General features: G+C 35.0%; 90 protein-coding genes, 1 tRNA gene and 2 pseudogenes (2 of these 93 cut by a window edge). 55 read left to right on the top strand and 38 right to left on the bottom strand.

The genetic code is table 11. The annotated features are described in order from the left end of the window. The 3 genes from PK35_RS03925 to moaA form a co-directional block, all read left to right on the top strand. A protein-coding gene (locus PK35_RS03925; protein WP_044625388.1) for a molybdenum cofactor biosynthesis protein MoaE crosses the window boundary here: on the top strand, window positions 1-214 show its end. It extends 230 nt beyond the left edge of the window; 214 of the gene's 444 nt are visible here — the last part of the coding sequence; its start codon lies off the left edge, out of view; the stop codon is at window positions 212-214. Window positions 215-358: 144 nt separating this feature from the next. Then, complete coding sequence (gene moaCB, locus PK35_RS03920; RefSeq protein ID WP_044625387.1) at window positions 359-1,270, top strand: bifunctional molybdenum cofactor biosynthesis protein MoaC/MoaB; 912 nt, start codon at window positions 359-361, stop codon at window positions 1,268-1,270. Window positions 1,271-1,313: 43 nt separating this feature from the next. Next, complete coding sequence (gene moaA / locus PK35_RS03915; protein WP_044625386.1) at window positions 1,314-2,312, top strand: GTP 3',8-cyclase MoaA; 999 nt, start codon at window positions 1,314-1,316, stop codon at window positions 2,310-2,312. Window positions 2,313-2,432: 120 nt separating this feature from the next. On the opposite strand, the gene PK35_RS03910 is transcribed toward moaA, so the two are convergent. From PK35_RS03910 to nirB, 7 genes are all read right to left on the bottom strand, one after another. After that, window positions 2,433-3,869: a rubredoxin gene (locus tag PK35_RS03910; protein WP_044625385.1), complete on the bottom strand. Its 1,437-nt coding sequence runs from the start codon at window positions 3,867-3,869 to the stop codon at window positions 2,433-2,435. Next, window positions 3,866-7,387 carry a nitrate reductase gene (locus tag PK35_RS03905; protein ID WP_044625384.1) on the bottom strand — a complete coding sequence of 1,174 codons (3,522 nt, stop codon included), beginning with the start codon at window positions 7,385-7,387 and terminating at the stop codon, window positions 3,866-3,868. Before PK35_RS03905 ends, PK35_RS03910 begins: the two co-directional genes overlap by 4 nt. Window positions 7,388-7,703: 316 nt before the next feature. Further along, window positions 7,704-8,372 (bottom strand): response regulator transcription factor, encoded by a 669-nt coding sequence (locus PK35_RS03900; protein ID WP_202903810.1) that lies wholly within the window; start codon window positions 8,370-8,372, stop codon window positions 7,704-7,706. A gap of 13 nt (window positions 8,373-8,385) precedes the next feature. Further along, the gene (locus tag PK35_RS03895) at window positions 8,386-10,242 is read right to left on the bottom strand and encodes a sensor histidine kinase (RefSeq protein WP_044625382.1); all 1,857 of its coding nucleotides are present in this window, start codon (window positions 10,240-10,242) and stop codon (window positions 8,386-8,388) included. 12 nt (window positions 10,243-10,254) lie between these two features. After that, the gene (locus tag PK35_RS03890) at window positions 10,255-10,839 is read right to left on the bottom strand and encodes a DUF4202 domain-containing protein (RefSeq protein WP_044625381.1); all 585 of its coding nucleotides are present in this window, start codon (window positions 10,837-10,839) and stop codon (window positions 10,255-10,257) included. Between the two features lie 12 nt (window positions 10,840-10,851). Then, the gene (gene nirD / locus PK35_RS03885; RefSeq protein ID WP_044625380.1) at window positions 10,852-11,229 is read right to left on the bottom strand and encodes a nitrite reductase small subunit NirD; all 378 of its coding nucleotides are present in this window, start codon (window positions 11,227-11,229) and stop codon (window positions 10,852-10,854) included. 23 nt (window positions 11,230-11,252) lie between these two features. After that, entirely contained in the window at window positions 11,253-13,769 is a 2,517-nt protein-coding gene (gene nirB, locus PK35_RS03880; RefSeq protein WP_044625379.1) for a nitrite reductase large subunit NirB, read from the bottom strand. Window positions 13,770-14,928: 1,159 nt separating this feature from the next. On the opposite strand from nirB, the gene PK35_RS03875 reads away from it, so the two are divergent. From PK35_RS03875 to PK35_RS17590, 4 genes and pseudogenes are all read left to right on the top strand, one after another. Further along, window positions 14,929-17,925 (top strand): SusC/RagA family TonB-linked outer membrane protein, encoded by a 2,997-nt coding sequence (locus PK35_RS03875; protein ID WP_044625378.1) that lies wholly within the window; start codon window positions 14,929-14,931, stop codon window positions 17,923-17,925. Between the two features lie 11 nt (window positions 17,926-17,936). Continuing rightward, entirely contained in the window at window positions 17,937-19,535 is a 1,599-nt protein-coding gene (locus PK35_RS03870) for a RagB/SusD family nutrient uptake outer membrane protein (RefSeq protein ID WP_044625377.1), read from the top strand. A gap of 408 nt (window positions 19,536-19,943) precedes the next feature. Next, window positions 19,944-22,337 carry a glycoside hydrolase family 127 protein gene (locus tag PK35_RS03865; protein ID WP_044625376.1) on the top strand — a complete coding sequence of 798 codons (2,394 nt, stop codon included), beginning with the start codon at window positions 19,944-19,946 and terminating at the stop codon, window positions 22,335-22,337. A 288-nt stretch (window positions 22,338-22,625) separates the two neighbouring features. Further along, window positions 22,626-22,894: pseudogene (locus tag PK35_RS17590) on the top strand (M61 family metallopeptidase). Window positions 22,895-23,246: 352 nt separating this feature from the next. On the opposite strand, the gene PK35_RS03860 reads toward PK35_RS17590, so the two are convergent. Next, a complete protein-coding gene (locus tag PK35_RS03860) occupies window positions 23,247-24,176 on the bottom strand; it encodes a dihydrodipicolinate synthase family protein (protein WP_238320879.1) in 930 nt (309 codons plus the stop codon). Between the two features lie 357 nt (window positions 24,177-24,533). Then, window positions 24,534-25,379: an AraC family transcriptional regulator gene (locus tag PK35_RS03855; RefSeq protein WP_044625375.1), complete on the bottom strand. Its 846-nt coding sequence runs from the start codon at window positions 25,377-25,379 to the stop codon at window positions 24,534-24,536. A gap of 289 nt (window positions 25,380-25,668) precedes the next feature. Between PK35_RS03855 and PK35_RS03850 the strand changes: the two genes are divergently transcribed. The 10 genes from PK35_RS03850 (at window position 25,669) to lhpI (ending at window position 43,000) form a co-directional block, all read left to right on the top strand. Next, window positions 25,669-27,195 (top strand): aldehyde dehydrogenase (NADP(+)), encoded by a 1,527-nt coding sequence (locus tag PK35_RS03850; protein WP_044625374.1) that lies wholly within the window; start codon window positions 25,669-25,671, stop codon window positions 27,193-27,195. Between the two features lie 109 nt (window positions 27,196-27,304). Continuing rightward, window positions 27,305-28,312, top strand: a complete 1,008-nt coding sequence (locus PK35_RS03845) for a 4-hydroxyproline epimerase (RefSeq protein ID WP_044625373.1) — start codon at window positions 27,305-27,307, stop codon at window positions 28,310-28,312. Window positions 28,313-28,492: 180 nt separating this feature from the next. After that, window positions 28,493-29,737 carry an NAD(P)/FAD-dependent oxidoreductase gene (locus PK35_RS03840; protein WP_044625372.1) on the top strand — a complete coding sequence of 415 codons (1,245 nt, stop codon included), beginning with the start codon at window positions 28,493-28,495 and terminating at the stop codon, window positions 29,735-29,737. A gap of 66 nt (window positions 29,738-29,803) precedes the next feature. After that, window positions 29,804-30,652, top strand: a complete 849-nt coding sequence (locus tag PK35_RS03835; RefSeq protein WP_044625371.1) for a hypothetical protein — start codon at window positions 29,804-29,806, stop codon at window positions 30,650-30,652. Window positions 30,653-30,719: 67 nt separating this feature from the next. Beyond that, on the top strand, window positions 30,720-31,934 hold the full coding sequence (locus PK35_RS03830; protein WP_044625370.1) for a M24 family metallopeptidase: 1,215 nt from the start codon (window positions 30,720-30,722) through the stop codon (window positions 31,932-31,934). Between the two features lie 135 nt (window positions 31,935-32,069). After that, window positions 32,070-34,322, top strand: a complete 2,253-nt coding sequence (locus tag PK35_RS03825; protein ID WP_044625369.1) for a S9 family peptidase — start codon at window positions 32,070-32,072, stop codon at window positions 34,320-34,322. 37 nt (window positions 34,323-34,359) lie between these two features. Further along, window positions 34,360-37,401 carry a beta-L-arabinofuranosidase domain-containing protein gene (locus tag PK35_RS03820; RefSeq protein ID WP_044625368.1) on the top strand — a complete coding sequence of 1,014 codons (3,042 nt, stop codon included), beginning with the start codon at window positions 34,360-34,362 and terminating at the stop codon, window positions 37,399-37,401. A gap of 25 nt (window positions 37,402-37,426) precedes the next feature. Beyond that, window positions 37,427-39,121, top strand: a complete 1,695-nt coding sequence (locus PK35_RS03815) for a DUF885 family protein (RefSeq protein ID WP_044625367.1) — start codon at window positions 37,427-37,429, stop codon at window positions 39,119-39,121. Window positions 39,122-39,143: 22 nt separating this feature from the next. Next, entirely contained in the window at window positions 39,144-41,834 is a 2,691-nt protein-coding gene (locus tag PK35_RS03810) for a DUF5695 domain-containing protein (protein WP_044625366.1), read from the top strand. Window positions 41,835-42,028: 194 nt separating this feature from the next. Further along, on the top strand, window positions 42,029-43,000 hold the full coding sequence (lhpI, locus tag PK35_RS03805; protein ID WP_082048517.1) for a bifunctional Delta(1)-pyrroline-2-carboxylate/Delta(1)-piperideine-2-carboxylate reductase: 972 nt from the start codon (window positions 42,029-42,031) through the stop codon (window positions 42,998-43,000). An 83-nt stretch (window positions 43,001-43,083) separates the two neighbouring features. Here lhpI and PK35_RS03800 read toward each other — a convergent pair. The 4 genes and pseudogenes from PK35_RS03800 to PK35_RS03790 all read right to left on the bottom strand — a co-directional run. Continuing rightward, a pseudogene (locus PK35_RS03800) lies at window positions 43,084-43,884 on the bottom strand (glycoside hydrolase family 3 C-terminal domain-containing protein); the annotation flags it as partial. Next, a complete protein-coding gene (locus tag PK35_RS18020; RefSeq protein ID WP_414629295.1) occupies window positions 43,860-44,069 on the bottom strand; it encodes a cellulase family glycosylhydrolase in 210 nt (69 codons plus the stop codon). The pseudogene PK35_RS03800 and the gene PK35_RS18020, both read right to left, overlap by 25 nt. Then, on the bottom strand, window positions 43,997-44,287 hold the full coding sequence (locus tag PK35_RS03795; protein WP_202903808.1) for a hypothetical protein: 291 nt from the start codon (window positions 44,285-44,287) through the stop codon (window positions 43,997-43,999). Before PK35_RS03795 ends, PK35_RS18020 begins: the two co-directional genes overlap by 73 nt. A gap of 281 nt (window positions 44,288-44,568) precedes the next feature. Then, window positions 44,569-44,650, bottom strand: a tRNA-Leu gene (locus PK35_RS03790). Window positions 44,651-44,823: 173 nt separating this feature from the next. On the opposite strand from PK35_RS03790, the gene PK35_RS03785 reads away from it, so the two are divergent. The 3 genes from PK35_RS03785 to pth all read left to right on the top strand — a co-directional run bounded on the left by PK35_RS03785 (window position 44,824) and on the right by pth (window position 47,117). After that, complete coding sequence (locus PK35_RS03785; protein WP_044625364.1) at window positions 44,824-45,765, top strand: ribose-phosphate pyrophosphokinase; 942 nt, start codon at window positions 44,824-44,826, stop codon at window positions 45,763-45,765. Between the two features lie 24 nt (window positions 45,766-45,789). After that, entirely contained in the window at window positions 45,790-46,404 is a 615-nt protein-coding gene (locus PK35_RS03780) for a 50S ribosomal protein L25/general stress protein Ctc (protein WP_044625363.1), read from the top strand. An 86-nt stretch (window positions 46,405-46,490) separates the two neighbouring features. After that, a complete protein-coding gene (gene pth / locus PK35_RS03775; RefSeq protein WP_044625659.1) occupies window positions 46,491-47,117 on the top strand; it encodes an aminoacyl-tRNA hydrolase in 627 nt (208 codons plus the stop codon). Between the two features lie 230 nt (window positions 47,118-47,347). On the opposite strand, the gene PK35_RS03770 is transcribed toward pth, so the two are convergent. The 5 genes from PK35_RS03770 to PK35_RS03750 all read right to left on the bottom strand — a co-directional run bounded on the left by PK35_RS03770 (window position 47,348) and on the right by PK35_RS03750 (window position 53,230). Beyond that, entirely contained in the window at window positions 47,348-48,172 is an 825-nt protein-coding gene (locus PK35_RS03770) for a carcinine hydrolase/isopenicillin-N N-acyltransferase family protein (protein WP_044625362.1), read from the bottom strand. Between the two features lie 435 nt (window positions 48,173-48,607). Beyond that, window positions 48,608-48,997, bottom strand: coding sequence for a hypothetical protein (locus PK35_RS17095; RefSeq protein WP_052825869.1), 390 nt, complete (start codon window positions 48,995-48,997; stop codon window positions 48,608-48,610). Continuing rightward, window positions 48,990-49,475 (bottom strand): helix-turn-helix domain-containing protein, encoded by a 486-nt coding sequence (locus PK35_RS03760; RefSeq protein ID WP_044625361.1) that lies wholly within the window; start codon window positions 49,473-49,475, stop codon window positions 48,990-48,992. The genes PK35_RS17095 and PK35_RS03760 overlap by 8 nt, the downstream gene beginning before the upstream one ends. A 206-nt stretch (window positions 49,476-49,681) precedes the next feature. After that, complete coding sequence (locus PK35_RS03755) at window positions 49,682-50,536, bottom strand: carboxypeptidase-like regulatory domain-containing protein (RefSeq protein WP_044625360.1); 855 nt, start codon at window positions 50,534-50,536, stop codon at window positions 49,682-49,684. Window positions 50,537-50,566: 30 nt separating this feature from the next. After that, the gene (locus PK35_RS03750) at window positions 50,567-53,230 is read right to left on the bottom strand and encodes a zinc-dependent metalloprotease (protein WP_052825867.1); all 2,664 of its coding nucleotides are present in this window, start codon (window positions 53,228-53,230) and stop codon (window positions 50,567-50,569) included. Window positions 53,231-53,294: 64 nt separating this feature from the next. Here PK35_RS03750 and PK35_RS03745 point away from each other — a divergent pair, with 64 nt between their 5' ends. The 18 genes from PK35_RS03745 to PK35_RS03665 all read left to right on the top strand — a co-directional run bounded on the left by PK35_RS03745 (window position 53,295) and on the right by PK35_RS03665 (window position 68,019). Beyond that, window positions 53,295-54,230: a bifunctional riboflavin kinase/FAD synthetase gene (locus PK35_RS03745; protein WP_044625359.1), complete on the top strand. Its 936-nt coding sequence runs from the start codon at window positions 53,295-53,297 to the stop codon at window positions 54,228-54,230. Further along, a complete protein-coding gene (locus PK35_RS03740; RefSeq protein ID WP_044625358.1) occupies window positions 54,223-55,539 on the top strand; it encodes an HTTM domain-containing protein in 1,317 nt (438 codons plus the stop codon). Before PK35_RS03745 ends, PK35_RS03740 begins: the two co-directional genes overlap by 8 nt. Before the next feature lie 77 nt (window positions 55,540-55,616). After that, window positions 55,617-56,888 (top strand): serine--tRNA ligase, encoded by a 1,272-nt coding sequence (serS, locus tag PK35_RS03735; RefSeq protein ID WP_044625357.1) that lies wholly within the window; start codon window positions 55,617-55,619, stop codon window positions 56,886-56,888. A gap of 146 nt (window positions 56,889-57,034) precedes the next feature. Next, window positions 57,035-57,157 (top strand): hypothetical protein, encoded by a 123-nt coding sequence (locus PK35_RS17930; RefSeq protein WP_262509279.1) that lies wholly within the window; start codon window positions 57,035-57,037, stop codon window positions 57,155-57,157. 341 nt (window positions 57,158-57,498) lie between these two features. After that, a complete protein-coding gene (locus PK35_RS03730) occupies window positions 57,499-59,304 on the top strand; it encodes a tetratricopeptide repeat protein (protein WP_044625356.1) in 1,806 nt (601 codons plus the stop codon). A gap of 48 nt (window positions 59,305-59,352) precedes the next feature. Then, entirely contained in the window at window positions 59,353-59,697 is a 345-nt protein-coding gene (locus PK35_RS03725; RefSeq protein WP_044625355.1) for a DUF4286 family protein, read from the top strand. 2 nt (window positions 59,698-59,699) lie between these two features. Then, window positions 59,700-60,152 carry a GNAT family N-acetyltransferase gene (locus PK35_RS03720; RefSeq protein WP_044625354.1) on the top strand — a complete coding sequence of 151 codons (453 nt, stop codon included), beginning with the start codon at window positions 59,700-59,702 and terminating at the stop codon, window positions 60,150-60,152. 68 nt (window positions 60,153-60,220) lie between these two features. Continuing rightward, entirely contained in the window at window positions 60,221-61,030 is an 810-nt protein-coding gene (gene rsmA / locus PK35_RS03715) for a 16S rRNA (adenine(1518)-N(6)/adenine(1519)-N(6))-dimethyltransferase RsmA (RefSeq protein WP_044625353.1), read from the top strand. A 77-nt stretch (window positions 61,031-61,107) separates the two neighbouring features. Continuing rightward, a complete protein-coding gene (mgtE, locus tag PK35_RS03710; RefSeq protein WP_044625352.1) occupies window positions 61,108-62,484 on the top strand; it encodes a magnesium transporter in 1,377 nt (458 codons plus the stop codon). Between the two features lie 230 nt (window positions 62,485-62,714). Beyond that, window positions 62,715-63,671 (top strand): 2-hydroxyacid dehydrogenase, encoded by a 957-nt coding sequence (locus tag PK35_RS03705; protein ID WP_044625351.1) that lies wholly within the window; start codon window positions 62,715-62,717, stop codon window positions 63,669-63,671. 24 nt (window positions 63,672-63,695) lie between these two features. Next, entirely contained in the window at window positions 63,696-64,151 is a 456-nt protein-coding gene (locus tag PK35_RS03700) for a DUF1801 domain-containing protein (RefSeq protein WP_044625350.1), read from the top strand. A 43-nt stretch (window positions 64,152-64,194) separates the two neighbouring features. Continuing rightward, window positions 64,195-64,566 (top strand): VOC family protein, encoded by a 372-nt coding sequence (locus PK35_RS03695; RefSeq protein WP_044625349.1) that lies wholly within the window; start codon window positions 64,195-64,197, stop codon window positions 64,564-64,566. A gap of 57 nt (window positions 64,567-64,623) precedes the next feature. Next, window positions 64,624-65,010 (top strand): VOC family protein, encoded by a 387-nt coding sequence (locus PK35_RS03690; protein WP_044625348.1) that lies wholly within the window; start codon window positions 64,624-64,626, stop codon window positions 65,008-65,010. A 63-nt stretch (window positions 65,011-65,073) separates the two neighbouring features. Further along, window positions 65,074-65,838, top strand: a complete 765-nt coding sequence (locus PK35_RS03685) for a sulfite exporter TauE/SafE family protein (RefSeq protein ID WP_082048516.1) — start codon at window positions 65,074-65,076, stop codon at window positions 65,836-65,838. 98 nt (window positions 65,839-65,936) lie between these two features. Continuing rightward, complete coding sequence (locus PK35_RS03680) at window positions 65,937-66,365, top strand: TM2 domain-containing protein (RefSeq protein WP_044625347.1); 429 nt, start codon at window positions 65,937-65,939, stop codon at window positions 66,363-66,365. Window positions 66,366-66,460: 95 nt separating this feature from the next. Then, window positions 66,461-66,784, top strand: a complete 324-nt coding sequence (locus PK35_RS03675; RefSeq protein ID WP_044625346.1) for an ArsR/SmtB family transcription factor — start codon at window positions 66,461-66,463, stop codon at window positions 66,782-66,784. A gap of 72 nt (window positions 66,785-66,856) precedes the next feature. After that, window positions 66,857-67,357, top strand: a complete 501-nt coding sequence (locus PK35_RS03670; RefSeq protein WP_044625345.1) for a DUF6428 family protein — start codon at window positions 66,857-66,859, stop codon at window positions 67,355-67,357. Between the two features lie 38 nt (window positions 67,358-67,395). Then, on the top strand, window positions 67,396-68,019 hold the full coding sequence (locus PK35_RS03665) for an arsenate-mycothiol transferase ArsC (RefSeq protein WP_044625344.1): 624 nt from the start codon (window positions 67,396-67,398) through the stop codon (window positions 68,017-68,019). 15 nt (window positions 68,020-68,034) lie between these two features. On the opposite strand, the gene PK35_RS03660 is transcribed toward PK35_RS03665, so the two are convergent. From PK35_RS03660 to PK35_RS03645, 4 genes are read right to left on the bottom strand one after another with little or no spacing between them, the layout of a single operon-like run. After that, window positions 68,035-69,048, bottom strand: a complete 1,014-nt coding sequence (locus PK35_RS03660; protein WP_044625343.1) for a carboxypeptidase-like regulatory domain-containing protein — start codon at window positions 69,046-69,048, stop codon at window positions 68,035-68,037. After that, window positions 69,048-70,871 (bottom strand): GNAT family N-acyltransferase, encoded by a 1,824-nt coding sequence (locus tag PK35_RS03655; protein WP_044625342.1) that lies wholly within the window; start codon window positions 70,869-70,871, stop codon window positions 69,048-69,050. Before PK35_RS03655 ends, PK35_RS03660 begins: the two co-directional genes overlap by 1 nt. 22 nt (window positions 70,872-70,893) lie before the next feature. Beyond that, window positions 70,894-72,159, bottom strand: coding sequence for an aspartate kinase (locus tag PK35_RS03650; protein WP_044625341.1), 1,266 nt, complete (start codon window positions 72,157-72,159; stop codon window positions 70,894-70,896). Window position 72,160: 1 nt separating this feature from the next. Beyond that, window positions 72,161-72,640: a GNAT family N-acetyltransferase gene (locus PK35_RS03645; RefSeq protein ID WP_044625340.1), complete on the bottom strand. Its 480-nt coding sequence runs from the start codon at window positions 72,638-72,640 to the stop codon at window positions 72,161-72,163. Window positions 72,641-72,757: 117 nt separating this feature from the next. On the opposite strand from PK35_RS03645, the gene fbp reads away from it, so the two are divergent. After that, entirely contained in the window at window positions 72,758-73,762 is a 1,005-nt protein-coding gene (gene fbp, locus PK35_RS03640; RefSeq protein WP_044625339.1) for a class 1 fructose-bisphosphatase, read from the top strand. A 117-nt stretch (window positions 73,763-73,879) separates the two neighbouring features. Here the strand turns inward: fbp and PK35_RS03635 are convergent, their stop codons facing one another. The 3 genes from PK35_RS03635 to PK35_RS03625 form a co-directional block, all read right to left on the bottom strand. After that, the gene (locus PK35_RS03635) at window positions 73,880-75,571 is read right to left on the bottom strand and encodes a hypothetical protein (protein WP_044625338.1); all 1,692 of its coding nucleotides are present in this window, start codon (window positions 75,569-75,571) and stop codon (window positions 73,880-73,882) included. A 54-nt stretch (window positions 75,572-75,625) separates the two neighbouring features. Next, the gene (locus PK35_RS03630) at window positions 75,626-76,135 is read right to left on the bottom strand and encodes a hypothetical protein (protein WP_044625337.1); all 510 of its coding nucleotides are present in this window, start codon (window positions 76,133-76,135) and stop codon (window positions 75,626-75,628) included. Window positions 76,136-76,204: 69 nt separating this feature from the next. Further along, a complete protein-coding gene (locus PK35_RS03625; RefSeq protein ID WP_044625336.1) occupies window positions 76,205-77,173 on the bottom strand; it encodes a vWA domain-containing protein in 969 nt (322 codons plus the stop codon). A 228-nt stretch (window positions 77,174-77,401) separates the two neighbouring features. Here PK35_RS03625 and PK35_RS03620 point away from each other — a divergent pair, with 228 nt between their 5' ends. Both PK35_RS03620 and PK35_RS03615 read left to right on the top strand, forming a co-directional pair. Next, on the top strand, window positions 77,402-79,414 hold the full coding sequence (locus PK35_RS03620) for a tetratricopeptide repeat-containing sensor histidine kinase (protein ID WP_044625335.1): 2,013 nt from the start codon (window positions 77,402-77,404) through the stop codon (window positions 79,412-79,414). 1 nt (window position 79,415) lies between these two features. Next, complete coding sequence (locus PK35_RS03615) at window positions 79,416-80,069, top strand: response regulator transcription factor (RefSeq protein ID WP_044625334.1); 654 nt, start codon at window positions 79,416-79,418, stop codon at window positions 80,067-80,069. Between the two features lie 38 nt (window positions 80,070-80,107). Here PK35_RS03615 and PK35_RS03610 read toward each other — a convergent pair whose 3' ends face one another. Further along, window positions 80,108-81,574, bottom strand: a complete 1,467-nt coding sequence (locus tag PK35_RS03610) for a glutamate synthase subunit beta (protein ID WP_044625333.1) — start codon at window positions 81,572-81,574, stop codon at window positions 80,108-80,110. 1 nt (window position 81,575) lies between these two features. After that, window positions 81,576-86,093, bottom strand: a complete 4,518-nt coding sequence (gltB, locus tag PK35_RS03605; protein WP_238320877.1) for a glutamate synthase large subunit — start codon at window positions 86,091-86,093, stop codon at window positions 81,576-81,578. A gap of 466 nt (window positions 86,094-86,559) precedes the next feature. On the opposite strand from gltB, the gene PK35_RS03600 reads away from it, so the two are divergent. The 4 genes from PK35_RS03600 (at window position 86,560) to PK35_RS03585 (ending at window position 90,714) form a co-directional block, all read left to right on the top strand. Continuing rightward, window positions 86,560-87,576, top strand: coding sequence for an outer membrane beta-barrel protein (locus PK35_RS03600; protein WP_044625655.1), 1,017 nt, complete (start codon window positions 86,560-86,562; stop codon window positions 87,574-87,576). A 90-nt stretch (window positions 87,577-87,666) separates the two neighbouring features. After that, window positions 87,667-88,932, top strand: a complete 1,266-nt coding sequence (locus tag PK35_RS03595; RefSeq protein ID WP_044625332.1) for an ammonium transporter — start codon at window positions 87,667-87,669, stop codon at window positions 88,930-88,932. A 169-nt stretch (window positions 88,933-89,101) separates the two neighbouring features. Further along, window positions 89,102-89,440 (top strand): P-II family nitrogen regulator, encoded by a 339-nt coding sequence (locus PK35_RS03590; protein ID WP_044625331.1) that lies wholly within the window; start codon window positions 89,102-89,104, stop codon window positions 89,438-89,440. A 26-nt stretch (window positions 89,441-89,466) separates the two neighbouring features. Continuing rightward, a complete protein-coding gene (locus PK35_RS03585) occupies window positions 89,467-90,714 on the top strand; it encodes an ammonium transporter (RefSeq protein WP_044625330.1) in 1,248 nt (415 codons plus the stop codon). A gap of 93 nt (window positions 90,715-90,807) precedes the next feature. Here the strand turns inward: PK35_RS03585 and PK35_RS03580 are convergent, their stop codons facing one another. The 3 genes from PK35_RS03580 to tyrS form a co-directional block, all read right to left on the bottom strand. Beyond that, window positions 90,808-93,396 (bottom strand): phosphoenolpyruvate carboxylase, encoded by a 2,589-nt coding sequence (locus PK35_RS03580; RefSeq protein ID WP_044625654.1) that lies wholly within the window; start codon window positions 93,394-93,396, stop codon window positions 90,808-90,810. A gap of 180 nt (window positions 93,397-93,576) precedes the next feature. Then, window positions 93,577-95,937 carry a hybrid sensor histidine kinase/response regulator gene (locus tag PK35_RS03575; RefSeq protein WP_044625329.1) on the bottom strand — a complete coding sequence of 787 codons (2,361 nt, stop codon included), beginning with the start codon at window positions 95,935-95,937 and terminating at the stop codon, window positions 93,577-93,579. Window positions 95,938-96,097: 160 nt separating this feature from the next. After that, window positions 96,098-97,393 carry a tyrosine--tRNA ligase gene (gene tyrS / locus PK35_RS03570; RefSeq protein WP_044625653.1) on the bottom strand — a complete coding sequence of 432 codons (1,296 nt, stop codon included), beginning with the start codon at window positions 97,391-97,393 and terminating at the stop codon, window positions 96,098-96,100. Between the two features lie 86 nt (window positions 97,394-97,479). Here tyrS and PK35_RS03565 point away from each other — a divergent pair, with 86 nt between their 5' ends. Next, on the top strand, window positions 97,480-98,487 hold the full coding sequence (locus PK35_RS03565) for an NAD-dependent epimerase/dehydratase family protein (RefSeq protein ID WP_044625328.1): 1,008 nt from the start codon (window positions 97,480-97,482) through the stop codon (window positions 98,485-98,487). On the opposite strand, the gene PK35_RS03560 is transcribed toward PK35_RS03565, so the two are convergent. From PK35_RS03560 to PK35_RS03550, 3 genes are read right to left on the bottom strand one after another with little or no spacing between them, the layout of a single operon-like run. Further along, window positions 98,465-99,046: a DUF4296 domain-containing protein gene (locus tag PK35_RS03560; RefSeq protein WP_044625327.1), complete on the bottom strand. Its 582-nt coding sequence runs from the start codon at window positions 99,044-99,046 to the stop codon at window positions 98,465-98,467. The genes PK35_RS03565 and PK35_RS03560 overlap by 23 nt on opposite strands. Continuing rightward, window positions 99,043-100,389: a dihydroorotase gene (locus PK35_RS03555; RefSeq protein WP_044625326.1), complete on the bottom strand. Its 1,347-nt coding sequence runs from the start codon at window positions 100,387-100,389 to the stop codon at window positions 99,043-99,045. The genes PK35_RS03560 and PK35_RS03555 overlap by 4 nt, the downstream gene beginning before the upstream one ends. Window positions 100,390-100,395: 6 nt before the next feature. Beyond that, window positions 100,396-101,118 carry a polyprenol monophosphomannose synthase gene (locus PK35_RS03550; RefSeq protein WP_044625325.1) on the bottom strand — a complete coding sequence of 241 codons (723 nt, stop codon included), beginning with the start codon at window positions 101,116-101,118 and terminating at the stop codon, window positions 100,396-100,398. Window positions 101,119-101,231: 113 nt separating this feature from the next. Between PK35_RS03550 and PK35_RS03545 the strand changes: the two genes are divergently transcribed. Next, a complete protein-coding gene (locus PK35_RS03545; RefSeq protein WP_044625324.1) occupies window positions 101,232-101,879 on the top strand; it encodes a DUF4271 domain-containing protein in 648 nt (215 codons plus the stop codon). Between the two features lie 21 nt (window positions 101,880-101,900). Continuing rightward, complete coding sequence (locus PK35_RS03540) at window positions 101,901-102,650, top strand: uroporphyrinogen-III synthase (protein WP_044625323.1); 750 nt, start codon at window positions 101,901-101,903, stop codon at window positions 102,648-102,650. 75 nt (window positions 102,651-102,725) lie between these two features. Here PK35_RS03540 and PK35_RS03535 read toward each other — a convergent pair whose 3' ends face one another. Further along, window positions 102,726-104,552, bottom strand: coding sequence for a TonB-dependent receptor plug domain-containing protein (locus PK35_RS03535; RefSeq protein WP_044625322.1), 1,827 nt, complete (start codon window positions 104,550-104,552; stop codon window positions 102,726-102,728). Between the two features lie 71 nt (window positions 104,553-104,623). Between PK35_RS03535 and PK35_RS03530 the strand changes: the two genes are divergently transcribed. After that, the gene (locus PK35_RS03530) at window positions 104,624-106,120 is read left to right on the top strand and encodes an aminotransferase-like domain-containing protein (RefSeq protein ID WP_044625321.1); all 1,497 of its coding nucleotides are present in this window, start codon (window positions 104,624-104,626) and stop codon (window positions 106,118-106,120) included. Here the strand turns inward: PK35_RS03530 and PK35_RS03525 are convergent. Further along, window positions 106,096-106,524 (bottom strand): putative signal transducing protein, encoded by a 429-nt coding sequence (locus PK35_RS03525; protein ID WP_044625320.1) that lies wholly within the window; start codon window positions 106,522-106,524, stop codon window positions 106,096-106,098. The genes PK35_RS03530 and PK35_RS03525 overlap by 25 nt on opposite strands. A gap of 132 nt (window positions 106,525-106,656) precedes the next feature. Between PK35_RS03525 and PK35_RS03520 the strand changes: the two genes are divergently transcribed. Beyond that, window positions 106,657-107,100 carry a DUF3157 family protein gene (locus tag PK35_RS03520; RefSeq protein ID WP_044625319.1) on the top strand — a complete coding sequence of 148 codons (444 nt, stop codon included), beginning with the start codon at window positions 106,657-106,659 and terminating at the stop codon, window positions 107,098-107,100. Between the two features lie 75 nt (window positions 107,101-107,175). Here PK35_RS03520 and PK35_RS03515 read toward each other — a convergent pair whose 3' ends face one another. Beyond that, a complete protein-coding gene (locus PK35_RS03515) occupies window positions 107,176-109,128 on the bottom strand; it encodes a beta-N-acetylhexosaminidase (RefSeq protein ID WP_117624645.1) in 1,953 nt (650 codons plus the stop codon). Between the two features lie 1,038 nt (window positions 109,129-110,166). Here PK35_RS03515 and PK35_RS18015 point away from each other — a divergent pair. From PK35_RS18015 to PK35_RS03495, 5 genes are read left to right on the top strand one after another with little or no spacing between them, the layout of a single operon-like run. Further along, entirely contained in the window at window positions 110,167-110,337 is a 171-nt protein-coding gene (locus tag PK35_RS18015) for a histidine kinase (protein WP_082048527.1), read from the top strand. A gap of 4 nt (window positions 110,338-110,341) precedes the next feature. Next, window positions 110,342-110,527 carry a hypothetical protein gene (locus PK35_RS03510; protein ID WP_044625317.1) on the top strand — a complete coding sequence of 62 codons (186 nt, stop codon included), beginning with the start codon at window positions 110,342-110,344 and terminating at the stop codon, window positions 110,525-110,527. Between the two features lie 46 nt (window positions 110,528-110,573). Further along, window positions 110,574-111,296, top strand: coding sequence for a LytR/AlgR family response regulator transcription factor (locus PK35_RS03505; RefSeq protein WP_044625316.1), 723 nt, complete (start codon window positions 110,574-110,576; stop codon window positions 111,294-111,296). A gap of 11 nt (window positions 111,297-111,307) precedes the next feature. Next, window positions 111,308-113,122: a sodium:solute symporter family protein gene (locus PK35_RS03500; protein ID WP_044625315.1), complete on the top strand. Its 1,815-nt coding sequence runs from the start codon at window positions 111,308-111,310 to the stop codon at window positions 113,120-113,122. Window positions 113,123-113,124: 2 nt separating this feature from the next. Then, a complete protein-coding gene (locus PK35_RS03495) occupies window positions 113,125-114,219 on the top strand; it encodes an acyltransferase family protein (RefSeq protein ID WP_044625314.1) in 1,095 nt (364 codons plus the stop codon). Window positions 114,220-114,239: 20 nt separating this feature from the next. Here the strand turns inward: PK35_RS03495 and PK35_RS03490 are convergent, their stop codons facing one another. Both PK35_RS03490 and dinB read right to left on the bottom strand, forming a co-directional pair. After that, on the bottom strand, window positions 114,240-114,782 hold the full coding sequence (locus tag PK35_RS03490) for a hypothetical protein (protein WP_044625313.1): 543 nt from the start codon (window positions 114,780-114,782) through the stop codon (window positions 114,240-114,242). A gap of 16 nt (window positions 114,783-114,798) precedes the next feature. Beyond that, window positions 114,799-115,343 carry the final stretch of a DNA polymerase IV gene (gene dinB / locus PK35_RS03485; RefSeq protein ID WP_044625312.1) on the bottom strand. Its footprint extends 673 nt past the window's final position, so the window shows 545 of its 1,218 coding nt (coding positions 674-1,218); its start codon lies off the right edge, out of view — the gene reads right to left on this strand; its stop codon occupies window positions 114,799-114,801.

Raw genomic sequence — 115,343 nt, 5'->3', positions numbered from 1 at the left:
CGAAAAATTCGACCTGACTTGCATGCATATTTACCACAGTTTAGGCACTGTTAAAGCAGGTGAAATTTGTCTGTTTGTATTCGTTTCGGCGCCACATCGAAAAGTCGTTTTTGAAGCCTTAGAATATGTAGTTGAAGAAATTAAAGCTAATGTTCCTGTATTTGGCAAAGAAATTTTTGAAGACGAATCGCATCAATGGAAAGTAAATAATTGATTAATCTAAAAGAACACGCTATAAACCAAATCAAAATTTTTGTTCAAAATCACATAAAAAGACAATCAATTTCAGAAAATAAAGGTAATATTTAAAAGGAATCTTGAAAAAATAATTAATAAAAATACAATAGAAAATACTATAATGGTAGACATCACACATAAAAAAACAACATTACGAACGGCGGTTGCACAAGCGACTGTAAAAGTAAGCAAGCCTGAAACCATCGACGCTATAAAAAACGATACCGTTCCGAAAGGTAATGTGTTTGCCATGAGTAAAGCGGCGGGACTTTTAGGTGTAAAACGAACACCTGATATTTTACCCGATTGCCACCCGTTACCCATTGAATTTACTGGCGTTGAATACAAAATAGACGGTTTAGATATCCGTGTGATTTTTACGGTAAAAACCATTTACAAAACTGGCGTAGAAGTTGAAGCGATGCATGGCGCAAGCGTTGTGGCTTTAAACATGTACGATATGCTAAAACCAATTGACAAAGGCATTGAAATTCACGCGATAAAACTGCTAAGCAAAAAAGGCGGCAAATCGGATTACAAAAACAAATTTAAAACCGATTTAACCGCTGCAGTAGTGGTTTGTAGCGATACTATTTCGGCAGGACATAAAGAAGATAAAGCCGGAAAAGCCATTATTGAAAAGTTAAAAGCTTGTGAGGTTAGTATTTCGGAATACGTGATTATTCCTGATGAGCTTGAAAGCATTCAAAATAAAGCCAAAAGCTATGAAAGTATGGGGATTGATTTGGTAATTTTCACTGGTGGTACCGGGCTTTCAAAACGCGATGTAACACCCGAAGCATTAATGCCAATTTTAGACCGACGCATACCCGGTATTGAAGAGGCTATTAGAAATTACGGACAACAACGTATGCCGTATTCTATGCTATCGCGCAGTGTTGCAGGAACTATTGGAAGCACCTTGGTTTTAGCACTTCCCGGTTCTACAAATGGCGCCAAAGAATCTATGGATGCCATTTTTCCGTCGGTGCAACATGTATTTGGCGTTTTAAGAGGTGCGCGACATGATTAAGCCTGTTAGGTTTTGGTCTGGAAAACAAAATACTTAATATAAAATGACAAACATATTAACAGACAAATTTAACCGACAACACAGCTACTTGCGCATTTCGTTAACCGAACGCTGCAATTTACGCTGTACGTATTGCATGCCCGAAGCTGGTGTGCCTTTGTCTCCTAAAAGTCATTTAATGACCTACGAAGAAGTGTACAACATCGCAAAAACCTTTGTAAACCATGGTGTAACAAAAATTAGGTTAACCGGTGGAGAACCTCTTGTTCGTAAAGATTTTAGCACCATTTTAGAAAAACTAGCGTCGCTACCTGTAGAATTGTCTATCACATCAAACGCAGTAATTATCGATCGTTTTATTGATGATTTAAAGAAATACGGCGTTAAAAATATTAATGTGAGTCTCGATTCGCTTAGCAAAGACAAATTCACGCATATCACGCGACGTAATAATTTCGACAAAGTCTATAACAACATTTTACAACTTATAAACGAAGGTTTTAACGTTAAACTAAACGCCGTATTAATGAAAGGGTTTAACGAAGATGAAATTGTAGATTTTATAAAATTCACAAAAGACTTACCCATTTCGGTTCGCTTTATTGAGTTCATGCCTTTTGATGGCAATAAATGGGATATGAGTAAAATGATATCGTATGCAGAAGTGATGCAATTTGCAGAAGAAGCCTTTGATAAAAAAGATATTATTCGATTAACTGATGCTCCAAACGACACCTCTAAAAACTATAAAATTGAAGGTTACAAAGGAAGTTTTGCTATAATAAGTTCGGTTACCAATCCGTTTTGCGATTCCTGTAACAGACTACGATTAACCGCTAATGGGCAATTGAAAAATTGTTTATTTTCTTCGGAAGAATCAGATTTATTAACCACGTTACGAGAAGGTAAATCCATAGAACCAGTAATTAAAAAAGCGGTAGCAGCTAAATTTAAAATTCGTGGTGGCATGGATACGCTCAAAAAATTAAAAACGCCTGATTTACATGGTAAAAACCGAAGCATGATAACTATTGGTGGATAGCACATGCCAGCTTAAGCTAACTGAAAACATTTTTATCGAGAAATCCTCAATCCTTCTTAAGGTTTTAACTAACCAATTAACCGCTTAAACTGACAATATGCATCCTTTCAAACCAAAAAATTAAATTTTATTTACTAATACTTTTTTTTCAAAACTACTTTTAGGTGCTTCGCATAACGAACATTGATACGTTTCTGGTAAATTATCGAATGGTGTTTTTGGCGGAATATCTTGAGTAATATCGCCGTATTCGTCATTGTAAACCGTTAAACATTCGTTACATTGATAAACTTTTTCTTCGGTAGCTTCAGTAATAATATGTTCTGCTTCAGTGTCGTATTTTTCATTTCCTAATTCTTCAAAATACAACTTACTTAATTCCATTAGTAATCCTGGTAATTCCACCATATCAACATCTTGAACATGAACAATGTATTCACGTGTGTTGGGATCGAAATTCTTTGCATACAGCAAATTATAAGTATCTCGAATTATAAAGTCGCCAACAGATTCTGGCGCTTTATTTTTTTCAATTACAATAGATGTAAAATTATAAGTTGAACTATCGAAACTGGTAATTCCAAAAGTTAACCCGTATGTACTTATATCGTTTTGATCGAAATTGGTAACTAAGTATTTTTTAAGATTTAGCGCATCCTTATCATTTACAGGAATATGCCAATTCATCTCCAACATAGAATGGCGCACGTTTATACCAAAACGTCCTAATAATTTTTCCCAATCTAATTTCGATTCGGCAGGAATTCCTTTTACAATAAAGCTTTTCCAAGGTGTAATAGATATTTTACCAACTTTATTTTCGGCACAAATTTCGCAAAGTGCTTTTAAAAATTTAATATCGTAACGGTTGTTTCGCCAGTATAAACCTAACCAATACTTATCGCCAATGCGGTTCATGCCTTCGTAATACGGAAACGGGTAAAATGGTACTTCAAGCGGTTTATCTACGGTTCTATTATTAGTGTCAACAGCATCGCTAACTAATTGAAAAATGGTTTCAACATTTTCAGGATCTTCCTGAAGCACGTTTTCAATTGCCATTTCAATTTTATCCATATCCCAACTATAAATTAAAGCGGGATACATTTGTGTTTTTTTCCAGCCTGGTAATCGAACAAACAAATACCAATAATCTTCATGTTCTGAGGCTACAAAATTTACATTTCCTGTAAATAATGGCACCAAACGCTGCTTAGGATCGGTAACGTTTACACGCAATTTTAAATGGTGCTTAAACTGCTCAATAATGTATAAATATCTATCGCTGGTAAGCCATGAGGTGCTTGGTAAAATATCGGCCGATACGTATGATGATGATAAGTTTTCTACACCATCGCGCTTTGGTTTTACAAAGGTGATTTTATTGAATTCGCTAAACTTACTCTCATCGATTTCTTCGGGGAAAATAATATCTTGTCGCGAGCCAAACGAAATGGCATCTAACCCTAAATATTCGGCAGCTTCACAAATATATTTTAATTCCCCTGGCGATAAAACACCGCCGTTAATTCGCAGTCTATATGGCTCTGTCATCATGCTAATACTTTTGAGTTATTTAGAATTTCTCGTACTTCGGTTTTACAACTACCACAGCCTAAACCAGCTCCTGTAGAATTGCATAACTCGGTAAAATCGGCACATCCGCCACGAATAGCTTCTTCTATATTACCTACGCCAACTTGACTGCAAGAGCACACCAATTCGCCTTTTACAGGTTCGGTATTTGAGGCGCTTCGCAATAAGCTATCACGCTTTTCGGCCATTTCTATTTTACTTTCAATCATCGATTTAAATTCGGCAAATTCATTTTTGTCGCCCATTAAAACCGCACCAATAAGCAAATCATTTTTTACAATACATTTTTTATAATAACGCTTTTTTATATCGGTGAAAATAATTTCTTCATAGCTTTCATCGTTTTCGGGTACTTTAATATCTCCAATACTACACAAGTTTAGATCGTTGAATTTTAAAATATTCATAAGAACCGAACCATGGTAAGACGAGCCTAAATCGCCCGCAATATAATTGGCTAAAATATTGGCTTGCTCTTCGGCAGCCGAGGTAATTCCGAATAATTGGTTGTTATATTCAGCAATTTCACCAATGGCAAAAATATCGGGGTTTGACGATTGTAAATGCTCATTTACTTTAACGCCTCTTCCGCATAAAATACCATTTTCTCTAGCCATTTCAACATTTGGAATCGTCCCGATTGCATAAACAATGGCATTTGCTGTTAAAAACTTACCACTTTTTAAGGTGATGTTTAATTCGCCCGTATCTTCATCATCGAAAACCGTGCTTACTTCATTGTCAAAATAAATTTGAATACCACGTTCCTGCACATCGAGCGACAATAATTTACTGGAAATACTATCTAATTGACGCTCCATTAATCGGGAAGCACGTTGAATAATGGTTATTTTCGCATTTTTATGCTTCATTGCTGCAGCGAGCTCCAAACCAAGTAAACCGCCACCAACAATTACAACATGTTGCTCTTCTGGAGGTAATCCTGTGGCATCTAAATAAGCCTTAAAATCGTCAGCATCTTTTTTATTACGCATGGTAAATCGCCCAGGCAAATCTATTTGAACATCGCGAGGCACAAAGGCACGACTTCCTGTAGCTAAAATAAGTTTATCGAAACTATGTTTCTCGTGTTTGTTATCGATTACATATTTTTCTTTCTGATTTATTTCGACAATAAACGTTTCTGGATGCACGTTAATGTCGAGTTTTGAAAGTTCGAATTTCTTAATTTTAAGTAATTGTTCCCAACTTAACTCATCGGTAACATACTCGGGAAGTAATACTCGATTATAGAATAAATTTGGCTCTTTTGAGAACACATGTAATTCGTCTGCTTCATTTAATTCGCGATAATTTTGAACAAACCTAAAAGCTGCTGCTCCAGCACCAACAATTATAATTTTATCTTTTTGTTTTTTGTATTTGGCAACTTTAACACGGGTGTATTTAAAATCGGGCTCTTTCGATGTTGGATCTAAAACCGTATGTGTTAAATTATTTGCTCTGTTTAAGGTATTTTGCAACTGTTTGCCCCAATGCATAGGTAAAAATACAACGCCTTTGGCAATATTTTTAGTGACTTTAGCACGTACGCGAACTTCACCATTTTCGCTAGTAATTTGCGTTATATCGCCATCTTTTATATTGTTGAGATAAGCATCAACCGGATTAATTTCTAAAACAGGTTTTGGGTAATGCGTTTTTAATCGAGCTACCTTACCAGTTTTGGTCATGGTATGCCATTGGTCTCGCACACGCCCTGTGGTTAAAACTAAAGGAAAATCGTCGTTTGGTTTTACGGCGGTATTTTCAATAGAAGAAGGCACGTTAAAAATGGCCTTTTTTGATGGAGTATAAAATACTTTATCTTCAAACAAACGCGGTGTTCCAGCATGCCTGTATTCTGGCACAGGCCATTGAAATGTACCTTCGGTTTTTAAACGGTCGTAATTAAGAAACGACACATCAATATTAGTGCCTTTGGTCATGCTACAATACTCGTCGTAAATTTCTTCGGTACTGTTATAATTAAATCCTCTAAAGCCCATGCGCTGCGCAAAGTCGCAGAAAATTTCAACATCTGGTCGAGCCTCACCTGGCGCCTGAATTTCTTTTGGTAAATACGAAATACGACGCTCAGAGTTTGTCATGGTTCCTTCTTTTTCCAACCAACCTGCGGCGGGAAGTAATAAATCGGCATACTCGGTAGTATCGGATTTATGCGATATATCTTGTACCACCACAAACTTAGCGTTTGTCATGGCTTTTTCAATTTTATGTGAATTAGGTAGGCTTACCGACGGGTTTGTACAGGCAATCCAAATGGCTTTTAATTTACCCGATTCTAAAGCATCAAACATTTGGGTAGCGGTTAATCCAGGTTTAGGCGAAATCTCTTCAACACCCCAAAATTGCGCTACTTCGCGTCTGTGTTCGGCATTTGCTAAATCTTTATGAACCGCTAGTAAATTTGCCATACCGCCAACTTCGCGTCCGCCCATAGCGTTAGGTTGTCCTGTTAACGAAAAAGGACCTGCACCGGGTTTACCAACATTTCCTGTAATAAGCGAGAGGTTTAAAAGGGATACATTTTTATCGGTACCAATAACGCTTTGGTTTAAGCCCATGGCCCACATGCTAATAAAACCTTTTGAAAGCCCAATAATATCGGCAGCTTTACGAATTAATTTTTCTGGTACACCACACTGTTTTGCGGCTTGCTTTACCGATGTTTTAAAAATAAGCTCTTTATAGGCAGTAAAACCATCGGTATAGTTATTTATAAAATGCTCATCTATTAATCCGCGTTCGTAAATACAACGTGCAATGGCATTATACAGAATAATATCTGTTCCAGGGATAAGTTGTAAATGAAAATCGGCAAAGTTTGCAGAATCGGTTTTTCTAGGGTCTACAACTATAATTTTTACATTAGGATTTTCCTCTTTATGCTTTTCAATGCGTCTGAATAATATAGGATGACACCATGCAGGATTTGCACCTGTAATTAAAAAACAGTCTGCCAATTCTATGTCTTCGTACGAAATAGGTACGCTGTCTTCACCAAATGTTTTTTTATAACCAACCACTGCCGAACTCATGCATAAACGCGAGTTAGTATCGATGTTATTGGTTCCTAAAAAGCCTTTGGTTAATTTATTAGCGATGTAATATTCTTCGGTTAAACTTTGTCCAGATACATAAAATGCTACACTATCTGGACCGTATTTTTTAATCATGGTTTTAAATACGCTTGCAGCTCTATCGAGGGCATCATCCCAAGTAACACGCTCTCTTGGGTGCGATCTGCTCCAGCGCATTTCTGGATATAAAATTCTATCGGAAGTATCGTTGGCTACATAATGCAGATTCATACCTTTACTACATAGCATCCCTTTGTTTACAGGGTGATCTTTATCTCCTTCAACAAAAACCTTGTCGTTATTATCTTTTTTAATAACAATTCCGCAGCCTACACCGCAATACGAACATGTTGTTTTAATTTCTTTTTTTAACATAACGAAGGTTTTGAACTAATTTAAACTTTTATAACTTAAATTTAACCAAATACATATTAAGCTTGAGTTTAAACAAAAATAAGTATAAATACTTAATTTTAATAATAAAATCTACGTATTATATGATTTATACGATTTTGATAATTAGGAAATTTACTTTTTAAGAATATGCTAAAAAAAGAAGCGATTTATGCTTTAAAAAAACATAAATCGCTAAATATTAAGTCTGTAATATTTTAAAATAAGTCTAAAATTAATAAAAAGATTGCATCAATTTTTTTAAATTAAGATAGATATCCAGAGTAACCTAAGTTAGTTAAATAAGTTGGTATTCTTTAGCCTTATTGGTGAGTTCCATAAGGTTTTTAACTTCAAGTTTTTTCATAAGGTTAAACCGATGTACCTCGGCAGTACGCTTGCTTATTTCTAACTCTTTGGCAATATCCTTATTGTTTTTTAACTGTAAAACAAGCTCTAAAATTTGCCTTTCGCGTTTAGTAAGTTTAAACGGATCGTCTTCTTTTGAAATTTCTCGCTTTGGTACTTCTGGAGTCACATTACCATTAACAAAATTATTAAGCAATATTTCCGATACTTCACCTGTAAAATATTTACCTCCTGAAGCCACGGTGTTAAGCGCTTTTAAAAATTCGTCTTTACTCGCTCCTTTAAGCATATAACCATCGGCACCAGCTTGAATTGATTTAACTACGTATTCTTCGGAGTCGTGCATAGACAACACCAAGGCTTTAACATTAGGATGTGTTTGTTTAAGCTCGCCAACCACCTCGATGCCATTTTTATTTGGCATACGTATATCTACAATTAAAACATGAGGTTGCTCGTTATTAATAATTTCAATGGCTTCAGCACCATCGGAAGCTTCATTTACTACATTTATGCCTACTTGATCTTCTAAGAGCGCCTTTATGCCATCGCGTACTAATACGTGATCGTCGGCTAAAACAACATTAATAACATCCATAATTCTACTTAGTTTAAATGGTTGGTAAATTTACTAATTTTTCCGAATCTACTTGTTTTGGTAAAGGTATGTTTAAGGTTACACGTGTGCCTTTTCCTGCTTCGGACGACAAAAACAGACGTCCGTCAATATATTTTATGCGTTCTTTCATAAACGTCATTCCCATACCGCCATCGCCATTTTTTACTTTATCTACTTTGTTAGGGTTAAAACCTTTACCATTATCATCAATAACAATACTAAGTATATTTTCGCTATGCGACAGCGACACAATAATATACGATGAATCGGCATACTTAATAGCATTGTTAATAGCTTCTTGTACAATACGATAAATATTAATTTCGACTAAAGAATCTAATCGCTGATTAAAATTACTTTTATTAAAAAGCTGAATATTTTTATTGGTTAACTTAGTAAGTTCTTGTGTTAATTTTGTAATTGCGGGCACAATACCATGATCGGACAATTCTGGAGGTGTTAAATTAAAAGTTGCCGTACGTACACCTTTTATAATATTTAAAGCTAATTCTTTTAAGTATTCAATTTTTTGCGAAGCTTTTTCTGTGTCACTTAAATTTATACTTTCTAAATTATATTTTAACCCTGTAAGCATTTGCCCAATACCATCGTGAACGTCTTTAGCTATACGACTTTGCTCTTTTTCTTGATTTTCTATAATTTGACTTGAAATAATTTTTTGATGATTCATTTTTTCATCAAAACCTTGTTTTGTTAATCGTTCAATTTCAAGTTGTGCCTCTTTTCTATACGTAATATCGGAAGCGATTATAAGTAATTCTGATTTGTCTTCGGAAGGGTTAAAAGGAATAAAAGCCATTTCTAACCAAATATCTTTTTCATCTTTAGTTGTTGCTTTTACCTCGCCTTGCCAACCTATTTTTTTATGCTTAGTAATTATATTTTCAATTATTACTTGTTCGTTTTCATGGATGGAAAGAATTTCGGCAAAAGAACTTGACACGCTAAAACGAGATACTCTAAATAATTTTGAGAATTTTTTTCCCATATGCACAAGCGAGCCATTGGGAGTAATTCGAGCAAAAAGCAAGGTTTCGTCCATTGCATAATTTAGCGCACGCAGTTCTTTAATCGATTTTTCTTTGGCAAGACTAAGTTCATCCGCCTCAATAGCCATTTTTTTAGCTTTGCGTTCGGCACGAAGTAAATCGGATAATGTACCTCGAATATTTTTAGCTGTTGGCCAGAAAATAAATAAAAATTCTAGCAATAGCACTAACAGGGTAAAAATGGTAATAAAACTTTCTAATTGGCGCAACCAATTTACTTTTTTACTCGCCTCGACATCGTATTGGTTTACAATATCATCCATTAAAACCAAAAAATTACTTTCGGCGTTGGTAACCGTTTCAATAGCTGCTTCGTATTGGGTTAATGGTAAAGGCGGCGTGTTTTCTATTTTAGAAATAATACTTTTTGAAGCGTTGCTTATACTTAAAAAAACAGGATTTAATTTTTTGAATTTTTGCTGAATAGCTTTACTATTATCTCCGGGTAAACCCATACTATCGCTACCATTTTGCAAAGCATAATGCGAGGTTTCCCAAAGTAGCAAGGTTTGTTTTATTTGATTTTTAAGCTGAAGCTGTGCTTCTAAATTTTTAGCGGAAGATAACTTAACCACATCTTTAGTGAGTTTTTGGCTAAGCATTCGTTGGCGACCCGCAACGTTAATAATTGTAGAATCGCTTTCTTGTGTATTAAGATGCTTTCGTACTAAATACTGACTAACAATAATAGACAAAGCAATAACTGTAAGTGCAATAACATACAACCGACTTAACTTACCAAAGGTACGTTGGTCCAAGGTGTTGCTGTTATTATTCATACTTATTTGTTTTTATGATAATGCTTGTTTTATAAGCGCTAAACTTTTATCGGAATATTTTATTTTCAAAGCTTCTTCATGACCTTCATCAGACATTTTAACCCAAGTTTTTTGAAGAATATCAATAATTTTTTCGTCGGAATGCTTTTCGGCAAACTCATCGAAATAATAATCTAGAAAAACCAAACAAATAACATCTTCGAGTATTTGTGTTTCTTCGTTTTTCTTTATGAGTTTCTTCTTAATTAAATCGGTTACACGTTTTATAAACTCGTCGTTGAAACCTACGTCTTTTAAAATAGATTCGGTTAAATCGGCATGTAATTTTTTTAAAGACTCGCGCCATTTTAAATAACCTACACGATCCATTGGGTACTCGTCTCTATCAATTTTCCAACGGCAAATATGTTGTGCCCGCGCTGCTATTTGTAATGCTCTTGAAGCGTTTGGTTTAAATTGTAATAATTTTTGCGACATACGCTGCGAATACAATAACTCTTTTGGAAACTTAATGCCATGGGTTTCGTAAACGTTTATATCTTCGGCGTTTTTATTATCAATTAAAGCAATTGCGGTTTCAAATCTTGTAGGCTTCATGTGTTTTAAATATTAGTCTGCAAAGCCAATATACACATTTTCTTCTTCAATTTTTACAGGATAAGTTGCAATAGCTTCTAAATCGCCATTTAAATTTTCACCATTTTCCAACGAGAATGTTTTTTTATGTAACGGGCAAGCTACTTTTGGTGTGCCTTTATCGTCTCCAATCATACCGCGCGACAATACCATTTCCATTTTATGCGGACAAACATTTTGGCAGGCATACCATTTATTTAATCGAGCAAAATTAAAAACCGCAATTTGCTTATTTTTATACTTTACACAAGCGCCACCGTCGGCAGGAAAATCGCTAATTGATGCTGCTTTAAACCAAACCTTAACATCTTCTATTTTGGTTGCCGTGTATTTTTCTAAAACTTCTTCCATATTGTTTTTTTAAGGTTGTTAGCTTATTTCCAGGGTTCAGGCATTTTTTGTTCGCGCATTGGTACAAAAACTATATTATCGTCGTCGTCATTACTGTTTACAAAATGGCTAAATCGCTTCATCATTTCTGGGTCGTTAACAGCTTGTGTCCATTCACATTCAAACTTATTAACTAGGGTTTGCATTTCGGCTTCTAAATCTTTAGCAATTCCTAATTTATCATCAATAATAACTTCTTTTAAATAATCTAATCCGCCTTCTAATCGTTCTTGCCATGCGGCAGTACGCTGTAAAGGTTTGGCAGTTCGCATGTAAAACATTAAGTAACGATCGAGGTATTTAATTACGGTTTCGTTATCTATTTGTTCTGCAAATAATTCGGCATGACGTGGGTTTGCGCCACCATTACCACCAACATAAAGATTCCAACCGCCTTCAACAGCAATTAAACCAAAATCTTTACCACGAGCTTCGGCGCATTCGCGAATACAGCCCGAAACACCTCCTTTAATTTTATGAGGCGCACGAATACCACGGTAACGGTTTTCTAACTCAATACCAAAACTCACACTTTCGTCCATGCCGTAACGGCACCACGTAGAACCTACACAAGTTTTTACCGTACGCAACGATTTACCATAGGCATGACCACTCTCGAAACCATGAGCAATTAATTCTTTCCAAATTAATGGTAACTGATTTAATGTAGCACCAAATAAATCGATACGAACACCTCCCGTTATTTTTGTATATAAATTGTATTTTTTAGCAATTTCACCAAGAGCAATTAACTTGTCTGGTGTAATTTCGCCTCCTGGAACTCGCGGTACCACAGAATAGGTTCCGTTACGCTGAATGTTTGCTAAAAACCTATCGTTTGAATCTTGAATAGCGTATTCTTTATTAGCTGTATCGGCATGTATACTTGCCATTAACGATGCCACTACGGGTTTACATAGCTCACAACCATGACCACCATTTCCGTGACTGTCTAACACTTGGTTAAAAGTTGTATAGCCTTTTACCTGAATAATTTTATATAAATCTTGACGGTTGTAATCGAAATGTTCGCAAATAGAATCTTTAACCTCGATACCGAGCGATTTTAAAGTTGCTTCGGCAATATCTTTAACCATTGGTTTACAGCCACCACAACCAGTTCCTGCTTTTGTACACGACACAACATCAGCTAAATCTTTAGCTTCACCACTCTCAATAACACCACAAATTTGACCTTTTGTTACACTTTCGCACGAACATATTTGAGCTTCGTCTGGTAAATCCATAACATCGCCAAATGCTGCAGCACCATCGCTACTTGGTAAAATTAATTGCGCTGGCTCTTCTGGAATAGCCATACCATTCATATAAATTTGGTGTAGCATATTATAATCGGCCGCATCGCCAACTAAAATGCCACCAAGTAATTTTTTACGATCGTGACTTACATTAATACGTTTGTATAAAAACTTGGTTTTATCTTCATATATAATAGAATGGCCTTTTGATGCTGGCATAAATGGTTCGCCAAAACTAGCTACATCAACACCAATTAGTTTCAATTTGGTTGACATATCGATATCTTTTGGCATTTCAGCATCGGCTTCACCTAAAATTTGCTTCACCGCAATTTCTGCCATATCGTAACCAGGAGCTACCAAACCATAAATCATTTGATTTAACAAAGCCACTTCGCCAATAGCAAAAATATCTGGATCGGTAGTTTGCATTTTGTTGTTAACCAAAATACCACCACGTACGCCAACTTCTAAATCGCAAGTTTTGGCGAGTTCGTCTCGCGGGCGAATACCTGCTGAAACAATTAGCATGTCTACATCTAGCACATCGTCTTCGCCAAACTCCATCCCTATAATAGCTTCGTCGCCTAAAATTTGATTCGTAGCTTTACTTAAATGAATATTTAAACCAATAGATTCTAACTTTAATTGCAATACATTACTACTTCTAGAATCTAACTGTCGTGGCATTAACTTTGGTGCAAACTCTACGATATGTGGTTCTAAACCCATATCTAAAACTGCTTTACCAGCTTCTAAACCTAACAAACCACCACCTAAAACCGCAGCTTTAGCATCTGGCTTTATGGCTTTTAAGTTAGCTGCGTAAGCGAGCATGCCTTCTAAATCTTCAATAGTTCTGTACACAAATACACCTTCTTTTTCTACACCTTTAATTGGTGGTACAAAAGGAGACGATCCTGTGGCAAGTACTAAATAGTCGTAGGTAAAAGTTCTATCTTTTGATGTAGTAATAGTTTTAGACGAACGGTGTATATCTACCACACGTTCATTTGTAACTAAATCGATGTTATTTTCAGAATACCATTCGGCTGGAGCCATTTCTAGAGCTTTTGCATCTTGGTTTTCAAAATATTCACTTAAGTGAACGCGGTCGTATGCCGGACGTGGTTCTTCACCAAAAACGGTTAACTTAAATGAGGTATCAGTAGCTTTTTCTGCAAATTTTTCGCAGAATTTATAGCCTACCATACCGTTACCTACTACTATGATTTTTTTCATAACTACGTATTTTATAAAACAAATATAAGTAAAAACTACGTAATTATACTTAATTACGAATAAAGAAAATTCTAAATAGGCCTATTATTACGGATTTATCAAATTGAAATATAAAAAATTACGTATTGCATAAAATACATCCAATTTAAATACATAAACCTACAATAAGCTTAAGTAAAGCTAATTATTAAGAAGATAGATTTATAAACAGCACATTATAATATAGTAGTAATTACACCTTAATAGATTCTGGCTACTATATTAATAAGGTAATGGTATTTTACTCTCACTATATTAAAACACAATCATTAACCATTACGGCTATAATTAACCTAAATGTTTTAAACTTATATGTGTGCTGTTGTAACTATATAATATAACGTTTATTTAATACACAGTGTAAAAGTTAACCATTGAAAACATTTTAATAACGCAAAACTAAAACAACACCATTTTATAACTATTTTAAGTAAAATAGTTTTTCCGGATTTTTTTTGAATACTTAATCAATTAAAAAACAAATAAAAAAGGACTTAATTAATACGCTTATGCGTTATTGAAAATACTAAATAAAACAAAAAGTATTAACGTAATTTCACCAATACTGTACGTATTTTACACTTCTTTCTCTTAAAATCTTAAAAAACCGTTAATATAGTATTAGTTTCTGCTAATTATGATGATTACTCGAAACGATTATCATTATAATTTTACAAAAAAACAACCTTATTCTGGTACCGAGGTTAAAATTAACATAAAGAAACTAACTAATTTTCAACTATTTTCAACATGGCAACACACACAAAAAACCAAGTAAAATGTATTTACAAAGCTTAGAACAATTTAAGCCTAAAACATATTAAATAATTGTTACTGTAATTTTTCAATATTTTACTTTTAATTAGAGTTAAACCCAAAAAAAGCTATAACCGTTTTGTATATTTTTTTTAAATAATCGGGTTAAAAACTTCATATCAACTAAAAAGTGAAATAGTACAACTTTCTGTACTAAATTGACCTATTTACATCAAAAATAAGTTAGTTTAAAACAAAAAAAACAACTCATCAATCTTTTTATATGTTAAAAAAAACAAGTTTAATCAACATTGTTTCTTAGAATTATAAATCAATTTTAAGAACAATTCAACAAAAATGAATTATGAATAATACTAATTTATTCCAAATTTTTAAAACATCAATTTGTTTAAAACTAAAAACAAAGCTTTCCTTTGTCTTATTTTTAGTAGTAAGCATTGGGTTTGCACAACAAAAAATATCAGGTAATATAACCGACGCTAACGGCTTGCCTCTTCTGGGAGTTTCTATTTTAGAAAAGAACACAACAAACGGAACAACATCTGATTTCGATGGAAACTTTACAATTAACACAATAAACTCTGGTTCTGTTTTAGAATTCTCATACGTAGGCTTTAAAACTATAGAAATACAATTAAAAGATTCTGATACTAATTTAAAAATCACTTTAGAGGAGGATTTACAAAAACTATCTGAAGTTGTAGTAATTGGTTATGGAACACAAAAACGAGCAGATGTAACAAGTGCAGTTGCTACTGTAAAGTCTGAAAGCTTTGTTCAAGGTAACGTAAAAGACGCCGCTCAATTAATACAGGGTAAAGTTGCTGGTTTATCTGTTTCGGCACCTTCAGGTGATCCAACCACAGGCACTCAAATAAGCCTAAGAGGAACCTCTTCTATTTTAGGAGGAACTAACCCTTTAATTTTAGTAGATGGTGTACCTGGTAGCTTAAGCACAGTAGCTCCAGAAGATATTGAATCTATCGACGTGCTTAAAGATGGCTCTGCTACAGCAATTTACGGTACTCGAGGTACAAATGGTGTAATAATTATTACTACCAAATCTGGTAAAAACGACATGAAGTCTACAATAGAATACAACGGTTATGCATCGCTTACCACCATAGCTAATACCTTAGATTTTTTAGACGCAAACGAATTACGTCAAAAATATGATGAAGGTTATACTTTTAATGGTGCAAACGTTGAAGATTTTGGGGCTAGTACAGATTGGGTTGACGAAATAACAAGAGAAGCGTACAGTCAAGTACATAGTTTAATTTTTAGAGGCGGAAACTCTACATCTAACTTAACAGCATCTCTTAACTATAGAGACATCGAAGGTATATTCTTGAAATCTAACAACGAAAAATACACTTCAAGAATCAATGTTAACCATGCCATGTTCGATAATAAGCTTAAAGCGAATGTTGGTATTATTTTAAGCGAACAAACTTTTAACGCACTTGGAGATGGCAGCAGTTTCAACCCTTATATTTACAGACAAGCATTAATAAGAAACCCAACAGAACCAGTAAAAAATGATGATGGAAGCTGGTACGAAAGAGACGTTTATTTTTACGACAACCCAGTAGCTTATATTCAAGAAACGATTGGACAAAATAGATATAGAAACACGCGTTTCGATATGTCTTTGAGCTATGACATCTTGGATAATTTAACAGTAAAAGGACTTTACACAAGAAAAGGGAACTCTAATATTAGAGGATTTTACCAAACCAAAAATCATGTATCTACAGTAAAAAGTGGTCAAGATGGTTTTGCTTCGAGAGGAACAGACGATTATGTTGGTAATTATGGGCAATTCACAATAGATTATAAAGAATCGTTTGGAGCACATAAAGTAACAGGATTAGCTGGTTATAATTATGAAGATAATACAAATGAAGGTTTTTGGGTAAACAACCGTCGTTTCCCAACAGATGCTTTTACCTACAATAATATAGGCAGTGGCCAAGGCTTACAGCTAGGTGAAGCAGGTATGGGAAGTTATAAAAACTCAAATAAGCTTATAGCTTTCTTTGCTAGAGTAACTTACAACTATGACAATCGTTACCTATTTATGGCTAGTATGCGTAGAGAAGGATCTTCTAGATTTGGAGCAGACAACAAATGGGGAAATTTTCCAGGGGTTTCTCTAGGATGGCGTGTCGATCAAGAAGACTTTGCCGAAAATTGGGATTGGTTATCTAACTTAAAGCTAAGAACTGGTTTTGGTGTTACAGGTATTAACGCAGGAAACAATTATCAATCTTTAAGTGGTTTAACTTATGGGCAATACTTCCTTAATAACGGACAGTGGGTAAGACAATTAGTGCCTTCTAGAAACGCAAACCCAGACTTGAGATGGGAGAAAAAAGAAGAATTTAATGTTGGTTTAGATTTTGGTTTCTTTGATGGTAAAATTAATGGAGCAATAGATTACTATAACCGTACAACAAAAGATGCATTATTCAACTATAGCGTACCAACTCCTCCATATTTTTACGGAAGTATTGCTGCAAATGTAGCAGAAATCAAAAATTCAGGATTAGAATTTTTACTTAATATAACTCCTGTGCAAAATGAAAATTTCGAGTGGACTACTAATTTAACCTACTCTACAAATACCAATAAAATTGTATCACTTTCAAATGATGAATTCCAACTAACCAACGACTTCTTCGACCAAGGCTACACTGGGGAACCTATTCAAATTAGTACACATAGAGTTCAGGAAGGACAACCAATTGGTAACTTTTACGGCTTAAAAAGTGTAGATATTGATGATAACGGAATTTGGATTATCGAGCGACCAGACGGCACTTTAGTTTCTGCCACCGAAGCAACAACCGACGACAGACGAGTACTTGGAAATGGATTACCAAAAGCCTATTACAGCTGGAATAACACATTTAAATACAAAAATTTCGATTTAATGGTAAACCTACGTGGTGCTCTAGATTATCAAATACTAAATTTTTCTAGAATGTTTTACGAAAACCCTACCATTAGCTATAACACTTTAGACTCTGCCTACGACCAAGTTTACGGAAAGGCAGTATTAAACGATGTACAAAGATACGTAAGCTATTATGTTGAGGATGGTGATTTTTTAAAGATAGATAACGTAACATTAGGATACACATTACCTAAAAATATTTTAAAGTTTACTCAATCTTTTAGAATTTATGCTACTGGCTTAAACTTAGCAACTATAACTAGCTATAAAGGTATTGATCCCGAAGTTAATAGAGAAGGACTAGCACCAGGAAATGATGAGCGTGACAAATATCCATCTACAAGAACATTTTCACTAGGAGTTAACTTTACATTTTAAAAAATAGAATTATGAAAAGCAAAATAAAAACATTAAAATCTTTAAGGTTAATAGCTTCCGCTCTAACCTTAAGTATAGCCGTCGTAATTTCTGGATGCACCAATCTTGATGAAGAAGTATTTTCTGAAGTTACCGAATCTTCGTTTACACCTTCTGAAGCCGATATTATTTCTGTAATGGCTTCAGCCTACACACCTATGCGTTTTGTTATGGGATGGCAAGGATATTTCGATTTACAAGAAGAACCAGGCGACATGTTTATCACCCCAACACGCCCAAATGGGTGGGATGATGGTGGAACTTACAAAAGAATGCATTTTCACGAATGGACCGAAACCCAATGGCAACCTCGAAATACCTGGATAAATTGTTTTAATGGTATCAACAGTGCAAACCGAGTAATTTTACAAATTGAATTAGGCCAACTACCTGTTAGTGAAGAACAAGCAGCTGCTATAATTGCCGAAATGCGTGGTGTAAGAGCATTATATTATTCTATGCTTATAGATACTCATGGTAATGTACCTATAATAGCAAGTTATAGTGATGAATTACCTGTACAAAGTTCTCGTGCAGATGTTTATAATTTTATTGTTTCAGAATTAACTGAAGTGATACCAGATTTATCTGAAGTTGTTGATGTTTCGACATATGGTAGAATTACAAAATGGGCAGCATACCACATTTTAGCTAGAGTGTATTTAAATGCCGAAGTATACACTGGTACACCACAGTGGGCAAATGTAATTGACGCTTGTGATGAAATTATCAATAGTGATGCCTTTATTCTCTCTGAAAATTATTCTGACATCTTTTCTACAAACAACGAAACCAACCCTGAAATGGTTTTTGCCATTCCTTACGATCAAATTTTCGCAGGGCAATGGAATGCACATATGAAAATGCTATTACCGGACCACAGACTTGTTTTTGGAATGCAAGCACAACCTTGGGGTGGCTCAAGCTGCAACCCTCAATTTATTAATAGCTACAATCCAAACGACAAAAGATTATCTGACACCTGGTTAATGGGAGATCAATTAAGTGCAACCGACGGTAGTGTCGTAATGACCTTAATTAATGAAATGCCTAGCATTTACGATTGCGAATTCACTGAAGGATTTAGATGTGGTAAATATGAAATTGCACCAGAAGCCAACGGTTCACTAAGTGTAGATTTTCCATTTTTAAGATATACAGATGTACTTATGATGAAAGCAGAAGCACTTCTTAGAACCGACAAAAGTGAAGAAGCTGCTACTATTGTAACCCAAATAAGAATGAGATCTTTTGATGACGCTACAACTGCAACTGTAACTGGAGCAGAACTTATTGGTAACACCACAGTACAATACGGCACATTAGACGAAGAAGGTAATATAGATGATTTTGGTGATCAAACAACTGTTACTTACGGTCGCTTTTTAGACGAATTAGGATGGGAATTTGCTGCAGAAGCAAGAAGACGTTCTGACATGATTCGTTTTGGGGTATATCAAACAAAAAACTGGTATAATCACACACCAAAGGGAGATTATACTACATTATTCCCTATTGGCCTAGAGGAATTAAACACAAATTCTAATTTAGATCAAAATCCAGGCTATTAACTTTTCATTTGAAACTTTTATTTCCCTAATTATAAAGCCAGAAAGTATTAATACTTTCTGGATTTATAGTTTAATAAATCAACTAGCAACATAAATTCTACATACAATTAGGTATCATACCACATGCCTATCACCAATTTTTTAACAACAAAAACTCAAAATAAGTTAACATAATACAGGTTTATGTTAATAATACTTCAAATTTCAATAAATAAGACACTACATTTACAATACAAATAATCATTTACAGCTAGTTAAAAGCACATTAAACTTTACTAGTAGTTTATAATGTTAATTGTGAGTTAGTTTAATTTTTCATCAAGCCAAAGAAGTTTTTAATTTCTTTGGCTTTATTTCCTAGAAGGATAAACCAACAAATAATAAATTATCTTGAAAACCCACCTAAAAATGAAACAATTAATCATTGCTGTTTTTTCGCTTTGTACCTTAATTTCCGTAGGGCAAACCAAAACAGGTTATCCTATTACACCTGTACCTTTTACATCTGTTAAGGTAAACGATGCCTTCTGGGGGCAACGCATTGAAGCGAGTAGAGAAACCACCATTCCCTTAGCTTTTGGCAAATGTGAAGAAACAGGCCGTTACGAAAACTTCGTTATGGCGGCACACCCGCACGAACACAACAAAGTAGAAGGCTTTACTTTTGATGATACCGATGTTTACAAAACCATTGAAGGTGCTAGTTATTCTATGCAAACCCACCCCAATGAAAAGCTAGAGACTTACATTGACAGCTTAATTACTATTGTAGCTAAAGCGCAAGAAGAAGATGGTTATTTGTACACATTCCGTACTATGAATCCAGAAAACACACATGATTGGGCAGGTACAAAGCGTTGGGAAAAAGAAGAAGATTTAAGCCACGAGCTATACAACCTTGGGCATTTAATTGAAGGTGCCGTAGCACATTATCAATCTACCGGAAAGCGTAACTTTTTAGATATAGCTGTAAAATTTGCCGATTGTGCTGTAAACGAAGTTGGTGATAAACCAGGACAAATTATGGTTGTTCCTGGGCATCAAATTACCGAAATGGCTATGGCTAAATTATCGGTGGTTACGGGAGAGAAAAAGTATTTAGATTTTGCAAAATTACTACTTGATAAACGTGGTTATACCAAAATTAAAAGTGAATATAGCCAATCGCACAAACCTGTTTTAGAGCAAGACGAAGCTGTTGGACATGCTGTAAGAGCCGCATATATGTACTCTGGAATGGCCGATGTAGCTGCGTTAACAGGCGATGAAGATTACATTCATGCCATCGATAAAATTTGGGACAACATCGTTTCTAAAAAACTATATATTACTGGTGGCATTGGCGCTACAGGTCATGGTGAATCTTTTGGTAAAAATTACGAATTACCAAACATGTCGGCGTACTGCGAAACTTGTGCTGCCATTGGTAACGTGTATTTAAATTATCGTTTGTTTTTGCTTCATGGCGATGCTAAATATTACGATGTTTTAGAGCGCACGTTGTACAACGGACTTATCTCTGGGGTGTCGCTTGATGGCGGAAGTTTTTTCTACCCAAATCCTCTAGAGTCTATTGGTCAGCACCAACGTCAAGCTTGGTTTGGTTGTGCTTGTTGCCCTTCAAACGTAAGTCGCTTTATTCCATCGGTTCCGGGTTATATTTATGCGGTTGATGAAGAGGATGTTTATGTAAACTTATTCATGGCAAACGAATCGAACCTTAAAGTAAAAGGCAAAAACTTAAAATTAACTCAAAGCACCTCTTATCCATGGAACGGAAAAGTAAATATTGATCTTGCACCTAAAGGGCGTCAAAATTTTAACTTAAAAATACGTGTTCCAGGTTGGTTGCAAAACACGGTTGTACCATCAAATTTGTATAGTTACACCGATAAAAAAGCGCTAAACTTCAGCATTAAAGTAAATGGAAAACCTGTTGAAAGCACTATTGAAAAAGGATATTTCAGTATTGCAAGAACTTGGAAAAAAGGGGATAACGTAGAGGTTGTTTTCGATATGGAACCACGCACAGTTAAAGCGCATCCTGCTGTTTTAGAAGATCGCGGTAAAGTATCTATTGAGCGCGGACCAATTGTATATTGTGCAGAATGGCCAGATAACGATTTTAATATTTTTAGTGTTATCCTAAATAAAAAACCTCAGTTTGAAGTAAACACCAAAAAAGATTTATTGTACGGTATTAACATGATTAAAACCGATGCACAAACTTTAAGATACAACGACAACGGACAAATTGTAGCTACCGATGTAAGCTTAAATATGATACCGTATTACGCATGGGCGCATCGTGGTAGTGGCGATATGGCAGTTTGGTTACCTATTGAATTAAACGCCACAAAGCCTGAAATGGCTCCAACCTTGGCTTCGGAAAGTAAAATTGAAGCGTCGCATAATGTTAAGCCTATCGTGGCTATTAACGACGGATTAGTACCTAAAGATGCCGAAGACAGAACGCTACCTTACTACCATTGGTGGCCAAAAGAAGGTACAACAGAATGGATTTCGTATAATTTTGATACCGAAAAAACCGTAAGCAGCTCTACCGTGTATTGGTTTGACGATAAACCTTGGGGTGGTTGTAAAGTGCCTGAATATTGGAAAATTTATTACCAAGACAGCAATAACAATTGGATTCCTGTTGAAAACAAAACAGCTTATGGCACAGAAAAAGGTTTAGCTAACGAAGTTACTTTTAAACCTGTAAAAACAAAAGCTATAAAACTAGAAGTAAAACTCGCCGAAAAAAATGCCGCAGGTATTTTTGAGTGGGAATTAGAGTAATAGTCTTTGAGGCTGTAGAAAAAGTAAATGAATCTGTCATCCTGAACTTGTTTCAGGATCTCATTAAGCAGATTTACAATGTGTTTTAAAAAAATCTGAAATAAATTAGATTGACAAAAACGAACTTTTTCTACAGCCTTTCTTTTTTAAAAATATTAATATGAAGTATCAATCTGTTTTTAAACATGTCTGCGTATTTTCGCTTGTTTTGCTTAGTTATTCTTATTTTGCCTAACTAAGTTTCAACTATTCTGCAAGCTTTTCAGAGCCCAAAAACACTAGTTACACATAAAAAATGTAAACACCACAGAAACGCATTTTATACTTCCTGTTTGGTCTCCTGGCTATTACGAAATAATCGACTTCCCAAAAATATACTCGATTTTAAAGTGACATCTACAACCAATCACCCCATTTTATGGCACAAAAACAGCAAAAACGAATGGGTTGTAGCGAACGATCAAAACAACAGTTTTAAAATTACTTACCGTTATTTTGTCGATAAAAAATCGGTTGCAGAATCCATCAATACTGAACGTGCTTTTTTTAATGCCTAATAATATTTTTATGCATTTAAAAAATCACATTAATACACCTGTTTCGCTTAACTCAACTACTTATAAAAATTGGAAAAGCATTATCACAGGTTTAACAGAAAGCACACCTAACACCATTATCAGAGGTTTAAAATAGCGATAACTTGATAAAAAGAGCCTTCACTATAACCGAAAAGGAAAAGATATAAGAGATTCTATATTTACTAAATAATCAAGTAAAATATTAAATAAAAAGAGACTGTCTAAAAAGTCACATTTTTGTCAATCTGAACTTGTTTCAGATTCTGAAATAAATTCAGAATGACAGGTTTCACGTTTTTTAGACAGTCATTTTTATTTTAAGGATCTTCGACTATAACAAGTCCAACGCTCCAAGTCTTTCTTTTGCTAGAATATATCTTGCTTGAACATCATCAATTTGCGGTTGCGTTAATTTTAAACCGTAGGTACGAAGTCCACCAGCAACATCATTATGATGAATACCCATGGCGAGCTTAAGATATTCCATAAGTAATGGCTGAGCATCTAAATAAGATAGAGAGTTTAAAGCCTGAGAAATTTTGTTTGCCTCTGCCCACTCTCCTTTTAAAACATGCTCTTGCATACTAACGCTTGCTTTCGGAAAAATTGCTCCTACACCTGTAATACCACCACATGCCCCAGCAAGTCCTGCAAATACCGTAACGGAGTCTACACCTGCCAAAACTTTTAAATCTTTGTTCTCTAATATCAAGGTTTCAATAATTGAAACATCTATGGTAGATATCTTAAGAGCAGTAACATTTGGTAAAACAGAAATTTTTCTAAGAAGATCGGTTGATATGGCATGATATCCAGCAGCATCCGGATTATTGTAAGGCATAATGGTTACACCTGCGTTTCTTGCTGTTTCTTCTGCAAGTTCGTAGTAATCATACATTTCAACATCAGATGGAAGGGTCTTAGTTTTTGGAGGCATAATCATTACGGTGTCTACGCCAACAGTAGCCAAACCTTCAACAATTTTAGCTACTTCTTCCTTAGTTTCTGCTGCAGCTCCACTAATTAGCGGTACATTATATTCTTTAGCAACCTCAGAAAAGGCTTTAAGTAAAGTAAGGCGTTGTTCTACGCTTATGTAACTATTCTCCCCCAGAGTACCAGAACCTACAAGTCCACCCATTCTGCTTCCGCCTTTTCCTTGAACTTTTAATATATCTGCGGCGTATTTTTGTGTGGCATCTATGTCAATTTCAAGAGCACCTGATTTAGACTCTTTAAACCACGTAAACACAGCCGGCATAACGCTATGTCTCCAATCTGAGTTATTTGTTTCTATCATATTTTAATATTGTCAATAATTAACCTCAATTAACTTTTTTCAATTGATGTTATAGGCAAAAGTAAAAAGTAAAACTTCATCCAATGAAGTATTGTTAACACAAAGACATATTATATTATCCTATTTTAAGTGTTTTATTAAAGAATAAGGTAGTTTTAATTTGTAAGGAGTACAATATAGGTTTTAAAGTCAGAAAAACAGCTCAAAAACATAAGCATAAAAAATAAAAACCGTACTTTATATATTAGACTGAACTAAGTACAAATACTTTTAAGCTAATATTGATGGTAACAAAGAATAATTAATATTTAGAATCTATTAAAACCGTTGCAACCTGTAATGCGATGGTGTTAAACCTTTAATTTCTTTAAATTTTCTGTTGAAGTTAGCGGTATTTTGAAAACCACATAATTCAGAAATGGACGAAATGGAGTAGTCAGGGTTGTTGTAAATCATTTTACATGCATTTTCAATTCTAATTTCAATTAAAAACTGAAAAAACGTTTTATTGGTTCGCTTTTTAAAATAACGACAAAACGCATTTTTACTCATATTTGCTATTTGAGATATTTCCTCTAGCGTAATAATTTCCATGTAGTTTTCCATAGCGTAGTTAAATACATCTTTCATGCGTTTACCTTCATCATCGGTATACTTCTTTTTATAAACAAATGAAGATAAGGCGGTACGTTCGGCTTTCGTAATAAGGTCTATAATCTTTAAAAGTGTACTAATGCGCTCAACCTTATTTTGGACTTTAAGTTTTAAAAACTGTTTAACGAGTTTTTTCTTGTGTGTAAGTATTTTCATCCCGTTTTCCGATTCGTTAAAAAACGTATTGCAACCTTCTAAATCTGGTAAATCAAAAAAGTCTTTACCAAATGAATTCCTATCAAAAAACAAGGTGTAAACAACGGTTAGTTCAGAAAAGCTGGTATCTGTTCTAAATACATGAGGTACATCGCCTCCTAAAACCAAAATATCACCAGGGTAAAAATCGTTAATAGTGTCACCTACAATTAAAGTACCAGCGCCCTTTTCTACATAGCTAATTTGTATCTCACTATGTTGATGTAATTGGTTGTATAATACATTTTCTCTTTCTTCTTGGTAAACTAACGCTTCGTTCTCTGGTTTCGGAATTTTAAAAGGAAGTACTTTCATATAATTGTTAATTTTGCTAATATTACTAAAAAATAAAACACAAACCTATTTATAGGGTAATATAGTACTATAATAAGTTAATAATCACTGCTACCTATAGGTGCACAAAGGCTATTTTTGTGCATATTATATCATATATTATGATTAAATGGTAACGGTGTAGAATAAGAAAAAATAGTATTATTACCATTATAAAACGTAGAAAAGAACGTATAATTAAGGTAATTAAACTGCTAAGTCAGCAAGACGACAATTACCGACTATAAAAATATTTACGCATAAAAATTTCATGATTACAGGCAAAAATTACATTGGAAACAAACTCAGTGCAACGGGCAATTATAGTTTTAAAACTATAAACCCTAAGCTAAACACAGAAAACCCAACAGCTTTTGTTGAAGCGACTCCAGAAGAAATTGAAGAAGCGACACAACTAGCAGCTACGGCTTTTAAAACGTTTAGAAATGTTTCTGGGGAAGACAAGGCTAAATTTTTAAACGCTATTGCAGACGAAATTTTAGCTCTAGATCAAGAATTAATTGATGTCTATACTACCGAATCTGGTTTGCCAGAAGGTCGCGCTATTGGCGAACGTGGTAGAACCGTAATGCAATTAAAATCGTTTGCGAATTTAGTAGCTAACGAAGATTGGAAAGGCAACACCTTTGATGCTGCTATGCCAGACAGACAACCGTTACCAAAAGACGATTTACGTAAAACAGTAATTCCAATTGGGCCTGTTGTTGTTTTTGGAGCAAGTAATTTTCCTTTTGCTTTCTCTACAGCAGGAGGCGATACGGCTAGTGCGCTAGCTGCAGGTTGTCCTGTTATTGTAAAAGCTCACGAAATGCATGCTGCAACATCAGAGCTTGTGGCTTCGGCTATCATTAAAGCTGCCGAAAAAACAGGTATGCCAAACGGGGTGTTTTCACATCTTTCTGGTCGTGGTACTGTGGTTGGTTCGGCTTTAGTAAATCACCCAAAAATTAAAGGTGTTGGTTTTACAGGAAGCATAGGTGCAGGTCGTGCTATTTTTAATTTAGCATCGCAACGCGAAGAGCCTATTCCGGTTTATGCCGAAATGGGTAGTATAAATCCAGTAGTTATTACGCCAAATGCTATAGCTAATCGCGGTGAAGCCATTGCTACAAATTACGCAGGTTCTATTACTTTGGGTACGGGACAGTTTTGTACAAATCCAGGGTTGATTTTAACTATTGAAGATGAAAATACGCCAGATTTTATAACAGCTTTAGCTGAAAAAACTGTAGCTATAGATGCGCAATGCATGTTACACCCAAATATAAAAGCTGGTTTTGTGAAAAATAGTGATAGTGTAACAGCACAAGGCGGTGTAAGTACCGTTGCTAAAATTACAAGTGATGTAGCCGATAACTTTGCGGCGTCACAAATTGCTACCGTTTCGGGTGCAGACTTTTTAGCAAACCCAAAAATACATCAAGAAGTATTTGGTCCGTTTTCGTTAGTAGTTACAAGCAAAGACGAAGCCGAACTTATAGAAATCATTGAAGCACTCGAAGGTCAATTAACAGGAACTATCATTGCTGAAGATAATGACATTGCTAACCTTAGTGAGGTTGTCGAAGCATTAACCAATCGTGTTGGCCGTATTATTTTTAATGGCGTTCCAACAGGTGTTGAGGTTTGCCCGTCAATGCATCACGGTGGGCCTTATCCAGCTTCAACCAACGCAAAATATACTTCGGTAGGCACCGATGCGATTCAACGTTGGGTACGACCAATAAGTTATCAATCATTCCCTTCGGAATTACTTCCGAAAGGATTACAAAAATAAAAGGTAAATTTAATAGACCTGTCTTGTTTTTGAAACCTGACAGGTCTTATTACATTTTATCAAAAACCAAAACAATAATTTAAAAGCCCTAAAAGCATACAGTAATTTAATGGCTAGAAAAACCTTTTTTTGTGTAGATGCGCATACCTGCGGAAATCCGGTTCGTGTGGTAGCTGGTGGCGGTCCCAATTTAGTGGGCGCAACTATGAGCGAAAAACGTCAACATTTCCTTAAAGAATTCGATTGGATTCGTAAGGGATTGATGTTTGAACCTCGCGGACACGACATGATGAGCGGTAGCATACTTTATCCGCCTTCTAATCCAGACAACGATTTTGGTATTTTATTTATCGAAACATCCGGTTGTTTACCCATGTGCGGTCACGGTACTATTGGTACGATTACTATTGCTATTGAAGAAGGTTTAATTACTCCAAAAATTCCAGGAAAAATTAAAATGGAAGCGCCTGCTGGTTTAGTTGAAATTGAATATCAACAAACAGGTAAAAAGGTAGATTGGGTTAAATTAGTTAATGTAAAATCGTATTTAGCGGCCGAAAATTTAACTATCGATTGCCCTGAATTGGGCGAATTAACCTTCGATGTGTCTTACGGTGGTAATTTTTACGCCATTGTAGATCCGCAAAAAAACTTTAGTGGCGTACATGACTTTACAGCGAGTAAAATTGTTCAATATTCGCAAGTCATTCGTAATAGCATCAACGAAAAGTATCCAGATATGTTTATACATCCTGAAAACGATACCATTCGCGATGTTAGCCACATGCTTTGGACGGGTAACCCAATTGACCCAACATCATCGGGTAGAAACGCGGTGTTTTATGGTGATAAAGCCATCGATAGATCGCCTTGTGGCACAGGAACATCGGCGCGCATTGCACAATTGCATGCTAAAGGCAAATTAAAATTAGGTGAACCTTTTATTCACGAAAGTTTTATTGGCAGTAAGTTTATTGGTAAAGTTGAGCAAGAAACAACGCTTAACGGAAAGCCAGCCATAATACCAAGTATTCAAGGTTGGGCGCAAGTAACGGGTTACAACAATATTATTATTGACGACGACGACCCTTACGCTCACGGATTTCAAGTGATATAAATTAAAAAAATAAAAATGCGCCGAGTAAATCTATAATTTGCTGGCGCATTTTTCAACTTAAAACATTAGAGCTAATGTTAACATGTTCATCGTCAGTTTGAGTGAATTTCGTGATTCCGATTTGAATTCGAATTGACTAATAGCATATTAAACATTACACTCGTAAATAAAATATAACAGATGAAAAAAGTTGTTATCATTGGTGGCGGTATCTCAGGCATTTGTAGCGCCTATTATTTATTAAAAGAAGACTACCAAGTTACCGTTCTAGATAAAAGTGACCTTACCACAGGTGCTTCGTTTATTAATGCTGGGTATTTAACGCCTAGTCATTTTATTCCGCTTGCAGCACCAGGTATAATTACCCAAGGTTTAAAGTGGATGTTTAATAGTTCTAGTCCGTTTTACATTAAGCCACGTGTAGATTTCGATTTCATGAAATGGGCATTGCATTTTAAAAAATCGGCTACCAACAAAAATGTCGAAAAGTCTATTCCTGTTTTAAAAGAATTGAATTTGAAAAGTCAGACGCTTTTTGAAAACATGATAAACGAACTGGATTTTAGTTTCCATTACGAGAAAAAAGGCGTTTTAATGACGTATGCTACCCAACATTGTGAAGAAGAAGAACATGAAGTTGCCGAAAGAGCCATAAAAGAAGGTCTTGATGTAAGTGTACTTAACAAAACAGAGTTGCATGAGTTAGAACCTGTTCTATCTGATAAAGTTATTGGTGCTGTACATTACAAATGCGATTCGCACATGACGCCAAATCACTTTATGCCAAAAATGAAGGCATGGTTAGAACAACATGGCGTGGTATTTAAAATCAACGAAACGGTAACCGATTTCAGCATAAAAAATAATGCGATAACTTCGGTTACTACTCAAAATAGCACTTACGAAGCAGATAATTTTGTGTTAGCTAGTGGTAGTTGGACGACCGAATTAGCTTCAAAATTAAAGCTAAACATTCCCGTTCAAGGCGGAAAAGGGTATAGCATGGATGTACAGCGACCAACTGGCATAACCATACCTACCATTTTGCTAGAAGCCAAAGTTGCCATAACGCCTATGGATACCTTCACGCGTTTTGCAGGAACTATGGAATTTTCGGGGAACAATACCTTTGTTCGTAAAGAGCGTGTTGAAGCTTTAGCAAATGCCGTAAAAAACTATTACACCGATGTAGAAATAAATCCCGAAGAACGCGCCAATGCTACTTCAGGATTACGACCAGTATCCCCCGATGGCGTGCCATTTATTGGAAAAACAAGCAAATACAACAACTTAACTGTGGCGGCAGGACATGCTATGATGGGTTGGAGTTTAGGGCCAATAACGGGGCAATTGGTTGCAGAACTTGTAGCAAATAAAAAGACTTCGGTTAATGTTGACCCGTTGTCGCCAGAGCGTTTTAAGTAAAAAAATAGCCTATAAATTGCCACGAATTCACTAATATTACTTGTTGTAAACACATCAATGATACTTATGAAAAAAACGAAATTATTTTTTACCCTAATTTTATTAAGCGTTTTAAATTTTTCTTGTTCAAAAGACACGAGTCCCGAAAACCCAGAACTAGAAACAACAAGTAAATTAGTCAAATCCGAAAAAATTTCTGAAACAAGGAATGTAAACTACCTCTATAATGAGAATGACTTGATTTCGAGTTTGAATGGAATCTACAATAATTTTGAATACACATCTAATTTCATTTATGATTCAGAAAATAGATTAACTAAATGGAACTACCAAGAATCGGGTTCTTCATCATATAGCGACTCATATATTTTTACATACGATTCGAATGGTCTTTTGTCAAATTATTCAGGGAACACTCAAAACGTGACCATTAATTACAATGATAACATTATAACATTAACCGGAACTATTGAGGGAAATGCTAATTCTCAAGCAGAAATAGAAGTAAACAATAATGGATTGATAATTAAATTGACCGAAAGTAATCAATATACTAAATTTGGTTATGATACAGATGGGAATATGATTTCTGCACATTTATATGACAACACAGATAATCTACTTTCAGAATTCGCAATACAATATGATAATAATATAAATCCATTTTATGGTCAATTTGAATCAATTTACATTGAGCGATTTATTGAGTTTTTTTGGGATTTTGAAGGAATTTTTATAGGCGGTTTTGAAGGTTACGATTTCCCATTTTTTAAAAACAATATTATATCAATAGAAAAAATAAGTGGAGGTAAAACATTGTTCTCTTACGCCTATGATAGTGAAAACTATCCAATTAATGTAAATATAGATTATTCAGGTGAAGCCGTAAACTTTGATATTGAATATTTTGAATAAAAATTTTCATAAAACAACCACAATACCTTTGCATCACTTTACCCTTTAATTACAAAATAATAACACCATGAGTAAATTTGGAATAGGAGGCTCAACCATTCAAGATGAGTTAAACGCTATACAACCAACAGTACAACATATTCAACCTATTCAAAACACCGAGTACGAAGCCCGCATTAAAAAAGCTTGCGATTTAATGCAAGCACAAAATGTTAAGGCTTTATACTTAAACGCGGGTACAAACTTATTCTATTTTACAGGTATGCAATGGCACCCAAGCGAGCGTATGGTGGGCGCTATTTTATTAAGTAACGGCGATGTGCATTACATTGCGCCACATTTTGAAAAAGGCACCATTAAAGATTTTATGGTTATTGAAGGCGCTATCCATTGCTGGGAAGAACACGAAAGCCCGTTTAAACTTTTCGCTTCCATTATTGAAACTGAAGCTACTGGAGCAGGTTCCATTTTAATTGATGAATCTACGCCATTTTTTATATATGAAGGTATTTCAGATGCCATCTCACCTGAAACTTTAGGTAATGGAAAGTCAATTATTTCAGCATGCAGAATGGTAAAGTCTGAAGCGGAGATTAGTATCATAAAGTCCTTAATGGAAATCACGCTTGAAGTGCAAAAAGCCGCTGCCAGAATATTAAAAGTTGGTATTACAGCTAAAGAAGTAACCGATTTTATTCATGAAGCGCACAAGCGTTTCGGCGTTGCATCGGGTTCTTATTTTTGCATTGTGCTTTTTGGTAAAGACACCTCGTTTCCGCATGGTGTGAAAAACCCAAAACCGTTAGAAGAAAACGACATTGTTTTAGTCGATACAGGTTGTTCTATGCATAATTACATCTCAGATATTACGAGAACTTACAGTTTTGGTACACCAACCGATTATCAACGTAGAATTTGGGACGTTGAAAAAGAAGCGCAATTTGCAGCCTTTGATGCCTCTCAGATAGAAAACACCTGCCATGATGTAGATACTGCGGCAAGACAAAACATTGAATCGCATGGTTTAGGTCCCGATTATAATTTACCAGGATTACCACACCGTACAGGTCATGGTATTGGACTGAATATTCACGAATATCCGTATATCGTAAAAGAAAACAACACGCCATTGCAATCTGGATTTTGCTACAGTATAGAACCCATGCTTGTTGTGCCTGACGATTTTGGAATTCGTTTAGAAGATCATGTTTATATCACCAAAGATGGTCCAAAATGGTTTACCCAACCTGCACATAGTATTGAAAACCCGTTTGGGTATTAATAAGATCTTATAATATTAAAATATCTGTTTATTCGCTGTTAACTTTTAGTTAAGGTTAATATAATATTAGTATTAGCTAACATTACGAGGTTAGTCTTTCGTTTTAATATCTACTTTTATTGATATTTCAAAACTATGAAGCTAACATCAATCAAATTAATTACATTAACAGCTTTTCTTTGCTATTTTTCTTCATTTAGCCAAGGAACTTTAAAAGAATACAAAAAGGCGCTTGCGGTCGATTCACTTTTTCGAGACAAAGTGTTTAATACACCATCTCGTTTTCATTGGATGCCAAACAACACCCTTTGGTATGTTAACAATGCAAAAACTGGTGATGTTTACTATCGTGTTGATGCCAATACAAACACCCAAAATATCTTTTTCGATCATAGCAAAATGGCCGAAGCTATTAGCAGTGTTACCGAAAACAATGCTGATGCTAATAAATTAAATTTAAGTGATTTAGATTTAAATAAAGATAGCAACACCTTGAAGTTTAAGTTTAAAAACCTTCAACTAAGTTGTAATTTAAACGATTATAAAATCACGGTGCTCGATACCGTATCAAACAATAATCGCGGTCGTGGTCGTGGTTACTGGGGAAATCGATTTGACGAAACCCAAGGCGATCCCGTAGAATCACCCGATAAAAGCATTGTGGCATACATTAAAAACCACAATCTTTACATAAAAAATCAAAAAACGAACGAAGAAACCCAATTAAGTTACGATGGTAGCAAAGGCAACTATTACTCTTCGTATATTAAATGGTCGCCAGATGGAAAAAAAATCATGGCTTACAAAGTAAAACCAGGCGACGAACGCGAAATTTACTTTGTAGAATCAAGCCCAAAAGATCAGCTTCAACCTATTTTACAAAAGCGCGATTACTTAAAACCAGGTGACGAATTGCCGTTTAAAAGTCCGCAACTCTTCCATGTTGAAAGCAAAAAACACATCAGTATTCCAACTTCAGAATTTAGTAGTCAGTATAGCTTAAACCGTATCGATTGGCGCAAAAACAGTAGCGCTTTTACTTTCGAGTATAACCAGCGCGGACATCAAGCTTATAAAATTATTGAAGTCGATGCCAACACCGGAAAGGTTAACGTTTTAATTAACGAAATAAGCAAAACTTTTATTGATTACAGCAGCAAAAAATACCGTTACGATGTTTATGATGGCGAATCCATTGTATGGACATCAGAGCGCGATGGCTGGAATCATATTTACCTGTACAACAACGATGGCACTGTAAAAAAACAGTTAACCAAAGGGGATTGGGTGGTTAGAAAAGTTGTTCATGTAGATGAAAAAAATCAAGAAATTTATTTTACCGCAAGCGGATTAGATAAAAACCAAGATCCGTACTTTATTCACTATTGTAAAGTTGGTTTCGACGGTAAAAAAATGCAGCGTTTAACTAGCGAAAACGGTAATCACTCATTGACATTTTCTGATGATTACAGCTATTACATCGATCAATATTCACGTGTAGACATGCCTGCTGTTACCGTTTTAAAATCGACTAAAAATGCTAAAACTTTAATCGATTTACAAAAAGGCGACCATAGTGCCTTAGTAAATACAGGTTGGATTGCTCCAGAAGTATTTACAGCAAAAGGACGCGATGGTAAAACCGATATTTGGGGCATGATTGTGCGCCCAACAACATTCGATGAAAACCGCAGCTACCCAATAATAGAATACATTTACGCAGGTCCGCACGATTCTTTTGTGCCTAAAGATTTTCACGCTTATTACTGGTCCATGTCTGCATTAGCAGAATTAGGTTTTATTGTGGTGCAAATTGATGGTATGGGAACTTCAAATCGCTCAAAAGCCTTTCACGATATCTGTTGGCAAAACCTAAAAGATGGTGGTTTTCCTGATAGAAAATTATGGATGAAAGCCGCAGCCAAAAAATACCCGTACATGAATGTTGATAAAGTGGGTATTCACGGTACGTCTGCTGGCGGACAAAACGCCGGAGCCGCTCTTGTTTTTAATTCCGATTTTTACGATGTAGCCGTAGCGTCTTGTGGCTGCCACGACAACCGTATGGATAAAATGTGGTGGAACGAGCAATTTATGGGTTACCCAATTGGGCCGCATTACGCCGAATGTTCAAACATTGAAAACGCCGCACAAATGGAAGGCAACTTGATGCTTATTCTTGGTGAGGTTGACGATAACGTAGATCCCGCAACAACCATGCAATTTGCAGATGCTTTAATTAAAGCTAAAAAAGATTTTGAGCTCGTTACCATTCCAGGTATGGGGCATTCTGCGGGTGGCGATTTTGGAGAGCGCAAACGTAAAGACTTTTTTGTAAAGCACTTGCTAGACGTTACACCGCCATCATGGAAAGACATTTATAACTAAAAAACACAACACTAATAATTACTAAAGAAAATCACGTATGAAACTGAATAAGTTATTTGTTTTTGCCCTTTTAACACTCTATAGTTTTGCGACTGCCGTAGCGCAAGAAGGCGATCAAATTTTAGATGGTATTGGCGAAACAGGATTAATTGCACGTTATGTGTTTGACGAAAACACCAAAGATTGGTCTAGAAATAATCTACATGCCGAAATAAAAAATGCAACTACCGAGTTTGTAAAAGACAAACTATTTAAAAGCGCTTTAGTGCTTCCTGCAAAAAGCAAAGCCTATATTTCTATACCAAGTCAGACTCTAAACAGCGTAGAATCGTTAAGTATTACAGGTTGGATTTGGTTAAAATCGAATGCCGATAATCAGGTTATTTTCGACTTCGGAAAAAGCAGCAAGTCGCATGTGTACATCAGTACAACTAATTCAGGAAAAGGCATTCAATCTGATATCGTTTCAGAAACCGAAGGTACTTTTAAAACAACTTCCGAAGGTTTAGTGGCCGACCGTTGGAATCATTTCGCAGTAACCATCGATATTGCCGATGAAACCTTCACCACTTACATCAACGGAAAACGCCTTTCAGAGACAAAAATTGATGAGTTAGAATTAGAAAAGTTATTCAACACCTCAAACGGGAACAACGAACTTTACATTGGTAAATCTATCGCCGATAATGGTGGTTCATTAGATGCCAATTTACACGATTTTCGCGTGTACCGTATTGCGTTAAGCAATCGTCAAGTACGTCGTATTTTCTTTAATGCTTTAGGCATGGAGAATCAAGTTAACGAGCGCCATAACGAGAATGATAATTTGCACGCTTTCGCGGAAGATACGCCACAACTTTACAATCAGTTTTTAACTGCGGTTGAAGATGTGCAAGTTGAAACTGCATTAGGACATTTACCGCGTTTACCAAGAACCTTGCCTGCTACTTACAGCAATGGCGTTCCAGGTCCTGAAGTGCGTATTATTTGGCCAGCACCAACCGATAATAGTGCAACTTTAAAAGCAGGCGAATACACCGTAACGGGAAAAATTTCAGGTTCAAACATAACACCAAAAGCCATTGTTACGGTAAAAGCTTCAACCGAAACGAGTACACCTAATCGTGCTCTTGAAGCCTTCAATTTAGAAGATGTTTCTTTAGACAGTGACACACACGGGCATCAATCAAAATTTATAGAAAACCGCGATAAATTTGTAAATACACTTGCCGAAACCAATCCTGATGCCTTCTTATACATGTTTAGAAATGCCTTTGGACAACCACAACCGGATGGCGCAAAACCGCTAGGTGTTTGGGATTCGCAAGAAACTAAATTACGTGGTCATGCTACAGGGCATTATTTAACAGCTATCGCTCAAGCGTATGCAAGCACGGGTTACGACAAAGCACTTAAGCAAAACTTTGCCGATAAAATGGATTATATGGTGAATACATTGTACACCTTATCGGAGTTATCTGGAAATCCTAAAACTTCGGGAGGTGCGCATGTTTCCGATCCTACAAAAGTGCCTTTCGGACCAAATAAAACGGCTTTCGATTCCGATTTAAGTGATGAAGGTATCCGTACCGATTACTGGAATTGGGGTAAAGGATTCATCAGTGCTTATCCACCAGATCAATTCATCATGCTAGAAGCTGGTGCGACTTACGGCGGACAAAAAACACAGGTTTGGGCGCCTTACTACACGCTTCATAAAATTTTAGCAGGCTTAATGGATATTTACGAAGTAAGTGGTAACCAAAAAGCTTTAGATGTGGCTAAAGGCATGGGTACTTGGGTACACGCACGTTTAAGTCAACTACCAACCGAAACACTTATTAGCATGTGGAACCGCTACATTGCAGGCGAGTTTGGTGGCATGAACGAAGCTATGGCACGTTTATACCGTATTACAAACGATTCGAGCTACTTAGAAGTGGCGCAACTTTTCGACAATATTAAAGTATTTTTTGGCGACGCCAACCATTCACATGGTTTAGCTAAAAATGTAGATACCTTCCGTGGTTTACATGCGAATCAACATATCCCACAAATCATGGGTGCTTTAGAAATGTACCGCGATACCAATTCACCAGAATATTTTCATGTAGCCGATAATTTTTGGTACATGACCACAAACGATTATATGTACAGTATTGGTGGTGTTGCTGGTGCCAGAAACCCTGCAAATGCCGAGTGTTTTACAAAAGAACCTTCAACATTATACGAAAACGGATTATCTGCAGGCGGACAAAACGAAACCTGCGCAACGTATAACATGCTTAAGTTGAGTCGTAATTTATTCTTATTCGAGCAACGCACCGAGTTAATGGATTACTATGAGCAAGGACTTTACAACCATATTTTAGCTTCGGTTGCCGAAGATAGTCCTGCAAACACTTATCACGTACCGTTAAGACCGAGCTCTATTAAGCAATTTGGTAATCCAAACATGACTGGGTTCACTTGTTGTAACGGTACCGCAATAGAGAGTAGTACCAAGTTTCAAAACTCTATTTATTTTAAAAGCGACGACAACAATACACTTTATGTAAACTTGTATGTGCCTTCAACCTTAAACTGGCGCGAACGTAAAGTACAAGTGGTACAAACTACCGCATTTCCTAAGGAAGACGAAACACGCCTAACCATTAACGGCAAAGGTAAATTTAGCGTAAAAGTACGTGTACCACATTGGGCAACTAATGGTTTTACTGTTAAAATAAACGGAAAAACGCAAAAAGTAAATGCCGTTCCTGGTACCTATTTAACCTTAAAATGCAAATGGAAAAAGGGCGATGTTATCGATTTAAAAATACCATTCCAGTTTCATTTACAACCTATCATGGATCAGCAAAATATAGCGAGTTTATTTTACGGTCCAATACTTTTAGCAGCTCAAGAAGACGAGCCAAGAAAAGAATGGCGCAAAGTAACGCTTGATGCTAAAAACTTAAATGAAAGCATAACTGGTAACCCAGAAAATTTAGAGTTCACCATTGATGGTGTCACGTACAAACCGTTCTACGATTCTTATGGGCGTCATTCGGTTTATTTAGATGTTACCCTAAAATAGTTCAATTAATCAGCAACACAACACCATGAAAAAAAATATAACCACCTTAATTTTAATTGTATCCTGCATGTTTATAAGTAATGCGAGCGAATTAATTGATGTTATTAACACTTACAGCGCCGATAAACGCGCTTTGGAAGGTACTTATAGCGTAAGAGAATCGGAGGAATATTACAGCAGATTCTTCACCTTTTACGAGCGCTATCAAAAGGAACTTAAAGCTATCGATTTTAAAGCATTAAGCACCGAAGGAAAAGCCGATTACGTGTTGCTTAACAACGAAATTAAGCGTGAAATTTATCAGTTAAAAAATAACTATAAGGCTTATAAAGATGTGGCTCATGTAGCCGATTTTGCTACGCCATTGTACACGTTTATAAAAGAGCGACGTCGTGGTAAACAACCCGATTCTAAAACGCTTGCTGGATATTTCAACAGTATAAAAAATACCATTGCGGCAAAAACCGAAGCCCTAAAAAAAACACCTTTTGAAAATTGGATTGTTGCCGATAAAGCGTCTCGCGTCATTTCATCGTTACAACGTAGCTTAAAAGAAGCTTTCGAGTTTTATTATAAATACGATCCAGAATTTACATGGTGGGTTAAAGACGCTTACGCGGAATTAGACGATGCCTTAAAATTGTATCGTAGTTTTTTAACTGAAAATTATTCTGAAAACAGCATAAAAGACGACGGTTCGGGCATTATTGGTAAGCCTGTTGGTCGTGATGCTTTGGTGAAAGATTTGGAGTTTGAATTTATTCCATATTCACCTGAAGAATTAATTGCTACTGCCGAAAAACAGTTCGATTGGTGTAAAGAAGAAATGATTAAAGCCTCGAAAGAAATGGGCTTTGGTACCGATTGGAAAGCTGCTTTAGAACACGTAAAAGATACCTATGTAGAACCAGGTAAACAACCGCAAGCTATTAAAGATCTTTACGATCATAGCGTAAAATTTATTGAAGACAGAGACCTCATTACTATTCCAGATTTAGCAAAAGAAACTTGGGGCATGATTATGATGACGCCTGAGCGCCAAAAGGTGAATCCGTTTTTTACTGGTGGTTGGGAAATTAGTATTTCGTATCCAACTGTAGATATGAGTTACGAAGACAAGATGATGAGTATGCGAGGTAATAACCCTAACTTTTCATTTCCTACCGTACAACACGAATTACATCCAGGTCACAACTTGCAATATTTTATGAATAACAGACATAAAAGTTACCGAAGAGTATTTAGCACACCTTTCTGGATGGAAGGTTGGGCGCTTTACTGGGAAATTGTGCTATGGAACAAAGATTTTGCGCAAACACCTGAGCAAAAAATGGGTATGTTATTTTGGAGAATTCACCGTTGTGCGCGTATTATTTTCTCATTAAAATATCAATTAGGTGAATGGACACCGCAACAATGTATCGATATGTTGGTAAACGAAGTTGGCCACGAATATGCAAATGCCGAAGCCGAAGTACGCCGCTCGTTCGCAACAAGCTACACGCCTCCATTATACCAATTAGCTTATATGACGGGTGGTTTACAATTTTATGCCTTACGAAATGAAATGTTGGCCAAAGGTTGGACAGAAAAGCAATTTCACGACCGCGTGATGCAAGAAAACATGATGCCTATTGAAATATTACGTTCTGTAATTCAAGATTTACCTATAAAAAAAGACGCTAAAACAAACTGGAAATTCTCAACCGATTTTAAATAATCCGTTCCGAAAAAAACTAAAAATGAAACGACTAAAAAACAACTTACCCTTTATAATTACCCTTTTTATCGGGTTGCAAATACAAGCTCAAGGCTATTGGAGTCGCATTGAAGAAAAAGAATCTACTTTGGGTATTGCTAACGTGTACCAAAAGTTTAACACACCGCACTTTCAATTAAAGTTAGTGCGTGCTTCACAAACCGTGGCTGGTTTAAAACCTATTGATGATTTAAAATTCGATTTTACTCCTAGCGATCGTTTAGAAATTCGTGATAAAGATGGTTTATACCATTTGGGTGATATCAATTTGCGATTAAAAACTGGCGATGGCGACTGGACCAGCTATTCAACAGCGACCAAGCGTAGCGAAGTAACACCTTTAGAAGTTTCAGGTAATGTTATTGCAGCGGCAAATTTAGCAAACACGCTACCTTCAGATATTCCTGTAACTATAAAACGTTACTACGAAATTGTAAATGAGCAATTGGTATTGCGTTTTGAAATCAGCAACACTTTAGCTACAGCTGTAGAAATTGGAGCTTTAGGAATTCCTATGATTTTCAATAATATTTTAGAAGGAAAATCATTAACCGAAACACATGCTCAAAACGTATTTTTCGATCCGTATATAGGTTTAGATGCGGGTTATTTAGAAGTAAAACGCCTTAATGGTCGTGGGCCTGCACTTTTGGTGTTACCTGAAGAAAATATGGCTTTTGAAGCTTACAGACCATTAAACGACGACCCAACTCCAAGAAGTATTGTGTTTGAAGGTTTTCACGAATGGATGGTTTATAGTAAGGCTTATGCCGATAACGAATGGCAAGGCGTAACACCATGGAACAAACCAACCTCGTTAACGCTTCAACCTAACGAAACCAAAAACTTTTCGTTAAAACTAGTACCTTCAAAAGGTATTGAAGACATTCAAAATACACTCAAAGAAGAAAACAAGCCTGTAACCACAGGAATTCCTGGTTATGTGGTGCCGTTAGATACCGAAGCACAATTATTCATTGACTATAACAGCGATGTGGCTTCCATCGAGATTGAACCAAAAGGTGCTTTAAAAATAAAAGAAAATGGCTCGACCGAAAAAGGTGCTAAAAAATATACCGTTGAAGGTAAAAAATGGGGACGTTCTCGCGTAACCATCACCTATAAAAATGGCTTAAAGCAAACTATTAATTATAAGATTATAAAATCGGAAACAGAAGTTGTAAAAGACTTTGGGCATTTCTTAACTACAGAACAATGGTTCGACCAACCAGATCCTATTTTTAAAAGAAATCCTTCGGTAATTAGTTACGACTACGAAACCAAAAAACAACTTACACAAGACAGTCGCGCTTGGGTTGCTGGTTTAAGTGATGAAGGTGGCGCTGGCGGTTGGTTAGCGGCTATTATGAAACAGCTAATTCAACCCGACAAAGCCGAAATTAACAAACTGCAAACTTTTATCGATAGTACGCTTTGGGGTAATATTCAATACAGCGAAGGTAAACACAAATACGGCGTTAAAAAAAGTGTGTTTTACTACGAGCCAGACTCGTTACCTAAAGGCACTTATAGCGACGATATTAACTATAAAACTTGGGCAGCTTGGGATCATAAACATGCCAACGACCCAGGAAGATCTTATAACTACCCACACGTGGCAGCGGCTTATTGGGTGATGTATCGTTTGGCGCGTTACAACGAAGGTTTAGTAGATAACAAACCTTGGGACTGGTATTTAGAGCAAGCTTATCATACAAGTGTTGCTATGGTTGAGCAAGCGCCTTATTATGCGCAATTCGGACAAATGGAAGGCTCGGTTTTCTTATATATTTTGAAAGATTTACAAACCGAAAAATTCAACGATATGGCTACCGATTTAGAAGCCAGAATGAAAAAACGTGCCGACCATTGGGATGCACTAGAATATCCTTTTGGTAGTGAAATGCCTTGGGATTCTACCGGACAAGAAGAAGTGTATATGTGGTCTAACTATTTTGGTTACCGCAGAAAAGCCTGGGTAACACTTCGAGCTATTTTAGCTTACATGCCAACAATGCCGCATTGGGCATATAACGGTAATGCGCGTCGTTATTGGGATTTCCTTTACGGCGGAAAATTATCGCGTGTAGAGCGTCAAATTCACCATTATGGATCGTCTTTAAACGCTATTCCAGTATTGAAACAATTTAGAGAAACTCCCGATAATTTCTACTTATTAAAAGTTGGTTATGGCGGACTTCTAGGTGGTATTTCTAACATCACTGAAGATGGCTTTGGTCCTGCAGCGTTTCACTCGTATCCTTCAACTTTGCGCATCGATTATTTATCGGGCGATTACGGTTCTGGATTTTACGGTTACGCTGTGAATACCGCAACATACATTACCAAAACCGATGATTTTGGTTGGTTAGCCTTTGGCGGAAATTTAAGTACAAAAGATGATGTTGTAACGGTTGAATTAACAACTGCTGCCAAATCGAAAGTGTATATTGCTCCTAAGAAATTGTGGTTAACACTTGATGCTGGTACGTTTAGCGAAGTGAGTTACAATACCAAAACCGAAGCAATTACAGTTACCCTTAACGGAAAAACGGAATTTACACCAAATGCTTATTTACGTGTAAACAATGATGATATTACATTGCCATATACAAAAGAAAGAGGCACTTATAAAATTCCTTTAGAAAAGAAATCGATGACTATAAAACTGTAAGTAAAAAAAGAAGAGGCTTGTCATCTTGAGCGCAGTCGAAAGAAAAGCGATATTTCAATTGGAATTATATCGCGCTGAATTTGACGCAAAAAATAGATTGAACACAAATTTAACAGAACTTTTTCTATAGCAATCAATCCCTAATTATCCCCAAGACATGTTATATTCTTGGGGATACTTTTTAAAACAAAACCATGAACACCACACTACCATACATTACCGATGCTTTTATTGAAGCGCATTGCAACTTTAGTGAACTTATCAGCGCCTTAAAAGTGGGTTTTGCGAACCCCGATCTTTTAGTGCCAATGCGCCATCATCACGATTACCCAAACCCAGTTCAAGATATCGATTCTACATTATTACTCATGCCAGCATTCAATCCTGGAAAGGAGTTGGGGATAAAAATAGTAACGGTGAGCCCTAATAACGGTGTTTACAATATGCCTGCTATTCAAGGGATGTATTTGTTTTTAGATGGGAATAAAGGTAACATTAAAGCTATTTTAGAAGCCAAATCTTTAACGGCAAAACGCACTGCAGCAGCTTCAGCTTTAGCAAGTAGTTTTTTGTCGAGAACCGATTCACGTTCACTATTAATGATTGGTACAGGTGCTTTATCTATCAATTTAATAAAAGCGCATGCTGCGGTTCGCCCAATAGAAACGGTGTATGTTTGGGGACGTGATTTTGAAAAAGCCCAAAGTATTTGCAATGCACTGAAAGATGAATCATTTTCATGTACTCCAATAAAATCTATTGAAGAAAAGGTTAAGGACGTTGATATCATTTCAACAGCTACATTATCACCTACACCATTAATTAAAGGCGAATGGTTGCAGGACGGTCAGCATTTAGATTTGGTTGGCGCTTACAAAAAAGACACCAGAGAAGCCGATAATGAGGCAGTTAAAAAATCAGAAATTTATATCGACACTTACCAAGGCGGATTGAAAGAAAGCGGCGATATTGTTATTCCGTTAAACACAGGTGTTTTGGAAAAAGAGACCATAAAAGCCGATTTATTTGAGCTTTGTACCAACAAAAAACAAGGCAGAACAAACAACGATAGTATTACCTTTTTTAAATCGGTTGGTCATGCTTTAGAAGATTTGGTTGCCGCATCTTACTTTTTTAATTTAACTAAAGGTAATTCTGATTTATAAGTTCTCGATACAATCCTTCGTGCCTCAGAATCACTTGAGGAGACGTAACTATTAATTGTGAAAAGTTAATTGCAAACTACTTATCAATGCAATTCAAAATCTGCTTCTAGACTTGTTTCAGAACTTCCGCCTACAAAGACTTTAAAATCACCTGGTTCAACAATGAAATTTCCATTATTGTCGTAAAAACCAAGTTGTTCTTAGTTTAATGTGAATGAAATCGTTTTTGTTTCGCCTGGATTTAGGCCGACCAATTCAAAACCTTTTAGCTCTTTAACGGGACACGTTACACTTCCGTAGAAATCTCTAATATAAAGTTGAATAACTTCCTTACCTAACAATTTACCTGTGTTTTTTAAGTTGACGGAAACTTTTATGTCGTCGCCTATAGCGAAGGTATTTCTGTTAAGTTTAAGGTTGGAATATTCAAAAGTGGCGTAACTTAAACCGTGTCCGAACGGATACAGCGGTGTTTTTTCCACATCGGAATAATGCGACCAAAATACATTGTTGTCTTTGTTAGTTGGTCTTCCTGTGTTTTTGTAATTATAGTAAATAGGAACTTGACCAACGTTGCGGGGAAACGTCATTGGTAATTTGGCGCTTGGGTTGTAGTCGCCGTAAAGCACTTGCGCTATGGCGTTACCAGCTTCAGTACCTAAATGCCATGCTTCAACAATGGCGGGAATGTGTTGGTCTGCCCAAGTGATGGCGAGCGGTCGTCCGTTGTTTAATACTAAAACGATATTAGGATTTACTTTGTAAACAGCCTCAAGAAGTTCTTGTTGTAAACTGGGTAATTGTAAATTTGTTCTGCTTCGAGCTTCACCCGATTGCAATCCGTTTTCACCTAAAACTATCACAACAGCATCGGCGTTTTTAGCTGTTCCAAAGTGGTATCGTACATTTCGGTTTGTAAGTTGCCAATGCTGTGCCAATCGATAATAACGTATAAATGAAGTTCGGTAGCCCATTTTATACCATCATCTAATAATTTTAAATAGTTTTCTTTACCACGTTTTGTCCATGCGGTTGGGTGTAAAGGGAATCTAACAATGTTAGCGCCCATGCCTTTATTTCTTCAAAATAAGCTTTGTTCCATTGGCTTTGCGATTCTAATTTATCAGGAACACTGGTGTTTAAACCACGAAAAACAATAGTTTCTCCATTTGGAGTTACAAAATTATTGCCCTTAACGGATATTCGTTCTAATTCGGTTTGGGAAAAACTAATATTTATTAGTAAAATACAAATACCTGTCATTAATTTCCCTTTAAAATTAGTCATATGTTATTATTTAGTGTTGTTTTTTGGGTATAATGTAATTTGAAGCAATTTATTTTATTATTGACTAATTTGAAAATAAAAATGACGGATTGATTAATTTGTAAATGTGAATGACAATATAGTATAAGTTTGAAGGATTGCGAGTCGTGATTGGTTTTATAAAACACATAAGACGTACACGTGCAAACTATAAAATGGTGGAGTGTGGGCTAAATGTTGGCACGTTTTTAAAATAAAAATCCGTAATCATTTTAAAATAAATGAATTACGGATTTTATCTGTACTCAAGGTGGGAATCGAACCCACACTTCCGAAGAAACTGGATTTTGAATCCAGCGCGTCTACCAATTCCGCCACTTGAGCATAGTCATGTTTTTAAAACATTCTATTGGTATTTGGTCAGCAAAAATAAGTATATTTTTCATATTTCGGTTAAAAATCCCATCTAAATACTTTTTAGGTTAAAATAAATGTATAAATTTGCACCTCGTTAAAAATAACGCAGTGTTTGCTCACTCTAAAACAACAAGTTAACTATGCCTATTGTTATAACCGAAGCCAAAATTTTTGCTTGTAAGCAAAGTAAAGTCTTAGGCGAAAAAATAGCTAAGGCATTTGGTGCCGAATTAGGAAATGTAATAACATCAACCTATAGCGATGGCGAGTTTCAACCATCGTACGAAGAATCTATTCGTGGTACACGTATTTTTATTATAGGTTCTACCAATCCTGGGCCTGAAAACCTAATGGAAATGTTGTTAATGATTGATGCAGCCAAACGCTCGTCTGCAAGACATATTACTGCAGTGCTTCCTTACTTTGGTTGGGCAAGACAAGACAGAAAAGATAAACCAAGAGTGCCCATTGCGGCAAAATTGGTGGCTAAAATGCTTGAAGCAGCAGGAGCAACGCGTATTATAACGATGGATTTACATGCTGACCAAATTCAAGGGTTTTTTGAAAAACCAGTTGATCATTTATTTGCTTCAACTATTTTTCTACCTTATTTAGAAAGCTTAAATCTTGAAAATTTAACAATGGCATCGCCAGATATGGGAGGTTCTAAAAGGGCATATTCGTATGCAAAAGCCTTAAAAAGCGATGTTGTTATTTGTTATAAGCAACGTGCAAAAGCCAACGTAATTTCACACATGGAATTAATTGGTGATGTTACAGGAAAAAATGTGGTGCTGGTTGATGATATGGTAGATACCGCAGGAACCTTAACAAAAGCTGCAGATTTAATGATGGAACGCGGTGCATTAAGCGTTAGAGCTATTTGTACACACCCATTATTGTCGGGCGATGCTTATGAAAGATTAAATAATTCGAAATTAGAAGAGTTAATAGTAACAGATTCTATTCCAGTAAAACCTTTAAGCGATAAGGTTAGAGTGTTAAGCTGTGCCGAATTATTTGCCGATGTTATGGATAAGGTTCACAACAACCAGTCTATATCATCAAAATTTTTAATGTAATTTAATAATTAATATAAATAGAAAATGAAATCAATTACAATCAATGGATCTCAAAGAGAAAGCGTGGGCAAAAAAGCAACAAAAGCCTTACGTAATGCTGGTCAGGTTCCTTGCGTATTATACGGAGGAGACAAGCCAGTGCATTTCTCTGCACCAGAATTGGCTTTCTCTAAACTTGTATACACACCAAATGCGCATACAGTTGTGATTGAGCTAGAAAACGGTACAACTTTAAACGCTGTACTACAAGACATTCAATTTCACCCAGTAACCGACAGAATTTTACACGTAGATTTCTATCAGTTATTTGATGACAAAGAAATTGCTTTAGATATTCCTGTACAATTAGTAGGTAACTCTCGTGGTGTTAAAAATGGTGGTGTATTAAGAAGAAACTTAAGAAAACTTCGTGTAAAAGCTTTACCAGCTAACTTACCAGATTTTATCGAGATAGATATTACACCATTAAAAATTGGTGATAAAATTTATGTTGGTGCTATTAGAACCGAAGATTACACTCTTTTACATTCTGATAACACAGTTGTTACTCAAGTTAAAACTTCTAGAAACGCTGTTGCTACAGATGATGAAGAAGATGAAGCTGAAGGAGCAGAGGCTGAAGCTACTGCTGCAGAATAAGCGCAATATTTATTTAAAATTTAAAGCATTCCGAATCGAAATTTTACAGATTCGGAATGCTTTTTTATTTTTACAAAAACGTTTTTATGCTTCAGTTTTTGTATAAATTATTCCGAAGAAAAAATTACATAGAAGAAACAAATCCTATGAAAAAGTTTTTAATTGTTGGTTTAGGAAATATTGGCGATAAATACGAGAATACACGTCATAATATCGGTTTTAAAGTTTTAGACTATTTTGCAAAACAAGAAGATTTAACCTTCGAAACTAAAAAGTTAGGCGATGTTACCACCTATAAATTAAAAGGTAGAACCTTTATTTTTTTAAAGCCAAATACTTTTATGAATTTAAGCGGAAAAGCTGTGTTGTACTGGCAAACACAAGAAAAAATTCCGTTAGAAAACGTACTGGTTATTACCGACGATTTAAACTTGCCTTTTGGTAGCATCCGTTTAAAAACCAAAGGAAGCGATGGCGGACATAATGGTTTAAAGGATATTCAAGCTAAGTTAAATACAACCAAATACAACCGTTTTAGATTTGGAATTAGCGATGCTTTTAACAAAGGCCGACAAGTAGATTACGTTTTAGGAGACTGGACCAACGAAGAAACAAACCAACTACCTGAACGCCTTGAAAAATCTGTAGAGCTTATAAAATCTTTTGGTTTAGCTGGTGTAAATAACACTATGAATGCTTTTAATGGTAAGTAGTGGAGAAGGTGTAATTACTTATTGCTTTGGTTGGCTAATACTTTTTTATACGACCTGTTTCTCATTAATTACCAAGATTATTCAAATGTTAGCCAACGTGTTTAGTTATGGATTTGTTGTGAGGTTTAGCACTTAACTTTGCAAATACACACCAAACTGAAAATCCGCGAGGATTTTCAGAAATAGGCGAGAACAAGCAATTACTAATAGCCATTGTTGGCAGTTCGTTGTTATTCCTTAAGTTCAATTTTCTGTCGTTTTGATTTGGCAAACTCCTTGTTCAAATCAAGTTTAATTACATTTTTATTACTCAATTTATATGAAAGAAAAAATTTGTTGTCCGTAATATCAATAAATGAGGTATAAACTGTTCCTCCACTTCTTCCGTTCTCAAGTTCTCTTGCAGGTTGTCCAGCTTGTCCGAAAGTATTTCCAATCTTTAAAAGGTTGATTTCCTTTCCACTATCTTCAAGTTCCGAAATCCTGTTTTCAATGCTCTCATACCGATAGCAAGGATAATTGCCTGCTTCTGGTTCAGACAAGAGAAAATTGGTTATAATCAATTTGTTATCCTTAATCCAATGAAGTTTTCTTTTGCCATCTACCCATTCTACTACAACTGCTTTTCCTGTTTTATCTCCGAACATCATATGGCTTTTGTTCAACGCTATTTTCTCTCTTTCTAAAAATTTCAATGCTTCGTCAACTGTTGAGCAATTTGCTAAAATTTTGTCTCCCAAGTTATTTTTTGGGTTTCCGTACCCTTTGATTTTCTGTTGTTCAGGTGTAATGGCAGCATCAAAAAATAGACCTTCTTCATTAATGCCTCCTTGGGCGAATTTGTCCCATCCGTACCATAATCTTGCAAATTTGTTCTTTGACTTTGGTTCAATTTGAATGTATGCATCCACGTCCAAAAAGTAGTCTTCACTATTAACAGCATATATTTTCCCTGTTGCTGAATCAATGTAATAAAGTACCGAACAGGCTGTTGATATTTCGGGTATCATTAAAATTCCCAAGAACATTATCAGTATTAATCTAAATCTTTTCATTCCTCATTCGTTTTGTTTCTTGTATTATACTGATATAGGCTGACTCTTTTTTTGGTAACAATTTTGAAGTTTTTAGATTGTTAGTTGATGTAAATTTACATTATTTTTTCTGTATGATTTGTAATTCAAGTTTTGATTTAGGTGAACTTCAGCAGGTTTTCTTAAATCGAGACTAAAATGAGTTCTTAGGTTGTTGTAAATATATAGCTTGTTGTGTTAATTTTTGGGCTAATTCAGTGTTTTTAATGGTTTGTTTTAATCCTTATTCATGTTTTAAGGTTCTGTTAATACGTTCAGCAATAGCATTTTCGTAAGGGTCATACTGTTTTGTCATAATCATACCATTATTTTTAGCAAATTGTGTGTATTTAGGGTTACAGTACTGGAATCCTCTATCCGAGTGATATTGGGGTATTTTCTATTTTAATAGCCATATTAAGCGCCTCTCAACAAAGAGAGGTTCTCATAATGATTGTCGAGTTTATATCCCATGATTTGTTTCGAGTATGCGTCTGTTACGAGAGCTAAATAGTTGCGTCCATTTTGAGTTTTTATGTATGTGATGTCGCTTACCCAAAGTTGTTCTAGTCGAGTAGGGACGTGGTCTTTAACCAAGTTCTTATATTTTTTGTACATATGGTTAGAGTTTGTGGTTGTGATGTAATTTTTAGCTTTAGGTACTAAAAGTTTATGAAGTCTCAACAAGTCATAGAACTTGTCTCTACCTATCTTAATATCAGCGTTTACAAAGTCTTGTTTAAGTTCTGCGTGTAATTTAATTCCACCAGTTTTAGAGCCTACTTTTTTACGATAGTTCTTAACCATTTTTATTAGCTTTTGATGATCTATTTCTTTTTTTGTTGGGTTTTGAGTCTTTTGTAGAAGGCCTGTTTAGAGATCCCAAAACATCCATAGAGCCATTTTCTTTTATACGCTGTTTTTTCTTTAGCTTTATCTCTTTTGCTAATGTTTTGGGCAATGACTTTTTTGACATATCGACGCCTGTAATGAGTTCCATATCAGCGATAATGTCTTGTTGAAAGTCTTTTACAAACTCCAGTTCTTCAATCTTTTCCTTTAGTTTTTTGATCTCGTCGTTTTTACTCATACCATTGTTTTGTTGTACTAAGGTACTGTATTTTCTTAACCAATAAGATATTGTTGTTCTAGGGACATCATATTTTTTAGAAGCTTGGTTGTTTGAAATCTGACCATTTAAAATTTGGTCAACGACTAAAAGTTTGGTTTCTAAGGTTACTTTTTGGTAGGATTTTTTTCGCCAGTGATCATTTGGTGTTTTCATAAGTGACTATAATTAATGGTTTAATTTTTAGTCAACCTATTTCAGGAAAGTTCTGGGGCAAAATTGCGTACAACGGTTTTGGCTATGAACAGTTGCGTGGGTTAGCACAGACTTTTGCAAGTACACGACAAGCTTAAAATTCCGCAGGAATTTTCAGGATAAGCCTGTAATAGCAATTGTTTATAGCCATTGTTACCACACGGTATTTAGTTGGTGAGTTTAATGTTTAAGGCTATATTCCCATTAGTCCCAAGAAATTCTTTCATTTCCAAAGGGGGTATCCATCTGCCTCCAAATCCGAACCAGGTATTTTTTTCTTGGTCAGTCCTTTCCATTCCAATTGCAGGTTGTAAAATGTCCATTTTAGCTGTTTTATTAAAACTATTGTTTTCTGAGATATTGAGTCTGTCAATAACGACGAAGAAACCATTTTTTGGAATTGGGATTTTTTCTTTGTTTAAGTCCAATATTATTTCGTTAACTCCTGTTTGAGATTCAAGAACGATATTGTCGGTCAATCCATTTTTCGAGGGTTCTCCGTTCGGACCGACCTCCAATAACCGAATACGAAAAATGACATTTTCCTTTTTTGCATTAAGTGTAATTAGGCTTATTTGATTAAGAAATGGTGTTCTTTCGTATTCTTGTTTGTACCCATAAAATCTTGCTAGCGAATAGTGTCCATTGTTATACCAATTTCTATTCTTTTTGGGTTTTTTGAAAGATGTGATGGAAAATTCCAATGAATTCTTCATTGGAATAACCACTACCTTGTCTAATTCATTAATTTCTGGTTTCAAGGCTATATTATTTTCCTTGTTGGCAGAAAATTCAATGGTCGTATACCCAAGGCTTGAAATGTGTATTAAATCTCCGATTTTGGCTCCATCAATATAGAAGTTTCCGTTCTCTCCTGTTGTTGCACCTATTCTTGTATTCTTAACCCAAACATTGACGTAGGGAATTGGTTGTCCGTTGGATTCGTCCGTTACGATTCCTGAAATTTGTCCAACTGCCCAATTGGAAATAAGAACGGCTACAAATACTATGTTGTTCTTCATACTGTGTGGTAACTCCCTAATATCATCACTTTATTTAATAACAATTTTTTTGGTTGAGCGTTTATAGCCATCATCTACATTTAAGAAGTAAACACCTGTTTGCGCCGATGTTAAATTTAATTTTTCTGAAAAATTACCAGGATTATTGTAAGTGTTTTTATAAATAATTCGGCCACTAATATCAACAATGTTTAAGTTTAATTGTTTAGCACCAGAGTTGTTTAGCTGTATGGTAAATTCTCCGGTATTTGGGTTAGGAAATACTTTTAAGGTGCTAATTTCAAAGGTTTCTATGCCTAAATTGGTTTCGGTAGTTTCGCAAGATTCAACGTACCAAGAATTTAAAGTGCCAACATCGCCATTTCCAAAATCGCCTAACGAAAGCGTCCAATTACCGCTTAAATTTTCACCATTAAAACTAGAGAGTAAGCTTCTAATAGATTTATACGAATTATTACTTGCTAAATCTGTACAGTCAATATCAATATTGTCATCATTAAAAATGGTTAAAATATTATCTTCACTTGAGCAGTCGCCTGGAGATTTTAAAAGTATGGTTGTGCCATCGGGACTTGTTAGTGCAATGGCTAAATCGCCTATGTAAGGATGCGTAATGTCTATACCCACATTAATATCGGACACCGAACCAGAATCACCTATAAAAATTGAGTTGCTTTGGCTAAAATTATTCGAGTTATCGGTTATAACTAAGCCCATATTTGAGGCTGAATTATAGGTTTCGCACGTGGTGTTTATAGTATAATCGATAGCAAAATCTTTACTGTTTATTGCGAAAAAATTATTGTTTGTTGGCTCTATCATAAGTCTGCAATAAGGTGCAGGTGTACTTGGGACTGTAATAGTATAGCTGCCGTTGTTTGGTATGTTAGTAACTAAATGGTTATAGGTTTCGCCGCCGTTTGTAGATAATAAAATATTAACATTGGTAGCTCCAGACAAACTTGTGGTATTGTTTACATTCCATGTTATGGTTTCAGTAGTGCCGCTTGTCCAAATTATACCATTGGTATTTTGAGAAGTAATTTCAAAAGGGCCATAATTGGAATCGAATGTAACAAACATATCGTCGTGTGTATTATTTGCACCACCCGCTTTATTATCTCTAACCGTTAGTCTAAAATCGGCTGTTCTATTAACATTTGGCACGCGTTCCCATCGTACGGCATTTATTCCAAATTTTAAATCGCTTAGGTTAGGAAAGTATCTTGTGTTACTTGTTGTTGGTGCGAACGACCTAAATAAAACCGAATTAGAGTTTGTAGAGTTTGGGTTAGGAATACTGGTTGCTGCATTGTTTTCATTAAACTGTTCCCAACAATAGGTTATAGCATCGCCATCTGCATCGCTGCCCGAACCAATTAGTTTAAAAGCGGTGCCAATGGGTAAAATTAAATTACTACCAGCATTGGCAGTTGGTGTTGTGTTACCAGTATTTGTAATAGTTGGGCAACTTGTACCTTTAATAGTGTTTGTAATTTGCTCAATAGAAATAGCGTGAAAATAAGGATCGCTATTGGCTTGAACATTTTCGGAGTCGCCAATACCAGCATATCCCATAATGGTTGAACCACTACCAGGTTCCATTTGGCTATTATGACCTTCGTTTCCATCGTAGGTCCAGGTATGTGTAGCTCCAAATTGATGCCCAAGTTCGTGAGCAAAAAAGTCTATATCGAATGTAATACCTTCAGGAATAGCACCTGCTGTAAAAGCACTGCCTTTGTGGTTTACGCCTACGGTTCCACCATTATTACAAACACAACCTATACATGCCGAATTACCATCGTAACCATCCGATACCGCTAATAAATGGCCAACATCGTAATCTGCTTCCGTGAGTTCTGTATTAAACACATTAGCCACTTGGCTGTTGTAATTGTTAATGCCTGTATACGGATCGGAACTAGCATCTAAATATATAACATCATTGTTATTCGCAATTAATTGAAGCGATACATTAAATTCGTTTTCATACACCGCATTTACGTTGGTTAAACTAGCGGCTAAAGCGGCATTTACACCAGCTAAAGTGCTACCATGATAAGCAGCATATTCACCTGTTACAGAAATAGCAATACGGTAGGTGCGTTTTTGGCTGTCGTCCGCATCTTTTAAGCCGTTACTTTTTGATGTATTTTGGTTTTTAATGGCACTTAAAGTTTTACACTCAAAACTATCATCATTAAATATGTCGGATTTCTTTTGTGCCGAAATTAAATGCGGTTGTTTTTTGTTGGGCGTAAATGTTAAGGTGTTTTTTTCACTTAAAACAATACCTGAGAAGCCGTTATTTGGCGATAAACTAAATCGTATAATAGCACTCGGATTGTTGGTTTGATACCCAACGTACGATCTAATTTCAGGATAAATAGCCTGTAAATCGGGATGCATGACAGAGGCTTCGGTAACAGTATATTCAACCAAATTACCATCAACATCTGGGATGTTTAATGTAGCTGATTGTTCCTGATTTATACTAGCATGGGTTTTTACTAAATAATTTGATAAATCGGTGTGATTAAATTGATAAATAGCTTCATTTTTAACCGACTTTAAGTTTGATAAGCTTTTATTTTGCTGAGAGGCTTTTTTGAAAAAAAATGTTTGTCCTGAAGCCGAAAATATCACCAAAAGCATTGCTATTGATAAAACATAATGTAGTTTTGTTTTCATGATTTGAAGCTATTAAGATATTCCAAATATAATAAATCTTAAATTTAAGAATCTTAATAAATACGTGAGCGAAACTAAAAATATAGAAAAATATTCGATTAACGAACCTTCGGTAGTTACCATAGGTACTTTTGATGGCGTGCATATTGGGCATCAAAAAATAATAAAACGCTTGGTAAATACTTCTAAATTAGAAGGTTTAAAATCTGTGGTGTTAACCTTTTTTCCGCATCCAAGAATGGTTTTGCAAAAGGAATCGAATATAAAACTTATAAATACAATAAACGAGCGTTACGCTATTTTAAATAGTTTAGGTTTAGATTTTTTACTAATTAAAACCTTTACCAAGGAATTTTCGCGTTTATCGGCCGAAGATTTTGTAAAACAAATTTTAGTAGATAAACTTAATGCCAAAAAAGTAATTATTGGTTACGATCACCGTTTTGGGCGCAATCGAAATGCCGACATCAATAATTTAAAAGTATTTGGAGAAAAATATGGTTTTGCTGTTGAAGAAATTTCGGCGCAAGATATAGATGATGTTTCGGTAAGTTCTACAAAAATAAGAAAGGCCTTGTTAGAAGGCGATATTACGACGGCAAACAGCTATTTAGGTTATACTTTTATGCTAAATGGCACCGTAACTACAGGAAGAGGTTTGGGTAAAACCATTCATTTTCCAACGGCTAATATTGCTATTGAAGAAGACTATAAAATTATACCAAAACAAGGGGTTTATATTGTAAAATCGGTTATTGATGATGCCGTTTTTTATGGTATGATGAATATAGGGGTTAATCCAACCGTAAACGGAAAAAAGCAAACTATTGAAGTGCACTTCTTCAATTTTAATGCAGATATTTATAACAAATCACTACAAATAGAGTTGTTACAGCGCATTCGCGATGAGCAAAAATTTGAATCGGTTGAAGCCTTGACGCGTCAATTAACTAAAGATAAAGAAACCTCGTTACAATTTATAGCAGCTCAAAATGCTTAAATCGTTTTTATTTAAACATATTGATAATTCGGCGTTAGTAGTTTTCCGAATTTTCTTTGGTTTACTTTGTTTTTTAGAATCGGTTGGTGCCATTTTTACTGGTTGGGTAAAAACCAATATGGTGTTGCCTAAATTTACTTTTTCGTTTATCGGTTTCGAGTGGTTACAGCCACTTCCTGGAAACGGCATGTATGTTTACTACACGCTTATGGGTGTTTTTGGTTTACTTATTATGTTGGGGTATAAGTATCGTTTTGCTATAATTAGTTTTACACTTATGTGGACGGCAAGTTATTTAATGCAAAAAACCTCGTATAACAACCATTACTATTTGTTGGTGCTTATTAGTAGTATTATGGTGTTTATGCCAGCACATAAATATGTCTCCATCGATGCGCGATTACATCCTGAAATTAAAAGTATATCCATGCCGCAATGGTGTAAATGGGTAATTATTTTGCAATTATTTATTGTGTACACCTATGCATCGGTTGCTAAGTTTTACCCCGATTGGTTAAATACTACGTTTATTGAAAATTTAATGCGAGGTAAAGATGATTATCCAATTGTAGGTAGCCTGCTTCAGCAAAAATGGTTTCATTATATTTTAACTTATGGCGGCATTTTATTTGATGGTTTAGTAGTACCCTTGTTGTTTTTTAAGCCTACGAGAAAATTTATTTTTATTGTTTCAATTGTGTTTCATTTGTTTAACTCGTTTGTGCTTCAAATTGGTATATTTCCATATTTAGCTTTAGCATTTACGTTGTTTTTCTTTGAAGCAGAAACGATTCAGAAGTTATTCTTAAAGAAGAAAACTTTATACACTTCAAACGACATTAGCATTCCTACTTACAGTCATTTTTTCATTGGTGTATTTTTAGTTTACTTTATCATTCAAATAGGTTTGCCCTTGCGCCATCATTTTTTTAAAGACGATGTACTTTGGACCGAAGAAGGTCACCGATTGTCGTGGCGCATGATGCTTCGTTCTAAAAGTGGTATTGCGACCTATTATGTGAAAAACAAAGCTACAGGCGAGCGTACTAAAGTTAATTTAGACGATTATTTAACCAAAAAACAAAGGCGGAAAGTAGCCACTGCTCCCGATGTTATTTGGCAATTTGCACAGCATTTAAAACAAGATTATAAAGCCAAAAATCAAGATGTTGAAGTTTATGTGACTTGCCGCGTAAGTGTAAACCGTAAACCTTACAAATTGTTTATAAATCCAAAAGTAGATTTGGCAAATGTAACGTGGAAAGCGTTAAAACATAGCGATTGGATTTTGCCATCGAAACCCGAGTAATTTTACTTTATAAACAAAAGCATAAATATTTCTTTACTTACGGTATTTCATTAAATTTGTCACTTAAAATTTAACCCATGTTACAAGTTCCTTTTATTAGAGAGAATAAAGATTTAATTATTGAGCGTTTAAAAAAACGAAACATCGATGCAGTGCAAATGATTTCTGATGTTTTAACGTTTGATGAAGAACGCCGAAGCATTCAAACGCAATTAGATAATACTTTAGCCGAATCGAACACCTTATCGAAAGAAATAGGAAACTTGTACAAATCTGGTAAGGCTCAAGAAGCAAATGCTTTAAAAGAAAAAACATCGGAGCTTAAAGAAACATCGAAAACTTTAAATGAAGCTTTAAATGCTAAAGCCGAAGCTTTAAACGAATTGTTGTATAAAATACCCAATGTACCAAACGATATTGTACCTCGCGGAAATTCCGATGAAGATAATGAAGTTGTTTTTGAAGCTGGCGATGTACCTAAATTATACGACAAAGCCGAACCGCATTGGGAATTGGCCAAAAAGTATGATATTATAGATTTTGAGCTTGGTAACAAAATTACAGGCGCTGGTTTTCCTGTTTACAAAGGAAAAGGTGCGCGTTTACAACGTGCTTTAATTGCCTATTTTTTAGATAAAAATACGGCTGCAGGTTACACCGAATACCAATTACCGCATTTAATAAACGAAGCTTCTGGCTTTGGTACAGGGCAATTGCCAGATAAAGAAGGGCAAATGTATCATGTTACTGGTGATAATTTGTATTTAATCCCAACGGCCGAAGTACCAGGAACTAATATGTTTCGCGATGTTGTTTTAAACGAAACCGATTTGCCAATTGGCATTACAGGTTACACACCATGTTTTCGTCGTGAGGCAGGAAGCTACGGCGCACATGTGCGTGGTTTAAATCGATTACATCAGTTTGATAAAGTTGAAATTATCCGTGTGGAGCATCCAGATAATTCATATGATGCTTTAACGGGTATGGTAGAGCATATAAAAGATATTTTAAACGAATTAAGATTACCTTACCGTATTTTACGTTTATGCGGTGGCGATTTAGGATTTACTTCGGCTTTAACTTACGATTTTGAAGTATTCTCGACAGCTCAAAACCGTTGGTTAGAAATTTCGTCGGTTTCAAATTTTGAAACGTTTCAGGCTAATCGATTAAAATTACGTTTTAAAAATAGCGAAGGTAAAAACGAGTTGGCGCATACTTTAAATGGTAGTTCGTTGGCATTACCTCGTGTGCTTGCTGGTATTTTAGAAAATTATCAAACCGAAAATGGTATAGAAATTCCAGAAGTTTTACAACCATATACAGGTTTTAAAATAATAGATTAGAGTTTTTTTAATCTATATAAAAATTCCATTTCATCGGCAAAATACATAAAATCATCGTTGTTTAACGATTTTTTTATGTATTTCTTTGTGTTTCTTACAATTTTTCTCAAGTTAGCATAACCAAAACCTGTTAACCTACTTAATTCATGAAAAATTTAAAACGCATTATACTTTTAGTTGCTCTAGCCCTGGTAGCAAGTAAAGTATTGTTTTCAGATTTCGAGATAGTAAAATCTGAAAACAATAAAACCGCCATAGTGAGTAAGTAAATTTACTTCATTTTACAGAATTTGTTTTAACGTTTCAATTCAAAATAGTAATTGCAGTTGTTTTTCTGCTTCATTTTGTGTTGAAAATAAATAATCAATCATTTTTATTGATTTTAAAAAGTTTAAGCAAAGGCTTAATTTAATATCACAGAACACATTTTTTTTCAGAATAGTCATTTCTTAATCCATAGGAATTAAAGACTGTCCCCAATCGATTATCAATTAATGTTGAGTTAATAGAAAATTATTTTTGGTTGGTAAGTGCCCGATGTATTGTCGGGCACTTTTTTTTAAACTAAAATTAATCTATATCTAAAACTCACATTTACTATCTTTACCTAATGAGATTTTTAGTTGTCATATTTTTTTTGGTACTAACAACAAGTTTTGCTCAAAACGATGTTATTGCTAAAACTTACTTTGAAAATGGCGAATACGAAAAGGCTTTAATCGAGTATAAAAAAATATATAAAGAGTCGCCATCAAACATTACTATTGTTAACCAAATTGTAACAACGTATCAGCAATTAGAGCAATATAAAGAAGCCGAAACGTTTTTAGTACAATTAATGGAACGCATTAAATATGCCGCATTTATTGTAGAATTGGGTTATAATTTTCAATTACAAAACGATACTGTTGCTGCACAAAACTATTATCAAGAAGCTTTAAAAAGTATTGAGGCTAGAGCAAGTAATGTGTATGCTGTGGCTAGAAGTTTTCAAAGTCATAGTTTGTTAAAGGAAGCTGTTTTGGCTTACGAAAAAGCTATGGTTGTTAATCCTGAATATAACTTTAGCTTACAATTGGCTCAAATTTATGGCGAACAAGGGCATATTGAAAAAATGTTTGATAGCTACTTAAATTTTATTGAAAAACGCCCAACCATGGCGCGCGATGTAAAACGAGCGGTAAACGATTTTATTAACGAAGATGCACTTAATGAAAATAACATATTACTTAGAAAAATGCTTCTGAAAAAAATGCAGCAGCAACCAGATTTAATCTGGAACGATATGTTAAGTTGGTTATTTATTAAGCAAAAAGATTATAATAAGGCTTTTACACAAGAAAAAGCGATTTTTAAGCGTAATCCTGAAAGTTTATCTCGAATTGAGGAATTAGCAACCATTACAACCAACGAAAATGATACCGAAATTGCTAAAGACATTTATAATTATTTAATTGAAACATCACAGCTTCCAAGTGAAAAACTTGAAGCGCATCATAAATTACTTCAATTAGAAATTAGAGTAGCTTCACCTAAAGATTATCCAGAAATTAAAAACAGATATCTAGCTTTAGTTTCAAACCATAACAGTGAAAATCAAGTTGAATCAGATTTAACTCCAACTAAAGAAACTTTAAATTTAAAAATTGCTTATGCGCATTTTTTGGCTTTTTATATGCAAGAAACCAAAGAAGCCACTCGGTTTTTAGAAACGATGCTGCAAGAGCGTTTATCTAAATTTGAAATGGCAGCAGTTAAGCTAGAACTAGCCGACATTTTGGTGTTGCAAGAAAAATTTAACCAAGCATTAATTTATTACACACAAATTCAGCGAAATTTAAAAAACAGTACACTCTCGCAAGAAGCCAGGTTTAAAGTAGCCAAAACAAGTTATTACAAAGGCGATTTTAAATGGGCCGAGTCTCAGCTTAAAGTTTTAAAATCTTCTACATCGCAACTTATAGCAAATGATGCGCTCGATTTAAAATTATTAATAACCGATAACAAGTACGAAGATTCACTTCAAACTGCTTTAAAGGTCTATGCTAAAGCCGATTTGTTAGCCTTTCAAAACAGAAATGATGAAGCAATAACCTTGTTAGATAAGATTTTAGACGAGCATAAAACCGAACCTATTATTGCACAAACCTTATACAAACAAGCACAACTTTTTGAGCTGAAAAAGGAATTTGAAAAAGCGCGAGCAAACTACGAAGTACTTATTGAAAATTACCGCGACGGTATTTTTATAGACGATGCCCTTTATCATTTGGCGCAATTATACCAATATCAATTCAGCGAACCCGAAAAAGCCAAAAACTTTTACGAGCAAATTATATTTAATCACGCCGATAGTATTTACTTTGTCGAAGCCAGAAAACGCTTTAGGACTTTACGCGGCGATGCGATAAATTAAATAATGAAAATTCAAAGGTAATTCCGCACCTTATCAACACGAAAAATAATGTACATATACAACGTAACCTCAAACATAGATGAAAGCATACACGACGAGTGGCTCACTTGGATGAAACAAGAACACATTCCGCAGGTTTTGGCTACTGGTAAATTTACCAAGGCAACTCTTACACGTGTTTTAGTAGAAGAAGATATGGGTGGCGTAACCTACTCGGTACAATACAGAGCCAATTCAAAAGCAGATCTCGAAGCTTATTACAACACACATGCCGAAGCATTACGTAACGAAGGTTTAAAAAAGTTTGCCGATAAAATGTTGGCCTTCCGCACAGAACTCGAAATAATTGACGAATATTCGGTGAGTTTTACCAATAAGTTTTCTAAAAATTAATTATGATTTTTAGAAAAGCAATTCTGAAAGATTTACCAGAAATTATAGCCATGTATGCCGATGACGAGCTTGGTGAAACACGAGAACGTTTCGAGAATCCTTTACCAAAAGCCTATCTTGATGCCTTCTATAAAATAAATGAAGATAGCAACCAAGAACTTATTGTAGTGGTTAACAAATCTAATGAGATAATTGGGACACTTCAACTTACATTTATTCAATATTTAAATCGTTTAGGAAGCTTGCGTTCGCAAATAGAATCTGTTAGAATTAAACGAAATTACCGCGGTAAAGGTTTAGGTAAAACCATGTTTAAGTGGGCTATAAATCGATCGAAAGAAAAAGGTGCTATTTTGGTTCAATTAACTTCCGATAAAAAACGCACCGAAGCGATCAAATTTTATGAAAGTTTAGGTTTCTCGGCTTCTCACGAAGGTTTTAAGCTTCAATTTTAAAAGATTTACCACCGCTAAAGATTGTAAAATTGGTGTAAAATTGGTGTTTTGTATCTTTGTCTCTTAAAATGCATTATTCTGTGGCAAATAACTCCAATAATCATCAAGTAAAAGCAAAAAAACACTTAGGGCAACATTTTTTAAACGACGAATCTGTTGCGCAAAATATAGCTAATACACTTACGCTTCAGGGCTATAAAAACGTGTTAGAAATTGGCCCTGGAATGGGTGTGCTTACCAAGTATTTGCTAAAAAAAGAGATCACCACTTACGTTATTGAAATCGATACCGAGTCGGTTGAATATTTACAAAGTCATTACCTAAATTTAGCACCACGAATTATTGAGAAAGACTTCTTAAAGTACGATTTAAATGAGGTTTTTAACCAAGAGCCTTTTGCTATAATAGGAAACTTTCCATACAATATTTCAAGTCAAATTGTATTTAAAACGCTCGAAATGCGCGACCAAATTCCGGAATTTTCGGGAATGTTTCAAAAAGAAGTAGCACAACGTATTTGCGCACCAGAAGGCAGTAAAACTTACGGCATTTTATCGGTGTTAACGCAAGCCTTTTACGATGCGGAGTATTTATTTACCGTACCACCAAATGTGTTTAATCCGCCACCAAAGGTCGATTCTGGCGTGCTCATCTTAAAGCGCAAAGAAAACTACAACTTACCATGCGACGAAAAATTGTTTTTTCGAGTGGTAAAAACCGCTTTTCAACAACGCCGAAAAACTCTTCGTAATAGTTTAAAAACATTCAATTTGTCCGATAATTTAAAAGCAAATACTATCTTTGGGCAGCGACCAGAACAATTAAGCGTGCAAGCCTTTCTAGAGCTAACGCAACTTATTGAAAACGATAGCAATTAACGAAGTTCCATATCATTTCAAGTGCTGCGTAAATATCAAATTACGCATCAGGAAATCTCAAAAAACGGTGAAATCTCATGTCAGAAGAAAAAGAAAATAGCCAATTTCAATTAACCGACGCCCTTTTAGAGCAAGTTGAGTTACTTATAGAAACCCAAAATGATAAAGAACTTAAACAGGTTTTTGATGAGTTTCACTATGCCGATATTGCCGAAATACTAGACGAGCTCAATCTGGAGCAAGCCATGTATGTCATTAAGCTTCTGGATTCTGAGACTACTGCCGATATTTTAATGGAACTCGATGAAGACAATCGCGAAAAAGTTTTAAAAAATCTCTCGGCAAAAGAAATTGCTGAAGAAGTTGAAGAGCTCGATACCGATGACGCTGCCGATATTATTGCCGAATTACCCGAAGAACGCCAACAAGCCGTAATCGATCAAATAGAAGATGAGGCACACAAAGCCGAAATTACCGAGCTGTTAACCTACGAAGACGATACAGCGGGTTCGCTTATGGCTAAAGAGCTCGTGAAAGTTTATGAAACATGGACGGTAGCTGGATGCCTTCGTCGCATTCGCGCGCAGGCTAAAGATGTAAAACGCGTGCATTCCATTTATGTGGTCGACAAGCAAGAAAAGCTCATTGGTCGCCTATCGTTAAAAGATTTAATCGTAGCCAAAAGCGAACAAAAAATAGCCGATATCTACATTTCGAATGTCGATTATGTAAACGTAAACGAAGATGTTGAGGAAATTGCCAAAATTATGGCAAAATACGATTTAGAGGCCATTCCAGTCATTGAGAGTGACGACAACAAAGTACTTTTAGGCCGCATTACTATTGATGATATTGTAGATGTTTTAAAAGAAGAAGCCGATCGCGATTATCAAATGGCAGCAGGTATTACCAGCGATGTCGAAGCCGATGATAGCATTTTACAACTTACTAAAGCGCGTTTGCCATGGTTGTTTTTAGGATTGGTAGGTGGTGTTGGGGCATTTTTAATTATGGAAGGCTTTCACGAAGCCTTTAGCAAATACGCAGTTTTATTCTTTTTTACCCCATTAATTGCAGCAATGGCAGGAAATGTAGGTGTACAGTCTAGTGCCATAATTGTACAAGGTCTTGCTAACGACGATGTAAAGGGCAGTATAAACAGCCGTTTGTTTAAAGAAATGCTCCTCGCAGCCCTTAATGGTGTTATTTTAGCATTATTTCTATTTTTATTTGTTTGGGCAGTGCAAGGTAAAGCCAATACTGCATTAGCCGTATCTATTTCACTTGTGGTAGTAATCATTGTAGCTGGTTTAATTGGTACATTCGTGCCTCTGTTTTTAGACAAGCGCGGTATTGATCCAGCCATAGCCACAGGGCCATTCATAACTACAAGCAACGATATTTTTGGTATATTAATTTACTTTTCAATAGCCAAACTTATACTCGGCATTTAAATGTCATGCTGAACTTGTTTCAGCATCTCAAGAAAATATTTTGGGCGTTACCACAAGGGTCGGGCTTTTCGCTATATCTTTTTCTCGTACCTCAAAAAAGGATGCCGCTACAATCCCTAACGCAACTAAAAACTTTACTTCATATAACTTGCACCAACTCAACAAACAAATTATTTTTGAATGATAATTAAAAATCTTCCTTTTTAGGCAGATTTAGATGTGCATTTTACATGAAAATACTACACTTAGATTCCAATCACAAATTACTTATAAATCAACTAAACGATTTAGGATTTACAAACGACATCGATTTTTCGTCATCTAAAGAAGCTGTTGAGGCAAAAATTGCGAATTACGATGGAATTGTTATCCGTAGCCGATTTACTATCGATAAGCAATTTCTAGATGCTGCCACCAATCTTAAGTTTATAGGTCGTGTTGGTGCTGGTCTCGAAAATATAGATTGCGATTACGCTGAAACTAAAGGCATTCATTTAATTTCAGCACCCGAAGGCAACCGAAATGCCGTTGGCGAACACGCATTAGGCATGCTATTATCGCTTTTTAATAAACTTAACAAAGCCGATTTAGAAGTACGCTCAGGCAAATGGCTTCGCGAAGCCAACCGAGGTATCGAACTCGATGGCAGAACGGTTGGTCTTATTGGTTATGGTAATATGGGTAATGCCTTTTCCAAAAAGTTACGTGGTTTCGATGTTGAGGTATTATGCTACGATATCAAGGCAGGTGTTGGTAATGACAACGCGAAACAAGTATCGCTTGAAGCGTTTCAAGAAAAGGTAGATGTAGTAAGTTTGCACACGCCACAAACGCCGCTTACTTTAAATATGATTGATGCTAATTTTATAAACGGCTTTAAAAAACCGTTTTGGTTAATAAACACCGCACGTGGTAAAAGTGTCGTGACAAAAGATTTGGTCGATGCATTAAAATCTGGGAAAATATTAGGCGCAGGTTTAGATGTTTTAGAGTACGAAAAAGCATCGTTTGAGAACCTTTTTAAACAAGATAGCTCATCGAGCGCAGTCGAGATGCCAGAAGCGTTTCAGTATTTAATCGAGGCTCAAAATGTTTTACTTACGCCTCATGTAGCAGGTTGGACGGTAGAAAGCAAAGAAAAACTAGCCCAAACCATAGTCGATAAAATAAAAGCGAAATTTTGTTAACTTTAGAAATCTAAAGTTACAAATATGCAATACAAAGCCAACACGCCCGAAGATTATATAAGTCAGACACCCGAAGCACGTCACGACGCCTTAAATAAACTTCGAGAAACTATAAATAAAAATCTTCCCAAGGGTTTTGAAGAAGGTATGCAATACGGCATGATTGGGTATTACGTGCCGCATTCGGTTTATCCAAATGGATACCATTGCAACCCAAAAGAACCTTTGCCATTTATGAGTTTTGCTTCGCAGAAAAACTCGGTAAACTTGTATCATATGGGTATTTATTCGGTGTCAGGAATTCACGATTGGTTTGTTGCCGAATACCCAAAACATTCTAAACTTAAACTCGATATGGGTAAAAGCTGTATCAGGTTTAAAAAGATTGAGCAAATTCCGTTTGATTTGATCGCAGAACTTTGTCAAAAAATAACCGTTGAAGAATGGATTTCTGTGTACGAAACAGCTATTAAAAAATAGTGTTTTGCCACGTATTTACGATTAACTTTTAACTGAACATATTATGAAACTAGGTGCATTTTCAACAAGCTTGAGTGTAAAGGACATTAAAGCTTCAAAACAATTTTACGAAACTTTAGGATTTGCCGTATTTGCGGGCGATTTAGATAAAAATTACTTAATCATGAAAAACGGCAATGCGCTCATTGGCTTGTTTCAAGGTATGTTCGAGCAAAATATTTTAACCTTTAATCCGGGTTGGGACGAAAATGCGCAAACCTTACCCGAGTTTGACGATGTTCGCACCATTCAAAAGCATTTAAAAGATCATGGTATTGCCTTAATTAATGAAACCGACGAAACTTCAAAAGGACCAGCAAGCATTGTGCTCACAGATCCCGATGGCAATACGATTCTTATAGATCAGCATGTTTAATAATTCCTATGGATATTTCCGCGAAAGCGAAAATCTAAAAAATCTTAATTTTAATTCATGAAAAAACGCGTTACAGGCATTGGCGGCTTATTTTTTAAAACTAAAGACCCAAATGCCACAAAAGATTGGTACAAAAAACATTTAGGGTTTAATACAGACGATTACGGATGCACCTTTTGGTGGAAAGACGAAGTAGGTAATAAATGTTCTACGCAATGGAGCCCGTTTCCTGAGGATACTAAGTACTATGAGCCGTCGAAAAAAGACTTTATGTTTAATTACAGAGTGGAGAATTTGCATGAATTATTAAAGGTTTTAAAAGAAGAAGGCGTAACTGTTATTGGCGATGTTGAGGAATACGAATATGGTAAATTTGGTTATATTCTTGATAACGACGGTAATAAAATTGAACTTTGGGAACCTGTAGATAGCGCCTTTTTATAAATAAAGAAGTAATTTAGTAACCCGAAAGTCAATCGAAAAATTAAGTACTAGCAACAAAATATTTTGTCTTACACAGAAATTTTACAATCCTACAATTTATCAACTTTACAATGGTGCGCTATAGCTTTCGCTGTGTTTTTATTAGGTGTTTCAAAAGCAGGTTTAAAAGGTATTAGCATATTTATTGTGGTTATTTTGGCTTTGGTATTTGGTGAAAAAGCATCAACAGGCGTTTTGCTACCTATGCTTATTGCGGCCGATATTTTAGCTGTTACATATTATAATCGTCATGCCAATTGGAGTATTATAAAAAAACTTATTCCGTGGATGATTGTTGGTGTTTTAGTAGGTGTTTGGATTGGTAACGATATCTCAGAAATCGTGTTTAAACGCCTCATGGCCATAATTGTTTTAATATCGGTAGCCATTATGGTTTTTACTGAAAAATTAAAAGCGAATAACGTACCAAACAACAAGTTTTTCTCAAGTATAATGGGGTTTTTAACGGGTTTTACCACTATGGTTGGTAATTTAGCGGGCCCAATATCGAATGTTTATTTTTTGGCTATTCGATTTAAAAAGAATGAATTTATAGGTACAGCGGCATGGTTATTTTTTATAATAAACGTGTTTAAATTGCCGTTTCATTTTTTTGTTTGGAAAACCGTAACTAAAGACAGCTTGGTTTTAAATTCGGTACTTATTCCTGCCGCAGTAATTGGTTTTTTTACGGGTGCTTATATTGTTAAACTAATATCGAATGTAAATTATAGAAAATTCATTTTAATTGTAACGGCTATTGCAGGTTTACTCTTGTTTTTTCGATGAGTTGTAACAAATTTAAACTTGTTGCTACCTATAATTGCAAGTGGTTTAATTTTTTTACTAAATTTAAACTCTAATCAATTACTTAATACACACTAATCATGTCTGAAGAAAAAAATTTAAGCGACGACCTTAACGATATGTTAGACGACGCCAAAGATGGGGCTAAAAAAGCCGCCGATAAAGCCGAAGCATTTGCAGGCGAAGCTAAAGAAAAAGCCAAAGAATTTGCCGATGATGCTAAAGAAACAGCAACAGAGTTTGCAAATAACGCCAAAGAAACTTTTAACGAAGTAACTGGTGAAAATAAAAAGGTTTTAGCAGGAGTTTTAGCTATTGTTATTGGTTCTTTAGGTATTCATAAATTTATTTTAGGATACAATAAAGAAGGGATAATTCAAATAGTATTAACCTTTGTAACTTGTGGTTTAGCAGGTATTGTGCCGTTTATTGAAGGCATTATTTACTTAACAAAATCTGACGACGAGTTTTACAACACCTACCAAGTTGGTAAAAAAGGCTGGTTTTAAGAATTAAAAACTATTAAAAGTCAAAATTTAAAGGTTTTGGCTTTTTTATTTCATTTTATCATCGTAATATTGCGATATGTAATTTGAATATAGTTATGGGTATTACAAAATCGGACATATTTACTGAGCAACAAAACGATTTAGCTCAATTTTTTAAAGTACTTGGGCATCCTGCCCGTGTGGCAATTCTTCAATATATAGGAAATCAAAATTCTTGTATTTGTAACGACTTGGTAGAAGAAATTGGTTTGGCTCAAGCTACCATTTCTCAGCATTTAAAGGAGTTAAAAAGTATAGGATTGCTAAAAGGCCAAATTGAAGGAAAAAGCATGTGCTATTGTATTAATGTAGACCGTTGGAACGAAATTCAACAACATTTAAATCAGTTTTTTAACAATACAAAATCCAATTGTTGTTAAACCAAGGATGTTAAAATGTAGTACTTATGGCAACACGCTTAAAATTCAACTAACACTTAAAATTTTAAAACCATGAAGACACAGGAATTATTAAATGTTTTAAATCAACATAAAAACAAAAGTTTGTTGTTTGAATACGCACCAAATGTATTTGTAGGTGCCAATTACCATATTACCGAAATAAAACATGTCACCATCGATTCGGTGGATTGTGGTGCACAAACCGACGCTTGGAAAGAAACAATAATTCAACTATGGGAAAGCCCAACCGAACTTGGTAAAACCCAATATATGAGTGTTTTAAAAGCTTTAGGGATTTTAAATAAAGTTGGTAAAATGAAGGCTTATGAAGCTAACGCTGAAGTAAAATTTGAATATGGTAACGCAAATTTTCATACGGCACAATTATATGTTAACGATTTTGAGATACGAAACCAGGACTTAATTTTTAAGTTAGCTGTTGAAAAAACCGATTGCAAAGCTAAAGATATTTGTGGTGTACCAGAAGAAAGGGTAATGGCAGATAGCATTGCAAAAGAGCCTTGTTGCACACCTGAAGGAAATTGTTGTTAAAATTTAATTGTTAATTTTTATTTATTTGATTTCGCTTAATGAAAACATCACTTTTCGTAACCGTTGAAAACACCATAGCATCGTTAAATGTATCGTCGATACGTGAAGAAAGACGAGACATTTTAAAATCTTTAACCGATTATATTAAAAGTAAAGCTGAAGCAAATGAGCCTATAAATATTAATTTTATTTGTACGCATAATTCCCGCCGAAGCCATTTAACGCAAATTTGGGCTCAAACAATGGCTGCTTATTATAAAATTAATGGTGTAACCTGTTATTCTGGTGGCACAGAAGCAACAGCTATGTTTCCAAAAGTTGGCGAAACGTTGCAAAATCAAGGGTTTCGGGTAATACAATTGTCAAATCAAAATAATCCTGTTTATGCCATAAAATACGGTGAAAATCATCCGGCTGTGGTGGCATTTTCTAAAATTTATAGCGATGATTTTAATCCTAAAAGCGATTTTGCAGCAATTATGACTTGCTCTTCTGCCGATGGTGGTTGTCCATTTGTGGCAGGTTGCGATAAGCGTATCGCCATAACCTACGAAGACCCAAAGGCATCAGACGGTACACCTGAGCAAACTGAGGTTTACGCCACACGTAGCTTACAAATTGCAACCGAGATGAAGTATGTTTTTAGTCAATTAAAATCCTAAAGATATAACGAAAGGCTATTCTGTTAATCCGTAATCTAAGGGAAGTACGTCGCCAATACGTTGATATCCCATAAATCCAGAAAATAAAACATCGGTAGGGTTTACGTAGTTGCCATAAACATCAACAATAATAGACTCGCTTAAAATTGTTAAACCAGATTGTTGCGATTTTTTATAAAGAATTTGCACGGGCTCGGTTAGTGTAACGCGTTTAAAAGTAGTGTGTTTTACAGGTTCTACTTTTATGTATTTATAAGGTGGAACGGGAAATCTTTTAAAATAAATTTGATAGTTTTTTTCGATTAATTGTTTGTTGTAAAGCGCTCGCATAAACTCTAGTGTAGAGCCTTGATAAACGGCATTTCTTGCTTTTTTCGCCTTCCTGATATTTAAGTTTTCTAAATCTGAAAAAAAAGTAGAGCCTACATAAACCGTTGAGTGTACATTAAATTGACTGTTTTTAGCATCAACATAATTAAAGTTTACTGTAAACGCTTCAATATTATATGTTATGTGGTATTGTAAAGCTTTATTAATTATTTGCAATGGCGCTTTGTTGTATGCAGTAAGTTGTTTTTTTGCTTTATTGTATCGTAAAATTAAATCGTCTTCATTTAAAATTTTACAGCGTTTAGCATATTTAGAACTACCTAAAAATTGTGCTCTAAAAATATTAAGTTTTTGTTTTCGGGTTAAGCCATCATCTGCATTTATAACGACTTCATCTAAAGTATTAGTTGACGGCTGTAAAGCTATGGTAGTTTTGCTTAAACTTCGGTAGTTACTAATAACTTTTGTATAGTAACCAATAAACGAGATTATTAAATTTGATTGAATACTGTTATTGTAAGTGATACTAAATTCGCCGTTTACATTAGTGGTAGTGCCTAGTGTGGTGTTATCGAAATAAACCGAAGCCGTTTCAATGGGTTGTTTTGTGGTTGCATCTAAAACAAGGCCTGTTAAGGTTTGCGAAAAACAGCAAACACTAATGTTTAAAACAAAACAATATAAAATGTGTTTCAACATTATTTTTTATCCATAAACTTGCGTTCTAGTTCGGCTTGAAACTCTTCCATAACGGGGCGTACGGTGCTTTCTGGTAAATCGGCAATTTTAATATACATTAGCCCATCAACCGAATTATTAAACAACGGATCAACGTTAAACGCTACCAATTTGGCATTCTGCTTTATGTATTTTTTTAAAAGTACTGGTAAACGTAATGCACCTGGTTCTATTTCATCAATAAATTTATCAAATTTGTTTAAATCGGCTTCGGTTTCATCAAAAACAAAGTCTTTGTCAGCATCTTTTAATTTTACCTTAAATTCTTTTTTAGGACGAACATATTGCGCGATATATGGGTCGTAGTAATGCGATTTCATAAACTCAATCATTAACGATTTTGAGAAGTTTGAAAACTGGTTACTAATACTAACACCTCCAATTAAGTAGTTATGTTCAGGATATCGTAAAGTGGTGTGTACAATACCTTTCCAGAGTAAAAATAAAGGCATTGGTTTTTGTTGATAATCTTTAATAATGAAAGCGCGTCCCATTTCAATCGATTCGCTCATCATTTTATACAATTCTGGTTCAAAACGAAATAAATCTTGTAAATAAAAGCCGTTAATGCCATATTTTTCGAAGATTTTATCGCCTAACCCCATGCGGTATGCACCCGCAATAAGTTTTTGTTCGTTATCCCATAAAAACATGTGGTGATAGTAGGTGTCGAAGGTATCTAAATCTATAGCTTCGTTGGTGCCCTCGCCAACTTCACGAAAGGTGATTTCGCGTAAGCGCCCAATTTCGCGTAAAATATTTGGGATGTGTTGCGCTGGAGCCAAAAACACTTCGTAGTTTTTACTTTCTAGTAGCCTAAAACCGTCTTTATAAAGGGTTTTAACTTCTTGCTCCATAAGTTTAGCATCAACAGGCGTAACAATGCTTTTTGGGGTTTTATGAGTTTTTAATGAAGATGAAATATTATCGAGAATCTTAGGTTTTTCTTCAAAAGAATTGGATAATAAATATGTTTTTCGACGTAAAAAATCGGTAAAATCTTTTAAGTTATTGTGTTCTTTTTGGTCGGCAACAGAAATAGGACGACCAATTCTTACCTTTATTACGCGACGTTTTTGGGTTAATAATTCCGAAGGTAATTTGGCTGTTCTAAACGTATCACTAATTTTTGAAAGTTTGTAAAACAGTTTGCTGTTTTTGGCATGAAAATATATAGGAACAACAGGAACTTCGGCCTTTTTTACAAGTTTCATTGCGGCTTCTTCCCAAGGTTTATCGACCACCAATTTTCCATCGCGATAGGTTGATACTTCACCTGCCGGAAAGATACCTAACGGGTGTCCTTCTTTTAAGTGTAAAATAGCATTTTTAAAACCGGCAATACTCGATTTGGCATCCTTTCTATCTTCAAAAGGGTTTACGGGCATTATATACGGCTTTAAAGGCTCGATACGGTGCAGTAAAAAGTTGGCTATAATTTTAAAATCGCTGCGTTGTTCTAGCATTAATTTTAGCAGTAAAATACCGTCGATGCCACCAAGCGGATGGTTTGAAATGGTAATGTAAGCGCCATCTTTAGGTAAGCGTTTTAAATCTTTTTCGGGAATTTCGAATTTTATTTGAAAATCATTTAAAATCGCGTTTAAAAAATTAAGCTCTTCGTGGTGCTTATTGCGTTTATATATACGGTTAAGTTTCGAAATTTTTAAAACTTTCATTAAAAGCCACCCAACAAAAGTGCCTAAAAATCCATATTTATCTAATTGAATGGCTTTAGCGACTTCTTTTGCAGTTACCAATCCTGTATCTTGTTGTTTGATCATGAATGTAAAAGTACTAAATAAACTATTTAGTTACTATTTGAACGGTTTGTTGTGTTAATTGTTTTAAAAGTACCATTTTATTGGTTTCAATTTGCTCAATGGCATTTTGGGTATAATGCCTAATGGTGTAAAGCGATACATTTTTAGTATAATTTACCTTAAATGTTGGTTTTAATTGATGCAATAAATCATCTAAATTATTGTAAATATCGTCAATACAAACCGAAAAACTAATGGCAGAATTTTGAATAACATTAACTTTCATTTTGTATTGATGCAGTAAGCTAAAAATAGTGCTTATGTTTTCTTCAACAATATAAGAGAAATCGAGTGATGATAAAGCTATTAAAACCTGATTATTTTTTACAATAAAGCATGGCATTACCGGATTGAGCGTTTCGTTTTTACCAATTCTGGTACCCGAACTATTAGGATTTAAAAAGGACTTTACATAGAGCGGAATTTCTTTTTGCTGAAGCGGTTGTAACGTTTTAGGATGAATAACAGAAGCGCCATAAAAAGCGAGTTCGATAGCTTCGGAATATGATATTTTATTTAAAAGCGTAGCGTTTTCAAAATATCTTGGGTCGGCATTTAAAATACCAGGAACATCTTTCCAAATAGTTAAACTTTTAGCATTAAAACAATAGGCAAAAATAGCTGCCGTATAATCGCTGCCTTCTCGCCCAAGCGATGTTGTAAATTGGTTAGCATCACTACCTAAAAAACCTTGCGTAATATTAAGTTGTGTTGTGTTAACTTTTGTGCTTATTAGGTGTTGCGTTTCTTGCCAGTTTACATTAGCACGCCTGTAATAACTATCAGTTTTTATTAATGTTCTTACATCTAACCAGTTGTTAGCAATCTCGATATAATTTAAATATTCGCTAATTATTGTGGTTGAAACCAACTCGCCGTAGCCAATAATTTGATCGTAAACAAAACTATAATCGTTGTTGTTATTGGTATCTAAAAAATGAGATAGTGCGTTAAAAAGAGAAGCTACTTTATTAAAAACAGGATGGGTTTTAGTATTTAAATTGAACTTTATAAAAAGCTCTGAAACAATTTCGTTGTGATAGTTTATTACGGTATTTAAAGCTGTATTTACATCAGGTTTATTTTCGAAATAGTTTTTTACTACAAGTTCTAGGGCATTGGTGGTTTTTCCCATAGCGGAAACCACAATTAGGGTATCATGGTATCCTATATTTTGTAATACAGCAACTAGGTTTTTTACACCATTGGCATCTTTTACCGATGCCCCGCCAAATTTAAAAATGTGCATGCTAAAGCTTAGAAATGTAGTTTTTAATGCCAGTTTCGCTTAGTTGTACCACGTCCCAATCGCGCATAACAGTTGCGCCTTTACTTTCATAAAATTTTATGGCAGGTTCGTTCCAGTCGATTACCTCCCAATTTATGCGTTTTACGCCAATGCTATGGCCGTATGTTACCACCTGATTTAAAAGCGCTGTACCTAAACCTTTACCGCGCATTTTTTGACTTACAATTAAATCTTCAAGGTGAATAATTTTACCTTTCCAAGTAGAGTAGCGGTTGTAAATTAACGCAATACCTTCCACCTTGTTATTTACCTCGGCAACAAAGCATAAAAAAGCTGGGTTTTCACCAAATCCGTCGTTTTCTAGGTCTTCAAGAGTCACTTCAACAGCGTCGGGTTCTTTTTCGTAAATGGCAAGTTCGTTTATTAAATCGAGTACTTGCGGCATGTCGGATTTTTCAGATTTTCGTATTGTATATTTCATTTTCTTTAAAAATTGCTTCAAATATAAGTTAAAGTTAAAAAATCTATTAATCTGTAGCGAAAACGTTGTAGTTTGATAAAAAAAGATGTTAATTTGTATACACACAAACAAAAATTTATGTCTTTAAAAAAACAAACTTTAGGAGAATTTATAATTGAAAATCAGTCATCTTTTAAATATTCTTCTGGAGAATTGTCCAGTTTACTAAACTCCATTAGGCTTGCCGCAAAAGTAGTAAATCATGAAGTTAATAAAGCCGGATTAGTAGATATAATTGGTGCTGCTGGCGACACAAATATTCAAGGTGAAGATCAGCAAAAATTAGATGTTTATGCCAATGATAAATTTATACAAACCTTAACCAAACGAAATATTGTTTGTGGGATAGCAAGCGAAGAAGAAGACGATTTTATTGCTATTAACAGTCAAGACGAAAATTACCAAAACAAATATGTGGTTTTAATCGACCCATTAGATGGCTCGTCGAATATTGATGTAAATGTTTCGGTGGGAACTATTTTTTCAATTTACCGACGCATAACACCCATTGGAACACCTGTGCAACTAGAAGATTTTTTACAAAAAGGGAGCCAACAGGTAGCAGCTGGTTATGTGGTATATGGGACCTCTACCATGCTGGTTTATACTACAGGCGATGGCGTTAATGGCTTTACCTTAAACCCGGCTATTGGCTCGTTTTATTTGTCGCATCCAGATATGCAATTTCCAGAAGATGGCTCGATTTACTCGGTAAACGAAGGGAATTATGTGCATTTTCCGCAAGGTGTAAAAAATTATATAAAATATTGCCAGCAAGAAGAAGGCGATCGCCCGTATACGTCGCGTTATATTGGTTCGTTAGTATCAGATTTTCATAGAAATATGATTAAAGGTGGTATTTATATGTATCCAAAAACCTCAAAAAGTCCGCAAGGAAAGTTGCGTTTACTTTATGAATGCAACCCGATGGCTTTTCTAGCCGAACAAGCCAACGGAAAGGCAAGCGATGGTTTTACCAGAATTATGGATATTGAACCAACCGAACTTCACCAACGTGCGCCATTAATTTGCGGAAGTAAAAATATGGTAACAAAGGCTGAAGAGTTTATGCGAAACGCCTAAAAGAAATGCTAATTTTATACGAAAAGCGGGCTAAATGCCCGCTTTTCTGCCCCTAAAAATTAACTAGCAATTTACTAAGGTGACTAACCTCAGTCTTTTAGTATTTTAAATGCTATGTTATTTTAATTGTTCTATAGTTTGTTTTAATAGTGCTGCAATATTTCGGGCATTTTCTATATCGGTGGCTTGTATTGCAAGTTTAAACGAGTAGCTTTTTATATTGCCATCTTCGTAGGTTTTTATAATTTTTTCTAAATGATTTGTGTTGAGTTCTACCATAGCTGCTTTTCCAGCAGTTACTATGGCAATGTTTTTAGGGTTTATATCGGCTAAACCAAATTCAAAAATACCTTCCACACTTTTTTTAAGGTTAGAGAATACTTCGGTTAGTTTTACGGTATAAGGATTTGTGCTAACAATTTCGAAGGTTTGGTCGAAATTATCATCGCCAATTTTTACTAAGGTTATTTCTTTTTTTAAAGCTTCTAAGCCAGATGAAACCGAAGTTACATGAGGCGCGCCATTATAATCGTCGCAGTTTTTTGTGATGCTTTGTAATGCTTCTTTTGCGGTTAAGGCATCTTCAATATTTTCAAAATATATTTTAAACGAATCGGTGTAATTTTGTAATTCGTCGTTTTTTAAATGTCTAATAAACTTTTCTTTTTTACGGGTATTTATTTCAACAAATAGTTGTGTTTTACTCGAGTCGTAATCAATATTATCGGTATTAATATCACTAAAATTAAAGGTGTATAAATTATCGGTTGTACCTTTTGGTGTGGTTTCTTTTACAATAATTTTCGATACGCAATCACCTTCAATACTTTGTGTGTACGATGTTTCGTTGCTCGAAATATTCGCAATAACTTTATTTAAATAACTAACAGCATTTGTTGTAGAACTTATGTTTGGTTTTGATGCTTCTAGGGCTTTTTCAGCTAACGGGATACTTTCCGATAGTACTTTATAGAGGTCTTTTGCGTTTTCAATAGAGCTGCAATAAAAGTAAATAATGTTGGTGTAGCTTTGCTGTACGCCATCTTCAAAAACTTTTATAGCTTTAATATTTCTTCGGTTTGAAACTTGTATATAAAACTCCTCGCCACTTATTTTATACATTAAACTATTTGGATTTAAAGTGGCTAAATTAAACTCGGCATCAATAGTTTTTGTTTTGCTTTTAGAGTTTATAGTGGCGCTTAATTTAATATGACCATCGTTTTTTGTGCTTCCCTCAATTTTTTGAATAATTTGAGTTTTTATATTATCGACGTCTTGTACATTTTTTTCTAACCAATTAACATGATCTTGATAAGAATGTAACGCCAGTTTGTTTTTTTCGAGTGTTTCGTTTGTAGGAATAATTTTTTTAATGGCATCAACTAAATCTCTAGCATTATCGATGTTTTTAGCAAAAAAGGCAATGTTATCGGTATAACTTATTTTATCACCATTATTCGAAATTTCTTTAATCAGTTTTTGTTTGCTGTTAATAAGCAATTGTACAATAATAACATCTTTTTTAGTGAGCGATCTAACGGTGTTAACATCAACATCTGCAAAACTAAAATTGTAAACCACCTCGTTGGTGTTGCCTTTAGCATCTAGAGCATTTAGCGTATAGTTAACATAGTTGTTTTCTTGTAATTTTAAACTCTGACTATATTCTAGTTTGGCGGCTTCAACTGTTTGTAACGACGATGCAACCGTTTCAACTAAACTACTTAAACTTTGGGCGTTTATGGTATGTACAAATAGATAAAAACAAAGTGTAAAAAACGATATGTACTGTTTTTTATTTATCATAAAATTTTGAAATAAAAAGCGCTGGTGTTAAGCCAGCGCCTGTACATTTAATTGTTAAAACGAAAAATAATAATGAACACCTATGCCCACAAAGGCTTTGCGGTAACTGCTATAGTAGCCAAAAGAGCCTCCTGTACCGTAGCCAACTTCTGCATTTAAACCTAGCTGTTCTAAACCTTCAAACGAATATTCGCCGCCGCCGCCAACTCCAAAAGCAACCGATGAGTATTTGTTTCCTGTACTATCGAACTTAACAGACCAATATCCAAGTTGACCAAAACCATATGTTTTTAAGTTAATGCCATCTAAAAACAGGAAATTGTATAGGTAACGTCCCGTAGCTGTAAACGAACTATAGTTGCTTGAATACCCATAATTAGCACCACCCACAATAAATTGTGCGTTATGTACATCGGTAATGTTGTATTTGGCACTTAAGCCGTAAAATAAGGTGTTAAATTGCGCTCCACCGCCAATAGAACCACCTTCTAACATTTGTGCATTGGTGTTGTTTGAAAAAGTAAAGGCGAAAATAGTAATGGTTAATAAAATTAATTTTTTCATAATGTGTTAATTTAAGAGGGTTACTTCGTGTTTAAACACTTAAACACGAAGTAATTTGGTTGATAGTTATTATTCTATGGTTATAGTTTTTGTAGAAACATCGGTAAAAGAATCATTTCCACCTTTGTATGTTGTTGTAACTTGAATTGTAATTTGAGTGCCAGAGGTATAGTTAGTTATCCAGTTTAACACATATAAGTTGCGTAATTGCTGACTAATAAGTTGGTACAGGTGTGTTATGTCGTCGCTTGTAGGCGAATAGAAATAGCGACCACCAGTTTCTGATGCTAGGTATTCTAAACCTTCTTTATCTGTATTACCAAATCCAACGGTATAAATAGGAATGCTTAGGGCTTTCGATTTTTCAGCTAAGTCATATAAATTTATATTCGATCTGTTATCGATTCCATCGGTAAAACCTATAACAACAGGTAACACATCCGAAAGTTTGTTTACTTCATCAAGTCCAAGTTCGCAAGCACTATAAAATGCGGTAGCACTACCAATATATGGGTCGGCATCTATTCCTGCTAGTAAAAGTGATTTGTCTGTTGTGAAAGCTTGAACTTCTTCAATATAAGAAGCAAATTTAATTATAGACATTAAGTCGTTGTCGTCTTTTAAGTTTATAAAATCAGCTAGAGCTTTTTCCATTTCAGAAATATCGTAGCTGCTCATACTTCCCGAATAGTCCATAGTAGTAGCCGCAGCTAGTGGTTTGTTGTTTAAATCATTAAAATTAGAGAGCTCTAATTCGTTATTAGAAATTAATTCTAATGCTCCACCATTCACAGATACTTCAACTTTATAATTACCTAAAGTAAATTGTTCTAAAGGACTACCTTCTTGATCGGTAACTGATAACATAATGGTAATGGCATCGCCAAATTGAGAAAGTTCTAAACGCGGAATTGTAGTCTCTAGCGCTGTGGTTGTTAAATCGTTAAGGTTCTCGAAAGGCGCATCTGGATCATCTTTTTCTGAGGAACATGCAAAAGCACATGTTGCCACAAATAGAAATAAAATTAATTTTTTCATGATTGTTTATTTAATTATTGGTTAATAGCTATACCATAATTAATAAGCACGAAAAGTATTTGGTTAGATGTTTTGGGTTAAAGAACGAGAAAATATGAGTCATTTTTTATACATCTAATATACTTATCATCGTATATGCCTAGCAATACGTAAATTCCCGTATTTTTCAGATAATCAGATGTTTTTAATCGGATATTCTGTAATTTGGTAGAAGCAAACCTATAATTAATGAAAAACCATTTTTTGCTTTTCTGTTTTTTATTTATCGCTGTAAAATCTTTTGGGCAAACAGCTGTTAAAAAAAATATAGCTTTAGTAGAAGATTTTATAAAACAAGGAGATAGCTTAAAAAAAACAGATAAAAGCGAAGCTTTAAAACTTTTTGAAAAAGGTTTGGCTATAGCTTTAGATGAAGGCTTTAATAACCAAGCTGCTATTTTATACAAAAAAATAGGCGTGATACATCATGTAAAAAGAGCGTATAATGTTGCCGAATACACTTATAAAAAAGGGATTAAAATTGATAGTGTAACAGCCATTACAGCCGATTTGTTATATAATATTTCCTTGCTAAAAAGTACTTTTAATCAACAAGACAGTGTCTTGCATTATTTAGAAAAAAGTCTCGCTGTTTACCAAAATTTCGAAATTAAAGAGCCTGCTTTAAAGGCTTTTTTACGAGCTGGAATAATTTATAAAGATAGGCAATTGTACGAGGAAGCATTGGAGTATAGTATAAAAGCATATCACGGTTTTAAAAAAAACAACGATAACCAAAAATTGGCAGATGTATGTACAACAATAGGTAACATACAAAATCAGTTAAAAAACTATAATCAAGCCTTACAATACCATTTTGAGGCTTTAGAAATACATAAAAAGTTAAAAAGTAATTTTGGAAAAGTTATAAGCTACACCAACATTGGTAATGTTTACAGTAGTTTAAATATAATCGATTCTACAATTTCTAATTACGAAAAGGCTTTGCTTTTATCAAAAAAAAGTAACAAGCAATATGCAATATTACTACATAATTTAGGCGTTGCATACAGTGACATTAGCGATTTTAATGCCTCAAAAAACTATTTTTTAGAAGCTATTAAAGCAAATACTATTTTAAAAGATACCACCTCACTTTTGTATAATTACAATGGTGTTTTAGGGTTATACATAGATCATTTGGATGTTATTGAAAGTCAAAAATATTTAAATTTAAGTAGCAAATTGTTGCCTTCGGTGTCTGATAATAAAGCTATAATTCAATTTTATGAAAACCAATCAGAATTCTATCAAAAAACAAATAATTATAAAAAAGCCTTTGAAAGCCAAAAGAAGTATATAACGCTGTATAAAGACATATTTAATTCTGAAAATACCAGAATAACTCAAAGTTTACAAGCTCAATTTGAATATGAGAAAAAAGAAAACGAAATATTACGTCTTAAACTAAAGGACACTGAAAGTCAATATTTAATAAAAGAGAAAACTAAAGATATCCAAAATAAAAACCTGATTTTAATAATATTAGCAACAATAATACTACTATTATTTGTAATTTATTTTTTGTTTTTGCAACGACAAAAAACACATTTACAAAAAACAAAAATTGAGAAACTTGAGGCTATTTACCAAGGGCAAGAAAGTATAAAAAAGCGAATAGCAAGAGATTTACATGATATAATTACAACTAATTTCGACGGGTTAAGGCTACGTGTTTTAGCCTTAAAACGTGCCGAAAATGTGAGCGAAAAAATTGATGGTATTACTACCGATTTAAAAAAGATGAATCAGCAAATTCGCACCGTTTCACATCGTTTAAATCCGTTAGAAATGTACATAGGGAAACAAAAGTTTACCGATGTTATAAAATCCAGATTAAGCGAATTTCAGCTTTACGGTAAAGTTTTTGTTGAGCTCGAAAACGAATTGCCCGAATTTTTAAACGAACTGAGCTTAACAATTCAAAATAATTTTTACGGTATTTTATTAGAAGTGCTAAATAATATTGAAAAGCATGCTTTAGCTACAAAAGTGATTATTAAAAATAGCGTGGATGATAAGCAGTGGTTACATTTTATATTTGAAGATAACGGGATTGGTATTGTACAAAATCATAAGGAAGGCATTGGCCTAATGAACATAAAACAACGCGTTGAAATTTTAGAAGGCTCATGTAACATAGGGAAAACCGATACTGGTACCCAAGTACACATTTATTTTCCATTAAATAAACACCATTAAAATGAATTTAAAAACTAAAAAAGCAGATGTTTTAATTGTTGACGATTCGGTTATTTTTGCTCAAGGTTTGGTGTCGTTATTAGAGCAATATCCCGATTATGTAGGCAGTATACAAGTTGCACATAACTACGAACAAGCCCTAAAAGCATTGGCAACAGCAACGGTAAATACATTAATTTTAGATTTAAATTTTGAATCGGAAGATTACAACGGGTTTGTTATTGCAAAAAAGGTGAAAACTTTATACCCTAAAATTAAAATAATAATACTTACCCAAGAAGCCAAAATTGATAATTACGAAGTGCTTTTTAAGCATATACATGTTGATGGTTATTTAGATAAACAATTGGGAATAGAAGAAACTTTGGGGGCTTTAACAGCTGTAATGCATAACGAAACATATGTTGATAAAAACATAAAGGCTATGCTCGAAATTGGAAAGTGGTTAAATATTTCTCGTCGCGAAAAGGATGTTATTAATTTGCTATCTGAGGGATTTACTCAAAAGGAAATTGCCGATAATTTAAACATAAGTAGCCGTACTGTAGAAACCCATATTAAAAACTTGACAAAAAAAATGGAAGCCAAAAATACACCTCATTTGGTTTCAATTTACACCAGATATAAAAACGGGAATAGAGAGAGCTTATATTAAAAAAGCGAACCGTTAAAGTTCGCTTTTCTTTTTAATTACTAATGCAACGCCACTAAATCACCAGTAGCATCTTTGGTAGGTAAATCTGATTTGCCCATAAGGTAAATGTCAACCTGTCTTGCAGCTTCTCTACCTTCAGAAATAGCCCAAACAATTAACGATTGTCCGCGGCGCATATCGCCAGCAGTAAAAATGTTAGGTATGTTTGTTTGGTATTTACCGTATTCTGCTTTGTAATTACTACGCGCATCGGTTTCAATACCTAATTTTTCGGCAAGAGTTGCTTCTGGTCCTGTAAAACCTAATGCTAATAATGCTAAATCGCATGGCCAAGTTTTTTCGGTACCTTCAACCTCAATTAATTGCGGACGTTGACCTGGAACCATTTTCCATTCCACATTTACTGTTTTTAAGGCAGTAAGTTTACCGTTTTCATCAGTAACAAACTCTTTGGTGTTAATTAACCAGTTACGCTCAACTCCTTCTTGGTGAGAAGACGATGTTTTAAGCTGTAATGGCCAAAACGGCCAAGGTGTAGTTGGCGAACGATGTCCTGGTGGTTTTGGCATAATCTCGAAGTTGGTAACCGATTTTGCACCTTGGCGGTTCGATGTTCCAATACAATCCGATCCAGTATCACCACCACCAATAACAATAACATCCTTACCTGTCGCTAAAACTTGATTTTCTACGTTTTTACCAAAAACAACTTTGGTTTGTTGTGTTAAAAAGTCCATGGCTTGTACAACCCCATCGGCATCAATACCTGGAGTTGGTAAACTACGACGTTGTGTAGCGCCACCACATAAAACAACAGCATCAAAAGCTTTAAGCGCATCGGTGTCGTAATTAACACCAACGTGAACATTTGTTTTAAAAGTAATGCCTTCAGCTTTTAAAATGGCTAAACGGCGGTCTATAATTTCCTTCTCCATTTTAAAATTAGGAATACCGTAGCGTAGTAAACCTCCAATTTCATCATCACGTTCAAAAACAGTAACGGTATGTCCTGCACGATTTAATTGTTGCGCAGTGGCTAAACCAGCAGGTCCAGACCCAACAACAGCAACTGTTTTACCAGTTCTTGTTTTAGGCGGTTGCGGTTTTATCCAACCTTCTTTAAAGGCACGCTCAACAATGTTTTTTTCTATATTTTCAATTGAAATTGGATCTTCAATAATTCCTAAAACACATGCTTTTTCACATGGCGCAGGACATAATCGACCTGTGAATTCTGGGAAATTATTAGTTGAATGTAATATCCATGAGGCTTTTTGCCATTCACCTTGGTGAACCATATGGTTAAAATCTGGTATTAAATTACCTAGCGGGCAACCACTGTGGCAAAACGGAATACCGCAATCCATACAACGCGACCCTTGTTTGGTGATGTCTTCTTCACTTAAGGCTACTGTAAATTCTTTATAGTGCTTTACACGTTCGTCAACGGGTTTGTAAGTTTCGTCTTGTCTTTCAAACTCTTTAAATCCTGTTACTTTTCCCATCTTATTCAGCTATTTCTAATTCTTCAAACATTTCTTCTTCGGTCTCTAAGCGTATTAATGCTTTTTTGTATTCGGTTGGCATTACTTTTACGAATTTAGACTGTGTAGTTTCCCAATTTTCAAGTAATTCTTTACCGCGGTTACTATTGGTGTAAAGCACGTGTTTTTCAATTAATGCTTTTAATTCTTCGGCATCTTGAGTTAGTACTTCTTCAAACTCAATAGTTTCGGTGTTACATAACCCGTTTACAAATTTGTTGTCTGGGTCGTAAACAAAAGCAATACCACCACTCATACCTGCCGCAAAGTTTCTTCCTGTTTTACCAAGAACTACTACTTTTCCTCCTGTCATGTACTCACAACAGTGGTCGCCAACACCTTCTACAACTGCAGTTGCACCAGAGTTACGAACAGCAAAACGCTCGCCAGCAATACCATTTATGTAAGCTTGCCCGTGTACGGCACCAAATAAACATACGTTTCCAATAATGATGTTATCTTCGGCTACAAAATCGGCATTAGCAGGTTTTTTAACAATAAGTTTTCCTCCCGATAATCCTTTGCCAAGGTAATCATTGGTATTTCCCTCTAAAGTAAAGGTTAACCCATGTGCACCAAAGGCTCCAAAACTTTGTCCTGCCGAACCTTTAAAGTTAATATTTAACGTATCTTCGGGTAAGCCTAAATGTCCGTAAATTTTAGATATCTCATTACTTACAATAGCACCAACTGTACGGTTTGTATTTCTAATTGGGTATTGAAGTGTCATTTTTTCTTTTCTATAAAGCGCACGGTGAGAATCTTTTAAGATGGTAAAATCTAAAACATTTTCTAATTCGTGGTCTTGTTTTTCGGTATTTTTAACCGTCATGTGTTTGTAAGCAGACGGTCTGTAAAGAATACTCGATAAATCTAAGCCTTTAGCTTTATAGTGTTTTATAGCTCTGTTGGCGTTAATTTTATGGGTTTGTCCCACCATTTCATCAACAGTTCTAAATCCTAATTGCGCCATAATACCACGTAATTCTTCAGCAATGTAATAGAAGAAGTTAATCACGTGTTCTGGTGTGCCCTTAAAGTTTTTGCGTAACTCTTTATCTTGAGTTGCTACACCTACAGGGCAAGTATTTAAATGACATTTACGCATCATGATACAACCAGAAGCCACAAGCGGAGCTGTAGCAAAACCAAACTCTTCGGCTCCAAGAAGTGCAGCGATAGCAACATCACGACCTGTTTTTAACTGGCCATCACATTCTACTACAATTCTACTACGTAAATCGTTAAGCACTAAGGTTTGTTGTGCTTCCGATAACCCAAGCTCCCAAGGTAAACCAGCGTGTTTTAATGAGGTTAAAGGCGAAGCACCTGTACCACCATCGTAACCAGAAATAAGTACAACATCGGCTTTAGCTTTTGAAACCCCGGCAGCAATAGTACCTACACCAACTTCTGATACTAATTTTACATTAATTCTAGCTTCGCGATTAGCGTTTTTAAGGTCGTAAATTAACTGCGCTAAATCTTCAATAGAATAGATATCGTGATGTGGCGGTGGTGAAATTAAACCAACAAATGGTGTTGAGTTACGTGCCGAAGCAATCCATGGTAATACTTTTTCACCTGGAAGCTGGCCACCTTCACCTGGTTTAGCACCTTGTGCCATTTTAATTTGAATTTCTTTCGCGTTTGTTAAATAGTGCGAGGTTACACCAAAACGCCCTGAAGCCACCTGCTTGATTGCAGAGTTACGGCTATCGCCGTTCATATCTGGGTGGAAACGTTTTCTGTCTTCACCACCTTCACCCGAATTCGATTTTCCTCCAATACGGTTCATGGCAATCGCTAAATTCTCGTGTGCTTCACGCGAAATTGAGCCATAAGACATCGCACCTGTTTTAAAACGCTTAACAATATCGGTCCATGGTTCTACTTCTTCAATAGGAATTGGATCTAAATTGTCGAACTCAAACAACCCGCGAATCGTCATTAAATTCTCCGATTGTTCGTTTATAGTTTTAGAATAAACATCGTAGCTCGCTTGGTCGCTTAACCTAACTGCTTGTTGCAATTTAGCAACAGTTGTTGGGTTAAATAAGTGGCGCTCGCCATTACGTCTCCAGCGGTAATCACCACCAATGTTTAATCCTAATTTTTTGTCAATTTTACTGTCTGGATAGGCTTGTTTGTAACGTTCGTTAATTTCTTTTTCAATTTCATAAAGTCCAATACCTTCAATTCTTGAAGCAGTGTATGGGAAATATTTTTCTACAAAAGCAGAGTTGAAACCAACGATTTCGAAAATTTGAGAACCTCTGTAAGAATGTAATGTAGAGATTCCAATTTTGTTCATAACCTTTAAAAGACCTTTGCCAATAGCTTTGTTAAAGTTTTCTACGGCTTTGTCTTCGTCCATACCTTTTATGAAGCCTTCTTTAACCTGCATGCGGATAATTTCGTTAACCATATATGGATTAATTGCACTAGCCCCATAACCAAATAATGTTGCAAAATGGTGTGGTTCGCGAGGTTCTGCAGATTCTATAATGATATCGAAATAGGAACGCTTACGTAAACGGTTCATTTGATGGTTTACATAACTACAAGCTAAAAGCGCAGGAATAGGAGCGAACTCTTGGTTTACACCTCTATCTGAAAGAATAATGATATTCGTTTTTCTTTCAAGTGCTTTTTCTACTTGTCTTATAATATTGTCCAGCGCATCTTCAAGTCCGTTAAGTCCTTGTGCCTTAGGATAAAGCATTTGGATGGTTTCGGCTTTAAAGCTTTCGATTTCAATAGTTCTAATTTTTTCTAAATCGGCATTAGAAATTACAGGATTTTGAATGCGTAGTTTTCTACATTGGCGTTCTGTAATACTAAATATATTGCGGTCTTTACCAAGATTCAAGCTAATATCGGTTACAATTTCTTCGCGAATACCATCTAATGGCGGGTTAGTTACCTGTGCGAATAATTGTTTAAAGTAGTTTGATATTAGTTGAGGTCTATCAGAAAGTACAGCCAATGGCGTATCAATACCCATAGAGCCAAGAGCTTCTTTACCAGCAAGCGCCATAGGGGTGATAACTTCTTGAATATCTTCGAACGTATAATTAAATAAACGTTGTCTTGTTTTTATATCGATGGTTTCGATTGGGCAAGTTTCGTTAGTGTAAGGAACGTCGCGTAAGTGTAAACGCGTTTTGTCTAGCCATTCTTTATATGGGCGTTCAGAAACTATTTTACTTTTAATTTCTTCGTCACTAATTATGCGACCTTCATTCATGTCAACCAAGAACATTTTTCCTGGCTCTAATCGGCCATGTTCCTTAATATCATCGGCAGCAACATCAACCACGCCAACTTCCGAAGACATAATTAATTTACCACTTTTTGTAACGGTATAGCGTGATGGTCTTAATCCGTTTCTATCAAGTAAAGCACCAATATAATCACCATCGGTAAATGGTACCGAAGCTGGTCCATCCCAAGGTTCCATAATACAGCCGTTATATTCGTAGAAAGCTTTGCGATCTTCAGACATGGTTTTGTGTTTTTCCCATGCTTCAGGAATCATCATCATCATAATTTCTGGTAACGAACGTCCTGTGTGCGTTAACAATTCAACCACCATATCCATTGATGCAGAATCAGATTTTCCTGGTAAAATTATAGGGAAAAGCTTGTGTATTTGCGGACCAAAAACATCACTTTTCATAATTTCTTCACGTACACGCATTCTACTTACGTTTCCGCGTAAGGTGTTAATTTCTCCATTCTGACACATAAAACGGAATGGTTGCGCAAGCTCCCAAGTAGGCATTGTGTTGGTAGAGAAACGTTGGTGTACCAAAGCAAGTCTGGTAACAAGGTCTATTTGCTGTAAATCGGTATAATATGGGCCAATATCTTTAGGCATAATAATACCTTTGTAAATAAGTGTTGTAGTAGATAAACTTGGAATGTGGAAATAGGCACTTTCCGAGATTTTAGATTTTCTTATGGTATGTTCTGCAATCTTTCTAGCTGCGTATAATTTAGCTTTAAAAGTAGCTTCGTCGATAGCTTCGTTTTTACCAATAAATATTTGTTCAATAATAGGTTCTGAAGCGCGCGCAATTTCACCAAGTTGAGACGAGTCAACCGGTACCTTACGCCATCCTAAAATAGAAAGGCCTTGTTCTGTAATTTCTTGTTCTAAAATGTTTTTACAGAATATATGTTGGTTGTCGTTTTGTGGTAAAAAAATCATACCAACAGCATACTCTCTAAAAGCGGGTAAACTAAAATCGCAAACGCGGTTAAAGTATTCGTGGGGGATATCAATTAAAAGTCCAGCACCGTCACCTGTTTTACCGTCGGAACTTACGCCACCGCGGTGTTGTAATTTTACTAAGATTTCGAGAGCATCATGAATAATTTGATTTGTCTTTTCTCCTTTTAAATTACATATAAAACCTGCACCACAATTTTCGTGTTCAAATTCAGGTGAATATAGTCCTTGTTTCTCCAGCATAGTCAGCAAATTTTGGATTAAAAAATAGAGTTGAATAGCTAAGATAGTTACAAGATATTAAATGGCAATAATGGGAGTTTCATTATTTCGATTTTTAAGGCGAAGTGAAGTTAAAAATAATTATCTGCTAATATATAAGGTGTTTTTTGTTAAATACGCAATCGCAGATTTGTTAATAATAAATAGGTATATGTGTTATTATGTTAACAAACCAATAATTAAACGGCTATAATATTATGTTTTATTGCGAAAAATTAGCAAAAGCACAATTTTGTCATTTGCTAAAAAATCAAAAAATCAAAAATTAAACACGTAACCCTTTAATAAAATGGGGTTGAAATTTGAAAATTGATAAAAATTTGTGAAATACCCCCTTTTTTTATGGGGTTTAAAACATTTTAATATAGTTTTACCTCTCTCTTAAGAAAAAATTAACTAATAATTAAAACTAAAAATGAAAACTATTATGAAAAAATTTTTAACACTTTCATTGCTTTTTGTAGCTGCTTTAGGTTTTGCTCAAGAAGAAGAAACTAGTAAACTTAGCGTAAGTGGTAGCGTAGATGCTTATTACCAAACGTATTTAACGGCTCCTGATAACGAAGGAGTAGGTTTTGGTACTGCTTTTGCCGGAAAATCTGGTTTTGCTTTAGGTATGGCTAACTTAATTGTGAGCTACGAAGGTGAAAAGGCAGGTGCTGTGTTAGACCTAGTTACTGGTCCAAGAGGTGCAGGTGCTACTTTTAATACTGATATTGTTGATGGAATTGTTAACCAAGCTTATGTTTACTGGAATGTTTCAGAAAGCACTACCTTAACTTTTGGTAGATGGAATACCTTTTTAGGTTACGAAGTAATTGCTCCTGCGGCAAACTTTAACTACAGTTGTTCTTATTTATTCTCTAGTGGACCATTTTCACACATGGGTTTAAAAGCTGATTTTGCTTTATCTGATGATTGGAGCTTGATGTTAGCGGTAACCAACCCTTGGGATACTAATGATGTATCTATGACGGGTGAGTATGCTTTAGGTGCTCAATTAGGATTCTATGGTCAGTACTTAAACTTATATTACGATAGTGGTAAACACGGTGGTTTAGGTTTCGAAATTGACTATACTGGTGGATTTGATTTATCTGATTCTTTCTTCTTAGGAATCAATGCTGCTTATAACGATAACGATGGTGCAGGTTTTTATGGTGCTGCTTTATACCCACAAGTTGCAACTTGTGATAGCTTCTCAATTGGTTTAAGAGGTGAGTATTTTGCATTACACGGTGATGGTGATGATTTACCAAGCGTTTTCGCAACTACTTTAACGGGAAGTTATACAGTTGATAACTTAATTATTAAGCCTGAAGTTAGACTTGATGCATTAACTAATGTTGATAGTGGAGAATTTTATGGTAAATTCTTAGATAACGATGGTATGCCTAGCGAGAGCTTAGCTGCATTTACTTTAGCTGCAATTTATTCTTTCTAACTCAAACATATTTAAACCCATGCCCGTTTTTATAAACGGGTTATGGCGTTTAAGAAAACAAAATTTACTAACCATTAAAATAAATAAATTATGTCAATGTTAAACATTCCCTTATTTTTTCAAGATACCGCTGCTGTAGAAGGCGATATGGGTATGCTTTGGATGTTACTATCTGGTATACTAGTATTCTTTATGCAAGCAGGATTCACTTTAGTTGAGTCTGGTATGACGCGTGCTAAAAACGCGGTAAATATCGCTATGAAAAACTTCTTAGATATTTGTGTCGGTTCAATCACTTTCTGGCTTGTAGGATACTCTTTAATGTATGGAGATACTTCAAACGGATGGTTCTTCTGGGGCGGATTCATGCAAGGTGAAGGTGCCGATTTATTCTTCCAAACTATGTTTGCTGCTACTGCTGCAACTATTGTATCTGGTGCAATTGCAGGTAGAACAAAGTATACAACTTACATTATTTTCTCATTATTAATGACAGCTGTTATTTATCCAATTTCTGGAGGATGGCAATGGCAAGGTGATGGTTGGTTAACTAAACTTGGTTTTATTGATTTCGCTGGTTCTTCTATTGTACACTCTGTTGGTGGATGGGCTGCTTTAGTAGCTGCTTTTATGGTAGGTCCTCGTATTGGAAAATATGTAGATGGTAAAGTATTACCTATTCCTGGTCACAACCAAATTTTAGCCACTTTAGGTGTGTTTATCCTTTGGTTAGGATGGTTTGGTTTTAACGGTGGTTCTCAATTAGCTTGGGGTGGCGATGATGCTACTGGAGCTTCAACTGTTGTTTTAATTACAAACTTAGCTGCTGCTGCTGGTGGTTTAGGTGCTTTAATTACTACTTGGATTTGGTACGGTAAGCCAAACTTAGCACAATCTTTAAATGGTGCTTTGGCTGGTTTAGTAAGTATTACTGCTGGTTGTGGTAACATGACGGCTACAGGTGCTTTACTTGCTGGTTTAATAGGAGGTGTTATTGTAGTGTTCTCTATTGAGTTTATTGAGAAAAAATTAAAGATTGATGATGCTATTGGAGCTGTTTCTGTACACGGTGTTTGTGGTGCATGGGGTACTTTAGTAATTGGTCTTTGGGGTGTAGATGGCGATACTGGTATTGGTTTATTCAATGGTGGTGGAGCTGCACAATTAGGTTCTCAAGCAATAGGTGTTTTAGCTTATGCGGTTTGGGCAATTGTGTTATCTGCAATTGTTTTAGGTATTCTTAAAGCTACTTTAGGATTACGTGTTACCGAAGAAGAAGAAATTAAAGGTCTTGATATTTCTGAGCACGGTTCTATTGCATACCCAGGAAAAAGACAAAGAGAATTTGAAGAATAGTAAAAATAATCCCTTTAAATATTTTACAGCAAAAGGTGCCTTATTTTAAGGCATCTTTTGTGTTTTATGGCAATATTTAAAAATTCTGTATCTCTTATTTAATAATTTTTAAAACACCATATTTATTATTTAAATTGACAAACTGAACAAAATATTTAAGAAACTAATTATGAAAAAAATTGAAGCAATTATTCGGAAATCTAAGTTTCGTGAAGTAAAAGAAGCTTTGCATAACGAAGGTGTAAACTTTTTTTCTTACTGGGATGTAACCGGTTTAGGAAATGAAAGAGAAGGACATGTGTATCGTGGTGTATCTTATAGTACAAGTGATATTCAACGTAGATATTTGTCTATAGTTGTAAACGACGATTATGCTGAAGCAGCTATTCAAGCTATTTTAAAATCTGGGGCAACTGGCGAAGTAGGAGACGGAAAAATATTTGTGTCGCAAATTGAAGAGTGTTACAGAATACGAACGGGCGAGAAAGGTGGCGACACATTAAAATAAAACAACTAAAACTAATTAACTAAAACATGGAAATATTTACAACAAACAATGTATGGATGATGATCTGTACAGCCTTAGTCTTTTTTATGCACATGGGCTTTGCATTGCTAGAGATAGGCTTAACACGACAAAAAAATACAATAAACATCCTTTTTAAAAACATATTTATTATCACAATAGGCTTGCTGTTATATTGCTTAGTGGGCTTTAATTTAATGTATCCAGGAGAGTTTAATGGATTTATAGGGTTTGCAGGTTTTGGTTTAGATGCACCATTAACTACCGAAGGTGCTTTAGATTTAACTTATAACGAAGGATACACCTACTGGACCGATTTCTTATTTCAAGGTATGTTTGCAGCTACGGCAGCAACCATTGTTTCTGGGGCTGTTGCAGAGCGTATGAAAATTGTACCGTTTATGATATTTACTCTAGTATATGTAGGCTTAGTATACCCAATAGTTGGTTCATGGCAATGGGGCGGTGGTTTCTTATCTACATTTACTATCGGTGAAACCGAAGGCTTTTACGATTTTGCAGGTTCTACCTTAGTGCATTCAGTTGGTGGTTGGGCTGCTGTAATAGCGGTTTGGTTGCTAGGAGCTAGAATTGGTAAATTTAATAAATTGGGTAAACCAGAGGCTATTCCTGGTCATAATATTCCATTAGCTACTGGTGGTGTGTTAATTTTATGGTTAGGCTGGTTTGGTTTTAATGGCGGTTCGGTATTGTCTGCCGATCCTGAATTAACCTCTTTGGTACTTGTAACTACTTGTTTAGCTGCAGCAGCTGGTGGTGTGGTGTCTATGTTAGTGTCTACCGTTATGTATAAAAATTTAGATTTAACTATGTTTTTAAATGGTATTTTAGGCGGATTAGTAGGTATTACTGCAGGTGCTGACCAAATGAGTCCTACCGATGCTATTTTAATTGGTGCTATTGCTGGTGCTATTATTGTATTTGCTGTAAGCTTAATTGATAAAATTAAATTAGATGATCCTGTTGGTGCTATTGCTGTGCATTTAGCATGTGGTATTTGGGGGACGTTAGCTGTTGGTATTTTTGGAGCAAAAGCAGGTGTAGAGCAATTTTTAATACAGTTAGTAGGTGTTGCTAGTTATGGAGTGTTCTGTGTTGTGACAGCGTTTATAATTATTTTTACACTTAAGAAAACTATGGGTATTCGCGTGTCTGAAAAAGAAGAAGTTGAAGGTTTAGATGCGCATGAGCATGGTATGGATGCGTATCCAGATTTTAGATTGAATGAGCATTAATAAACGGATAGCTTTTTAAGCTTAAAGTCATAGATAAAAAAAGGATGTAAGTTTTAAATTTACATCCTTTTTTTTTGATTCAATTTGAAAGAATTAAGCCGAATTTCTACTCGCATTAATGTTTCCAAATAACGAACGTGTTACTATCTTTTCGAATACTTTACGTTCTTTGTCATCGGCAGGAACACCTTCTCTGTCAAAATTTTGAATCTTTTTAAGAGCGTATTGTTGTATGGTTAACAATGGTAATACAATAGATTCTCTTACTTGTATTGATGCTTTACCAGCAGGTTCGTTTTGCATTAATTCGCTATAACCTGTTAACTTTAATAATAAGCGTTTTGTGGTTAAATATTCTTCGTGAATAATATTCCAGAAAGCTCCAAATTCTTCGTCTTTTGCCATGTATTTGGTTAAATCGAAAAACGATTTAGTTAAAGACATCATACTGTTTTCAAGTAGTGTTTTAAAGAATTTTGAGTTTTTATAAAGTTGTTCTACTTTTTCAAACTCTCCATTATCTTCGTACTTCTTTAAAGCAGTACCAACACCGTAAAAACCAGGAACGTTTTGTTTTAACTGGCTCCATGAACCTACAAAAGGAATAGCTCTTAAATCTGAAAATATTAATTTATCAGATTTTCCACGTTTCGATGGTCTACTACCAATATTGGTTTTGGCATAGTATTTTAAAGTACTCATACGCTCCAAATACGGAATAAACATAGGGTGACTCTTAAAGTCTTTATAGGTTTGGTAGCTGGTTTCAGCTAAATCGTCCATAACTAAGGTGTCTTCTTTCGATAAGTGATTATCGCCACCAATTCTGTTTTTAATACCAGAACTAATTAATTGTTCTAAGTTGTAACGTGATGAATCTAAAGTTCCAAAATTAGAGCTAATGGTTTGTCCTTGTATGGTAATTTGTACTTCTTTATCTTCAATAGTTGGGCCTAATGAAGAGTAGAAGTTGTGTGTTTTACCGCCACCACGTGCTGGTGGTCCGCCACGACCATCAAAGAAAATGGCTGTAATATCGTATTTTCTAGACATTTCGGTTAGCAATTCTTTGGCTTTGTAAATACCCCAGTTTGCCATGAGATATCCACCATCTTTAGTACCATCAGAGAAACCAAGCATGATGGTTTGTTTGCTTCCGCGTGCTCGTAAATGTGCCATGTACGCTTCGTTGGTATACAGTTGCTCCATTACCTTTGGGGCATTTTCAAGATCTGGAATAGTCTCAAAAAGTGGCGCAACATCTACGGTTAATTCATCTTTAAAACCAACCATTTTAAGCATTGCAAATAATTGCATAACATTTAGTGCTGTTTGGTTGTTACTAATTATGTAACGGTTAGCACCACGTTCGCCATTGGTTTGTTGTATATTTTTAATTATTGAAATGGTTTTTAAAGTATTACATACCATTTCGTCTTCAAAAGCATCTAAATCGTGAACATCGTCGTTGGCTTTCGATAGGATTTCAATTTGTTCAGCTTCAGATAAATCGTGATAATTTTTAGGGAACGATGAGTTTCCTTTTTCAATTAAATGATCGATTACCGTGGTAAATACCGAGTGGTGAATGCGACTGTCTTGACGGATATCTAAAGTTGCAAAATGATAGCCAAATAAATGTACGCGGTTTATTAAATTATTGATGTCGCTTACGTACAACGATTGATGCTCGCTTACTACCAAATCGCGAATACTTAATAATTCTTTTATAAATTCTTTAGCTGTTAAGGTGTCGCTTGTTATTTGGTTTATACTGTAATTGTACATGATGGTTTCGAGCTTTATTACACGCTCTTCAACACCTCTAAAAGTTAATTTGCGTCTTAAATCTTTTAAATCGCTATAATATTTCTTTAAAATAGCTTGTTTAAGTTTTGCGGCTACTTTTAAGGTAGTATCTGGTTTAACAAAAGGGTTACCATCTCTATCACCACCTGGCCAAAAACCAATATTTATAATTTCGTTGTGCTTTTTACTATCGTCGTAAATATTTTGTTGAATGTAGTTGTAAATATCTCCAAACGATTTGTAAAACACGTTTTCTAAATACCAAATTAAACTTTTAGCCTCGTCGTATGGCGTTGGCTTTTCGCGTTTAAAAAATGGTGTTTTACCTAATTGCCCAAATAAATTATTTATTTTATTAAGGTCGTTTTCTTTAATGGCTTCGGTTAAATCGGTAATAATACCTAAAACCGAGCCTGGGTAAAATTGCGTTGGGTGCGCTGTTAATACAATACGCACTTTAAATTCTTCTAAATACTCTTTTAGCTCAGCTAGTTTATGCTCAGAGGTTGCGGTTTCTTTTAAGTTACGCAGTGTACCAATGCCTTCCATGTTGTTTACTGTTGGGAAAGCAGCATCTTCAATAGCATCGAAAAGTACAACTTGGCGTTCTATGTATTGTATAAAGCGAAACAATAAATTTATTTGACTTTCTTTGCTTCTTCTAGCTTGGTATTTTTTAAAAAAGGTATCAACTATTGTTGTTGGGTCGTCTCCTTGTTTAAAACCTTTTTCGCAAGTTTCATGAAATAAAGGCAAGAGGACACCGGTTTTTGTTACAGCATCAAAAGGCAAAGTCATAAATATACTGTTATATATTTGATACTTTGAAAGGACGCTTTGGTTAAATCGGATTAATTTTGGCTCTACAGACATATGTTCTTTTTCTATTGACAATGAAACATAAAAGTACTAAAGCAAAAGTTAAACTACGAAGGAAACTCTAAGTTTTATTAATTATTTTAATTAATTAACGCTTAATTATTTTTTGTTAAATAAATTTCGGTTTTTGTTGTTAAAATTTAACGATCTAGCAATTTTTTAATAAGTTGTTTTCTAAGCAATTTTAAGGGTTTTGCTGTTTTTTGCGTAGTAGTTATTGTAAATTTTATTGATAAGCAAATCTTTATCAATAGGTTTTGTAAGGTAGTCATTCATGCCTAATTGAAGTGCTCTGGCTTTGGTTTCAGGCAAAGCATCTGCTGTAACTGCAATTATAGGAATATTTATTACGGCATTTCCTATACCACCTTTTCTAATAATTTCGGTGGCTTCATAGCCATCCATAATTGGCATTTGCAAATCCATTAAAACCAAATCGTAGATGTCTTTCTTTAAGGTCTCTAAAGCTTCATGTCCATTATGCGCGATTGCAAACGTAAAATTAGGTTCGCTACTTAAAATTTTGCGCATCACCATTTGGTTAAGCTTGTTGTCTTCAACCACAAGAATATGTAAAGGAGGTTTGTTGGTTTTTGGTAAATCTAAAATACGTTCTTTTGCAATGGTTTTTAAAGGTAAATCTATAAATACATCGGTACCACGGTTTTCCTCACTTTCAATGGTTATTTGGCCATTAAATAGTTCTATAATTTTTTTTGCAATAGTTAAGCCTAAACCAATACCACCAAATTGACGTTTATGGTTTAATTTCATTTGACTAAAACTGTCGAAAATAGATTTTTTAGCCTCAGCCTTTATGCCAACACCAGTATCAGAGATTTGTAATGAAAAACGACACAAGTTGTTAGGTTGTTTTAAACATGTTACTTTAAAATAAATACTGCCTGTTTTGGTGAATTTTACCGCATTTGATAAGACTTTATTTATTATTTGAATGAAGCGTTTTTCGTCGGCAATAACATGTGATGGAATTTCAGGATCCATTTCAAAAATATAGTCTAAACCTTTATTTAAAGCCTCAGCTTTCCAATTATTGCTAATTTGATTTATTTTTATTGAAGGGCTGAACTCTGAAGGTTCCAATTGAAGCTCGTTTTTTTCAATTTTTTCAAAATCTAAAATATCGTTAACGTTGCTTAATAAGCTTAATGAGGCGTTTTTTATAATTTCGTAGGGTTTTCTGTCTGTATTGTTTTCTAAATTAGTAAGTTCGCTTTCAGCAATGCCCATAATGGCGTTAATAGGCGTGCGTAATTCATGGCTCATGTTGGACATGAAATAGGTTTTTAATGCACTTATTTCTTGCGATTTATTTAAGGCTTCTTCTTGTGATGTTTCTTTTTCTAAGCGTAAATTTCTAATTAAATTGGTCATAGAAAGCGACAGAAAAATAACCTCGAATCCTGAGCCAAATTTGGCACTGTTAAGTGTAAAAAAGTTATTTGGTAATAAGCTTAAATTATTCATTACAAAGCCTAATAATCCAATAACTAAAAAGAAGATACCAAACGAGAAAAACGGATCGATTTTTATACGCTTAAATCGCATAGTAAATGAGGTGGCGAGTATTAAAACCAGACTAAATAAGCCGTTTAAATTACTTAAAGGATATGCAATTTCTAGAGTTTTCTTGTTTATAAAAAGTAAAATAAAACAAATTCCTATAAAGGCGTAAGCGATGTTGTAGGCTTTTTTAAACCCTTTTAAATGGGTGTTTACATCTAAAAAACATTTGCTGTATTTTAATAGAAAAAAGTTTGAAAACAATGCTGTTATTAAAACTAACCGATCGTTTATATAGCCGCCTTGGGTAAATATATACTCGTGTAATAAACCATCTAAGGCTGCTTGCATTAAACCAATAGATAATACATAAAGACCATAATACAAAAAGGTGTTCTTTTTTAGGCTGGTGTAAAAAAATAAGTAGATTATAGTTGCTAAAAATAGCAGGCCATAAAACAAACCAAGAAATAATTGTTGTTTGTAATTTAATAGTAAAAACTCGGTTTCGCTATACAGGTTTAATGGTAAATTAATGGTTTCGCCATCGCTAGATAAATGAATATATACCTCTTGAACCTCGTTAGGAGGTAAGTTTAATTTAAAAATGGTAGCGCGATGTTTAATCTGTTTATCGTTTATGGGAATTTTGTCGCCACTTTTAAAAGTATGAATAGTCGATCCATTTATTTGATATAGATTGGCTACATCCGTAATAGGACGACCTGTTTCTAAATAAAACGATTTTGGTTGATTGCTACTGTTTTTTATATTAAACCGCACCCAATAATTGCTGGTTGTAAAACCTAAGCTATGATAATCTGTAGTAAGTGGTTGGTATTGTAAGTTTTGTTTTTCTAGTATGTTGTTTATACTAAAAATGGAATCGCCAACATTTGTAAATTGGGCATATTCGTAAAGTTTACCTTTACTTTGCTGGGTATCGAAAACTTGTTGTTGGGCAAACAAGCCTAAACCTATAAAATAGGTTGCTATTAAAAGATGTTTCATGTTTGGGGCATTAACAGCCACAAACCTAATTTAAATTATCTTTTTATAATTTTTTATTAGCCTAAAACATAAAAATAGCGTTCTTTCATCGGTTTTGTAGGGTAATTATTATTTAAAACTATTTAAAAATCAGTTATTTAGTTTTGTTTTAAATAATAAATTATACCATTTGAAGCACAAAATAGTTCTTTTTACCGCGTTGAAGTAGAATAAATTTGTTGTTAATTAAATCGGCCGTAGTTAAGGTGTAATCGTCTTTTACTTTTTCTTTATTTACAGAAATTGAGTTTTCTTTTAAAGCACGACGTGCCTCGCTATTCGATTTTAAAAAGTTGCCTTTATCGGCTAAAGCAGCAATCATGTCTAAGCCGTTTTCAATATCTTCTTTATTAATTTGAGTTAACGGAACACCATCAAAAACATCTAAAAAGGTTTGTTCGTTTAAGCCTTTTAAATCTTCCGATGTCGATTTTCCAAATAAAATATTACTTGCTTTTACGGCATTGTCTAAATCTTCTTTAGAGTGTACCATGGTTGTAATTTCTTCGGCTAAACGTTTTTGTAAAGCACGTAAATGTGGTGCTTGTTGGTGTTCTTCAATTAAAGCAGTGATATCTTCTTTACTTAAAAAAGTAAATATTTTAATGTATTTCTCGGCATCAACATCACTAGTATTAAGCCAGTATTGGTAAAATTTGTAAGGTGATGTACGGTTGGCATCTAGCCAAATGTTACCGCCTTCGGTTTTTCCAAATTTGGTACCATCGGCTTTGGTAATAAGTGGCCAAGTTAAAGCAAAACCTTTACCGCTATCAATACGTCTAATTAATTCGGTACCAGTGGTGATATTTCCCCATTGGTCGCTACCACCCATTTGTAAAGTGCATTTTTTATCGCGGTATAGGTGTAAAAAGTCGAAACCTTGTACTAATTGGTATGTAAACTCGGTAAAACTCATACCAACTGAAGCTTCAGACGATAAACGTTTTTTTACCGAATCTTTGGCCATCATGTAATTTACGGTAATGTGTTTGCCAACATCGCGAATAAACTCTAAAAACGAAAAGTTTTTCATCCAATCGTAGTTATTCACAATAATAGCTGCATTTTCGGCATCGCTATCAAAATCTAAAAAGCGTGATAATTGCTCTTTAATGGCGTTTTGATTGTGTCTTAAAGTAGGTTCGTCAAGTAAGTTACGTTCGGCCGATTTTCCCGAAGGATCGCCAATCATACCCGTAGCGCCACCCACTAAAGCAATAGGTTTGTGGCCTGCCAGTTGGAAATGTTTTAAACCCATAACACCTACTAAGTGCCCAATGTGTAAAGAATCTGCCGTAGGATCTATACCAACATAAGCCATTCGCATAGCTTCCAATAAATGTGCTTCGGTGTTTGGCATAATGTCTTGTATCATGCCTCTCCAAGTTAATTCTTCAACAAAATTCTTTACCATTTTCATCAATTTTTTAAAACTACCGCAAATATAAAAATACACTTATAAATACGCTTCAATTCTTAATAATTCTTTACATTCGTTATATGATTTTAGTAACAGGAGGAACTGGATTAGTAGGCGCACATTTGCTTTTTAAGTTGGTAAATACGAACCAAAATGTGCGTGCTATTTACAGAAACGAGCGCAAGTTTGGTAATGTAAAAAGCGTGTTTTCTTGTTATACAAACGATGTGGAAACCTTATTTAATAAAATAGATTGGGTTGAAGCCGATATTTTAGATATTCCAGCTTTAAGTGAAGCATTTAAGGGTGTTACTAAAGTGTATCACTGTGCTGCTTTTGTAAGTTTTGAGCCCGATAAATATGGTGTGTTAAAAAAAACGAATGTTGAAGGTACTGCTAATATTGTGAATTTAGCGTTACAACACCAAATTGAAAAATTGTGTTATGTAAGTTCGATAGCAACTTTGGGCGACGAGCTAAATAATAAACCCATTACCGAAGCTACTATTTATAATCCTGAAAGCGATAATAGTGTTTATGCCATAACGAAATATGGAGGCGAAATGGAAGTTTGGCGTGCCACTCAAGAAGGTTTAAATGCAGTAATTGTAAACCCAGGTTTAATTTTAGGTCCTGGTATTTGGCGTTACGGCACAGGTAATTTTTTTAAGCGAGCCCAAAAGGGGATAGCGTATTATACGTCTGGAACTGTTGGTCTTGTGTTTGTAAATGATGTGGTAACTGTTATGTTGCAGCTAATGGAAAGTACTATAACTAATGAACGTTTTGTGTTAGTTGCCGAAAATTGGAGGTATAAAAACTTTTTACAAGCTTTAGCAACATCGGTAAATGGAAAACTTCCTGAAAAAATGGCTAAACCTTGGCTTTTAAATTTAGCATGGCGCTTCGATTGGTTTTTAAGTAAAATTACAGGTAAACGCAGGCAACTTACTAAACACCTCGTGGTGTCGCTCACTACCGATACGTTTTATGAAAGTGACAAAATAAAAAAAGCTTTGGATTTTAAGTTTACATCAATTGATGAAACTATTGCTAAAATTGGAGCTATTTACTTGAAACAGGATTAATTAACTTAGGGTTTTTAGGGTGTGCTCGCAAACCTTTTTTTAATAATGGTTTTATAGAGTCTAATTTATTTTGGCGCGTTTTAAAAATCGAATCTTTATTAATTTCTATTTTCGATTTACCAGTTTTTGCCGCGAAATCAATAGAGTCTTTTGTGGCTTGTATCGCTTTTATAGAGTCTTCTTCCTTTTTTGTGGTGTTTTTCCATTCTTCGGCTTCCTGCACTTTAAATGCAGCTTTTAAGGCTTCTAGACTATCATTTACTTGCTCGTAAATATTTTTATAATCTTTAACATGAAATGCATAATAGTTATTGCTTAAAGCAAATTGCAAACTGTCAATATTATGTTTTTCATAAATATAGGTGTTAACATCAACACCGTTTTCTTTCATAATACGTTTATCAACCGAACTTGCAGCACCAATAATTTTAGAGTCAATTAAAATAGCAACCATTTTTTCTTTCGAAATTAGGTTGTCTGGTTTTTCGGGTGCTTTAATTTTGTTGCAGCCTAAAAAAACTAAAACACTAAAAAGGGCAATAACGGTTTTTAATTTCATCGGTTAAAAGTTAATCGTTTCGCATGTTTTACCTCGCTAAATTTAGCATTATGATATACCAAATTACCATTTAAAATAGTATGCGTTATTCTCGATTTAAATGTTGATCCTTCAAAAGGCGACCAACCGCATTTATATAAAACGTTGTCTTTGTTTACGGTCCATGGGTTATTTAAATCTACCAAAACTAAATCAGCAAAATAGCCTTCTTTAATGTATCCGCGTTTTTCAACTTGAAATAAAATGGCTGGATTATGACACATTTTTTCAACAATTTTTTCGATAGAAATTTTACCGCGATGATGCATTTCTAAAAGCGCTGGTAAAGCATGTTGTACTAATGGACCACCAGAAGGTGCTTTAGTATAAACGTTTTTTTTCTCGGTTAAAGTATGTGGTGCGTGGTCGGTTGCAATAACATCAATGCGGTCATCAAGCAAAGCTTCCCACAGTTGATCGCGGTCTTTTGCTGTTTTTACTGCAGGATTCCATTTAATAAAGGTGCCTTTTTTGTCGTAATCTTCATCTGTAAACCAAAGGTGGTGAATACAAACTTCGGCTGTGATTTTTTTGTCTTTTAACGGAATTTTATTGCTAAATAAACTTGTTTCTTTTCCTGTAGATAAATGAAAAACATGTAAACGTGCGCCTGTTTTTTTAGCTAACTCAATAGCTTTTGATGATGATAAATAACAAGCTTCTTCACTTCTAATAATGGGATGGTATTTAATAGGAATATCGTCGCCAAATTTTTCAATATGAGCTTCCAGATTTCGTTTAATTGTGCCTTCGTCTTCACAATGCACCGAAATGACTAAATTGGTGCTTTTAAATATTTTTTCGAGTACTTCGGGGTCGTCAACAAGCATATTTCCTGTTGATGAGCCTAAAAATAATTTTAAACCAGCAACGGCACTTTTATCTAATTTTAATATTTCATCTAAATTATCGTTTGTACCACCAAACATAAACGAGTAATTAGCGTACGATGATTTTGCTGCTATAGCAAACTTTTCTTCTAACTTTTCAATGGTTGTAGTTTGCGGTTTGGTGTTTGGCATTTCAATAAACGAGGTAATGCCACCAGCAATAGCAGCCTTACTTTCGGTTTCAATGTTGGCTTTTTGCGTTAAACCTGGTTCTCTAAAATGAACTTGATCGTCGATAGCACCTGGTAGTAAATATTTGCCTTCGGCATCGATAATTTTTACATCAGATGATTTTGCACTTATTGATGTGTCTATTTTTGTAATAAACGCGCCTTCAATTAATACATCGCCATTAAAAATAGCACCTTCGTTAACTATTTTGGCATTTTTTATTAGTGTAGTTTGTGCTGTCATGTTGCTTTATTTTGTAAACAAACTCTTTATTTTCATGGAAATTACTCCAAAAATAGCTTCCGAAATTATGCCGCCGCTTAATTTAGATTCGCCCCGAGTTCTGTCAGTAAATATAACAGGAACTTCGGTAATTTTAAACTTTTTTAAATAGGTTTTAAATTTCATTTCTATTTGAAAAGCATAACCAATAAACTTAATTTTATCGAGGTTTATGGTTTCTAATACAATGCGTTTGTAACATACAAAACCAGCCGTGGTATCGTGAATTTTCATACCTGTAATTAAACGTACGTATTTTGATGCTACATACGATAGTAATACACGTCCCATTGGCCAGTTTACAACATTTACGCCAGTAACGTAGCGCGAACCAATAGACATATCTGCGCCGTCGTTATGACAGGTTTTGTAAAGTTTAGGTAAATCGGATGGGTTGTGCGAGAAATCGGCATCCATTTCAAAAATGTAATCGTATTTTTTGTCGATACACCATTTAAATCCGTGAATGTATGCGGTACCTAATCCTGATTTTTTTGTTCTCGTTTCTAAAAAAAGTCGGTTAGGATAGTCGTTTTGTAAGTCTTCAACTTTTTTTCCTGTTAAATCGGGCGAATTATCGTCAACTACTAAAATATGTATTTCGTTCGACTGACTAAAAACGGCTCTAATAATAGGTTCAATATTTTCAATTTCGTTATAAGTAGGAATAATTACTACCGCCCCAACCATAATATCGCTTTTCTTTTCAAATAAATTTTAGCAAATGTAAGCTATTCAAATTTTATTCTTTTTAATTATTCCTTAATAAAATCAATCTAAAAAAAATGTGATAATTTTATAGCATGATTAGAACCCTTGTTTCAAACGAGTTATTTACCATATTGTTAACCGTAGGATTTATGGTTGTGGCTGTGGCTAAAATGGTGTCTCCAAAGCGTTTCGAAGATTTTATTATTGTTTTGGTAAATAATAAATACCTTAAAATTTACTCGCGCGACCAAAAGTTTTTAGATAAGTTTGATGGTTTACTGTTTGGTAATTTAATACTGTCGTTATCGGTTTTCTTTTATGTTTTTTACCAGTTTGCTTACGATACGCATAAGGTTTCAATAAACTTAATGTTTAAAATAGCCGTTGGTATAACGGTTTTTATTTTAATAAAAGTGCTGTTAGAGCGCCTAATTGCAAGTGTTTTTCAAATTGATAAATTAATTGATTATTATATTTTTCAAAAAATTACGTTTAAAAACTTTTTAGGGTTGTTTTTGTTACCAGTTAATGCCTTGTTAATTTATACGCTAAAACCTACATTAACCATATTTTATGTTATAATAATTTTATTGTTAATTCTTAATTTAATAGGCGTAATTGCTTCATTTAAAACGTATCAAAGTGTAATAAAAAATAACATATTCTATTTTATTTTGTATCTTTGCGCTCTCGAAATTGCACCCTATGTAATTTTATATAAGGTGTTTATTAGTAAATAACACAAATTAATTGCGCTTAATATGAAAGTGAAAACCATTTTAGTATCTCAACCAGAACCTAAAATAGAAAACTCGCCTTACTTTGATTTACAAGAAAAACAGCGTGTAAAAATTGATTTTAGACCTTTTATTCACGTAGAAGGTGTCTCGGCTAAAGAAATAAGACAACAAAAAATTGATTTAAGTAACTACACCGCTATTATTTTAACTAGTAGAAATGCTGTTGATCATTTTTTTAGAGTAGCCGAAGAAATGCGTTTTAAAGTGCCTGATACTTTAAAATACTTTTGCCAAAGTGAAGCGGTGGCTTATTATCTTCAAAAATATGTGGTTTACAGAAAGCGTAAAATTTATGTAGGTAAACGTACATTTGCAGAACTTACACCACTTATTAAGAAGTATAAAGATGAAAAATTCCTTTTACCAAATACCGATAAAGTAAAACCTGAAGTACCACAAACACTTGATGCTTTAGGTGTAAACTGGAAACAGGCAACGTTTTATAAAACCGTTGTTAGCGATTTGTCGGATTTAGAAAATGTAACTTACGATGTATTGGTGTTTTTTAGTCCGTCGGGAATTGAATCATTATTTAAAAATTTCCCAGATTTTAAACAAAATAATACCAGAATAGCCGTTTTTGGAAATACAACTATTAAAGCTGTTGAAGAAAAAGGGTTGCGTGTAGATATTGCAGCACCAACACCAGAAACACCATCGATGACTATGGCTTTAGAAAAGTATATTGAAAAAGCTAATAAAGCGAAGTAAGGTGTTTTATGAAATAATTAAAAAGAGGTCGTCTAAGAAATTAGACGACCTCTTTTTGTTTTTAGTGCAATTAAATTATTTAAAACTGTATCGCATTCCAAATAACACATTACCTGGTGGCATGGGTACAAATCCAGCCTCGATGTAGTCGGCATTAAAAATGTTGTTTGCGGTTAAGCTAAACTCTAAACTTTTTAAGCTTAAAGCAATCGAAGCATCCCAAACATTATAACTGCTGCCTGTGGTACGCTCAGCATGTTTGTAAACAATGTTCTGACTTACATTCTTAAATAATTGTGTGCTTAGTCTAGTGGTAAAGTGGTGTTTTAACGTATTTAGCGAGTAACGCGAAAGTTCCTCGTTTTGGTCTAAAATATTATCTTCTAAAAAGTTGTAACCTAAAGCCAATGTTTGTTTGTAGCCATTAAGGTTGAAATTATAAGCCACATTGGTTTCAATACCTTTGGTATTTACCACGGCAATATTGGTTGCGGTAAACACTTCGGTATCTGTACTAGGGCGAATAAAATCGATTAAGTTTTTAGCATCACGATTATAAACAGCAACCGATCCTGTAAATCTTGCTGAAAAGTATTTTAAACCAATTTCTTGTGAAAAAGCTTCTTCAACCTCTAAATCAGGGTTTCCAACGGTACTACTATCATTATAATACAAATCGGTATACGTTGGTATGCGGTAGGTGTACCCAATGTTTCCGTAGGCTTTTAAATTATCGGTAATTTTTGCTCCTACATCTAAACCTGGAAAAGCATAAAAATCGAAATCCGAGAAATAAGTAACGGCAACACCTGGTGTAATATCTAAAACATCATTAAATGCACTAAAACGGTGTTCTAGAAATGCGGTTGTCATTAATCGGTTATGGTTTCCTAAATTATTACTGGTAATGTAAACCTTAGCCACATCTACACCAAAACCAGTAACACCCAAATTAGATTGTAACGAAGCGTTAACCTCAGCGCCTATTTTGTTTGTAATGTGCAAGTTTCTGTAGACGGTTGGGTCGTTACGTAAATACACATATTCATCTTGGTTACGTTTCCAATATACACGTGGTGTAAACGTTAATTTTTCGTTTTTAAAAGTGGTTGCAAACGCCAACAAACTGTTTTGAGTTTCTTCATATTGCTCGGTAGCACTAGCGCGTGCATAAAATCCATTAGCACCAAATTTACGCTCTTGGAAGGTAGTGGTCATTTCAATGGCTTGTCCGTTTTTATTAAAGACCGATTTTACAAAGTAATTGCTGTTATCGTAATCGGTGTTATGGCGGTATCCTGCCGACGATAATTTATCGACATGTACAATATGCGACGAGTTTTTTAATTCTGTACCAACCGTTACACCAGCATTAAGTTGCCCAAACGAGCCTGTTTCTAGTTTAACTGAAACCGTATTTTTTAAGTCTTTTTTAGTAACAATATTTATGGCACCATTAAATGCATTTTGTCCAAAAACACGCGCTGCAGGACCTTTTATAATTTCGATACGCTCAATAACTTCAAGCGGTAAAGCAGCATTCATGGTATGGTGACCAGTTTGTGCGTCGTCCATTTTTACACCATCAATAAGTAATAAAGTTTGATCGAAATTACCACCGCGAATGTATAAATCGGCTTGACTACCCGCAGTACCACGACGACGAATATCAACGCCAGCAAACTGCTGTAGCACATCGGCAAAGTTTGTCGCGGCGCTTTTTTTAATGTCTTCGGAAGAAATAATAGTTATGGTTCTAGAGTTTTCCTTAAAAGGAAGATCTATTCGCGATGAGGTGACCACCACTTCTTGAAGCGAGTCGATTTTAGTGGTTTGTTCTTGTGCCTGTAAGCCTAAAATTGCTGAAGCAAAAGCTGCAAATGCAGTAATTTTATTTTTCATTAGTTGATTTCATTTTGATGACGCAAAAATCGTAACTTTCCGGACGATTATGATAGTCCAGTTTAAAAACCATGAATAGTCCGGTTGAACAACTTTTAAAACAACTCATTACTTACGATAAATCGGTGGCGCAACCTGTTTACATTCAAGTAGCACAGCAAATTATAAATGCCATTCAGCGCGGGTATTTATCAAAAGGAAATAAATTACCAGGAACCCGTGTTTTAAGTCAGTTATTAAAAGTACACCGAAACACTGCCGTTGCCATTTACGACGAATTAGCGTCGCAAGGTTGGGTAGAAATTCAAGCAAACAAAGGTACTTTTGTGTTATTTCCTGAAGCAAATACTACAAAAATTAAGGCTTCAGCGCAAGCTATCAATGAGGCTTATCAATATTCAAAAACTACGGGCTTTCCGTTTCAAAAATCGTTTCATTTATCGCCAACCGCACAAACTTCGGAAGCAAACTATAGTATTAACGATGGTAAACCCGATTTACGTTTGCATCCGGTACATCAATTTTCACGTTGGTATAGCGCTGCCATGAAGCGAAACAATTTGGTAAGTAAATGGAATACAACTAACGAATCGTCGTATGGCTTGTTTCAAACCCAACTATGCAATTTTTTAAATACAACGCGTGGTTTTCATATAAAGTCCAACAATATTGTAAGCACGCGAAGTACCGAAATGAGCTTGTACATTGTATCGCAATTGCTTATAAAACCTAATGATGTGGTGTTGGTTGGGCAACTTAGTAATTATTCGGCAAACATGATTTTTCAACAAGCTGGTGCGACTATTAGAACCGTTCCTGTTGATAATAACGGACTCGATATTAATTACATTAAAACACATTTTGTAAAAAACCGCATTAGGTGTGTGTACATATGCGCGAATAGAGATTACCCAACTACGGTTTCTTTAAGTGCCGAACGCCGTTTGCAGTTGCTACAATTGGCAAAAGCCTATGGTTTTGCGATTATTGAAGATGACTATGATTACGATTTTCAGTTCGATGGTTCGTCTATGCAACCTATGGCCAGTGCCGATGCTAATGGAATGGTCATTTATTTGGGCAAGTTGGGGCAATCGTTGTTTCCTAGCTTTCAAACCGGGTTTGTGGTGGCGCCCGAAAATTTAATTTCCGAAGCCAAAAACTATTTACAGCTCCTCGATGAACAAGGCGATTTAATTCAAGAACAAATGCTTTCTGAATTAATTTACGAAGGTGAAATTTACCGCCTTTTAAAAAAGAATGTGGTTACCTATAAACAACGTCGCGATTGGTTGTGTAAGCAATTGGATATACATTTAAATAATATTGTAACCTATAAAATACCCAGTGGCGGATTAGCCATTTGGCTAGAGTTTAAAACTAAAATTTCGTTAGTTAAACTTGCTGAAGCTGCCAATACATACGATTTGTTTTTACCAAAAACCATTTTATACCAAGACCAAAATAACTGCGCCATTAGGTTTGGTTTCGGACATTTAAATGACACTGAAATTGAAATTGTAGTGAAAAAGTTGAAGGAAGCCTATGCAGAAGTGTCGAACTCGTAATTACAATCTTCGCATTTAAACTTATGTTTCGTGTACACGGGCAAAACTGTTACAAACAAATTACCTATAAGTGCAAAAATAAAAGCGAAAAGCGATTTTAAGTCCTTTATAGTAGAAATCAATACTATTTTTTCTCCTTTACAACTTGGGCAATTCATGTTATTGCCTTCATCGTCGGTAGAATATTTTTTTATAGAGCTTAAAATCTGTTGGGCTTCTTCTACTTGAGATGACAAAACTTTAAGTTTTACACCACCAATAGCATTACTAACCAAAGGATCGGTATCGATAGTAATATTATCGCATAAAAACACGTTTATACCATCTGCTTCCAACCGACCTTTTATGATTTGAGCTTCGGTTGAATATTGAAATCGTGCTATGGTTTTAAACGTCTCACTCATGTTAGTATCAAATTTAATAAAAAAATTCTGATAAAAAGATAACTTAATGAACCTATTCAGATTACGAGAGTTGTTTTTGAGTACCTAGAATAATAAATTCATATCTTTAACCATGTTTTTAATTTAACTGATATGAAAAACCTCCTATTCCTAGCCGTATTTTTGGTGTCATTTTTTAGCTTTTCGCAAAACAATTACATTGTAAAAACCGAAGATGGCCGTCGTGTTTTACTAAAAGCCGATTTTACTTGGGAATATATCGATATGCCAACAGAGAATAACCAACAAGTAGCAACTTTAACTGAAGCTAAAGATGCTGGTTGTAACCTCGGTGCCGATTTTGAAGAACCTAAACTCAACAAAAAAATACAATCGCAGCTTAAAAAAGGACGCGCCACGATGAATCATGTTAAAGAAAAAGTTGCAAAAGACCATAATTGCACCGTAAACGATGTTGTTTTAATATCGGTATCGGAGCAAAAAAGTAAAGCGGTTTACGTTTTTTGTGCTAACGGAAAATCTGTAAAGTACAAACGTGTTGGTTTAAATGTTATTGAAGCTGGTAAATTGTTTTAGAAAGTCATACTGAGCGCAGTCGAAGTGCCATACCATTTTTTAAAATCGTGATTCTTCTTGCCACAATGTTTTAATTTATTTTAAAGCTTCAAACAGCAATTCTAAATTGTTAACAATCATCAATTCGGTATCTGCGAAAGGTTGTTTCAAAAGTGTGATTTGCTTTTTGCATTCCTTTAATGTTTTCTTCGGTACTTTTTTACCATTAAGTAAGTTTAACAATGTTGCGCTAACCTGAGATAAATTTAATGATAAAGGTTCTAAAGGCGTTAACTTCGGATTTTTTTCAAGCTTTGAAAATAATTCATATTGGTCTGCCCAACGCGTTAAAAGTATTTTAATCTCTGCTGAAGTCGCTTCATTTTTGTCTGCTAAAAAGTGTTTTACCAAATGATTAAATTGCAATGCATCCATAGCATCTGCGGTACAAGCATCGGCAAATAAAGTAAATGGCGAATAGGTTTTGTATTCGGTGCCACCTTCGTTTCTGCTATAAATTTTTAAAGGTTCGCAAATGTTGGTAAGGGTTTTTAAAGCGTCAATATTTTGGTTGTTCGTTAAATTTCTTAAAACCACAGCTTTGTTTCTTAAATGTGTAATACCAACAGCTTCAAGGTTGTAGTTTATAACCTGTAAACGTTTTAGCATGTGATTTACATCGGTAACGGTTTTGTTAGACCATAAACGTTCTGCAATGGCAGCGGTTCGTGGCCAAATTCTTGAATCTATGGTTAACGAGGTAACAAGTTCGCTCCACATGGTTACTTCGCCACCTAAAATACAAGCTTCTTCTTCCGCCGAAAGGCTAATAGTTCCAATAGGTTCGGTTTGATAATGTTTTATAACCGATTCCATACGATCGATATAAAAACCATTTGAAAGTATGGTTTTGTAACCTTTTTGTGCCGCTTCAATTAAAGTGCCGCCTTTTTGAAGTCCTTCATTTTCTCCGCGCCAAGAATGAATTACAGCAGTTTTTGGCATATTTGGTGTCATAATTTCGTCCCAACCCACTAAATGTTTACCTAATTTGTTCAGGATTTTTTCTAATCGAATATTAAAATAAGTCTGTAAATCATGATTTGTAGCAAGGTTGTTATCGGCTTTAAATTGTTGAATGGCTTCATTTTCGTTCCAATGTTTACCAGCGTTTTCATCGCCACCAATATGAAAATAAGCATCTGGAAAAAGCGGAGCAATTTCAGTAAACAAATTTTCTAAAAAAGTATAGGTGTCTTCAATAATAGGATTTAAAGTCGGGTTGAACACACCCGAAAAACGTTCAATGGTGTATGAGGCATCGGGTTTACTACCCAATTCTGGATAAGCAGTTAAAATAGCTGTGGCATGCCCTGGAACATCAAACTCTGGAATAACACGAATACCTAATTTATTGGCGTAAGCAACCACGTCTTTTATTTGTTCGTGGGTGTAATACAAGCCATCGGAAGCTACAGTATGCAATTTAGGATAGGTTTTACTTTCTACCCGAAAACCTTGATCGTCGGTTAAATGCCAATGAAACACATTCATTTTTACCGAAGCCATAGCACGCAAATTGCGTTTTATAACGTCAACCGAATGAAAATGTCTAGATACATCAATCATTAATCCGCGCCATACAAAACGAGGCGCATCGGTAATGTTTACACCAACAAAGTAATACGATGTTGCATCGTTTTCAAGTAATTGTAGTAAGGTTTCTAAACCGCGAATAGCACCAACATCGGTGGTGGCATTTATGGAAATGCCGTTGGCAGTTACTTGTAGGTTATAAGACTCGTCGGTTTCAATAGATAAAGCAGCAATGGTTTTAAAATTTACAGTTATGCTTGCCGTAGAATCGTTGCTAAAAGGCGCCGGAAAACCCTCATTTATAAACACGCCACTGCGGTTGCTTAAACGCCTTAGAAAAGATGTTGCTGTATGTGGCACACGCATTCCTGATGGTCCGTTTATGGCAATGGTTAAATTTGGGGTAACCGTAAATTGTTGCTCATTTTCTTGAACCTCTTGAGGCCAAGGCATTAAGTTTAATGAGGACTGTATTGGGTTTTGTGACCAGCACGATAACGTGAGTAGGTAAAAAAAGGTAAGGAGTTTATGCATAAAAATTGTTTAAAAGCTTTCATTGCGGCATATTGTGTTTGTTTTTCTCTTATTAATGCTGCAATTTTTTGCGCAACAATAATTTACGATTTAATGAAACCATTGAAAATAGCGTCATGAATTTTCTCAAAACGGTTTATTCAAACTTTGCAGCCTCTGTGTAGGTGATATTTTTTTCTTCAGTAAAATTTACTTTCATGAATACTTTTTTTTAAAGCAAGCAGACCACCAAATTCTGATAGCTTATAAAGAGCTAATTAACTAAAAATTCTAGGTTTTAAAAAACTAAATGTTTAAAATTTGCGAATACAATGTCTCATCATAAGCGAGTACAACATTGTCTGTGTTTTGCTTGGTGTCAACAGAGTTTATTCTTCTAAATTTATTCTACGCTTATTGTCTGTCAAGTACCATGGCAATCCATTTTTGGTAAAAGTTTGTTCTAACTGTTCTTAATTACTGTCAGCTTTATTGAAAGCTGGCAGTAACATCGCTTGGGTAGCGTAGCCGTTGACAGCGTTTTGTGCTTCTACAAAATCTATTGATGTGCTATATTGTTCATCTAGATTTTATAGGTGCCACTGACTACTTCGTTAATTAACGAATAACTTCCGTATGCGATTTCGCTTCAATTTCTATTCCTTACCAAACATCTTTGTAATCGACTAAACTAGCACGAGAAGCTATTTTAACGATTATTAATATTCGGTAAAATCGAACTTGGTTGTGTTTTTGTTACATATTTTGGTAGTTTAGGTAGCCATACACTATCTTGTTCCTAAACTTATTTTGAAACGTAGGTATTTAACTTATGTAATAACGTTGGTTGTGATGTTGGTTATAAGGTATTTGGGCGTACTGGGCTAAATTATCTTCAAATAAGGCCGGAAGCATCTAACTTGGTTCAGTTTGCGGAAGTTAACCACATTATTGCTGTGGTTATGCGAATAGTAGGTTATCGATTGGGGTTTAGAAAAGTGTAGAAATAAAAAATTAGCCAAACTGCAATTAAGTACAGAACTAAAATATTTACACACACAAATACAACCGCATTTTTTCTTCAATAAGTTAAACAATTTGCATGCTTTAACTATACAAAATCGGAACCTGCTTCCCATTTCGTTATAAAATTATGAGACCTTATGCAGTATGCGCTTTACGATGCAAAAAGCTGGAAGGTCAAGTATTTTTTACAAGAAATTATTCCATAAACGTTTGTGTAGATTCAGAGCGTTTGCAATTTTACAAACGTATAGCTTGTGAAATGGATATTATTGGCGATATTGAAGACGTAAACGTGTCGGTACTTTTAAAATAATCACACAAAATAATATGTACAACCTGTATTTAAAAATACCTATTCGATGAAAATTAAATGCGTAATCATTGACGACGAAGACCTTGCGATTGAAGTGATTAAAGAACATTTAAAAAACTTCGATCATATTGAAATTGCAGGAACTTTTACTAATCCGTTAAAAGCATACCGACTCATTGAACAAGAAAAAATTGATGTTGTGTTTTTAGATATTAACATGCCGCAATTAAGTGGTTTTGCATTTATTGAAAACTTAAGCTACAAGCCATCTATAGTTATTACCACGGCATATCGCGAATATGCCGTTAAGAGTTTTGAGCTTAATGTGCTCGATTATTTGGTAAAACCCATACCGTTTAATCGCTTTTTAAAAACCATCAATAAAGTTTACCAACAAGTGTATTTAAGTACGGCTTCATCCGATTTTGGTATTCAGCAAGAACCACACATTTTTTTAAAAGTAGGTAAGAAGATTGTAAAAGTAAACCTAAACGATATTCTTTACATTGAAAGTTTAAAAGATTACATAAAAGTAATCACAACCATTGGCGATTACGTGGTACATAAATCCTTAACCGCAATTTCAGAAGAACTGCCACAATCTAACTTTTTACGTGTACACCGATCGTACACGATTTCTATTAATAAAGTAAAATCGGTTGAAGGGAATTTGGTAGAAATCGCAAGCCGAAAAATACCCATAGGTAGAAACTACGTTAAAATAACCCGCGAACGCATTCTTAATACAAACGACGATTCAGAAAACTAACAAACTATAACATGGTACAGTTACATACAATAGATTATATATTAATAGCCTTATTTTTTTCCACAACTTTATTTATTGGCTTTTGGGTATCGAAGAAATCCAGTAAAAGTGCTTCGGAATATTTCCTATCAGGTCGTTCTATGCCTTGGTGGCTTTTGGGTTTATCGATGGTAGCAACAACCTTTTCTACCGATACACCTAACCTTGTAACCGATATCGTTAGAACCAATGGCGTTTCTGGAAACTGGGTTTGGTGGGCCTTTTTAATTACAGGTCTACTAACCGTTTTTATTTATGCTAAACTATGGCGAAAATCTCAAGTAAACACCGATATTGAATTTTATGAATTACGCTACGGCGGAAAACCGGCTCGTTTTTTACGCGGATTCAGGGCGGTGTATTTAGGTATTGTGTTTAATATTTTAGCCATGTCTGCCGTAACACTTGCTGCCATAAAAATAGGCGGTATTATGCTTGGGTTACAACCTTGGCAAACCGTTGTTGTAGCTGGACTTGTAACTGTTGTTTTTAGTGCTATTGGCGGATTTAAAGGTGTGGTTTACACCGATTTTGTGCTGTTTTTTGTGGCTATGGCTGGTTCTATAGGCGCCGCTTATTATTTAGTGAATTTACCTGAAGTTGGAGGAATGACGGCTTTAATTAATAACGCCGATGTAAGCAGTAAACTATCTTTGTTACCCGATTTTAGCGATACCAACGCACTTATTATTTTATTAATTATTCCGCTTGCAGTACAATGGTGGAGCGCTTGGTATCCTGGATCCGAACCTGGTGGCGGTGGTTATATTGCGCAACGTATGTTGGCCGCAAAAGATGAAAATCACGCTATTGGAGCCACCTTCTTTTTTAATATTATGCATTATGCGTTACGTCCGTGGCCATGGATTCTTGTAGCATTGGCATCTATTGTGGTTTATCCAGATGTGGCGAGTATTCAACAAGCCTTTCCCGATATAGCGGAAAGTAAGTTAGGTCACGATTTAGCCTATTCTGCAATGCTTACTAAACTGCCAGCAGGATTGTTAGGTCTGGTATTAGCGTCTTTGGCGGCAGCTTATATGTCTACCATTTCTACACACTTAAATTGGGGCTCGTCGTATATTGTGAACGATTTTTATAAGCAACAAATCAATAAAAATGCGACCGAAAAACAGTTAGTAGCCGTTGGTAAATTATCAACTGTCATTCTCATGGTTTGTAGTGCATTGTTGGCTTTAGTACTACAAAACGCATTGCAATTATTCGATATTATTTTAATGTTTGGAGCAGGAACCGGACTTATTTTTATTTTACGTTGGTTCTGGTGGCGTATTAATGCGTGGAGCGAAATTACGGCGATGTTTTCATCGGGTATTATTTCGATTTTATTGAATTTTACAGCTTTAGGAACCGTGTTGTTTCATGAAGAAACTGGTGTTTTTCCAGTGTGGGCGAAATTTCCGTTAATTGTTTTAATTACGACCTTACTCTGGGTTTTAGTTACGTTTTTAACGCAACCAGAAAGCAAAAGTGTACTGTACAATTTTTATAAAACCATTCAACCAGGTGGTCCTGGTTGGGCAAAAGTAATTAAGTCTGCAAAAGAAGAGCAAGTTGAGGTAATAACAACCAACGAAGCTTGGAGTGTGCCTTCAGGAATTTTAGCTATGCTTTTAGGTTGCGTCCTTATTTATAGCTGTTTGTTTGCAACAGGTTACTGGATTTATGGCGATTACACCTACGCATTACCGTTAACTATTTTGGCTTTGGTGGCCGCTTTCTTTTTAATTAAAATCTGGAAAAAGATTAAAGCAACCATTTTATAACGATGACGAAGTCGGTGCGCATACAATCGGTCGATATACTTCGAGGTATCACCATTATTGCCATGATTTTGGTAAATAACCCTGGTAGCTGGAGTCATGTATATGCACCGTTATTGCATGCGGAATGGCACGGACTTACGCCAACCGATTTAGTGTTTCCGTTTTTTCTTTTCATTGTAGGGATTTCTATTTTTTATGCCTACAAATCGAAAACAGCTAGTAAATCAACGTATAAAAAAATAACCATTAGAAGTTTAAAACTGATTGGTTTAGGGTTGTTTTTAAAAGTTTTCACACCGTTTTTCCCTTTTGTAATTTCTTGGGAAGCTATACGTTTTCCGGGAGTTTTGCAGCGTATTGGTGTTGTGTTTTTTATAACAGCTGTATTATACTTAAATTGTAATTGGAAAGTATTGTTAGGTGTCACCATCTCTATTTTAATTGGATATTGGCTACTGCTAGGATTTACGCCTTTACCAAATGGCATAGAACCAACCTTTGAAAGAGCGGCAAATAATTGGTGCAATTATGTCGATTTAAAACTTTTTGGAACGCACATGTGGAAACCCGATTACGATCCTGAAGGATTTTTATCCACCATCTCATCTATTGCTACGTGTTTAATTGGTGTTTTAGTGGCTAAAATTCTTGACTCTGGAATTCTTCAAAAGCATATCGTTTTGTTTGTTTTAGGCGGATTTTTACTGGCTTTAGGCTATTTGTTTAGTATTTGGTTTCCTATTAATAAAGCCTTGTGGTCTAGTAGTTTTGTATTGGTGTCTGCGGGTTATGCTACACTGGTTTTAGCTGTTATCTATGTAATTGTAGATGTAAAGCAATGGCATTTTGGAGGTGTTTTTAAGCAAGTAGGTATGAATGCGATTACTATTTATTTTCTGTCTGGGTTTATTGCAAAGTGTTTCTATAAAATCCCTTTAGGAAACTCCACAATACACAGTTGGTTATATCAAACTATTTATGTGTATGATTGGATGCCGCCAAAATTGTCGTCACTTTTATACGCCTTAACAGTGGTCGCTTTTTATGTAGGTTTAGGGCATTTTTTATACAGAAAAAAGATTTTTATAAAGGTGTAATTTTGGTTATTCTTAGTGAATTATTTCGAATACACGATTTTTCCCAAGTTTCTCGATGCAACTTTATCCACCCATTTATGATAACCTCGTTTTCTGGCGTCGAGTAAATCAATCTTTAATTTTTCAGAAAAAAATAAGCCTTGGTTAATGGCTTCATCGGCATCTGTTAAAGCAGCAAGGTTAAGAATATCATTTTTATCGAACCACATATTTATTTCATAACCATTTTGTGTTTTAAACACCGAGATATATTCTAAGTTTTTCAAATCTTGCCAACTTTCGTTGTAAGTAAGCATGCCGATAGCGTAACTATGTTTAATTTTTAATTTTGAAAAATTGAAATGAATATAATGACGCGCAATTAACGGAATAAGAAAGACAAATAACACACCAAAAAACCAAAGAAAATAGGTGATAAATGTCCATGTTTGTGCTGTATTATAGGTAGAAGTTGTAAAAAAGTGAACTAAATACGTAAAGAATCCCGAAAACGCAGCAGCAACAAAAACTTTAAGTAGCCAATGTCGTTTAGGTTCTCTAATGGTAAACTCTACGGTGTGCATGGTGTAAATATAAACATTACTGCCGTCTATTGGCTAAAAGTGGTGGTGGTTCGCCGTTAAACGGATTCCATCGGCTTATACTTTTGGCATCCATTCCGGCGGCATTTATTACAGCTCGGTCGCCATAACGCACACGCATTTTATCTATAGCTTCAATTAAACGTAGTTGTTTTTCGTTGTCTTCAAACAAATTTATTTGATGACCGCCTTCAACTAAATGACTAAATTTTACACCAATAAGCCTAACAAGTAAGCGCCGATTATAGAGTTTTTGATACAAATCTAAAACCACAGGAATTATGGTATGATCCATAGCGCTGTAAGGTATGCGTTGCTGTTGTGTATAGGTTTGAAAATCGGAATATCTAATTTTAAACGTTATGCAAGCTGTTAGTTTATTACCACGCCGTAATTGATAGGCTAAATTTTCGGCCATGGCAACGATGATGCCTTTTAGTTTAGTAACATCGGTAGTGTCTTTATTAAAAGTACGTTCGGTTGAAATCGATTTGCGTTCGTGGTACTGCACCACTGGGCTATTATCGATGCCATTGGCTTTTT

It is taken from the genome of Neotamlana nanhaiensis (assembly GCF_000943555.1).
Taxonomy (GTDB): domain Bacteria; phylum Bacteroidota; class Bacteroidia; order Flavobacteriales; family Flavobacteriaceae; genus Neotamlana; species Neotamlana nanhaiensis.
The sequence above is the reverse complement of the archived record's forward strand: the minus strand, read 5'-3'. Positions and strand labels throughout refer to the sequence as shown.

Coding starts and splice junctions, on each gene's coding strand:
- PK35_RS03625 (WP_044625336.1), bottom strand. CDS start 77,173: ATGAAAAAATTAATTTTATTTCTATTTGTGGCAACATGTGCTTTTGCA.
- PK35_RS03620 (WP_044625335.1), top strand. CDS start 77,402: ATGAAAAACCATTTTTTGCTTTTCTGTTTTTTATTTATCGCTGTAAAA.
- PK35_RS03900 (WP_202903810.1), bottom strand. CDS start 8,372: ATGGATGTTATTAATGTTGTTTTAGCCGACGATCACGTATTAGTACGC.
- PK35_RS03505 (WP_044625316.1), top strand. CDS start 110,574: ATGAAAATTAAATGCGTAATCATTGACGACGAAGACCTTGCGATTGAA.
- PK35_RS03810 (WP_044625366.1), top strand. CDS start 39,144: ATGAAACGACTAAAAAACAACTTACCCTTTATAATTACCCTTTTTATC.
- fbp (WP_044625339.1), top strand. CDS start 72,758: ATGTCTTTAAAAAAACAAACTTTAGGAGAATTTATAATTGAAAATCAG.
- PK35_RS03855 (WP_044625375.1), bottom strand. CDS start 25,379: ATGAAAGTACTTCCTTTTAAAATTCCGAAACCAGAGAACGAAGCGTTA.
- PK35_RS03730 (WP_044625356.1), top strand. CDS start 57,499: ATGAGATTTTTAGTTGTCATATTTTTTTTGGTACTAACAACAAGTTTT.
- PK35_RS03720 (WP_044625354.1), top strand. CDS start 59,700: ATGATTTTTAGAAAAGCAATTCTGAAAGATTTACCAGAAATTATAGCC.
- PK35_RS03650 (WP_044625341.1), bottom strand. CDS start 72,159: ATGCACATTTTTAAATTTGGCGGGGCATCGGTAAAAGATGCCAATGGT.
- PK35_RS03905 (WP_044625384.1), bottom strand. CDS start 7,387: ATGTTAAAAAAAGAAATTAAAACAACATGTTCGTATTGCGGTGTAGGC.
- PK35_RS03560 (WP_044625327.1), bottom strand. CDS start 99,046: ATGAAATTAAAAACCGTTATTGCCCTTTTTAGTGTTTTAGTTTTTTTA.
- PK35_RS03695 (WP_044625349.1), top strand. CDS start 64,195: ATGAAACTAGGTGCATTTTCAACAAGCTTGAGTGTAAAGGACATTAAA.
- PK35_RS03530 (WP_044625321.1), top strand. CDS start 104,624: ATGAATAGTCCGGTTGAACAACTTTTAAAACAACTCATTACTTACGAT.
- nirB (WP_044625379.1), bottom strand. CDS start 13,769: ATGAAAAAAATCATAGTAGTAGGTAACGGTATGGTAGGCTATAAATTC.
- PK35_RS03600 (WP_044625655.1), top strand. CDS start 86,560: ATGAAAAAATTTTTAACACTTTCATTGCTTTTTGTAGCTGCTTTAGGT.
- PK35_RS03575 (WP_044625329.1), bottom strand. CDS start 95,937: ATGAAACATCTTTTAATAGCAACCTATTTTATAGGTTTAGGCTTGTTT.
- PK35_RS03865 (WP_044625376.1), top strand. CDS start 19,944: ATGAAACAATTAATCATTGCTGTTTTTTCGCTTTGTACCTTAATTTCC.
- PK35_RS03665 (WP_044625344.1), top strand. CDS start 67,396: ATGAAAACATCACTTTTCGTAACCGTTGAAAACACCATAGCATCGTTA.
- mgtE (WP_044625352.1), top strand. CDS start 61,108: ATGTCAGAAGAAAAAGAAAATAGCCAATTTCAATTAACCGACGCCCTT.
- PK35_RS03510 (WP_044625317.1), top strand. CDS start 110,342: ATGAGACCTTATGCAGTATGCGCTTTACGATGCAAAAAGCTGGAAGGT.
- PK35_RS03780 (WP_044625363.1), top strand. CDS start 45,790: ATGAAATCAATTACAATCAATGGATCTCAAAGAGAAAGCGTGGGCAAA.
- PK35_RS03795 (WP_202903808.1), bottom strand. CDS start 44,287: ATGACTAATTTTAAAGGGAAATTAATGACAGGTATTTGTATTTTACTA.
- PK35_RS03840 (WP_044625372.1), top strand. CDS start 28,493: ATGAAAAAAGTTGTTATCATTGGTGGCGGTATCTCAGGCATTTGTAGC.
- PK35_RS03890 (WP_044625381.1), bottom strand. CDS start 10,839: ATGAAGCCTACAAGATTTGAAACCGCAATTGCTTTAATTGATAATAAA.
- PK35_RS03550 (WP_044625325.1), bottom strand. CDS start 101,118: ATGGTTGGGGCGGTAGTAATTATTCCTACTTATAACGAAATTGAAAAT.
- tyrS (WP_044625653.1), bottom strand. CDS start 97,393: ATGGTAAAGAATTTTGTTGAAGAATTAACTTGGAGAGGCATGATACAA.
- PK35_RS03500 (WP_044625315.1), top strand. CDS start 111,308: ATGGTACAGTTACATACAATAGATTATATATTAATAGCCTTATTTTTT.
- PK35_RS18020 (WP_414629295.1), bottom strand. CDS start 44,069: ATGGGCGCTAACATTGTTAGATTCCCTTTACACCCAACCGCATGGACA.
- PK35_RS03725 (WP_044625355.1), top strand. CDS start 59,353: ATGTACATATACAACGTAACCTCAAACATAGATGAAAGCATACACGAC.
- PK35_RS03835 (WP_044625371.1), top strand. CDS start 29,804: ATGAAAAAAACGAAATTATTTTTTACCCTAATTTTATTAAGCGTTTTA.
- PK35_RS03635 (WP_044625338.1), bottom strand. CDS start 75,571: ATGATAAATAAAAAACAGTACATATCGTTTTTTACACTTTGTTTTTAT.
- PK35_RS03660 (WP_044625343.1), bottom strand. CDS start 69,048: ATGTTGAAACACATTTTATATTGTTTTGTTTTAAACATTAGTGTTTGC.
- PK35_RS03675 (WP_044625346.1), top strand. CDS start 66,461: ATGGGTATTACAAAATCGGACATATTTACTGAGCAACAAAACGATTTA.
- pth (WP_044625659.1), top strand. CDS start 46,491: ATGCTTCAGTTTTTGTATAAATTATTCCGAAGAAAAAATTACATAGAA.
- PK35_RS17095 (WP_052825869.1), bottom strand. CDS start 48,997: ATGGTTAAGAACTATCGTAAAAAAGTAGGCTCTAAAACTGGTGGAATT.
- PK35_RS17930 (WP_262509279.1), top strand. CDS start 57,035: ATGAAAAATTTAAAACGCATTATACTTTTAGTTGCTCTAGCCCTGGTA.
- PK35_RS03555 (WP_044625326.1), bottom strand. CDS start 100,389: ATGACAGCACAAACTACACTAATAAAAAATGCCAAAATAGTTAACGAA.
- PK35_RS03705 (WP_044625351.1), top strand. CDS start 62,715: ATGAAAATACTACACTTAGATTCCAATCACAAATTACTTATAAATCAA.
- PK35_RS03830 (WP_044625370.1), top strand. CDS start 30,720: ATGAGTAAATTTGGAATAGGAGGCTCAACCATTCAAGATGAGTTAAAC.
- PK35_RS03565 (WP_044625328.1), top strand. CDS start 97,480: ATGATTTTAGTAACAGGAGGAACTGGATTAGTAGGCGCACATTTGCTT.
- PK35_RS03825 (WP_044625369.1), top strand. CDS start 32,070: ATGAAGCTAACATCAATCAAATTAATTACATTAACAGCTTTTCTTTGC.
- PK35_RS03785 (WP_044625364.1), top strand. CDS start 44,824: ATGCCTATTGTTATAACCGAAGCCAAAATTTTTGCTTGTAAGCAAAGT.
- PK35_RS03540 (WP_044625323.1), top strand. CDS start 101,901: ATGAAAGTGAAAACCATTTTAGTATCTCAACCAGAACCTAAAATAGAA.
- gltB (WP_238320877.1), bottom strand. CDS start 86,093: ATGCTGGAGAAACAAGGACTATATTCACCTGAATTTGAACACGAAAAT.
- moaA (WP_044625386.1), top strand. CDS start 1,314: ATGACAAACATATTAACAGACAAATTTAACCGACAACACAGCTACTTG.
- PK35_RS03815 (WP_044625367.1), top strand. CDS start 37,427: ATGAAAAAAAATATAACCACCTTAATTTTAATTGTATCCTGCATGTTT.
- PK35_RS03525 (WP_044625320.1), bottom strand. CDS start 106,524: ATGAGTGAGACGTTTAAAACCATAGCACGATTTCAATATTCAACCGAA.
- PK35_RS03870 (WP_044625377.1), top strand. CDS start 17,937: ATGAAAAGCAAAATAAAAACATTAAAATCTTTAAGGTTAATAGCTTCC.
- PK35_RS03760 (WP_044625361.1), bottom strand. CDS start 49,475: ATGAAAACACCAAATGATCACTGGCGAAAAAAATCCTACCAAAAAGTA.
- PK35_RS03520 (WP_044625319.1), top strand. CDS start 106,657: ATGAAAAACCTCCTATTCCTAGCCGTATTTTTGGTGTCATTTTTTAGC.
- PK35_RS03585 (WP_044625330.1), top strand. CDS start 89,467: ATGGAAATATTTACAACAAACAATGTATGGATGATGATCTGTACAGCC.
- serS (WP_044625357.1), top strand. CDS start 55,617: ATGTTACAAGTTCCTTTTATTAGAGAGAATAAAGATTTAATTATTGAG.
- PK35_RS03545 (WP_044625324.1), top strand. CDS start 101,232: ATGATTAGAACCCTTGTTTCAAACGAGTTATTTACCATATTGTTAACC.
- PK35_RS03645 (WP_044625340.1), bottom strand. CDS start 72,640: ATGAAATATACAATACGAAAATCTGAAAAATCCGACATGCCGCAAGTA.
- PK35_RS03610 (WP_044625333.1), bottom strand. CDS start 81,574: ATGGGAAAAGTAACAGGATTTAAAGAGTTTGAAAGACAAGACGAAACT.
- PK35_RS03700 (WP_044625350.1), top strand. CDS start 63,696: ATGCAATACAAAGCCAACACGCCCGAAGATTATATAAGTCAGACACCC.
- PK35_RS03910 (WP_044625385.1), bottom strand. CDS start 3,869: ATGATGACAGAGCCATATAGACTGCGAATTAACGGCGGTGTTTTATCG.
- PK35_RS03670 (WP_044625345.1), top strand. CDS start 66,857: ATGAAGACACAGGAATTATTAAATGTTTTAAATCAACATAAAAACAAA.
- PK35_RS03655 (WP_044625342.1), bottom strand. CDS start 70,871: ATGATCAAACAACAAGATACAGGATTGGTAACTGCAAAAGAAGTCGCT.
- PK35_RS03595 (WP_044625332.1), top strand. CDS start 87,667: ATGTCAATGTTAAACATTCCCTTATTTTTTCAAGATACCGCTGCTGTA.
- PK35_RS03750 (WP_052825867.1), bottom strand. CDS start 53,230: ATGAAAACAAAACTACATTATGTTTTATCAATAGCAATGCTTTTGGTG.
- PK35_RS03580 (WP_044625654.1), bottom strand. CDS start 93,396: ATGTCTGTAGAGCCAAAATTAATCCGATTTAACCAAAGCGTCCTTTCA.
- PK35_RS03535 (WP_044625322.1), bottom strand. CDS start 104,552: ATGAAAAATAAAATTACTGCATTTGCAGCTTTTGCTTCAGCAATTTTA.
- PK35_RS03820 (WP_044625368.1), top strand. CDS start 34,360: ATGAAACTGAATAAGTTATTTGTTTTTGCCCTTTTAACACTCTATAGT.
- PK35_RS03850 (WP_044625374.1), top strand. CDS start 25,669: ATGATTACAGGCAAAAATTACATTGGAAACAAACTCAGTGCAACGGGC.
- PK35_RS03590 (WP_044625331.1), top strand. CDS start 89,102: ATGAAAAAAATTGAAGCAATTATTCGGAAATCTAAGTTTCGTGAAGTA.
- PK35_RS03630 (WP_044625337.1), bottom strand. CDS start 76,135: ATGAAAAAATTAATTTTATTAACCATTACTATTTTCGCCTTTACTTTT.
- PK35_RS03860 (WP_238320879.1), bottom strand. CDS start 24,176: ATGCCGGCTGTGTTTACGTGGTTTAAAGAGTCTAAATCAGGTGCTCTT.
- PK35_RS03740 (WP_044625358.1), top strand. CDS start 54,223: ATGCTTAAATCGTTTTTATTTAAACATATTGATAATTCGGCGTTAGTA.
- PK35_RS03690 (WP_044625348.1), top strand. CDS start 64,624: ATGAAAAAACGCGTTACAGGCATTGGCGGCTTATTTTTTAAAACTAAA.
- lhpI (WP_082048517.1), top strand. CDS start 42,029: ATGAACACCACACTACCATACATTACCGATGCTTTTATTGAAGCGCAT.
- PK35_RS03615 (WP_044625334.1), top strand. CDS start 79,416: ATGAATTTAAAAACTAAAAAAGCAGATGTTTTAATTGTTGACGATTCG.
- nirD (WP_044625380.1), bottom strand. CDS start 11,229: ATGGAAGAAGTTTTAGAAAAATACACGGCAACCAAAATAGAAGATGTT.
- PK35_RS03490 (WP_044625313.1), bottom strand. CDS start 114,782: ATGCACACCGTAGAGTTTACCATTAGAGAACCTAAACGACATTGGCTA.
- moaCB (WP_044625387.1), top strand. CDS start 359: ATGGTAGACATCACACATAAAAAAACAACATTACGAACGGCGGTTGCA.
- PK35_RS03895 (WP_044625382.1), bottom strand. CDS start 10,242: ATGAATAATAACAGCAACACCTTGGACCAACGTACCTTTGGTAAGTTA.
- PK35_RS03680 (WP_044625347.1), top strand. CDS start 65,937: ATGTCTGAAGAAAAAAATTTAAGCGACGACCTTAACGATATGTTAGAC.
- PK35_RS03755 (WP_044625360.1), bottom strand. CDS start 50,536: ATGAAGAACAACATAGTATTTGTAGCCGTTCTTATTTCCAATTGGGCA.
- PK35_RS03515 (WP_117624645.1), bottom strand. CDS start 109,128: ATGCCTTGGCCTCAAGAGGTTCAAGAAAATGAGCAACAATTTACGGTT.
- PK35_RS03495 (WP_044625314.1), top strand. CDS start 113,125: ATGACGAAGTCGGTGCGCATACAATCGGTCGATATACTTCGAGGTATC.
- PK35_RS03845 (WP_044625373.1), top strand. CDS start 27,305: ATGGCTAGAAAAACCTTTTTTTGTGTAGATGCGCATACCTGCGGAAAT.
- PK35_RS03875 (WP_044625378.1), top strand. CDS start 14,929: ATGAATAATACTAATTTATTCCAAATTTTTAAAACATCAATTTGTTTA.
- PK35_RS03770 (WP_044625362.1), bottom strand. CDS start 48,172: ATGAAAAGATTTAGATTAATACTGATAATGTTCTTGGGAATTTTAATG.
- rsmA (WP_044625353.1), top strand. CDS start 60,221: ATGCATTATTCTGTGGCAAATAACTCCAATAATCATCAAGTAAAAGCA.